Below are 115,343 nucleotides of genomic sequence, written 5' to 3'. Positions count from 1 at the left end.
CCCGCGACTGCGAATAAGACCACTGCGGGTATTGTGCCATAAGATATTCTGCCTTTCTGTATGCCGGATCTGCATGAGATCCCTTAATGCTCACAGTATATAGGAAAGGGCAAAAACGCCGCAAGCACCCTTCCGTAATTTTCTTCTATCCGCAACCGTTTCCGATTCAATGCGTAACGTTTATATAGTAACATCACCAAAAGATGAAATTACAACGTAGAACACATACTATACTAAAAGAGTACAGTATTTTGCAGTTAGACAGATGAATTGTACAGGCATATCCTAAAAGGAGGCACCACCCATGAATCGACCGGATTGGTTCCAGGCGGAAGAAGCATTACAACAAATCCAAGTCATCGGAAGCGACCGGAATGAGCTCGTGAACATCATTGGCCATGTAGAAGGACTGAATTGTATTGGTACAGGAACGGATGCGGCGGTATTTACGTATGACGGCTTGCCACAGTATGCCTTCAAGATGTACTCAGATCATGCCCTGGACAAACTTGAAAATGAAAAACAGGTATATGAGCAGCTCAAAGGCCTGCCCTACTTCCCTACCTATTACGGCAGCGGCCGGAATGTTCTTGTGATTAGTTTTGAAGCGGGAGATACCTTGCTCGAATGTCTGGAAAAAGGAATCCCGGTCCCCGAGCAGGTCATGCTCGATGTGGACGAAGCTCGTGAGGCAGTACGCAGCCGTGGCCTGAATCCACGGGACATTCACCTGAAAAATGTAATTCTCCAGAATGGACGCGGAAAAGTCATCGACGTCTCGGAGTATATTCAGGACGGCAACGATAATCGCTGGGAGCATCTCGTCTGGGCCTATCACAATATTTATCCACGGATCAAAGGTACGCCCATCTCCCCACGCATGCTGCAAACGATCAAATGGGGATACAATCAACTGGATCAGGCCAATATCAAATTGGACGACCTCTCCAAGAAGGCCAACCGATTATTCTCGAGATTCATGAAATAAGCAATGTTTATAAAACAGATCAAATGTTTGTTCTGATATCTGATATTCATAAAATAATCCGGATTACTCGCACATCTCTGGCGGTGATCCGGATTTTTGTTTGTACCCTGTTGACGCAAGGCCTTCCTATTTTAACCGCCCCTGCGAGGGTGTCATCCCTTTGTATTGTTTATACAGCTTCGTAAAATAGTTAGCATTATCACAGCCAACCTGAGCAGCGATCTCGGTAATGGTAAGGCTGCTCTCCTGCAGCAACTGTTCGGCTTTCGTCATTCGGCACCCATTCACATATTCTACAAAGGTGCGTCCAGTCAGTTTTTTGAACATTTTGCAAAAATGATACGTGTTCAGACCCACCTGACCGGCTGCCTCGGTAACGGATATTTTCCCTGTTGGCTCCGCTTCAATCTGCTCAATCAAATGTTTGAAACGTTCCCGATTGGGAAAATACGATCCCTTTGTTTTATCAGGAAGCTGGTGTGGCATAAATGTACGGGCAAGCAGTGTGAACAAGGCATGCAGCTTGGATTTCACAACCAGTTGGTAGGCAAGCGGCTGTGAGGCCATCTCCTCGATGGCTTCATCCAACAGGGAGTAATAGCCTTGGCAAGCTATGTCGAGCTCCGCCGGTTTTACCGGGAACCTTACCTTCCCCTCCAGATAGGGAGCAACATATTTCAAGTGAACGGGATCATGGGTAAAATCATGAAATAATGCACTGTTGAGCACAACCGAATCAAAATGGATATCCCCTTCCTCCAGAGCATACCCAACATGCAGCGCCCCTCCAGGAATGATAATAACCTCACCTGCTTGAGCTACATAAGGCCTGCTGTCGATATGAAACAGTGCACTACCCTTCCGCATAAAAATCAGTTCAAAGTGTTCATGCCAGTGCAAGTACAGAATACATTCTTCCATTTTCATTCCCCAGCAACGATTCTGGAACAGCTGAAATGGATGAGATTTATGGTCAATGCGGGTGTTTTCGTGAAGCGCTTTCAGATCCAACACGCTGTCTCCTCCTCTCCCCACAAGATCAGACTAATATTGCACAAGATTGTATAGAGCCATCCGGCAGATGCCCGGCTATAATGAGTGTGTCACGAAGTACTATAAGCCAATATTGGAGTGAAATACAACCATGAATAATCCGTTACGTATAGGCACACTTGTAGGTGGACATGACGCAGTCCGCGTCATTCCACAGATTATGAAACATGGCTTCGAATCATTCAATCTGACCTTCTGGCAAACGACTGGTGATCTGGACCTCGCCGAGACAGCCAAACGTGTCCGTGAAATCGTGGACGAACAGGGAATTGTCATCTCTGCAGTAAGTGTGTTTGGCAATCCGCTCACCGGAGCCGGAGATAATGCCGATACACTGGCCAGTTGGGAACGGGTGATTGACCATGCCCAGCTCTTCGGAGCGGATATCGTCTCCGGGTTCACCGGACGACTGACCGATCAACCGATTGACCAATCGATTCCACGGTTCAAGGAAGTGTTTGGAGAACTGGCACGCCGGGCTGCAGACCGGGGTGTACGCATTGCTTTTGAAAACTGTGATATGGGCGGTACATGGCAGACGGGTGATTGGAACATTGCGCATAATCCAACGGCCTGGGAGATGATGTTCGATGCAGTTCCTGACGAAAACATCGGATTGGAATGGGAGCCATGCCATCAAATGTCCAGCCTGATCGACCCGATTCCGCAGCTACGCAAGTGGGCGCCTAAAGTGTTCCATGTGCACGGCAAAGATGCCACCATTGCCTGGGACATCGTCAAAGAATATGGCGTGCACGGCCCACGAGAATTCGTCTGGCACCGTACGCCTGGATTCGGGGATACCAACTGGTCCGACATCATTACGATTCTGCGCCAAAACGGGTATCAGGGAACGATTGATATTGAAGGCTGGCATGATCCTGTCTACAAAGATGAACTCGAAATGACCGGACAGGTGCACGCTTTAAAATATTTGAAACAATGTCGTGGTGGAGATTTTGTTCCCAATCCGGTATAGAAACGGGATTAACATTGAGTTGCATGATATCCATTGCAAGAGCATAAAAAATGAAAAGCATAAGGAGATGATAGGATGAGTCATCCTTATCGGGTAGTTGTGGCAGGCTGTGGGGCCATGTCCAACACCTGGGTTGATTACGCCATGCAAAGACCGGACACGGAAATTGTAGGGCTTGTCGATCTGTATGAACAGACTGCCGCCGCACTCGCTGCACGGCACGGCCTCTCCTGTCCCACGTTTACGGATATCAGTGAGGCCATTCAAGCAACTGATGCCAACATCGTATTTGATGTCACCATTCCAGCGAGCCATCACGGCATCGCCATGACAGCGTTACAACAAGGATGCCATGTATTTGGGGAAAAACCTCTGGCGGAATCCTTCTCTGACTGTGAAGATATTGTTCAGACTGCACGCCGTACGGGCAATATTCAGGCTGTGATGCAAAATCGCCGTTTCGATCCACGTATTCGCGCCTATCGGCAGTTGATTTCCGACGGAACGATTGGCCAAGTCGGTTTTGCAGGGGCAGATTTCTTCCTGGGTCCACATTTTGGAGGATTCCGTGACCTGATGGATAGTCCATTGCTGCTGGATATGGCGATTCACACCTTCGACCAGGCACGTTATATTCTCGGTGCCAACCCGGTCTCGGTGTACTGCCACGAATTCAATCCTCCGGGGTCCTGGTATCAAGGCAATGCGATGGCACTATGTATCTTCGAAATGTCCGATGGCTCCGTGTTTAACTATCGCGGGTCCTGGTGCGCAGAAGGTGTACCTACTTCATGGGAAGCATCCTGGCGCGTAACCGGAGAAAAAGGAACCGCCATCTGGGATGGCAATGATGACATTTATGCTGAAGTTGTCTCGGCGCAACATCTGGATGCGGAAGGAAAACCGTCCTTTTTCCAGCCGTGTGAGCGGATTGAGGGATACCTGCCCGTCATGGAGAAAACCGGACATCACGGCTGCCTCGAAGACATGTTCGCAGCGCTGGAATCCGGGCAACTGCCTGAGACCGATTGCAGTGACAACCAGTTCAGTATGGCCATGGTGCTCGCATCCCTCGAAAGTGCCCGCACAGGGCAAAAGGTGCTCATCGCCGATCTGCTGAAAACCACATAGCGAAGCGCCTATGTACTTGAATTAAATAAAGCCCAATCTGCAAAAGTTTAGCAGTTTGGGCTTTATTGTTTTTTATCTACTTCCTTTTCCTATACAAGGTACAAAAAAAGTTTCTGATAAAACGCGAAGTAGTGCAGGGAACGAAATCGATTTTGAAGAAACGAAGTGCTCGCCTTTATCACCGGATTTCCCCTACAAAGGGAATCAAAAAATCCGGGGATAACAGCGATCGAAAGAACGATTCGTAACCGAAACGGCCGCTTTACGAGGAGTAAGCAATCTTTTTTTACATGTATCTTTTATAGGATTCCTTTTTTCATTGCCTTGTACACAAGCTGCGAGAAGAGGCTGTTCGACCAAGCAAACCAGGGCCTTGTGAACGTGTTTGGATCATCCGAATGAAAACCTTCATGCATGTACCCAGTGCCTGCATCCGTGTTCTCCAGCAGATCAATCATCTCCAGCATTTCCTTATCATTGTCTGCGGTCAGACCTTGCATGGACAGCGCCATATGCCAGACGTAGCCGGGAGGAGTATGAGGACTGCCGATGCCTTTGGCTGCTTGTCCTTCATAATAAAACGGATTTTCCTTGCTCAAAATAAAGCGCCGTGTATTCTGGTACACGATGTCCTCGGTGGAAGCATACTCCAAATACGGAATAGACATAAGTCCCGGGGTACCTGCATCATCCATTAGGCAAAAGTTGCCGTAACCATCCGTCTCATAGGCATAAATCTGCCCATACTCGGGGTGACGGTAAGTACCGTATAAGGAAATACCGTGTCGTATTTCTTCTTCCAAATGAGCCATCTCGCTGACCAGCTTCTCATCTCTGAAAACCCACCTCGCAATCTCCCCCATTTGACGCAAAGTCACCGCTGCAAACATATTTGCCGGGATATTATAATGAAAATCACATGCATCATCACTAGGACGGAAACCGGACCAGATCATCCCGGTATAGTTTACCGGCATCCCCAATCCTTCGTTACGGAGCGTATCATGGGCTGGACAATTCCGGCGCATGAATCGATATGGGGACTGTTCACCATGACGCTGCTCCGTTTTCCACAGACGTACTACGCTCTCCATCACCCTCTTGAAACGCTCGTCAAATATATCCGTCAATTCCGTCTCACGCCAATACGCATAGGCGAGCCGCATAGAGAAACAAAGTGAATCCAGCTCAAACTTGCGTTCCCACACCCAAGGCGACATCTCTGTCTCATCATTCGCATCCCAATGCCATCCATTAGCCGTTTCGTTAAACGCATTGGCATAGATATCGATGTCCGCATAGAATGTATGCCGTTTGATCAGCCCGCCAATGATCCGCTGCAGCTGTTCGTCTTCCTTTGCCAGCGGAACGTAGTGCATCACCTGCTCCACTGAATCACGCAGCCACATTGCCGGGATATCCCCTGTAATAACAAAGGTTGTCCCATCATCCAATAGCTTTGTCGTCGTTTCCAACGTGTTGGGAAAACAGTTACGGAACTGTGCCAGCAATCTGGGTCTATGTTGCAGTCGTTCCTCGGCCTCGGTAAGAATGTTCTGCACAGCTTGCGGTAATTCCAGATGCGGCATGGGGATTTTCGGTAATCTGAACTGTTCCATGGATGTCGTCTCCTTTGAATTGAAGTTTCCATATTTGTTTGCATCGTTTCATTCAATGATTTGTGTCGCATTGTTATTTTCGTTATGATAAATTATAATAACATTATTATTTGTAAGTGTACTGTGCCGGAAGATGATCGTCAATTCATAACGGATGGTATATTAAAAAATAAATTGGATCATATCTTGTAGATTGAAATGGCTCGTTGGATTTATGCAAATTGTTTACATATGAAGGAGTAATGAAATGTCACGTAAAGTATCCATCCAGTCGCTGGCCGACCAGCTTGGATTATCCAAATATGCCGTCTCCCGTGCACTCAGTGGCAAGACTGGTGTCAGCGAAGCGACTCGCGCCCGTGTGCTGGAATTAGCCCGTGCCTTGGGATATCGCCAAAGCACCCCCGGAAGCAGCACTGTTCCAACTGCAACCAATACGGAACAATCCGAGCCCCCATTTGCTCTCATCTGCATGAATCAGCTCAACCGGGGTGAGCCCCACTATTGGCAGCGCGTCCTCTCCGGCATGATCTCTGCCTGTAATGAAAGAGGATGGCATCATGCCATTGTATCTCCCTCTCTGGGAGTCGCTGATGAACACACGCCTCCAGAACGGGCAATCGCTCCTCACTTGGATTGGGAACGTTGTGCAGGAGTCATCGCCATGGGCGCTTTCCCCCATGCAGTCCTGCAACGACTGAGCCAGACAGGCCGCCCCATTGTGCTCGTGGATCATCAGGAGCCACTCTTGAACTGTGATACCATCAGCCATGATAACCTGGAAGCAGGCATTACTGTGGCTAGATATTTAATGTCGATGCAGTGCCGCCGGATCGGTCTGATTACGGATGATGGCCGGGCTGCCAGCTTTGCGCAGCGGAAGATCGGCATCGAACTGGCTTTGAACCATTTTCACGCAGACAGCAGTCGGTTGACCACGTTCAGAGAATGGAATATTCCTTATGAGAACGGCGAATGGATTGACCAATTGGCTGCCACAATCAAAAACATGCCCGCCGACGAACGGCCTGATGCCTGGATTGGCGTAAATGATGATATCGCCTTGCAGTGGATGAATAAGTTGCAGGAAATGGGTTTCTCCACACCTGGGGATTGTCTTGTCATCGGTATCGATAATGTGCATGCCGCCGCTACATCGTCCCCGCCCCTGACCACAGTCAACCTGTGCAAAGAGGAGCTCGGTCAGCGTGCTATCGAAGCTTTGCAGCGCAGAATTGAACGTCCAGGTACACCGAAGGAAACAGTCATGTTATCCACATCCCTTATTCCACGGGAATCGGCGTAGCTCAATGTGCACAACTTAACTTTATTGAATATCAAAAAGGCCTCGCATGTTATTATGCGAGGCCTTTTATCACTATCTTGTTATTCATCCAAGCTTATTCCGTTCCGTTTCTTTATTTCAGCCAAGGCAGGCTACTGTACGACGGAAGATCTACTTCCCAATTCACATCTCGATACTCTCGATTAACTACGGTTCGTTTTAAGGTTAATTTCGTTCCATCTTCTTTGTAAAAACCACGGATGACCAATTTCAGATTGTCTGCAACGTATTCTCCGTCATTATTAGGCTGGTCTGGAAAACCGATTACTTGAACAGGATACTCTTTCCCTTCCGAATCTACGGCCACCCAGCGATCGCCATTAAAAGCATTTCGGAACGTACCACTTCCCTCCAGGACTAGTGAGTAGTTTTTGTCATAGGATTCCCACACCGGTTTGAAATTGAAATCAGAAAATAAAATTTCATCTCCATATTGTTCAAATTGCAGTACGTAGGTGTAAATTTCAGCATCCTTACGCATCTTTTCCAGATCCACTTCCACCGACTTCTCTCCCCACACTGGGATGGTGTAGCCTTCCAGGACAAAGCGAATCTTCTTCGCATCCACCGTAACAAAAGCAGGGTCCCATGTCTCCGATAACTTCAATGGACCACCATCCATTAATCCACTCAAATCTCGGAACCGGAACTTGGGTTGACGGGCATCTGGTCTGCTCCCGTTGAATATTCGATACTCACTCGTTTCAGGAATTTCGAGGTGGTACATCAAGTCCATATCATCTGCCCAATCTTCTCCGACTTTGGCACGCAGTTTATCATCCAGACTGATGTTCATATCAAGGCGGGTCCCATTTGGCGTACGTACAAGCTGTGTCATATCTAATTTCAAACCCTCAGGAGTGGTGTAGGTATTGTTCATGGGAGCCTTAACAGCCAGTGATTTGGCTTTGGTCATATCGATGTTGAATTGAAAGCTCCAGTCAACTGTTGCGCTAGATTCCACAAATTCCTCCTTTTCGGAATTATAATAACTGGGAATCTTTAAATGACTAAGTTCCCCTCGAACAACGACTTTATCCGGAATTTCGTCCTGCAACTGGTATACAAATCTTTGATATTTTGAACTGTACAGAGTCTGATCCCCAGGCGAAGACAATGATGCAATCGAATTTCCTTTCTCATCTGTAATATGAACTCTTCCCAAATCGGGATATACCGGATTAATCATACTGCCATCTGGTGCATTTTGCTGTAAGGTCATTACAATCTGAGAACGATCTACAAGTACATTTTCAATCTTAAGCGTGTAGCCCTGATCCTCAATGTTGATATTTGGATTAACTACTAGACCGAGTGGCTTCAAACGTTTGTAATCATCGGCATAATAGGAATACTTAAGTTCCTCTGGAACAGGTATGTTAGGTAATGGCGGGTTATTTACGGCATTTACCGTTGGTTGCGTCGATTTTGCTGTGTGATCAAAAGCAAACCAGGCCCCTCCCACAAGGATCACAACTGATGCCGCTGCGATTCCCGTACGGCGCATCCAATGGGACTTGGAAGCCTTTTTCGTAAATGGATCCCCGTCTTCTGCGCTCACCATGGACATTCCATCCAGTTTCCGCATCACCTCAAGCGTAAAGTCCGCATCCGGCTCCTCACGGAATAAATGCTGTTCCCACAATCGATCCTCATCATTTGGAATAGGCTTCATACGTCGATAAACCTCCTTTGCGCTCCATTTGTTTCTTCAGCGTTTTCTTCCCTCGGTAAAGTGCATTACGCACTTGTGCAGGGCTCATGTCCGTAATATCTGCAATCTCTTCGTAGCTCAGCTCATTCGTATATTTAAGCAGCAGCACAAGCCGATACGACTCTGGCAGTTGGTCCATCTGGCGATATATTTCACGCTGCATTTCCTTATGCAGTACATGTTTCTCTGGTGTTTCACCGTTGGTCTGTTCCAAGCCCGTATGAACAGCGGTCATCACAGGTTTCTGTTGCCGCATAAAATCCCGCATCCGATTCACAGCGATGATATATACCCAGGACGAGAAACTGCTTCCTTCCCTTCGTGTCGGAAGATAGCGGTAAATCCGAAGAAACGTATCCTGAGCGAGATCCTGTGCATCCTGATGACTCGCACCCATTCCGCGCAAAATGCCGAAGACTTTATTTTTATATCGATCCACGAGCACAGCAAATAGCTGTTTGTCCCCCGCAATAATACGCTGAATGAGCTCCTCCTCTGGTATCTGTTGAGTCATGTAATCCCCCTTCTCTACAGCTTCCATGCATGGTTCTGTACTATATAGACGGAAGCACTTCCTGAAACCTCTCACTTTATCCAAAAAAAAGAATTCGCGCCACCCGGTGTAAACCGGATAGCCGAACTCTGCAACCATTGAAGGTTCATTGTTACTGCTTCACTTGCTGCCATGTAGAGTTTCATTTTTGCTTCGTTTTTCAGTCCTCTCTGCTTTTCTCTGAGACAAAATCACTAAGCTGGGAATAGATCGCTACGATCTCGTCCATCGACATACGCACTAACCCACTGGATGAAGGGGCTACAAATTCATGAATTTCCTTGACGACTGGGTCGTCCTGAAATCCCCATTCCGCTTTGGCACGCTGACTGTACTGGGTGTATACCCCTTTCCCCACAAAACAGGCGATGTCTGGTCGGTATTCCTCCAGCTTTTGCCGTAAAATCTGCCGTCCCTCTGCATATTCTTCCTTTGTAATATCGTCCATACCTCTTGTTGGCCGGGCAACAATATTCGTAAATCCGTACCCCAGCTTCAGCAACTCTCCATCCTCTTGTGCATCATATAAACGAGGAGTCAATCCGGAACGTTCAAGAATGCGCCAGAAACGGTTTCCTTTATAAGCATAATGATGACCCGTCTCTCCAGACGTGATGCTGGGATTGAATCCAATAAATAATATCGATAAACCATAATCCAGATGATCTGGAATCATAATGAAAAGCCCCCTTATCTTTTTTAGTCATTTACATCTTTCATCTGTGTATAAAATGATATAATGGTTGAAGTATTTTCGAAATCGGACTGAAATTTTCATGAAAAAGGAAGCTGAACTGATGATTGCAGACATCATGCTTGAAGTCGTCCTGCCCGTCTTTCTCCTGATTGCCGTCGGGTCTTGGATGCAAAAGGTGTTCAAGTTGGACTTGTACACCCTCGCCAAAATCAATTTCTATTGTATTACCCCCGCAGCCGTCTTTATGAGCATGTACCACTCCGATATGTCGGGGGAATTGCTCGGAACTGTCACGCTTTTTTACGCCTTATATGTACTTATTCTCTATATTGTGGGGTCTGTGTTCGCACGCTCGCTTCGCATGAACAAAGGCATGAAGGCTGCCTTCAACAACAGCATCATGCTGGACAACGCAGGCAATTATGGTCTGCCCATCAACTCCCTGGTCTTTCGTGGTGATCCGCTGGCCTCTTCCATCCAGGCACTGGTCATGTCTTTACAGGCATTGCTGACATTTACCTATGGTGTGCTGTCAATTCAGGGTGCCAAGCTCAAAGGCAATTACCGTGCGGTAATCATTGGATTTCTAAAAATGCCCGTTCCTTATGCACTGTTGCTCGGTATTTTGTTTCATATGGGGAATATTCCATTGCCCACTTTCCTGTCTATGCCACTAACTTACGCGCAGCAAAGTATGGTCGCTGTAGCATTGTTGACACTTGGCGCCCAAATTGTGAAATATCCAATCCGCCTGTATCGTCTTGATGTGTATATTAGCACATTTCTGCGTTTGCTGATTGGCCCGGCCATCGGGATTTCGATTGTATTGCTGCTCGGTTTGCAAGGTATCGCCGCTCAGGCCCTTATTATCGCATCCGGTATGCCTACCGGAGTCAATGCGTCCATTCTGGCCGAGGAGTATGATAACGAGCCAGACTTTGCGGCCCAGACAGTTTTGATCTCGACGCTGCTTAACATCATTACAATTACTGCACTGATTTCCTTTGCGAAGACGTTCTGATACCATATTTTAAAAAATGTCCAGTTCACTTTCCTCCAAGGAGCAGTGAACTTTTTGGTTATGCGGATATGGATGATATAACAGCTCAACTAAAAAAAGTCCAAGTGCATCCATATTCCGGATGCACTTGGACCTCTTTTGTTATCTTCATATGCCATCTGATCAAGTCTGTTGTTCGACTTACCAGCCTTAAAAAACTAAGATTCACATGTCGTCCGTTCAGGGAACTTACCGCCTTCTCTGAACAAACATCGAACCAGTCGCTGTGCGGCCCGATTGAAATAAAAACTCGGACTGACACCCTCGACCTGAACAGGTTCCAGTTCTTTCACACTTTCCTTGACCTTATTCATTTCAATGAGTCCCATCTTCCGCTCATTCGGTCCGAATCGATAAATAACCTTTTCATCGTCTTCCGTCTGTTTCACCAACAGAATCATTGACGCCATACAGGTTACCCCCTATCGTTACGTTGTGAGATTCCAATGACCACTTGCTTACTATTAATTATTACCCAGAATGGATTGGAAACATATAGGGCTTTAGTTATTTATATTAACCTTAAAAATCCTAATTTTAATTATCTCGAATGAAATATTTTGACGAAAAATAAACAAAAACAGGCTTGGATATACCAAACCTGCCCTATTACCTTGCATCTAAAGGAATCAGAAGTCTCATGCTTCACCAATCCTGTTACAAACGTGGGTCCACCGGTTCAGACTCCAAAGCCAATGTAGCGAGCACACATTCATGAACCCTTTCCACAGGCTCCATGCGCACAAAACGCTCGATTCCCTCCATGCCCAAGGCACTTTCCATCAGAGCGTGGCGCTCTTTTTTGGACGTTTTGCGTTTGCTGAGCCGGGACAAATTGTCCGGTGCGAGGTAATCCATACCATAAATGATGTGCAAATACGCACGACCTCGTACTTTAATCGCAGGTTGGATCCCACACCTCTTGCAGCGCAAAACGGAAGATCTGGTCCAGTTCTTCATATGGAATAATCTGTTCATTTCCCATCTGGCCGGCCAGTCTGTCAAAATGCTCGATCTTCTCCGCCAAAAAAGCCTGTATTGCGGGCAGTTGCGGCTCCAGATCCAGTTCCTCGCCCGCCTTTTTCCGGCGTAGTAACTCATGAATCTCCGTATACAGCGGTGTAGTCGCAGTTACAAGCTCTTGCACCAGCTCTTCGAAGGCCATCGGCGGCATCGCATCATAACGTTCGATCCAGCCACAGGCGAGCAGTGGGCGCAGCACATAGAAATACTTTTTGATCTTCACCTGCTCACCCTGCAGATAATCCCGGAAGTTTCCCTTCGCCATATTCAGATAATGGTACATACAGGACTTTGGCGAGAAGGTCAAAGGCGACAGTGCACGAATATGCTCTGCCACGCTGTACGGTTCGTCATACTGAATCGGGGATTGCAGCCACTCCAGCAGTGGTGGATTCGACTTGCGAAACAGCTTCAAGGCTTTGCGCAAATCCCAACCATTCATATCGAGCTGATCACTGATTGGGCGTTCGATAACATCCCTTTTATCCTCAATGGACAAGTACCATTCCAGCGGTCTCACATACAGGAAACGAACATCGTAATCGCTGTCCTGTGAAGGAAATCCCCATGCCCGGCTGCCCGATTCACAGGCATAAATGATCCGTACCTGCTCCTCCTCTTCAATCTGCTTCAGCTGCTGTCTAATCGTATCTCTCATTTCTTCATGAACATGAGTCATCTCTGCGGCCTCCACATTTCCAATTTAAATCTCTATCTCTCTCACCCGGTTTGCAAGTGTATCATATCCCGCTATAGTCTCAGCAATATACGTCAGTACCGTTTCACTCCATCCATAGATATAAAAGGTTTTGCCATCCCGTGGCGGTACCATTGCCTGCTGATAAGGTGCAATATCCACAATAAATACTTTCAGGTCCGGATTCACCATCCGGCGATAACGTTCAAGCTCAACATATAACGGACTTCCTTCGTTCTGCTGTTCATCGGTAATCATAATGATCTGATCCACTTTTTCTCCGATATCCCGAAGCTCTCGTACAGGCCGTCCCGTGTCGGTTCCACCTTGTGCGCGAATCCGGTGAGCTTGGGAAAGGATGCTTTCATCCATCTTGGGACGAGCATCTTCAACCATATGGTCGAATAACCAGAACAGCGAGTTGCCTCGTGTTTGTTTATATAACGCCAGTGCCAGCACCGAACCAATCCGCAAATAATCCCCTTGCATGGAACCGGAGCGATCCAGGAAAATGGCGGTTCTTCCGGGCAGCGATGGCAGGTTGCCAATTGATAGCTCCACCGCTTCCCGCAAAGCAGAGCGCAGCTCTTCTCTTGCGATCATTTCATACGCACTGGCGAATCGAAAAGGTAAGATGCGCGATTTACGCAGGGCTTCCGCATCCGATAGGCGGCCCGTTACGTAATCGATATTTTTCGATTTTTCAAACACTCCCGCCCGATCCATTGCATTCAGATGACGTAACAATGCGAAGGTCGGCATCTGGGACATCAACGCCTCCCATACCGTACGTGTCGGCTGCATGATTGATGTGACCACCGAATACGGCAGTTTGCCTTTTTCAATCAGATGCATCCGACTTGCCGGGTTTGGGGTAGCCTTCAGCTTTTCCAGCGCCTGCAACTGCGGCAGGTCCGTAAGATCCACCTCATGTCCTCGCAAATAACGGAACAAGGCTTGTTGCTTCATATCTGTTGGCTTGGGGTGTGCTGTAGCGATCATATCGCCCAGACTGTATCCTCGCCCTCGCCCGTTGTATTTGATCGCCCAATATTCAGTGATGCCGTTCAAAAATTGACTCACCTGGCGCTTCACCGCTCGACCGCCCTGCCCCCGACCCGTTCCTCTTAGAATCGTCAGAAAATCAGCCAAGTCAGCCGGTGTCTGTACAACCTTGGAGAATACCTTCGCAAACTGATCCGGGTCCACCTTAGACAGCAGTGCCAACCCGTATAGAGGCTGTAACCGCATCAAACCTTCATTACGAGCATAGACCAGCGCCCGCGCCATAAACCCTGCATCGACCTCAGCCATCTCCTGATGACTGACCATCGCATCATCCATCAGTTGCTGTGTATCTGCATAAAACGTATTGTTCAATGTATTGGTCATCAACAACTGTATATATTGTTCCTCCACCAATCGGTCATAGGCTCCGTAGCCCCCATGATTACGTGTCGTTGGCTGAGGTTGGTTAAATAATTGTTTTGCTCTGCTCATCACTCATGACCTCCCGGTGTGAGTCTATTTACTGATATTCCATAATAAAATGTTCCGAGGAAAAAGGTGGGAAGGTATAATACCCGCTCTACCGCTGAGCTACACCGCCATGAACGGCGGCGATTGGATTCGAACCAACGACCTGGTCGATTAACAGTCGAAGTAACCCTCCCTGGCGCCTCGGAACCTTGATCCGCAGAGTTTGTTGCTGTCCCGCTTCACAACCTTATTATGCCTCACACGTCTGCACGCGAACATGGCGAAAGTATGGCGACCTCCATAAGTTTAAAATGAAACCAGCCACTCATCCTGATACAATGTAGGGATATAGTAAATGGGAAGATCACGAATGTTTCTATATATCGCAGAATTGTTCTGCCAACATAGTCATCCACTATATCCGCCTGACTCCAGGCCACCAAGGAGTGAATATTCATGGCTAAAGAAAGCTTTGACAAAGAAATTCAATTTCTGCGCATGTTGTCCCTGACAAGTGGTGCGTACAACCGTAAACAGTATGCCGAACGACTCGGCATCTCCGTACATACTTTTGATAAAACCCAACGCAGATTAAAAGAAATCATGCAAACCATCGCTGAACAACGCTCAGGCTCGGAACAAAACAAAGAAATGGCGGATCTCGTCCGCTTCCAGTACGGAGAATCCGCAGAACCAATGCTGCTGTTCCTCTTTCGCGCCAAGTCGATGAAAGAGACTGAAGTGCAGCGACTTTCTGTCCTTTTGCATACCCTGCAAGATCAAGCTTTAACCGCAATGGAATTACTGGATGCCTGCTGCGCTGAACTTCCAGAGGAACTGGCGCTGCCTGACGAAAAGACCATTCGCTCCGATCTGAAGTATCTGGAAGAAGTGGGGGTGATCCGCAAGGAACCTGGCGGCAGGCCATATCGTTACCTTTTGCAGCAGGACGTACTTACGGGTCTATCCGTGGAAGAACAGTTGGAGTTGTATGATTTTGTGGATATTATGGCAAACACTCAGGTTCCGTCCGTACAAGGCTATATATTGCGGGACAGTCTCAAAAAGGCCATTGCCGCAAGTTATCCGCAGGAAGAAGCCACCGAGCCATTCATATATAAATACCACTATTATTCACGCATTCTGGACGAAGCACATCTGTACACTCTGCTTAGTGCGATTCGCCAACGAAAACATGTGCAGTTTCTGTATTATTCACCCAAAAAACCGTCCAGCTACAGCTCGCAGAATACGAATCCACGCTTTGAACGGGAAGCAGGCGGACGATCCAACCGGATCGTACCGCTTGAAGTGGTCTATGACCATCAGTATGGCCGCTGGTATGTCATTGGATATCAGGGACGCCGTGGCTTTGTGAAATTCCGGATGGAAGGCATTACACAGCTGGAGGAACAGGATTCGATTGAAGAAGAATATATGCTCGAATTGAAGCAACAGTGGGCCGAGATCAGCCGCTACAGCTGGCTGGTGGATACGGGAAACACCGTGACGGTTCAAGCCCGATTTTTCCATCCTCAGGACGGCCAGCGTAACTTCATTCTGGATCGGGTTCGTTTGCAAGGCCAATGGGGAACGATTACGCCCGAAACGGAACATACCTTCCTCTATGAAATCCAGGTCAACGGTATCACCGAGATTAAGCCGTGGCTTCGGAGTTTTGGCTCAAGCTGTGAAGTGATCGCTCCACTGAGGCTGCGTCAGGAGATGATTAAGGAATGGAAGGAGATTGCGCAATATTATGAATCTGTTCGAGAAGATGTTCAACTACCAGATGATGACGAGATTGAATGAAACCGGACTGTTCACCTGGACATCCCAGGAACGGGCCTGGCTGCGCATGATGCTGAATCACCCTGCCGCACCAGAAGCACTGCATCCTGATACGTTGCACAAAATGCATGATATGCTGGATGCAGAGCAGGATCTGGACCTTCAGGATTACCTGACCGAAAAAGCCAAAAGTGAAGAAAACAGTGTCTTTCATCCGCTGCTCAAACCATTACGGCAGATGATTTTGCATCATCAAGGGTTTCGCTTGACAGGGCGTGTACGCAATGGACGAATCAGCCAGGATCAGTTTGGATACCCCTACAAGCTCGAATATTCCATGGTCAAAAAAGAATGGTACGTACTCTGGTATGCTCCACTCTACAACAAACTAATGTCTACCAAGCTGCACAGCATCATTACCGCGGAAGCCCAGCCGCTTCAACCGGAAACTGCTTCTCAATATGCTGCCAAAATCGCCATTTTAACGGAAAACCGGAAGACGACCGTAACGATCGAAGTGCTGCCGGAGTTCAATCAGGAGTTGTCCCGAATTCTGTATGCCTTTTCCTGCTTCGAGAAGCAGGTGGAATTTGTGGAAGCCCAACAGACGTACCGCATTGAACTGACCATCCCGCGGAATGAGATGGATTATGTGCTGTCCAAAATGCGTTTTCTGGGCAAACGGGTACGGATTGCAAACAATGCTGCGCTTCGAGAGCGAATGTCCGAGACAGCCGCCAAAGTATTAGCACGCTATGCGGAAACCGAACTTGAAGCACTGCCTGAACGGACTTCTGGAGGAGTGCGCAGCCACACCATTGAAAAGCCCTTCGCCAATGCAGACGGCAGTGATTCTGCATAGCTCTTGTTAGTTGTGATTCGTTAAACGTCCAACTTATGCATATGGGGACAAATAGCGTGTGTTCGTTTCATTAGAATAATATAATACAAAAAGGGCTGTCCCCCGTTATACTAACGACCTAAGGGACAGCCTCTTTGTTCATATGTTTTCTCTACGCGCCACTACCGGCAGCCGAGTTCCTTCTTTTATTAATTGCATGCACACCCATCACAACCGCTATCAATTCATACGTATCCAGATGTTCTGATTGGTTGTCTAACACAAATGCGCCAGAACCGAACCAGCCATTTGTACGCCTGAAGTTTGCCACGATTTTGCCGCCCATCCCGGTGATATCATATTCATGTGAAAACGCCGGAGCGGAGACATCATACACACCACGCGGTCCTGCATCGTACTCATACTTCTTACTGAAGAAACTGATCCTCGCCCGTAAGACACCCCATTCCCTTCCATCGGCTGAGGTTACATCCCAACGGTTACTTAACATGCGGAATTTACCACTGCAAATGAGTCCCGAGTTATCGAATACATCAAGCGATGAACCAAAGGCACTTTTCAAATCGAGATGACCTGCCTGTTCCTGTTCATGGTTCATAATCTCGGTGTACCCTGCATTAAAGAAATTATCTCTGAAATAGAGTTCCATGAAACCCCTCCCTTACAAGAAATAAACCTTCTCCTTTATTGTAAAACGACATATATCCCTATTTACGTATAAGAAATGGGGATTGCTTCAAATAAAAAATCTGCCAGCTAAACTGCAGCTGACAGAATTTTAACTTATACTTCTACTTTTTTATTATTCAGATACACGGCAACGCCAACCAAAATTACTGCCACAATAATTTCAAAAATGATACTTGCCCACGTTCCATCTGACCATGTAATCCGATTGGACGTAAAGGAGAGCGCTGTGCTTTCTTCAGTGAAATGAAATAATTCGTTCGAATTAAAACGACCCGAGAAGATGATATTCTCCAGCCAGCTAATGACATTGACTAGTACGAAAAATGCGACAATACTGATCCACGGTCCTGTTTTAAAGCGGAAGCTGCCTCCGATAGAAATGGAGAGGAAGATGATTATGATGCTGAACATAGCCACCCACCAGAGAAACAGCAACACATTAAGAATCTCCGAAACATGAATACCCGAATCGTTAATGTAGCTGGTAAAGTTAATCCCTGTATGCGTTGTACTGTAAATAAAGTAGTGAATGGCAGCAACAACCATTAAGCCCAACCAGCAGAGTGTTCCGAATATGATCGGAGACAAGACGTGAGACAGCCCTGTTACCGGCACAAGACGACGGTTGAACGAACGGATATTGGATCGGTATGTCTTGATCATTTTCACATAAATGGCCACACCTGCTCCGACATATGCAATGACACCTATAACACTCCCTGTTACTTCAGAAAAAAACAATGCCAGCCCAATTTGAACGATAATCAATACGGCTAACCCAGCCAAAAGCGTATTCCAATTCCTTCTAAAGTCATACTTCAGCAATGTCATCATTCCGCATAGACCTCCTTGAACATCTCATCCACACTTTTACCGTACTTGAGACGCAGTGTCTCCACTTCTTCCCGCATTACCAATTCCCCTTCACGGATGAAGATCACTTCATCAAAAATTCGTTCAATATCCGTTACGAGATGTGTAGAGATGATCAGACTGCTGTCTTCGTCATAGAACTTCACAATCGCATCCAGAATTTTGCCACGTGCAACCGGGTCTACCCCGCCAATCGGTTCATCGAGCAGATAAAGACGAGCTTTACGGGAAAGAGCCAGTGTTAATTGCAGTCGTTCATTCATACCTTTCGACAGATGTCTTACCTTATCTCCCTCTCCAAGCTTCATGAAATCAAGCATCTCTCTCGCTTTCTCTTGATCAAAATCAGCGTAGAAATCGCGGTAATACGCAATCGCGTCCCGTACCTTCATCCAACTCTCGGTTAATGGGCGGTCCGGCATAAAGGATACCAGCGACTTCGTTTCCAAACCTACAGCTTTTCCCGTAACACGAACATCTCCACTGCTGGGGTGCAGAAGCCCTGCAACCAGCTTCATCAACGTACTTTTACCGCTGCCGTTACTGCCCAGCAGACCTACAATTCGGCCTGGTGCGATATCAAGCGTGATGTCATGAAGTGCTTTCTTGCCGCCATACGTTTTGCTCACATGGTTCAGCTCAAGAATATTACTCATTCCCTGTTCCTCCTCTTCCATCACGATGCAGTGATTGCTTTCCCTCTGCAACGGCATCCGCCACGATATTTACGATATCCTGTTCTTCGATGCCTAGTTCCTGCATTCCTGTCAGAAAACGCTCCAGCAATTCACCAGCCATCTCTTTTTTGATCGTCATAATTTTCGACTCCTCACTTGTCACGTATCGACCCAGACCTCGCTTGGTTTCAACCACTTCTTCCCGCTCCAACTCCTGAAATGTTCGCTGTACTGTATTGGGATTGATCTGTAATTCGGCCGCGAGCTCACGAACCGAAGGAATTTTATCGCCTGCCTTAAGTGTTCCGGTCACAATCTGTCTTTTGATGTACTGCATAATCTGCAGGTAGATTGGCAAGTTGTTGTCAAATTCGATGCTCACAATGTCCTCGCTCCTCTCTGTATCTGTGTGTTAGTTACATAGTACACTAGTGATTTGTTGTTGTAAAGCCCATTTATTTAAAATGGCTCCAAATGCAAAAAAAAGAACAGATCCTCAGATCTGCTCTTATTATTCTTGATTCTTCCAACTACGGTCATTGTATGATGTAATCGGTCTGACAAGAAGTTTCTATACGATATCCAAAGGCACTTTACCCTTAGGTGCAGGGAATGCCTCATTCAACCGAACAACTTCATCTTGAGTCAAAATAACGTCCATCGCCGCAGCATTTTCTGCAACATGATTCAGCTGTACAGCTTTCGGGATCGCCAGTATGTCTCCATCCCTGATAACCCAGGATAACGCAATTTGCGAAGGACTGACTCCTCGATCCTTGGCAATCTCACGGATGACTGAATGCTCCAGTAACTCTTTACGAAGCCTGCCACCTTGGGCCAGCGGACAATAGGCCATAACAGGAATACGGCGTTCCCTCAACCAGGGAAGAAGCTCGTATTCAATACCACGAGAAGCTGCATGATACAGCACCTGATTCACTGCACAATGCTGACCAGCTGGAATGTTCCATAGCTCCTGCATGTCCTCTGTATCCAGATTCGAAACACCCCAGCGCAGAATTTTGCCTGATTGTTTCAGCTGTTCCAGAGCTTCAACCGTCTCTTCCAACGGCACACCTCCACGCCAGTGCAGCAGGTACAGATCCAAGCGATCTGTACCCAGACGCGAAAGGCTGCGCTCACATGCGGTAATCATCTGCTTCCGATCCGCATGATGAGGATACACCTTGGATACCAGGAATACATCATCACGACAGTCTTTTATCGCCTCACCAGTGACCTCTTCCGCCCCGCCTTCAGCATACATCTCAGCCGTATCTATTACTGTCATTCCACGTTCAATACCATAACGCAGTGCCTGAACTTCTTCTCTCCGACTGGATTGCTTCTCACCCATATACCATGTTCCCTGTCCGATTGCAGGCAGTGTTGTCCCATCGGGTAGCTGGATCGTACGCGTCTGATTTCCTTGTTGCATCTGTACTCCTCCAATCTGACAATATTCCTCATTATCTATTCATTATTAAACAGATCAAAGTTACTTCCTTCACTCGCCCTTTCATTCGATTGCTTCCAACGCTCCACCATCATGATATACAACTGGTCCAGTGGTAATGAGAGGCTGTTCTGGGCAATGCTTACCGTTGCATCGACTATGCTGCTGTTTACCGTCATTAATTTGCGCTTCATCCCATTCTGACGATCAAGAAACGCTCTCTCGTCCCACAATTTAACCCCAATCATCTTCTGTCCCATGAATTCATACATAAAAATATTCTCAACATCTTTCCAGGCAATTAACCCTCCTGATGTGTAAGAAGATGAATCCACAAACCCATGTTCATCGACAACAAAGGAAGGTTCCTTCTTAATCATCTTCACCAGGCTGTAGCAGAGACAAAGCCCAAAAAATATAATGGAGAACAAGCCTATAACGGAAGAAATGGCAGATCCCTTGGCTGAAGAATCATCAAACATCAAAAAAAATCCGGCTGCTACAAAAAGTGCCGCCCCCACTGTAAGCCATGCCATTCGCTTCCGGCTCGGGTATTCCACGTGCTGTTGATCATAGGATGTGGACAAAGTGATGCTCCTCCTTCATGGTGACTGAGACAAGAATGATCTATATAAACGGGGTACAGCTCATTAAATGAGCTGGATTACCAAATATACCTAAATAGCATTGTTCATTAAACAGATTCAACTGACATTAAACATCATTTTCAGACAGCTTTTCGTCCATTTCATGACTATTCAACATTAGGATTCGTCATGCTTCCAATAATTCCTTTCGGGCACAGGCGATATTGTTAAGAAATAGGAGTACGTTCGTTCAGAATCGTGTTGTCCTGCCTCATGCTTTCCGTTAATATAAATGGAAAGGTTAGGAAATTAAAACAATTTAATCGTGGTGGGAGGACAAACAATGAATAGTCTGCGCGGCATAACATCGGAAGATCTTTTTCAGATTACATGGGTTAATGATCCAACTCCGTCTCCTCAGGGCGGACAACTGGTATATGTAAGTCGGAAAACAAACGAAGCACGAGACGGTTATTCTTCTCACCTGAGACTCCTTAACCTGGAGAACCAGAAGCACAGAGCTTTCACATCCGGAGATAAGGATCACGCTCCTGCTTGGTCGCCGGATGGTTCACAGCTTGCTTTTTTACGAGAACATGAAGGCAAAACACAAGTGTGGCTGATCGCCTCAGATGGTGGAGAAGCACAGCAAGTCAGCCATTTAAAGCATGGCGTTAGCTCCCTGCTCTGGTCACCGGATGGGCTCACTTTGCTTGTTAAATCATCTGTGGACATGAGTGAAAAAGACGAAGATGAAACTGAAGACATAGATAAAAAACTGCTGCAAGAACTTGTCGTGGATCGAATTCGAATGAAATCTGACAGCGGTGGATTGTGGAACGGTCGACGAACCCATCTCTTCCGTGTTCCAACTGAAGGCGGAGAAGCGATCCCTGTAACTACAGGCCATTATGACGTCGGGGACTATGCGTGGTCGCCGGATGGAGAGTCCATTGCCTGGATCGCTCAGTTTCCGGAAGAGGGCGAGGAGCATAACGATTACACCCTGACGAACCATGTGTATCGCGCCAAGGCTGACGGATCTGACGTGCAGCAGTTGACTCCGGAAGGATACTCTTTCGGCCGGCTGACGTACGCACCTGATGGACAATCCTTTGCACTGCTTGCTAGCGACCGCTCCTATGGAAATGCTACGTTGGTCAAGCTCTATACCCTTCCGATCTCAGGCGGCCAACCCGTATGTCTGAGCAAGGATTGGGATGTCCAGATCAATCACAGCCTCGTTGGTGATATGCGTTCACACCTGACTAATACGGGCCCGGTATTCAGTCGTGATGGTTTATCCATTCTCTGTCTTGCTACTATTGAAGGTAGCGTTCGGATTGCCCGATTTGCACGGGATGGCAGTCATGCCGAATACATCTTGCCGGACGAGAAAGAGTTCTATCAGTTTGCTGAGCTGGAAAATGGACAGATTGTGGCAGGCGTAGCAGACGTACTTCGTCCTGGTGATCTCTTTCTATATACTCAACCTGATGAAGTTGGGGCCAAGCCTATACAATTGACCCATAGCAATCCTCAACTGGATGAAGAAATCCAACTTAGCACACCCGAGACCTTCTGGTTCGATTCCTCTGATGGCCTGCGACTGCAAGGCTGGATGCTGAAACCGGCTGGTATGGTGGAAGGAGTCAAAGTCCCAACCATCCTTGAAATTCATGGCGGTCCACATATGATGTATGGCTTTACGTTTATGCATGAGTTCCAAATCCTCGCAGCACAGGGCTATGCTGTTGTATATATTAATCCAAGAGGTGGGCTCGGATACGGGCAGCAATTCGTGAATGCCTGCCGGGGTGACTATGGCGGTGGGGATTATCGTGATCTGATGGAAGCCATGGATTATGCGGTTTCCCGATATTCGTTTATCGACGAGTCCCGTCTGGGCGTCACTGGCGGCAGCTATGGTGGCTTCATGACTAACTGGATTGTTGGACATACTGATCGTTTCAAGGCAGCCGTCACTCAGCGTTCCATCTCTAACTGGCTCTCGTTCTACGGAGTCAGTGATATTGGATTCTTTTTCACGGAAGACCAGATTGGCGGTAATGCATGGGATGACACCGAGAAGTTATGGAAACACTCCCCGCTTGCATATGTGGGTAATGTCAGCACGCCGCTGCTGATTTTGCATGGTGAGCAGGATCTGCGTTGTCCGATTGAACAGGCTGAACAACTATATGTTGCCTTGAAGCGACGCAAACAGACCACTCGGTTCGTTCGTTTCCCGGGAGCCAATCACGAATTGTCCCGCGGAGGTCACCCGCACTTAAGAGTACGTCGTCTGGAGCATATTGCTGGATGGTTTAACGAGCACTTGTAACGCCATCATAAGATCATATTTATGAAATAAAAGATAAATATTCTTCCTCCTGCTCCTCATGTCTGCCTGAGCGGGAAGAATTCAGGATCAGTAAAAACCACCAGTAGAATCGGTCATATCCTGACCTTCTCTGGTGGTTTTTACTGTTTGGACGTTTGGATATAGGACAGTTACTGCGTTCTACGTTACTATCCCAAGTTTATTTTTATCAAAGCATGGCTACGAGTACTTGTTGTCACGATTTCTTATTCATCTTCCCATACAACAGTTATTTCATTAACATCCTTGTCGGTTGTGGAAGTGGACCCAGTAATGGATACGGCAAATTTCCCTTCTTTACGGGCAATAACGTTGAATCCTTCACCCTGTACGTCTTGGCTGTATTGAGTGAGGTTTTTGTTCTGGTAATAACCTTTGTAGGAAGTGCCTACCGTCAGCAGCGTTTCTTTTGTTGTATATGTAAAGACGATTTTGTTCTTGCCGCCGTCTACACTAGACTCTATCAGGCTAATTATCTTGGCATCCGTTGGTAAAGGTAAATCAGCTGGTAAATATTTGGCCTTCACAATTTCAGCCTGATTGTTTTTATCTGTTGATGTTGAAGTTGAGCCGCTGTTGCTTGTGGAACTGGACCCACTGGAGGAACTTGTAGAACCGATGCTTATTTTATTAGTTTTCGAATCATACGTGACTTCCGTGTTCAACGTATCTGCAATGGAACGAACTGGGAGATACGTACTGCCTTGATATGTAATAGGAACGAGCTTCTTGCCCTGATCACCTGTTGGTGTGAACTTCTGTCCGTTCACTTCAATGCCTAACCCATGGTTCAAATAAGCCTTAATGGTTTCCAATTGCGTTCCTGCATATACCCCTGCTGATCCCGTTAACACCATGCCTAAGACACCAGCGGTTAACATCCACCTTTTATTTTTCATCCGAAATACCTCCTGATTGTTTTATTACCGAAAATATATGTACGGTTGCTGCTTCGTTGTTAAACCAAAGGTTGGAATCATAATACCATCTGGTGAGAGCTTGTACATGATTTAAGAGGAAAACAGGACCAGCGGCGCACAAAATTAGTCGTTTCATTATTTTGTTTTACGCACGCTCGAATCATTGTTATTACATGAATATATTCCTGGATGCAGCTCTATACAAAATGGAATCCATCTGACGGTTACAAGTTGCGAAAACACCAAATTTATTAGATAATAATCTGTCGATTGTAGTCGAAGGAACGGATTTCAAGGGGGATTTAAGCAATGAGCAAGAACAATAATCATACATTTGACGAGCCGATTAATCGGCTCTCCACGGGATCAGAGAAATGGGATGCGCTTGAGGAGATTTTTGGTGTTGCAGATGCACTCCCCATGTGGGTTGCCGATATGGATTTCGCCGCTCCGCCGTCGGTCATTCAAGCGTTGAAGACTCGAATGGAACATGGAATTTTTGGCTATACGGTGCGAACAGATGCGTATCACGCAGCGCTATCGGGATGGATGGAGCGACGTCACAACTGGAGCATTAACGATGAATGGGTTGTATTCACCCCAGGTATTGTGCCTGCACTCAGCATTGCTGTACAACGGTTCACCAAACCGGGAGATGCAGTAGTAATTCAGACTCCGGTATATGCACCCTTCTATGATGTGGTACGTGGTCAAGACAGAGAACTGATGACCAATCCGTTGGTGGAGAACGATGGACATTACTCCATGGATTTGGAGCATCTGGAATCCTGCCTGAAGACGGGTCGGGTCAAAATGTTAATTCTGTGCAGTCCTCACAACCCGGTTGGACGGGTATGGACTCATGAAGAACTTCAAAGCCTTGCTGCACTCTGCGTGCAATATAATGTAATTATCGTTTCGGATGAGATTCATGCCGATCTGGTACACCAACGCGGTGCACATACACCGCTGGCCCTTATTTCTGATGCTGTCGCTGATCTCAGCATCATCTGTACAGCACCAAGCAAAACGTTCAACATTCCAGGTCTCTGCACCTCCAATATCATCATTCCAAATGCCAAGCTACGGGAATCATTCATGCAGGGCGTGAAAACGATGGGACTTGCCAACATCTCCACGTTGGGAGCAGTTGCAGCCGAAGCGGCCTACAACGGTGCCGAAGAATGGCTGGATGACTGTCTTGCCTATATCCGCGGAAATATGGATTACGTGCAGGAGTATGTCGCAGAGCATATGCCGCAAATCGGAATCCGGCTTCCGGAAGCAACTTACCTACTGTGGATGGATTTCCGGAAGCTGAATATTCCGCATGCACAGCTGTGTACGATGCTGCTTAAGGAAGCGGGACTCGCCTTTAATGATGGAAGTATCTTCGGAGCAGAAGGCATAGGATTCATGCGCATGAATGTAGCCTGCCCACGTTCAACAGTGGAAGAAGCGATGCGCAGATTGTCTGTGCTGGTGGGCAGACTGTCGAACAAATAAGTTGAGATACTTTTAAAGGAAATTAAAGACGCTAACGAATCGGGCATATAAGGTGTCTACGATTCGTTCCAACACCGAAAGTGTAGAATTCCGTCTAATAGCGTGCGCTAGTTTCGTTAAAGCATTGGTTTCTTTAAAATTGCAAAAAGGGGCTGTCCCCGTAGTCATATCCATGATTAACGTTCATGATGGACTACTCGGACGCCCCTTTTATATTGTAAAACGATTTATACACCATAAGCTATAAAGTTGGCATCTGCACAATCCGATCCCCTAACCTGTCCAGTAACTCCCGATCATGGCTGATGATCAACAGTCCCAGGTTGCGTTGACGCGCGATATTCATCACGGTATGCCAGATCTGTGCCTGTGTGATCGCATCCAGCATGGTGGTCATCTCATCAGCGATCACGTAACGAGTTGCTGTGCCGAGTGCACGTGCAACGCAGAATCGTTGCAATTCTCCGCCTGACAACTCACCGGGCCTGCGATCCAGCCAATTCATCTGGATACCCAAGTCATCGAGCAGCTCCTGATCCTCGATCATAGCTTCCTTCAAGACACGGCGCATCCGCCAGCGTGGATTCACCGCTTTCTCCGGATGCTGGAATACAAGTTGGACCGGACATGCTCCGGTTAGCGGAAGCGACTTCCCATCCAGCAGCACTTGACCTGCCATCGGTTCCATATAACCTGCAAGGATTCGTCCAAGACTTGTTTTGCCACAGCCACTGGGACCCCACAAACCAACGACTTCTCCCTGCTGTACTTCCATACTTATATTCTGAAATACCCAAGCGTCTTTACCATAACGATACCCTGCATTTCTAACCTCAAGTGGCATGAATGCACCTCACTTCCCCACCACGAACTTTGCGCAGCTCAGGACGTTCGTTCGTGCAATCCATGGTCGCTCCAATGCAGCGTGGTGCAAATGAGCATCCTTCTACCTGCTGCCGACCTGCTGCAGGCTGGGTACCAGACAGATGTTGAAAATCATTTTGCGGCAATGCATTCCAGAGCGCCTTCGTGTATGGATGTCTTAATCTTTCGCCTTTTCCCGTAAAATCACAAACCTGCGCCGTCTCCACATTGGAGCCTGCGTAAAATACGGATATGCGGTCTGCTGCCGTCAAAGCAGTCGTAATATCATGGGTAATCCAAAGGATGCCGACGCCTTCATTGGCCAGTTGACGAAAATGCTTCATCGTTTCAGCCAGCACTTCGGGATGGATGCCAGGTGTTGGCTCATCTGCAATAATGAGTTTTGGAGCACCGGAGGTGGCCGTTGCCATCAACACCCGCCGAGCCATACCACCTGACAGCTCAAACGGATATTTGCCCGACGTGCCCTGTGGCAATCCATAACGTCCCGTCAGTTCCTGCTCTGCCTTTTGCATCGTGGATCGGAGCGTCGATCCGTGCTTACGCCCTGTCTTTTGGCTTACAGGTTGAACCTGCCTGCCCACCTTCAACAACGGATCCAAATAACTGACCGATTGCGGAATGTACACCAGTTCATCTCCACGCAGATGAAGCTGCCGATCCATGGTCAGGGGCTCGCCTGCATAGCTAATCCGACCTTCTATCGTCGCATTGGCAGGAAGAATGCCCATGATTGCCTGCGCCAACACACTTTTGCCTGATCCACTTGCCCCTACGACAGCGACAATCTCCCCTTCATTGACAGACAGATTCAGATCCTGAATAACTTGGGTCTCCTCGTGCCCAAACCATCCCCGAGCACGCCGGAACGAAACCGATACTTCCTCCACTTCAAGAAGCGCCATGTCTACACCACCTCCCTTGAACTGCCGGTTCCCGTTAATGTCTTCAGACTACCGCCCAACACATCAAACGCACGAACAACCAACAACAATGCGAGACCTGGGAAAAAGGCCAACCACCACATCCCTGCGGACAAATATCTCATCGACTCTGATAAAATAATACCGATCGCTGGCTGCTGCGGTGACAGCCCCAGCCCCAGAAACGTAATCGCTGCCTCATGCAGAATGGCATGAGGGAAGATCAGCAGCACTCCCACGAATAGCTGCGAGATCAGATGAGGCAGCATGTGTTGCACCGCAATATGAATTCGCGAATGACCCAATCTGCGTGAGATGTGAATATACTCTGCTGATCTCAGCTGAATCATCTCTGCCCTTACAATCCGGGCCAGATTCGGCCAATGAGTCAGGGCAATGGCTAACGTCACCCCAGGCAACCCTCCACCGAACACAAATGCTAGCATTACCAGCGACACCAAGTGGGGAACACTCAGAAAGAGGTCTATGATCCATGAAATGACCCGGTCCACAGCTTTCCCTGAAGCAGCAGCAAGACCCAGCAAAAGCGCAATAAGTCCGCCACCACAAGCCGCCAGTAATCCCACCTGAATGCTCGTTGCCAATCCTTTCAATGTGCGCAAGAACATATCTCGTCCTAGCCAATCCGTACCGAAAGGATGTGCCCAGGCTGGAGCCAGATTCCTATCCATTAATGAGGTCAGCGTCGATTCTGCGGGAAGCAGTCTGCCTGTCAACCACACGGTGGCAATCCAGATCACACCTAGGCCACCCCAGATTATCGCCCATTTACGCGGATTACGAAAACGAGGAATACCGCCACCTGAATAACCTTTCCCACCATGAATACGTGGATGTACTGGCCTCCAATTTCTCTTGTTCCCCGCCTCACTTTTGGGAGAGTTAACTTTCAGATGCTGTGCAGTCTGAGCCGCAGGCCGGGAGGGACGTTCTAATGTCTGTTTCATCCTATAGCCTCCTCCTTCATGCGCGGATCAATGATACGGTACAGAATATCGGCCAGCATATTGCCTGTAAACACAAATATCGCACTGCACAGCACAAGTCCCAGCAGCAGCGGCACATCACCGCGTAATCCAGCCTGGACTGTTGCTTGCCCCAATCCGGGATAGGAAAACACTTGCTCCGCAAGCACAGCTCCACCGAACAATTCACTAAATGAAGCAAATTGCAGCGTCAAAGCTGGCAGTACCACATGTCTGAACCCATGACGACGAAACAGTTGAACACCTCTCTCACCTCGTGCCCTCGCAAAAAGAATATAATCGGAGTCCAGCACATCCACGAGCTTCTGCCGGGTATGTAAGGCAATAGCGGCTACGCCCGTCAGACTCAACGTCAGCGCAGGCAGAATCATGTGCATGGCCCGATCTCCCCATGTCACTTGATCTGCTGCCATGCCCGCAGGTACACCAAGTCCGATTGGCAGCCAGCCAAGCCATACACCGAATACCATGAGCAGTAACAGCGCAATCCAGAATACCGGTGTGGAAGCCAGTGTGTAACAGTACCAACAGATCAGACGATCCAGCCGCGAATCCCGCCTCATAGCAGCAGCGACACCCAGACCGAATCCAATCAGACCGGATAACACCCATGCCACCGCCATAAGAGCGACAGAATTCATGAATCGTTCCTGGATGATGTCCGCAACCGGCTGTCTATAGATCATCGATGTTCCCAGATCCCCCTGAACTAGTGCCTGCCCCCAAGAAAACAGCCGTTCTACGGGTGAATCATTGAGTCCCCAACGTTCTTCAATAAGACTGCGTTGTTCTGCGCTCACCCTGATCATATCTCCACCAATGTAAGCCTCCACCGGGTCCACTGGAGAGAACTGCATTAATATAAAAGACACCACGCTGACTCCTGCCAGCAAAGATAAAAGCCGCAGCATTTTAAATCCGACAAATCTGGCCCATCCCATCCTGTCCTCCATCCAATCTCTCCCCAATTCAGGATAAAGCTACCGCAGCGTTTCTATTTCAATTCTTCCTCCCAGGACCATTCTTCCAGGTTGGATGTCACAGGCCACCCATGACCATGTGGATGGATCTGCTGTTCACCGATATTTAAACCATTCTTCACCAAATACAGATGATCAATGTTCACCAGCCATGCCCATGGCGCATCGCCTTGGTAACTAAATCCTGTCGATCCATCCCACTCCGCTTTCTGCCAGAAGGGCAGTGCTTCTTCTTCCGTTGTCGCTTGGAGAGCTTGCTGCATCCAGTTGTCCACAGTTGGGTTACTGTACAATCCAGTGTTGTAGTAACCTTCCCCTTTATGGGTACTACTGTAGAGGTTGTATGTCTCAAGCGGATCATGACTTCCCCACCCAAATAATACGGCATTAGTATAGGCTAGCTTTTTCGTCTCTTCCCTGCTCTTTCCCTCTACATTGACCTTAATCCCTGCCTGGGCCACCATATCCGCAGCAGCCAGCGCTAAAGATTGTCTCGTTAGATCCCCTGCAAAATAAATCAGATTGAACTCGGCCTTTATGCCGTTCTTTTCTACAATTCCATCACCATCTGTATCCACCCAGCCGCCATCAGCCAGAATCTGCTTCGCTTCATCGGGATTCGCATCTGCAAATACAGAATCCGGATTGCTCCACGGCAGGTCGTCGCTGACCGAGTAAGCTGGACGACCTTGCCCCTCCAGTACACCCTCCACCAATGCAGTGCGATCAATTGCGACATTTACCGCTTTACGAATGGAGATGTCGGATGTAACATCATTGCCTGCGGGCAGGCCGTCACCAGACTTCGCGCCTGCGGGTTGCATCGGGAACATGATGCCTCGGTTATCGACTGTTTTCACTGATTCTAGCTTCATTCCGTTCACCTGCTGCTTGCTGAATGCCGCCGGGATAGCTGCGATATCGACTGTTCCGGCTTGCGCCGCTGCAAAGGCTGCATCCTCATCCAGATAGAGGAACGTCAGTTTATGGAATGTGGACTTTTTCCCGTAATATTGTTCGTTAGCCTCGACGATCGCCTGCTGACCCTTATCCCACTGCACCAGCTTGTATGGACCAGACCCAACCGGATGCTCGGCATAATCAGGACCATAGGCGTGCTCAGGCACAATACCGAGTGTAGTCAGCAGACTGATAAACGTGGACTGCGGCGACTTCAATGTAAAGACGACAGTTGTTGTATCCGGTGCTTCCACATCAGCCATATTGGTAAGATCAATGACCGAACCGCTCTTGGCAGCCGTTTCAAACGTAAATCTGACATCTTCAGCTGTCAGTGGCTCACCATCAGAGAACTTTACATCATCCCGAAGTCTGACGGTCCAAGTCAGTCCATCTTCACTGACGGAATGCTCTGTCGCCAGATCATTGACCAGTTGGAGCTTGGCATCCCTTTTCAGCAAAGTGCTCTGAAAGAGCGGCGAGCCGTACTGTCCCCAACCTGTAGTGGGATCAAATCCACCTTCCGGTTCCGTGCCAACGGCCAGCACCAATTCGTCTTTGGGAAGAGAAGTCGCCGCCTGATGGACGCTCTCTGTTGAGGATGTCCCCTGTGTACATCCTGACAACCCAACTGTGCATATCAGTAAAATGCCTACTCCCGCTCTAACTGATCGTTTCCCCCATGAAAATCCACGCATTTACGTTGTTCCCCCTCTAACTTTTACGATTCAATCCAATTCTGTGTTACTTTTTTTGAAAATTGTAGCACAAAAAAGATTTATTGTGTCAACAAACTTAACTTCAAAATCCATTTATTTTCATTTACAGGGAATTTAAATGAGATTAATAGAGGTATAAATAGATGATCCACTATTTGAAGTTAGGTATTATAACAAAACAAAAGAACAACAGATTATCGGTATTGGACCAATAATCTGCTGTTCTAAATACGTGCTATGGACGAAGTCGGCTAAAGCCAATGAATCAATTATTGAATTTTTAAAAGTTAATTCGTTGAGGAATCAGGATGATGGTGATGACTTTGTTAATTTTAGCTGTGATCATGATTGTGAGGACTGTGGTGGCTTGCCATTTTGTTGAGCTCATCCACATACGTTACGGACAGCTCTGCATACAGTACTCCTTTTTGAACCTGGATCTGCTGATGCAGATGACGCAATCGTCCTAGGTTGCCCCGTACCGCAATGACCTCCAGACACTGATCATGGTTCAGGTGCACATGCATATTGGAGATGATGTCATGGTGCGCCTCGTGCTGCAGCTCCATTAATCGAATAGGAAGATCACTGATATGGTGGTCATACACCATCACAATGGTTCCAGCTACATCCTGCTCGGAATGCAATGCAGAGGGCTCCAGCAATGTTTTACGGACCAAATCACGAAAAGCTTCCGAACGGTTCTTGTATCCCTGCTCTTCAATATATCTGTCAAACTGTTCGATCAGAGGCGTGGGAAATGCCACACCGAACCGGGTCAAATCTTCTTTGTCTGCCATTCATATCCTCCTGCCGCCTCGTTTGCTTCGAGTGTACCACAGTCCTGTCTTCTCATCGACTATACTGTTATTTCTCGGTAGCGGCAAAAAGGATAATGTAGCTCGCTTTTATTTAGGTCTCTTGGTCAGTTCCTGTCTGACTTTGGCATAGGTAGCACTTACCTTCTGTTCCAGTGTATAGATATGTTGTTTGGAGCCTGCCCATTTCTCCGCTGCTGCGGATAAGGAGTTCAACGAGCTTAATACGCGTGATGACTGGCCTTGCTTCGTACTCTGCTTGAACTGCTGTAACGCGTTTGAATATCGCTCTTTCGATAGGCTCGCCTGTTTTTTGCCCGTTTGAATCTGCTTCTTCACCGGATCCGCTCCAGCCAGTAAAGTACGCAATCGTTTCACTTCTGTGCTTTTCCGTTTGCGAGCTTCGGCAAGCTCCTTTTTCTTGAAACGAATGTCTTGTCGAGCAAGCTGAACAACTGGTTTCAACGTATCGGCTTGAGTGCGAATAGCCGCACTCCATTCCTTGTTTTTGATCGCTTTGGCAGCATCGAGCTGCCTATTCACTGAACTGTACAAGGCAAACAAAGACTCATACTGTGCCTCGGTTTGTTTTACCTTTTCGATTAAACCAGCGATCTTTGCATCATCGATTTGCCTTATACTCACACGTAATTGTTCCAGCTCCTTGGTATTGGCGGCATGAATGGTTTTTGTCTTTTGTTCCCAAGCTTGTTCCTGCGTCGTCCAGTTGCCAACGTTCTCGTACGCTCGTTGCAGGGACAACTTGGTCTGCGAATCGGCCTTGTTCAGCACGGTTTCCCACGCCTTCTGGGCTGTTACGCCAAGCTCAGGGCCCGCCGCTTCAACAGCGGAGGAATAATACATCACACTCATACTGAAGATGATGATGAGTCCCAGGCTCATACGGGTCCATACGTTAGCGCGAAGGTTAGGGCGTGGCCCGTATCGGTTACTCATGTTGCTCATGAAACTGCGATTCTTCATGCTCCTCATAGAGAATTGATTCATAAACTTTTGCTTGTCATCATTTTCCTCAATTATGCGGCTTTGCCTGGCTTGCACTGAACATGAACAATGACCCACCTGATGATTTCCCTTGTCCTCCAAAACTTCAATTTGCATTCTCTTCTGCTCCCTTCAAATTGAATTGATAGTTAGAACCTGCTGGAGTATCTGTGCGGTGACTCGATTACGATCCCTGATATACAAACTGGCAAAAAAACAAAAAAAGCACCCGCAAGTCAGGCGTATTGCCTGCTCTTACGGGTGCTTCCCTCATAAGCCGTTCCATATGGGATTCGCCGAAATGGTCATCATCTCGAATCGAATCATTACCTTTTTCTAATATATTCCATACTTGTATTCTGGTCAAGTCAGATCGAGAAATCAGCATATTTACCGGGAGAACCCTTCCCGCTTGCAGATTAACTTACTGTCCGGCCAGGATGGCTTTCATTTCTTCTGTCAGGTCTTCTTCCTTCAGGATCATGTAAATATTCTCCCCTTGGGTAACATTCAATTTGATCTGATAGATGGTATCTCTCTCTGTTTGATAACCGGACCGTTGACGCTTGAGCAGTTGGCTGATAATTTTTTTATTTTTGGTTGCGACCTGTTTATTGCCAGTAGCATTCCCGTCCACATACTCTGACTGAGGATAGAGCATCTGAGGATTCCCAGGACTGTTAACCTCTTGCTTCACAAACTGCGCGGAAGCCACCTCATCTACTGAAAATTCCAGTTGTTCGTATAATTTGTTTTCTTTCAGCCAACCCAATACCCGATCATAGCTTGGTTTGATCTCAAAATTCCACATCTCCTTAGGCTGAAAAGGATCATTCGATGAAGAATCCTGATTCATTTCCGCAATTGCAAAAGACTGCCACGGGGAACGTTGCTCCTCGTATGTCTGGTCCATGATGTCCTGCTTCAGCAATTCCTTGAACTCACGAACTTGCTGTGGATTACTGATATATACCTTCAGATAAGGACTAATGGTTGAGCGAATTCCAATACTCAGCGCGTCCTCTTCCAGCTTATACGTATCAAATGCAACTCTTTTGTAGTCCTGGGTCTGTTTCAGAGTCATTAATTCCTGACGGAACTCAGCTTCGGGAATGTAATATTTGCGTTTCATCACCTTGCCGTTATCCAGCTTGTAATTAATAAACACATACTCGTCATTACGCATACCAGGATTGATGGGATCATCCAGCAATGACAGATCAGAATCCACGATCTTCTGATGAAGAGCAATAACGGCTTTCATATATTCAGAATCACTTGAATAGAAAGGGCCATCATCCAACTTCGATGAAACACCGTTAGTATAAGTGTATCTCTCTCCACCAAGCTTGATACTGTTGACCTTGTTCAACTCAGGCACTCGTGCAGCATATCCATTCCAACTGGCAACAGGCACGTACAGAATCAATCCGGCCACAATACCATATAAAGCCATCTTGGGCAGCAGCTTGCTGCTCCAGATCAACCATGTCTTGCGAATAATCATCTCGGCCACAATATAACCGACAATTCCACCGAGGATATATCCGAAGATTCCCCACCCCGATGATCCTCTTGGAGCAATAATGGTGAAGTAGGCTCCACTAATTAAAACCAGCGTAAACATTAAACCAAATCGGAATATGGGTTTAACAAGCGTAAACGTCACCGCTTGGGTAGCAGATTCCACCTGTCTCTTCGCATAGAATACGTAAGACAACGGGATGAATAACAGTGTCAATATCGAATAAATAATGAGTTCCCAACTGATCACAGGAGCTCCACTAATCGAAGCCATGCGAAGAACTAAAGATATTTTTTCTGCATTTCGCCCAACCTCATCGTACGGATATCCAAGCAGGTAATGTTGAAGATGCAAGGAAAAAATGAACCATACAACAACAGGCAACAATAGAAGCGCATACACGGTGAGTCCCTGCAACACGGACTGTCCAATGCACATACCAACCACCACGGTCAGCATGAACATAAACAACGAGTAGATGCTCATACTGAGGCCCCACATCCAGATTGAACTAGCTTCGAATATAAATGCGGGCTGATCCAGTGCTGCCCATACCCAGCCTGTAATGGCAGTCGTTATCCAGATCGGAAGCAGGATCATCATAAATCCTGTCAACAAATTAACGGTTAACAGATGCTTTCGGCGCAGCGGCAAACTGTGGAACAGATCTGAAGGTGCACCTGATTGCACATAACGGAACAGAAAAATGCCCGCAGCTACCGGGAACGTAATGGCAAACAGAATTTGCACTTCTCCATTCGCCTGAAACAAACTTGTAATCTGCTGTGGTAAATCTCGATACTCTGTACCGATATGGAGCGGTAGCGAAAACAACAACGTGATCAGGTACAAGATGCCGATCCATCCATGCTGCCTGAAATTTTGGAACAGGATGCCCCGGTTACAGAACAATCGGTTGAATATCATATCCTGCATCCTCCATTTCATAGATAAATATTTCTTCCAGCGTCAGCGGCAGCACATCCAGCAGATAGGGATCAAATGCACGGAACCGTTCCGTCACAGCCTCGCGATTGCCTTTCACAATAAACAGGGATACACTTCCACGCTGCTCTTCATGCAAAATATTCACCTGTTCGTCCATAGCCTTGGCATGATCAGGATGGCGGAAAGCGACCTGAATTTTATGTGTATCAGCCTTCAGATCATCCAGATCTTTCTCTACGATAATCCGCCCTTTGTGCATGATGGCAACATGGTCGCATAGGTCTTCAATCTCGCGCAAATTGTGAGACGAGATCAGAATCGTCACCTGACGCTCCGCTGCTTCCTGGAACAGCAGGTTCTTGATCTGCTGCCGCATGACCGGATCAAGCCCATCAATTGGCTCATCCATGAGCAGCACTTCAGGCATACAGCTAAGTCCAAGCCATACGGCTGCCTGACGGCGCATGCCTTTGGACATGCGATGCAGTTTACGTTTCACATCCAGTTTAAATACACTGCCGAGCTGTACAAAACGCTCCTCATTCCAGCGCGGATATACCGAACGGTAGAAGGCAGCCATCTGATGGATGGAGGATTGCGGGAAAAAGTATGGCGCATCCGCCATAAAAATGGTGCGTCCCTTGAGGTCCATATTTTCATATACTTCTTGTCCCTCAATGCGAACCGTTCCGCTATCCTGACGATAGATGCCTGCCAGTATTTTGAGCAGCGACGTTTTTCCTGCCCCGTTGGAACCGAGTAAACCGTAGATCGATCCCTTATGTACTTGCATCGTGACGCCATCAACGGCTTTTTCCTGTTCAAATGCCTTAATGACCTGATTCAGCTCAATCATGAGGCTCCCCCTTCTCTATACGGGCCATCGCTTCCTCAAATAAAAGCGTCATATCGGCTTTGCTTAGACCGGAATATGAAGCTTCCGCAATCAGCTTCACCAGAGCGGCTCTGATTTCATCTCTCATGGCTGCATTCGGATGTTCCACGGACGATGATACGAAGCTCCCTTTTCCCTGCAATGAATAGATATAACCTTCACGTTCAAGTTCCCGGTACGCCTTCTGAATCGTATTCGGATTAACCGTAAGCTGCCCGGACAGTGTGCGAACGGAAGGCAGCTGCTCATCGGGTTGGAGAACACCGTACACGATCATTTCTTTGATTTTGTCTACTAGTTGCTCATAGATCGCCTTACGGCTGCGTACATCCAATTCGAACATCCCGCACCTCCTCTCTATAAAAGTTGTAATACCCTATTGATGAACGATGACTGTATATTGAAGTGTATATATCCAATCCTAAGGTGTATTAACTGTATTACTATTATTAGTACAGTTAATACAGATTGTCAACCATTTACTTTGACTTCTCGTATGATTCGCGTTAGGTTTATATATATGATTAAAGTGACATATAGGCAAATAAAAATAGATCACTCCGGTATTTAAAAGGCATGATTTTGGGTTCAGTTTGGTTGGTTCGGGCGAGTTGCTACTGTTCGTTAAATCGCTTATCCGGCTAAATACGTTCAAAGCTTGTTCTGATCTTTCCCCTTCCGTTATGATGGAGAAGAACGTTGTGCTCATTCACTGGTTCACGTGCTCGCTTCGCTCGTTGTCAGTACAGTTTTCACTCCGTCTGGCCTATGCGTACATATTTTATAGATGGCTTTATAAAAACCTCATGAGGGAGAATTAGGGATGAATGAACAGAAACAGAATGATTCTATAGAACGTAATCGCCCAGAAACTGCAAGCTTGTCAAGTAGCTTTGAAACAAATTCGACATCCACAGCATCGACAAAGCGTGTATTAATCGTAACCGCTGTTGATGCGGAAAAAGAGGCTGTACTACGCGGCCTGGGTGACCAAGCTGCGTACTTTGATGTGATTGCTGCTGGTGTTGGCCCTGCCTCGGCCGCAGCAGGAACTGCTGCCGCGCTGGCCTTTGCCTCAGCAGCGGCTGGCGCAAATGCGCTTGCGCAAGGCTCCGCCGCGCCAAGCGAACCCGATGCGGCACAAGCATCTGCCGCATCCTCAAGGCCGGGGCCCCTTGCCGGGACCGGACTGACCCCAGCGTACACGCTGGTGGTCAGTGCCGGCATCGGCGGCGGGTTCCCCGGCCGAGCGGACGTCGGCTCCCTCGTGGTAGCCGACGCCATGGTTGCCGCCGATCTGGGCTCGCAGACGCCAGACGGCTTCCTCAGCGTGGACGAGCTCGGTTTCGGCTCGTCCCGTGTGGCGGCGGACGCGGTGCTTGCCGCGCGCCTGCGCCATGAGCTGCAGCGGGCAGGGCTCGCAGTCAGCGGAGGCACGGCGGTCACCGTATCCACGGCGACCGGAACTGCCGAGACGGCCGCGGAGCTATTGCGCCGCGTGCCGGATGCCTCCGCCGAAGGCATGGAAGGCTTCGGCGTAGCAACTGCAGCCCAGCAGTTCGGCATACCAGCACTCGAACTGCGGGCTATATCCAACGCGGTCGGTCCACGCGACCGCGACGCCTGGCGCATCAAGGATGCTCTGGATGCGCTCCAGGCTGCAAGTTCCATTTTACGGGAGGTACTTACATCATGAAAATTGCATTTTCCCCTTGTCCTAACGATACATTTATCTTTCACGCCTGGGTGCATGGACTGATTCCTGGTGCACCTGAGCTTGATGTCCGTTATGCGGACATCGATATTACCAACGGCCTTGCGGCAAATCCGGATGGACCAGATACACCTGAAGTCATGAAAATATCCTATGCAGCACTGCCTTATGTGCTGAATGATTATGCGCTCTTGCCTGCGGGCGGCGCACTTGGCAGAGGATGTGGTCCGCTGGTTCTGACCGCTAACGGTACAACCGATCCAGCCTATCTCTCGGGACGCCGAGTTGCCGTGCCGAGCGAACGTTCAACAGCCTACCTGTTATTCCGTCTCTGGGCAGCACAAAATGTTCCCGGCGGTGTAGGCGAGATTGTCGTTATGCCATTCGACCAGATTATGCCTGCTGTACGGGACGGCAAGATCGATGCAGGTTTGGTTATCCATGAAGCACGTTTCACGTACCAGAATTATGATCTCAAACTTATGACAGATCTCGGTAACTGGTGGGAAAGCGACACTGGCCTGCCAATCCCGCTGGGTGCAATCATCGCCCGTCGTAACCTGGATGCTCATGCTCTTGCAGGTTGGGCACGTGCCTCGGTGGAATACGCTTGGGCGCATCCGGATGAGTCCAAAGCATACGTTATGGAACATGCACAAGAGATGGACCCTGATGTAACTGCGCAGCATATCGGCTTGTACGTTAATGAGTTCAGCGCCAACCTGGGCGATGACGGTTACGGTGCAATTACAGCATTGCTTGGACGAGCGATGAAAGAAGGACTTGTTCCCGAGTTCGATCTAGATTTGTTGCGGATCTAATTCGCACGGTATCAATACAAAATATAGGAGGCTGTGCCCAATTTCGTTTTCCTATTTTCTGTTGGGCACGATCTCAGTGCTATGCTATTGACCTGCGTGTCCAAGGCGCTAACGAATCGTTAACATTTTATTAAAAGTGACTCTAGTTCGTTAGATAATACAAAGGGCTGTCCTATAAAGTCATATTCATGACAATAGGACAGCCCTTATTAATTTATTCCAACAACAAACCGAACCTATACAAAATGTTGATCCAAACTCAATTACTCCGCCACTACCGTGCGAATCATAACCCGCAGAGCATCCAGCATCATGGGAATGGGTAGTGATGGCACCGAAGGCTGAAGCACAGCCATCTCTGTTGAAGCTGGAAAATGTACAAATCCGGCACGAATCGGAAGTTGTCTCAATCGGATATGATCCAGCACCCGGTACATCGTATTGTTGCAAATATACGTACCTGCCGTATTGGACACCGCAGCCGGGATGCCTGCTGCCCCCATGTTATTCACCATTGCACGAATCGGCAATGTGGAGAACAGGCCATCCGGGCTGCCTTCCACTATGAGCTCGTCCACGGGATTCTGCCCTTGGTTGTCCGCATAGGAGCCAGGAGGAATATCTTTGACATTAACAGCAATCCGTTCAGGTGTAATAGCTGTCCTGCCTTTGGCCAAACCACAGGCGATGACGACATCCGGTTGATAGGATTCCATCTCTGCGATTAGCAGATCCGCACATTCATCGAAGTGCACAGGCAGCAGCACTGTTTTCAGCTCCGCTCCCTCTATCACTTCATGCGCAAGTGCCTCCATCAGTTCTCCCGTCGGATTCACCGCATCCCCGCCAAAAGGTTCAAATCCGGAGATCAGAATTTTCACCATCGCTTTTCCACTCCTGTCTATTTACTCGGATTTGTACCGCAGGCCCCACTGCCCACGAATCGTGTCCATCAACTTCATGATTTCCAGGGATTCGTCCAGTTGGATCGTTCTGCTCTCCGTACGTCCTTCCAGGATGCAGCGACCTGCTTCCTCCGCTTCAAACGCATATCCAATACACGTCCGGTCATCGATAAATGTCTCCGGTTCGTCCTGACCGTTCACATGTAGATAAGCTTCTTTGCCTGCCAGGAAAAGTGGTAAACGAATGTACCCTTCTGTGCCATATATGACAGCCTCGTTGCTCAAGTTAAGACGAATGGCTCCATTCAGCGATGCAGAACGACCTTCGGAATAAGACAACAGTACGGAGAACTGTTCATCCACACCCGTCTGTCCAATGTTCGCCGTACTCCACACATGCTGAGGCTGCTCGCCAAAAATCATGGACGCGAAGGAGATCGGATATACGCCTGCATCAAGCAAAGCACCTCCACCCAGATCCGGGTTAAGCAACCTGCCTTCCGGCTCCCAGCCTACGCGGAAACCAAAGTCTGCTTTGACCAAACGTACCTCGCCGATTCTGCCTTCCGCAATCCAGGCTCTGGCTTGGGTAATCGGTGGCAGAAAGCGTGTCCACATGCCTTCCATGAGGAAAAGATTGCGCTCACGCGCCTTATCCACCAATTGCTCCAGCTGACGGGCATTCATCGTAAACGGTTTCTCACAGAGTACTGCTTTACCCGCTTCCAGACAAGCAAGCACATTTTCCTTATGTAACGGATGCGGTGTTGCCACATAAATAATGTCCACTTCAGGGTCCTGCAGCATCTCATCATATGAACCGTAAGCGCGTGCAAAACCATATTCAGCTGCAAACTTCTCTGCGCTTTCAGATGTTCGTGAACCCACCGCAGCTTTTACGGCGTTTCCGGCATGCTCCAGATCTCGTGCGAACTGGGATGCAATCCATCCTGTACCCATAATGCCCCAATTCACCTTGTCCCGTCCAACAACTTTCGTCATCGTAAAGCCTCCCCTGATATCAACATATTTTAAAAAGATCACGATCTCGATTAGGCCAACACGGAGTCTTCTTTATTTTACCAAAAAGAACCGCTTGCGTCAGACCCGTTTCATCTTTCACATTCCATGTTGTCATTTTAATGATCTAATTGAGATTCACTCTCATTTCAATTTTTTCGTATTTTTGCTAAGATGATTGCAGATCACGGATGAAAGGACGACCCGACTTTGTCCACACTTTTAACCATTGATAAACTAGTAAAACGTATCGGTTTAACCGAGCAGCGTATTTTATTTGAACATGTGAACGCAGAAGTGGATCAGGGAGAACGTATTGCCATACTCGGTGCATCCGGCCAAGGGAAGAGCACATTGCTCCGCATTCTCGCCCTGCTGGATATTCCTGATGAAGGAGACCTGATCTGGAAAGGAATTTCTTATCGGGATTCGGACCCTCGTATCTGGCGCACACGAATGACTTATGTCGCACAGCAAGCTGTCATGCTGGCAGGCAGTGTGGAAGATAACCTGAAAACAGTGCATCTGCTTCACAGGCAGCCATACGATCAGGATCTCGCCCGCCGCCTGCTTGCAGGTATGGGACTGGAGAATCTTGATATTCATAAGCGGGCCATTGACCTCTCCGGTGGGGAGAAACAGCGCATAGCTCTTATTCGTTCCATGATGCTGCGTCCTGAGGTCCTGCTTCTGGATGAAGTGACTGCTTCCCTGGATCGGACCAACGCACGCCTGGTGGAAGAACAATTGACCCGCTGGAGCCAGCAGGAAGGTACTTCGCTCGTCTGGGTTACCCATGATCAGGAACAGGCACAATCATTCAGTACAACCACCTGGTTTATGGGCAATCAGACACTGCTAGAGCGCCAGCCGACAGCTCATTTTTTTGACAATCCGGCCACGGACCTGGCTAGACAATTCATTATGAACCCTGCCCCTGCGGCAGAATAAGGAGAAATCATGTCACTCATCGCTCTGAGTTTTACCATTATATTTGTGATGGTCACCATGCTCATCTCTGTCTGGCAGAAGCTTGATCTGGAAAAGGATATTGCTATAGGCACTGTTCGTTCCGCTGTACAGCTGTTGCTTGTCGGATATGTACTTCAATTTATTTTTAACTCGGATCACCCCGTTCTTATCATTGCCATTGTCGGATTCATGATTATCGTAGCCTCCATTAATGCTGGCAAACGTGGCAAAGGACTTCGCTGGATTTCCTTATATATTGCGGCTGCAATTACGGTCACGGAGCTGCTCATGATGGGACTGTTGTTAGGACTGGGAATTGTAGAACCTACTCCCCAATACATAATTCCATTGAGCGGGATGACCATCGGTAATGCCATGGTGGTGTCCGGGCTGTTCCTGAATCAGATGAAACGCGAGGTCGAATCCTCCAAAGGAGAGATTGAGTCCCTGCTTGCACTTGGCGCAACGCCAAGACGTGCTTTTCAGGACGTATTGAAACGTTCTGTAAAATCCAGCATGATCCCCACGATCGATGGCATGAAAACGGTAGGACTCGTACAGCTTCCTGGCATGATGACAGGCATGATTATTGCGGGTGCTGATCCGGTTGAGGCCGTGCGTTACCAGATTCTGATCGTGTTTGCTTTTACCAGCTCAGCCGCCATTACCAGCATTCTGCTCAGCATGATGACGTACCGACAGTGGTTCACATCGGATATGCGGCTGCGCTCGCTATGATATATCAACCTCGCGAGGAAAGGAGGTCACACCATGTTAACCCATCCAAGCACCAATAATAACGGCAATACCTCCAACACGTTGACCCAACCGGATCACCCGAAACGCACTGATGAATCCATGACACGAACGGAAATGGATGCTTTTCTTAACGATGCGCTGCTCGAATTGCGTCTGGCAGAGCTGGTTACCGTGAATACGCATTGGCAATGGAGTCAGACTGAGCTCCCTCACCATACCTTTGTCTACATGCATAAATTCACGGGCAAGCTGGTAGCGAACGGTATCGAATCCCTTGTCACACGTAAGTCCGCCTTCTTGTCTACACCGGGAACTTCTCTGGAGCTTTTCTCTGATGCGGACCATGAGATTGAATTGTATATCATTCATTTCGATCTGTTTCGGGTTGCTGAGAAAACGAAAGAACGGCGAATATATGAGCGAGAGCTTGGTTCACCTGTAACTGGGTGGATTCAGGGCCCTTACTATGGGATACAGCGAATTGCCGCACAATTAACAACAGAAGCTTCACAGACCAGCTTGAAAGTGCAGCTGCTTTTGACCGATCTGTTTCATACGCTCTGGCCGCAGGAAGGTCAGGAGCATGCGGAAGCACAGGACGAGCCAGAACAGTGGCTCAGATCCACCTTGCAGTATATGCGGGAAAACTATATGAACGAAATCAAGCTGGAAAAGCTGGCCGAACTGGCAGGTATGCATCCGTCGTATTATTCACAGCTGTTTAAGAGTCGGATGCAGAAAAATCCTATCGAATATATCACTCATTTACGAATGAATCGGGCCAAGGAATTGCTCATGACTTCAGATCTGCGTATTCGTGATGTAGCCCGCCAGGTAGGCTATCGGGACGAATTCTATTTCAGCCGCCGCTTCAGGAACCATGCCGGTTATGCGCCAACTTCCTATGCCAAGCAGGTACATCGAAATATCGTCTCACTCTCCTATCCATACACCGATCACCTGATGACTCTTGGCATCACACCATGCGCAGCGCAGATCCAGGGCCATCTGCCCCATGTTCCCAAATCGTTGACGCTGCCGTTCCATGCCTATGAACCGTGGGAACAGGGACGACAGGCATTCCTTGATGTGAATCCCGACTTAATTCTGACCAAGGACAACGCAGCCGCTAAAGCGATGGAACATATCGGAGATGTCGCTCCCATCATCACCATCCCTTGGAATCAGACAGACATGTTTGGTCATTTGCAGAAAATTGCCTCTATCGTGGATCGTACTCAAGCGGCAAAGGAGTGGCTGGATCGGCATGAGCGTAAGGCGGAGCGGGCACGCAAAAAGATCAGAGATACAGCAGGTCAGGTCACCGTCGCGATCTGTACCTTAACTGCAAAAGGACCGCGCATGTACAGTAATCGCAACTTCGGTCATGTATTTTACCGAAGCCTGCAACTGTCCGCTCCTGATCGAATTCAGAAAGAACTAACAGGCAAACCTGCCGGTGTGGGATTCAACTGGATGTCTTTCACGCCTGGAGAATGGGATGGATTGGAAGCGGATGTGCTGCTGATTGCGGTTACGTCCATGCACGAACGTACTACTCTGTTACAGCAGATTACGGCTGATCCGTTGTGGGAAAACTATCCTGCGGTAAAAGCTGGGCGTGTGCATGTCATAGACTGGAATTCATGGGTGGTATACGCTCCGTATTCCATCAACATCCAGCTCGATGAAGCGCTCTCTATGTTGACGAACAAACCAGCATTTCTGTAATCTAAAAAATGTCCATCTCTATAATCTTAATTTATGCCATGTACGGGCCTGAATTAAGATTTTATAATGTTCACTAATTGATAATGATAATCAATAACAACAGCAATGCGTTGTTGGTAACAAAGGAGTGACCCGCATTCAACATCCGGGACTGTCACAACGTCCGTCCAAATCAAGAAAATCCGCAGTGACGGTTGGCCTGATGTTTTTGGCGGCCATTGCCGCACTGCTGCTTAGTATGTTTGTCGCCATTTCTCTTGGTGCCAAGGGGCTGACACTGGAGACTGTGTGGACTGCCATATTTCAGTACAATCCTGCTTTGACGCCGCATCAGATTATTCACGAGCTAAGGCTGCCACGTGTCATTGCTGCTGCTGTGATTGGCGCAGCCTTTGCTGTAGCTGGAGCGCTCATGCAGGGAATCACACGTAATCCGCTGGCAGACACCGGCATTCTGGGGATCAATGCGGGCGCTACCTTTGTCGTGGCGCTCAGCTTCGCCTTCTGGCCAGGATTGCCTTATGGCTGGATTATGTTCCTGTCATTTGTAGGGGCTGTGCTTGGCACGCTGCTCATTTTCCTGCTGGGCATGGCGGCACCCGGAGGACTGACGTCCATCAGGCTTACCGTTGCGGGTGCCGTTATTGCAGCTATGCTGAGTTCGCTTAGCACCGGTGTCGCCATATATTTTGACTTGAGCCAGGATTTAGCCTTCTGGTATGCGGGTGGTTTCGGGGGAATTGAATGGCGGCATCTGAAGCTGATTCTGCCTGTTCTGCTGGTTACTCTCGTGCTCACTTTGCCTATGGCCCGTCGGATATCTCTCATGTCGCTAGGAGAAGAAGTTGCGATTAATCTCGGAATCAACCTCCGCTGGACCAGACTGTTTGCCTTGACGGCGGTTGTTGTGCTGGCTGGCGTATCCGTTTCTGCTGTAGGCTCGATCGGCTTTGTTGGACTGGTCATACCACATATTTCTCGCAAATTGGTTGGCGTGGATTATCGACTCATCATTCCGATGTCCTCCCTGCTCGGAGCCGTCTTGCTGGTGCTCGCCGATCTAGGATCACGCATTGTGAACCCGCCTCAAGAACTGGCTGTAGGCATTATGGTTGCCTTTGTCGGTGTACCTTTCTTCCTCTATCTGGCCCGTAAAGAAAGGAGGGCCCTATAGCGATGAACACGAATACACCTTCACGAGGCAAACGTTCCATAGCGGTCAGCGTTGCGCTGCTCTGTATCGCCTGTGCCGTTATCGTTATCAGCCTCAACTCGGGAACAATTCGCCTATCACCAATAGCCGTGCTTCACACCCTGCTTGGCTATGGTACGCCGGATGATCAGATTGTATTGTTCGACTATCGACTGCCACGCATTCTGGTTACTGTACTCGCCGGAGCGGGACTCGGTGTTGCCGGTGCTGCGCTGCAAGGCATTACACGCAATCCATTAGCCGATCCGGGCATCCTCGGCTTGCATGCAGGTGCGGCTTTTGGATTGATGGTATTCGTAAGCTTCTCCCATTCCATGAATGGTTCGGTGGCCTTGCTGATTCCGCTGTTTGCTTTTGCAGGCAGTGTCGCCGCGGCGTTGATTATCATGCTGCTATCCTATGACCGACATAACGGAGTATCCCCCATTAAGCTTATTCTGGTGGGCATTGCCGTAGCAGCCGGTTTCCATGCCCTGACGCTCTATCTGTCCCTGCGTTTGGATGAAGACACCTATTCCTTCGCCGCCCGCTGGCTGGCAGGTAGCGTCTGGGGCAGAGACTGGGTTCATGTTCAGGCGCTGCTTCCATGGGTTGTGCTGTGCATCTCGTACATATGGAGCCGCTCCAAAACGCTGGATGCCTTCAATCTGGGAGATGCTGCCGCGACCAGTATTGGTACACCCGTCAGATCCCAACGTGTTATTTTGCTATTGTGCACGGTAGCATTGTCTGCCGTCAGTGTGTCTATGGCTGGCGGGATCGGATTCATTGGTCTGGCGGCGCCGCATCTGGCCCGCAGACTGGTTGGCCCGATGCATCGCCATCTGATCCCAGCCGCCGGACTCATCGGCATGGTGATCCTGGTTGCTGCCGATACGGTTGGGCGAACGATCTTTCAGCCTAATTCCATTCCGGCAGGTGTTGTGGTCGCGGCGATCGGCGCACCTTACTTTTTATATCTGCTGGTACGAACCAAGTAATAAATTTATCGGAACAATCCGAATAATTTCACCGGTACACCCAACATAAAAACAACATCCATGAGATGTTCAAGGAGATTGAGATTACCCATGTTAAAGAAAAACCTTATGCTCTTCATGAGCATCTGTCTGGTGCTTGTACTCGCAGCCTGCGGGAACGCCAATAATTCATCCTCTGCGTCGGAAGGTTCTACTACGGACACTTCGAACGCTACACAGGATACCAATTCCGCTTCCGGGGATCAACGCATCGCATCCATGTCGATCCATCTGACCAATGACCTGCTGTCTCTCGGCATTACACCGGTTGGTTCGGTGATCGGCGGGGAAGCCAAAGCCTTCCTGTCCCATGTTGCTGACCGTCTTCAAAATACAATGCCGCTCGGTCCCGTTAAGGACCCGGACATGGAAGCCTTGCTTGCCCTGAAACCAGATGTCATCTATCTGGACGAAGAATTCTCCGGTGATGATATTGCCAAATTCGAGAAAATCGCCCCTGTACACGTCTTCAATCTGGATGATGGCACTTGGCGCGACCATCTGAAAGACATTGGTAAACTGGTCAACCGCGAGAAAGAAGCAGAGCAATACATTCAGGATTATGCAGCTGAAACGGAAGAAGTGAAATCCCTGATTCACGATACAATCGGTGACGGCACCGTAATGGCTATCCGTGTTACCGCCAAAGAACTGCGTGTATTCAGTACACGCCGTCCAATGGGCCCAATTTTGTATGAAGATCTCGGGTTAACTCCAGCTAAAGGCATTGAGGAATTCGATTCGTCCAAACCGTATCAAGTTGTTTCACGTGAAATACTGCCGGACTTTGATGCAGATGCAATCTTCGTTGTTGTGAACTCGGATGATGAAGCTCAGAACATGTTCAAAGAACTGCAAAATAATCCGATCTGGCAAGGACTGAAGGCTGTCAAAGCAGGTCATGTCTACCCAATCGGTGCTCAACCTTGGTTGGACTATTCTTCAATCGGCAATAAAATGGCCATGGATGAAGCCAAAGAAATGTTCTCTAAGAAATAAAATGATCCTTACGCACAACATTTAAAAAAACACCAAAAAACCTCTCTTTGTAGATAGGAACAGAGTCAGCTAACATGCTCTCTTCATCCACTCAAAGCAGAGGTTTTTTTGTATCCATTTTAAAAAATCAAAATCACTTGACGATATGTCAAATGAAACTTATCATTTAGTTAGTCGACTAATTAAAAGGATGGAAGCGCTTATGAAATCAGATCGAAATGAACGGTTAATGGGACAGTTATCAGAACTCGTCAAGCTACAGCGTTACAAGGTTCATGAGAAACTTATCAACCACCCTGAGTTGTATCCTGGACAACCGCCGCTGCTATTCCAGCTTGAACGGGAAGATGGTCAGACCCAGAAACAACTGGCCGAACAGCTTCGCCGCGCCCCTGCAACGGTAACGGTAATGCTGAAACGTATGGAAAGCTCGGGTTTTATACGGCGTGAAGCTGACCCGAAGGATCTGCGCAGTCTGCGTGTCTATCTGACCGATCAAGGCCGTGCTGCGCTTAAGGAACTGAGAGAAGTATTCCAAGAGCTTGATCGCCAAGCCCAGAAAGATTTTACACCTGAAGAATCGCAGCTGATGTCAGCGCTCGCCCAGCGTATGGTTCAGAATCTGCGAGAATATTAAGTGAGATTCATCTGTCTGCATAAATTTTTGCAACATGATTATTTCATATCGAATGAGGTGATTTTTCCCATTGTGGACGTTAAAACGATTTCTTACCCCGTATAAGTCAGCGGCCATTCTTGCTCCGCTACTCATGGTCCTTGAGGTTGCTATGGACCTGCTTCAACCCAAGCTGATGTCCAGCATTGTGGATGATGGTGTTCTTGCAGGGAACCTGTCCCACATTATGACTACAGGTTTGTTTATGCTTCTTTTTGCGTTAATCGGATGGGTTGGCGGTGCAGGATGTACGCTGTTTTCAAGCAAAGCTGCCGTTGGATACGGAACCGATCTGCGCCAGGAATTGTTTGATCATATCCAGAAGTTCTCGTTCCGTAATCTGGATACCTTCCAGGAAGGCTCGCTTATTACTCGCCTGACGAGTGATATCACCCAGATGCAGACCTTTGTACAGATGCTTCTGCGTATGTTTATCCGTTCGCCGATGCTGATCATCGGCAGTATTATTATGGCGTTTACGATCAGTGTCAAATTGGCGCTCATTCTCATTTTGTCCGTGCCGATTCTGTTTATCATCTTATATATCCTGATATCCGCTTCCTATCCGCTGTTCGCCAGCGTTCAGAACAAACTCGACAAGGTGAACGCGGTTCTTCAAGAGAATCTGGCCGGCATTCGTGTCGTCAAAGCTTTTGCACGCGCACGTCAGGAGAAGAAGCGTTTCCAGCAAGCCAATGAAGACTATACCCATACGGCAGTGAAAGCTTGGCGCATCGTATCGCTGAATGCACCGGTATTAAGCCTGATGCTGAATGCGACCATTGTAGCGGTGCTGTGGTTTGGGGGCTTTCAGGTGGTAGGAGGCGATATTGCCGCCGGGGATTTGATTGCTTTTATCAACTACGTAACGGTTGTACTCTCGTCGCTCACTTCAATCGGTATGATGATGATGAGCTTCTCCCGCGCCAAAGTGTCTGCAACACGCATCAACGAGGTGCTTCACACCCAGCCTGATATTCAATCGGGAGATGATATGTCTCGTAAAGGAGCAGGTCAGGTGGAATTCAAGGACGTATATTTCCGCTATGATGGAGAACATACCCTCTCCGGAATTACACTGACGGCTCGGCCGGGAGAAAAAGTGGCCCTGCTCGGATCTACAGGATCAGGCAAAACCTCACTTGTACAGCTGATCCCCCGCTTGTATGATGCCTCACAGGGTGAAGTGCTCGTGAATGGAGTGAACGTGCGTAACTGGGATCTCCAGGATCTTCGCAGCCGTGTGTCCATCGTATTACAGGAATCCATCCTGTTCAGTGGCAGCATCCGGGATAACATCTGCTTCGGCAGACCTGATGCAACAGAAGCTGAACTACGTGCCGCATCTCAAGCGGCGGCGGCTGATGATTTTATTATGAATCTGAAAGATGGATATGACTCGGAGTTGGGCCAGCGCGGGGTCAATCTCTCAGGTGGGCAGAAACAGCGTATTTCTATCGCCCGTGCCCTACTCATGCAACCGGAGGTTCTAATTCTGGACGACAGCACCAGTGCCGTCGATCTGCGTACCGAAGCAAGTATTCAGAAGGCGCTGCATTCACTAATGAGAAATAGTACCACCTTCTTGATTGCACAACGGATCTCTTCTGTAAAGGATGCAGACTGTATTTACGTGCTTGATGAAGGAGAAATCGTGGCAAGTGGTACACATACACATCTCATGGCCCATTCGTCACATTACCAATCCATCTATTATTCGCAGCAACGGAAGGAGGATGTTCAATTTGGCTAAAAACGCTTCTTCCTCCATCCATCAGACCGTTGTCCCACCGATGATCGGAAGACCTGGGCCACCCGGCCGAGGTCCGGTTCCCAAAGTAAGAGCCAAGAACGCACGGCACGCGATCATCCGAGTATGGTCATACATGGGACGTCATCGCAAAGGGGTTATCACTGCTCTGGTACTGACGGCTCTTGGAACGTTACTTAATCTGGCAGGACCTTATCTGCTCGGCCGTGCGGTCAATGAACATATCGTTCCCAAAATTACGGACGGTCTGCTGAAAGACTGCATGTTATTGCTGACCGTATACGTCCTCGGCTCGTTCATGATGTGGGCTCAATCCTATGTCATGATCGGTGTTTCCCAACTGACCGTAAAAGATCTGCGCCATGCTCTGTTTTCACGGCTGCAACAGCTGCCGATCAGCTTTTTTGACAAAAATCAGAGCGGTGATCTGATGAGCCGGGCTACCAATGATATCGATAACGTGTCCACGACGCTGAATCAAAGTGTAACTCAATTGATGTCCAGCGCCATCTTGCTGGTTGGCTCCCTGTCGATTATGTTAGCCCTGGATGTCCGTCTGACACTGCTCAGTCTAGTCACGGTTCCCCTGATTACGATCGCCACTCGGCTGATCGCTTCAAGAACACGCAAACATTTTACCGCCCAGCAAAAGTTGCTTGGTGAGCTTAATGGCTACGCTCAGGAAACCATTGCTGGACAAAAGGTGGTTGCAGCCTATAATCGTCAGGAGCAGGCACAAAAACATTTTCAAAATTTGAACGAAAAGCTTCGCACTTCCAGTACCCAAGCTCAAAGCGTATCAGGTCTGGTCGGGCCAACGATGAACGTTATGAACAATATCGGCTTTGCCATACTGGCAGCCGTAGGTGGATGGATGGCTTATCATGATCTGACGTCCATCGGGCTGATTGTAAGTTTCCTTGCTTACTCCCGCCAGATTGAGCGGCCCATCAATGATTTGGCGAACCAGTACAACCTGATTCAGGCAGCTATTGCAGGTGCCGAGCGCGTATTCCACATTATTGATACACCAAGTGAATACGTGGAAGAACAGAAGAAACAACTGCAGCAGATTCAGGGGAAAGTTGTATTTGAAGATGTATCCTTTGGGTATAACTCCGAGAGGGAAATCCTGAAAAAGGTCAGCTTCACCGCCAAGCCAGGCGAGATGATTGCACTTGTCGGACCGACTGGAGCGGGTAAAACGACCATCATCAACCTGCTGCCCCGTTTTTACGAGATTACGGGCGGACGGATTACCATTGATGGCTGTGACATCTCCGAACTGGAGAAAGACCAGCTAAGACGCGAACTTGGCATTGTGTTACAAGATGCCTATCTGTTCTCCGGCACCATTCGTGACAATATTGCCTACGGCAAACCCGATGCAACGGACGAACAGATCCAGCAAGCAGCGAAGTTGGCAAATGCCCACTCCTTCATCCGCAAATTATCGCAGGGTTACAATACCCCGATCATTTCCGGTGGCAACAATCTGAGTCAAGGACAGCGACAACTGTTAACCATCGCTCGTGCCATTCTCGCTGATCCTGCGATTCTTATTCTGGATGAAGCGACCAGCAGCATCGATACACGCACCGAAATGCAGATTCAGGAAGCGATGCGCACCTTGATGAAGGATCGCACCAGCTTCGTCATTGCCCATAGGTTAAGCACAATTCGTGAGGCCGATCAGATTCTCGTTATTGATGACGGCAAGATCGCCGAACGAGGCAGCCATGATGAGCTGATGCAACAGCAAGGTTTCTATTATCAGTTGCATCAGGGACATATCACCTGATTGGGTTCGTGTTCATTGATTAACAAAAACACATAACCACAATCAATAACGCCGCAAACGGTTCTTCAGGAGCCAATTGCGGCGTTTTTGGTTATTAGAATCAAGCTCCCATAGGCAAATGAAGGGTGAATGTAGAGCCAATCCCCATTTCACTATGCACGGTAATTTTGCCATGATGATCCTGAGCGATTTTCTGACAGAGTGCCAGTCCAAGTCCTGTACCTTCTTCCTTGGTGGTATAGAACGGATTAAAGATCGTTGCCAGAGAGTTCTCTGGAATGCCGCTGCCCGTGTCGGTAATCGAAATAAGTGCTCTATTTCCATCATGTAACAGATCAATATGCACTTCACCCGGATCTTCCATCGCTTCAAAAGCATTACGGATCAGGTTGATTAGAACCTGTACGATCTTGTCCCGATCCATGTTAACCACGACTGGCTCCCCAGTCATTTCAAGTGTAATTCGATGGCCTCGTGATGCTGCATCCGACTCGGTTAACGACATGACACGTTCGAGACACTGCCCTACTCGTTCAGGTTTCATGTGATTGGTGTGTGGTTTGGAAAATTGTAAAAACTCAGCCGTTAGCTCTGTTACACGCGTGATCTCCCCCATGATGACTTCATACCATGGTGCGATATTGAAGGCCTGCCCCCGTGAAAGCTGCAGGAAACCTCGAATCGCAGTCAGGGGGTTGCGAATTTCATGAGCCATGCCCGCGGCCAGTTCACCAACAGCCCGAAGTCTTTCGGAACGAAAGACCTCCTCTTCGTTTTTTAACCATTTATTGCGTTGCTGCTGAAATAACCTGTCCTCCGCCACCGTAATAAAGTGTTGTAACGTCTCCGACATTCCCGGATACAAGGAAATACTGTAGTTCACCTGCAACCCCCGCAACTCCCCTGACAGCAGTGACGACATGCGTTCTTCAATATTTTGTATTTCAGGCAAAATGACGGCATAGCGATCTCCTGCATAGCGGGATATACCGTATGCATCCGAAAACTGTGTCGTAATAATTTCGCCTGTATTTCCGATTACGCTGCACCAGTTGTCTTCGACCTCTTTGTCAAACCCGTTAAAATTCTGAATATTCAGGATTATCAGCAGAAAGGAGCGGTGCTCCTCCACCGTTTTATTAAGAGCATCCATGTAACCTTCGTAATTCAGCAACCCGGTGAGCGGATCATGGAGGGTGAGAAAGTGATTTTTCTCCCGAAGCCTGCGCTTCTCTGCCTCACTGTTAATCAAGGTATGATAAAAAAATATAATGACAATCGCCGTTAACATGTCAAACAGGGATACCAGCAAAGCATATGTATCAATCGGTACATAGGAAAGCCGAATCACTGTATATTCGAGCAATAACAGCATCGAAATGGGTAAAGTCTGCGCAACACGTTGTTTATTTTGAATCATCGACATGATCAGCAGATAATATAACAATTCGCACCAGTTCAGTTCACTGAAATAATGGAATATGCCGAGAAAAATCCAATGGATATTACGCAATGCAGGATAACGTTTCTCCCCATATATACTTGCTACAAATAACACACCAGCACATATCATTAACGCGAGATGGGGAGTAAGCCCTAGAAAATAAGAGGACAGGATAACAAGCAGACATCCCAACGGGAAAATAAGCATTTTCATCGTGTAACTTAGCAAAAGGCCTCGCCCCCTTTGACATAATTCTCACATCTAAGATCTTATTTACATGTATTATATCGATAATGATTAGCTAATGTTGTCGATTAGTGGAAGCTTGTCAAATTCACATGAATGTATAAATTTATAATTAAAATAGGACAAACGGTTTATAGGAAAACGGAGATTGCGAAACTATCATACATCACATTGATCAATACTGTGTTACAATACATTAATGGATTTATTTAGGATAAAACCTTGGTTATGGAGGGATAAGCATGATACAACAAAGAAAACCTTTGGGCATCGGGACACTTTCTCTGCTGGTTCTCGCAATGGGGCTGGCCTTTAATTTTCCCTGGGGCACAGAAAAGGTACAGATCAGCCACTATTTGTTTAATCTACTGAACGTGCCTATCTATAGTAATGGAGACCAGGGACTTCACCTTCCCTTTGTGGCGGCGGCAATCTTCTGGATACCTGCTGTAATTATCGCTAGCAAGTATCGTTCGCACTATGGTACAAAGGTAGCCTTTAACGTAGCCGCGTTTATGCTGCTTCTATGCATCGTTGGTCCTGTGGTTAATATTGTGGACAGGTTTGTAAATTCATAAAATAAAGAAGCCAGCACTCTTGAATGACAAGAGTGCTGGCTTCTTTGATTCAATTCTACACTTCTATTTTTTCGCCATATACTTGCGGATATCAAATGCCACAGCAGCCACAATAATCAACCCTTTAATAATCAGCTGCCAGTAAGGACTTACACCGATAAAGGTCAGACCATAGTTGATAACTCCAAAGATCAGAACCCCTGCCATAACGCCGGGCACCGTACCAATACCACCCGCTGTGGAGACGCCCCCCACGACACAGGCCGCAATAGCATCCAGCTCATACATGTTACCGTAATTGTTCGTTGCCCCGCCCGTACGCGCGGCTTCCAGCACACCGCCCAGTCCATACAGTGCACCTGCAATGGCATACAACGCAATCAGGTTGCGTGCCACATGAATGCCGGACACATGCGCAGCCTGAATATTGCCACCGATGGCATACATATTCTTCCCAAGGCGGGTCTTGTTGAAGACGACCCAGCAGATCAATGCCACCCCTATAGCAATCAATACAATATACGGAATGGAATAACCACCGCCAAGATCAATGTAACCAGATCCAATAACGGTAAAATCCGATCTCAATCCACCAATGGGTTGTGACTGATTGGGCTCTGTATCAAAGTAAATCGAGTTCAGACCATATACCGCAACCATTGTGCCCAGTGTGGCGATAAAGGGTGGAACATGCAATTTGGCTACAATGATGCCGTTGACGAGACCCACTGCCAAGCCTGCGATGATCCCGATAGCGATTGGCAATCCTACCCAATACTGTGGCAGATCGGGAAAGAACCGATTGGCATATTCGTCGATTTGCAGCATCGATGCGGATACAACAGCCGTTAGACCAACGACCCGTCCTGCCGACAAATCGACCCCGCCCGTTACCAGGATAAACGCCGCCCCCAGCGCAATGATGGCCCGTGTGGAGGACTGTTGTAATATATCCCGCAGTGTAGAGAAAGCAAGAAAGTGCGGATCGGCAATGGCAATGCCAATGACGAGCAGGATCAGCACAATAAAGATCGCGCGCTGCGCCACATACTGCTTCACCTGATTGATAACCTGTGTATTCATATGTTCCCTCCTGACTAAGCCATCCGCTGCTGTGCGGCCAGCCTCATGATATCCTGCTCTGTTGCCTCGGCTCCATCCACGATTCCGGTGAGCCGTCCTTCGCTCATGACCATAATTCGATCTGACATGCCCAGCAGTTCGGGCATCTCCGAGCTGATCATAATAATGCTTTTGCCCTGCCGGGCCAGTTCCGTAATAATGGTGTAGATTTCAAATTTCGCGCCCACATCAATCCCACGTGTCGGTTCATCGAGCAGTAGAATTTCAGGGTCAGTCAACAACCATCTGGCCAGAAGTACCTTCTGTTGATTACCACCAGAAAGGTTTCTAATTAGTGTGTTAACTGAAGGGGTTTTAGTTCTAAACTTCTGAGTTTGCTCGCGTGCCTCATCTCGGCCTTTCTTCTCATCTAACAGGCCTATCCGATTCTGGTAACGTCCAAGACTCGCAATAATCGTATTTTCATACACAGACAACACTGGAAAAATCCCTGTGACTCTTCGCTCCTCGGTCAGAAGAGCAATGTTATGACGCTTTGCTGCGGCAGGTGACTTGATCTTCACCTTGCGCCCATGAATGGAGATCGTCCCTGAAGCAAGCCCGCGTAAGCCAAAAAGTGACTCAATCAATTCCGTCCGCTGTGCCCCAACAAGGCCGCCAATTCCAAGAACTTCGCCTTTCCTCAATTCAAACGTCACATCACGGAACGAATTCGGCTGGCTGGAGGTTAAGCCTTCTGCCTTCAAAATCACTTCTCCAGGTACGTTCGTCCGTTCCGGGAACCGTTCATCCAGATCACGTCCAACCATGCGGGTAATGATCAGATCGGTCGTTAAATCAGCAGCATCCCAGGTACCCACTACAAAACCATCCCGCATAATCGTGACCTCATCCGAGATCGTCAGAATTTCCTCCATCTTGTGCGAAATGTAGATAATAGACACCCCGCGACTGCGCAGCTGATTAATAATGGCGAAGAGCTGGTCTACTTCCTTGCCCGTGAGCGAGGAAGTTGGCTCATCCATCACGATAACTTTAGATTGGAAAGAGACCGCTTTGGCAATTTCCATCGACTGTATTTTGGAAACGGATAAAGTTCCCGCCTGAGCCTTGGGATCAATGTCCAGATTCAGGTCCTTGAACAAGGCTAGTGTATCAGCGTACATTCGTTTCTCATCCACCAACAACCCCCTCATCGGAAACCGCCCCAGCCAGATGTTCTCCATCACCGGACGGTATGGCACCGGGTTCAGTTCCTGATGAATCATCGATATGCCATGTTGAAGCGCCGCTTTCGAACTCGGAATTTCCACCTGATTGCCGTCCATCCGAATCGTTCCTTCATCCGGGCGATACATACCGAATAGACATTTCATCAGCGTGGATTTGCCAGCACCATTCTCTCCCATCAGCGCATGAACCGTACCCGGCTTTACCTTCAATGTGACCTGACTCAGTGCTTGCACACCCGGAAATGCTTTGGAAATTCCGTCCATCTCCAGCAGGTAAGGTGATTCCATCTTTCATCCTCCCCTTCCGTAAACCCGGCAAAAAAAGGACGCCATCTCATGACGGACGTCCCTGTTTGCTGCTGTTATTGGGCGTCGGCAATGTTGTCTTTCGTAATTTTTTTGTAGGCAATCCAGACGTATTTGCCATCCGTAATGTCATAACCCGTGTTTTCCTTCGTTGGCGTCTCACCCTTCGCAAGTACGGAAGCCAGTGCAACCGTAGCTGCGCCCTGGTTCTTGGCATCATTCAACACCGTGCCCAGCATCGTTCCGTCCTGAAGGGCCTGAATGGCCGGAGCAGTTGCATCGACGCCGACAACCGGCATCGTTTTGCCGTCTTTGAAGTATCCCGCTGCTTTCAACGCTTCAATGGCTCCAAGTGCCATGTCATCATTGTTAGCCAATACCGCTTCAATTTTGTCTCCGTGGGAGGCAAGGAACGCCTGCATTTTCTCCTGTCCTTTGACCCGATCCCACATCGCGGTGTCTTCCGCCAATGCTTCCACTTCAATTCCGGCATCCTGGATGGCCTGAACTGAATATTTGGTCCGTAGCTCAGCATCCTGGTGGCCTGGCTCGCCTTTCAGCATGACGTACTGCAGTTTACCATCACCGTTTTTATCTGCTTCCGGGTGGGCCTTCCAGTAGTCCACAATGAGCTGACCGGAGATCGTGCCGGACTCTTCCGCCTTGGCTCCAACGTAATACACTTTATCCCACTTGTTCATGTCTTCAGCAACCGGCTCACGGTTCAGAAAGACAACTGGAATGCTGGCCGCTTTGGCTTTATCAATAATGACACCTGCTGCGGTCCGGTCAACCGGATTCACGGCCATTGCGTTGTATTTCTTGGATACAAACAGATCGACTTTCTCATTCTGGGTCGGCTGTGCGTTCTGGCTATCCACGATATCGAGTGTGGCTTTGCCTTCCGCTGCTGCGGTCATTGCATTCCGCACACCCGTCATGAACGTGTCATCGAACTTATAGATCGCCACGCCAATCTTCGGCGTTTCCGTCCCTGCCGCCGTCTTGCCTCCTGTATCTGTTCCTGTACTTCCGCCTGCGCTGTCTCCGCCACTGCTGCACCCCGCCGCCGCAACCATACACGCTGTAAGCAACAATGTCATCCACGTTTTCTTCATATCCTAATGACCTCCCCCAAGTTCATTCGGCTTTACCGATGTCTTTATTATGAAAGGGTTTACAATAAATTCGAATACAATATCTTCCTCTGTTTTATCGAAATCTTCCTCAATTGAGCCTTTACTGTACAAAAGGAAACAACAACTTCTGATTATCCATCCAGAACATATTGTCCGTACTGACAAGCTTCGTTTCTAGCGTTACCCTGGCTTGCACCTGTTGATTGTTCAATCGTGCAACGGCCTGATTCACACCAAGATACCCTGCGCTGAATCCATTTTGTACGATCAAATGTTGAATTCTGCCTTCCTGTAACTGCTCTAACTGCTGCTGTTCACTGCCAAATCCCACAATCTTCACCTTGTTACCATTGTTCTCGGACGTACGTCGATTGAGTTCATCCGCTACCCCCAGAGAAGCAGGTTCCTGAAGGGCAATCAACCCGTCCACCTGCTGCTGGTCAAGCAGTTGCTTCGACGCTTGCCAGCAAGCATCCCGGGTGCTGCATACGGATTGGGCCTCCACATGAATGTCCGGGTATTGAGCCAGTGATTCCTTTATCCCTAACTCCCGGTTAATCAGAACAGGATTTACAGGATCAGGACCAAGCAAGGCTATACGTCCTCGTCCTCCCAGAAGCACAGCCATGGCCTGACCCGCCTGCCGTCCAGCTTCAACGTTATCTATCGAGATAACACTTGTTATGCCTTTTACAGGAAACTCGTCATTCAACAAAATGACGGGGATAATCACTCCGTTGGCATCTTTAGTCTGTGCCTTCTCAATGATGTCGCTGAGTGTCTTCTCACTCAAGGGATCGATCAACAGGGCCGATGCTCCCTGCTCCAGTGCCAGTGATACCGCATCCACCTGGGCTTGTTCACGCTCGCTCAGTGAATAAGTCCCATTTTGCAAATGCTCTTGCTTTACCTTTCCCTGTCCTGCTGTGAAGTCAGGGTTAGAAGGCGCGTAAGTTAACCCCTCCGAGGGAAAAGCCTCCACCGTAATAAGCTCCGCTCCCGTTTCTTTGGCAGCCGCTTCGGCCCCAAGACGTATCGCTTCTGCGAGTTCTCCGGTTCCCGCTGGCGTAATCAGTGCAATACGCGGCGGCGATCCCGCTGAATCAGCATTCGACATACCGCACGCTACACATAACAGCAGGCAACAAATTGCTACTGTCATGGCCATATAACGAAGGAGAAGAACTCTCATCCGTATGACTTCCACGCGAGGGCAGATGTTTATTTTCATAACTAGATGCCCCATCCAGTCCGTTCTATTGATCTTATTCGCTTTCATGAGCATCGTCCTCCTCTCGTTCCGATTGGATCGGAATCCGAATCCAGACGGTCGTTCCTTCCTCCAGCTCACTCTCGAATTCAAGACCGTAAGCTTCGCCATAATAGAGCTGAATCCGATCATGCACATTGCGTACAGCTACACCTGATCCTGCACCACTTTTCACGATAGGACTGCCCATCAAAAGTTTCGACATCTGATCTTCTGTCATGCCGACCCCATTATCCGTAACACGAAATACCAGCTTGTCGTCCTCTCGGTATACACGAATCTCAATACATCCCTCGTCCATATGATATTCAATGCCATGCACGATCGCATTTTCAATGAGTGGCTGAAGCACCAGCTTAAGTGTCAGACAGTCCAACGTATCCTCATGCGCCGTCATGCTAAAATTAAATTTGCGCTTGAACCGCATCTGCTGAATCGTCAGGTAATGGTGGGCGTGCTCCAGTTCTTCCCTGACCGTAATAATCGTTTTGCCTTGACTGAGACTGATGCGAAACAATCGGGATAACGAAGTGATCATCGTAATGACTTCCTCATTCCGGCTCATGCCCACCATACGCACGACCGAATTCAACGTGTTGTAGAGGAAATGTGGATTGATCTGAGCCTGCAAAGCTTCCAGTTCGAGCCGACGCTTCTGCTCCTGTTCATGAATGATTTCATTCATCAAGGTCCGAATTTTATAGACCATCAGGTTAAAACGACGGGATAAACGTTCCACTTCCAGCGGCCCTTCGATAGGTAGCTCCACGTTAAAATCCCCTCGCTCCACAGCCTTCATCTTTCGTTCCATCCGCCGGATCGGACGTGTCAGACTGGAAGAGAGGAACAGCGAGACGAGGATGACCAGTACCAGCACAACCAGCAGTACCCGAATCAGATATCCATTGACCTCCTGGCGGGTTGTCATGATCTCATCCAGATAGGCCACACCTACGATTTTCCATCCAATATTGGCGACAGACTTGACCGCATTCAACCTTTTCTGCCCATCCGCCTCATCTTCATAACTGCCGGTTGCAACCAGCGCCTGTTCGATATTTTCACTCTTGAGCCCCATGTACATCAATTGCTGCTGCGGATGGTAGACGATATTGCCTGCACTTTCGTCGATAATGTAGACGTATCCCCGCTGCCCCAGACTGACTCGGCGGCTCAGTTCGTCCATTTGTTTGAAGTTGATATCCACCAGCAGAATGACCTGCCGATCCTGACCATTTTGACGTACAGTAATGCCTTTGCTCATAGAAACGACCCATTTGTATGGGCCTGTGTACATGTTCTGGATATGAGGCAGTGAGAAACTAAGGTGATCCGGCACTCGGAGGGCAGATTGAAACCACCCTTGCTGTGTTACATGCGCACTCGGTTTTAATTCAGCTGAAGGTCTATTCTTGAGCAAATGCCCTGTTGAATCCAACAAAGTAATGGAGATGATATCTTCGCGGCTGCTAAGCAGCGTATCCAGCTGTTTATCTACCTGATCCCCTTCCCACGTGCCATCCCGCAGCATATGTTCTTCGATGGCTCGATACAGATGCGACATGCTGCGAACATAATCCTCCAGATTGTAACTGACCTGATCCACGATCTGCCTCGTCGTCAGCTCCGCACTTCGCTCCGCGGCCTGCGTGAATTTGTCATGCAGCAGCATCGCCATGATGGTCAGCACCAATACAATGAAGACAGAGAAGGACCATGTAATAATAAAGCGGATACTGCTGACTCTGGATGAACGCAGCCTGGACCGAAGCTTGAGCCAAAGGGATCTTATCCATCCGGCAAACGTTCTCATCGGTTTGGGCCTTCACTAGCTGTTAGTGCAGTCTGTTTGCGATATTCTTTGGGCGAGACGCCGATATGTTTTTTGAAGCAAAAACTGAAATAATTCGGTTCTGCGAAGCCTACCTGACCAGCAATCTCAAACGACTTCATCTCTGTGGATCGAAGTAATTCCTTCGCCGCCTCCATCCGGATCTGCATCAGATATTGCAGGAAGGTAAGCTGTACTTCTTTTTTGAAAATGCCACAAAAATAACCCGAGCTAATATGCAGATGCCCACATACTTTCTGAATGGACAGATCCGGATCGGCGTAGTGTTCTTTGGTAAACGACAATGCCTGTTCCACAATATCCTTGTATACATGCTGCCTTCCGCTGGCAATGCGATGTTGAACGAGCAGACAAACCTCATGCACCTTACCTTGTGCCTCAGACAACCCAGGCAAACGGAACAAATCGGCATACAACTGGAACCCTGCCCCAAAAATGTCCTCCATGGCCTCGCCCGATGCCTGAGCTGCCTTCCAAACGTTTGTTAAAACTTCAATCAGATACAGTTGAATGTCACTTCGCCCATGCTCCACCGTAATTTCCCGGAAAATGATCTCTAGCGCGTCCTCCAGCTCCGCCTGCGTACCCGCTTTCAGACAACGTGTCAGCGTTTGCTGCTTCAACTCGTCAAAACGCAATTTGCCCGCCGTCTGCCGCTCCACATCTGCAATATAGATAAGGGGATCGGTCCCCGGTACAAGTCGATAATCCAGTGCCAGTAGTGCATCCTCATAGGCATGCTTCACACCTGCCAGTGTGTTCACGATTGAGCCCGATCCAACAGTGGCAGGAATACGCAGATAGTGATTGATGCTGCGCATTACATTTTCCAGCGCCTGCTGCTGTCGTTTCTCCCCATCTTCTCCACCCCACCGATCTACATAGAGCAGCACAATCGTCTCCTGATGCATAAAAGCATGTCCGGCCCCGTGTTCCGTCCATACCTCTGCGGCAATGTTCAGCGCAGCGAACTGCTTCAACTCCGCATCCGCAGATTGGTCTCCGTCCATATGAAGGGTCAATACGGATACTCCATAGCGTTCACCATGCAGATCCAGTCCGCATTGCTTTGCTTTGCCATGGATATATTCCGGTGATTTTTGCCGATGCAGCAAAGTGGCCATCAGGTCCGCCTGTAACAGGGGCAGGCTTGTATAATAATGGTCGCGCAGCTGCTGTACATCCTCTCGTTCGGCCACTTCAGCCGCCATCTGCGCACGCAACCTTGTAAGCAGTTCTGTCAGATGCCCCGCCGAGAATGGCTTCAGTAAGTATTCATCCACACTCAGCGAGACCGCTTGTCGGGCGTAGTCGAATTCATCATATCCAGTCAAAATCACCACTTTCACAAGCGGATTGCGCTCCCGCAACCTTCGAGCAAGTTCAAGTCCATCCATAAATGGCATGCTGATATCCGTTACCACAATATCCGGCTCCACTCGTTCGGCCATCTCCAGTGCTTCACGTCCATTCTCCGCCAGACCAACTATGCGCAGATCGAGCGCTTCCCAATCTACCTCTACAACCAACCCTTCGCGTACATCCTCTTCATCATCCACCAGCAATACCCGGTACACGTCAGATTCCTCCTTTATTTAACGGGCCTTAAGCCCAAGCAATAATGTATATGTCGATATGATCCAAGGTTGCCATCATAATATACAATATAAATTTAATTATGTAATCGCTTACTTTTAAGATGATAAGATTGATATAATGTGCGCTCACAAACGAAATATATGGTAAATTATTGAAAGGAGTTAATTAAGAAAAAGGATAGGAGTCTATTAACTTATGAATTACTTGAAATCCGGAATGATAACGACTGGTATTGCCGCAATATTAATTTGCAGTGGTGCAATCACGGAGACGATTCGAACCGATCGATTTGAAGCATCCACCGAGTCTTCACTCTGGGAGAACCAACCTCAAGAACTTCAAGAGAAATTAACAAAATCATGGAGGGGAGGAATAGAGGCGATACGTACCACGCTGAATGAGAATAGTGAGAAGGAGAATATAACTGAATGGAAACTGTTTTACAGCTTGGAGGATTCATTAAACACCCTTCCCCATAAAGATCACTCTTCCTTCATCGCTGCCTATTATAGTAACGAACGAAGAACCATGCTGGAAAACGGAGATTTCATGCCTGCCTTGCTTTTACATCCCGATCATACAAAGGCGATACTTTTTTGGGAAAAGCTTGATGGAACCTATGCCATGATTACATTAGAATCGCAAATTAATGCAAACAACAAGCCTGAATGGGATGTAAGTCATTCTTGGATAACCAAACAACCCTCATCCACTTGAAGTGGGTCAGGGCATCATTGATCCTATATCCATTCGTAATGCCTCATAAAGAGTGCTGCATGTACTTTAATGCGGTTCCGTTTCTCCATCCTCTTCTGCTGACAAAGATAAATTGGCATTTAACCCCTTCACATAAATCATCGTGGTATCCGGATTGATATGCCCCATCATTTCTGCCAAGCGATGCAGTGGTGTATGCTCGGCCATAGCGTATCCGAACCGATGACGCAGATCATGGGAACTTAGCCCTTCCAGACCGGCTGTAGTCATCACCTTTTTGATCAAATGGCGCAGCGCCCTCTCCGTTAAGCGATCACTGGTTTTCTCGGAAGGAAACAGGTAAGGACTATCCGGTGCGAGGCCAACCATGTACATCTTCAATAAAGCAATACATGTCATGTTCAGCGGAATTTTCCGTTGACCGTTTCGTTTATCGGCCCGCACGGTAAGTTGCCCGCTTCTTTTGCCCAATTCAATATCACCGGGAGCGAGGTTGCATATCTCCATCGTTCGTATACCGGTATGAAACATGAGGGTAAGGATGGTCTGATCCCGAAGCGAGTTACCGTCTTCGACGGCAGATATGAATGATTGTTCTTCCTCGGTGGTCATTCGGCGGGGGCTAACCTTGTCTTCCGGAATGAATTTCAAAGGTTTGGAAGGATTACTGCTAATCCTGGCTTCCGATGTAGCCCACTTAAAAAAACGCTTCAATGTAATCAGTCTACGATTAATGGTAGACGGCTTCAATTGCATTACCTTTTGTGAATCTTCCCGATAACGGACCAAAGTCGATGTATGCACGTCTTCGATTCGAAATGAGATCTCTTCACTCCGAGAATCGTTCCCTATATACCATTCGGTAAAATGCTTCAAATCACTCGCATATTCCTTCAAGGTTTTGGGAGTCAATTCTCCCTGGTTCGTAAGCATATGTATGAATTCCTGAACAACCATTTCCCCTTGTACCGAAGTACCAGAACCCTTATCCATTAGAAAAAACCTCCAAATCTTGACTTATATTAGCGGACATGGTATTATCATATTAATCGATACATTAGCGGACATCAAGTCTGTGGGTTGAATATACCTGATTAGCGTTGATTTTTAAAATTAACCTTTTCAAAATGGTCGTTTAAAAACTTATTTTTTGGAGGAACTACATGCAAACAGGTACAGTGAAATGGTTTAACGCGGACAAAGGATTTGGCTTTATCGAAACTGAAGAAGGAACAGACGTATTCGTTCATTTCAGTGCAATTCAAGGCGACGGTTTCAAAACATTGGATGAAGGACAACGCGTCCAATTCGAAGTAACTCAAGGTAACCGTGGTCCACAGGCTGAGAACGTTACTAAAGTTTAATTATATTAAAGCTGCCTTGTACAAGGCAGCTTTTTGTTTTATTACATGAGCATTTTGCATAGATTCAAAGAGCGTCTTTCAAAATGCTGACTTCATAAACTTATCATCCAAAAACGAAAAGCGAGGTATGACAAATGGATAAAGAACAATTGATCACAGAAGTAGCCAAAAACGGCGGATTCTCCAAAAAGAACGCTGAAAAGGCCGTAACGGTTGTACTGGATTCGATTTTGGAAGCATTAAAAGAAGGTAAAGAGGTTCAACTGGTTGGATTCGGCAAATTCGAAGTGCGTAATCGTGAAGCACGTATGGGTAAAAGCCGTCGAACTGGTAAGGAAATTCAACTTCCAGCAGGTAAAGTTCCTGTATTCACAGCAGGATTAACAATGAAAGAAGCTCTAAACTAAACAGCAACAACAAGATCGGAAAAGAGGTTTTTATTCAAACACACAACGAACATTTTGATGTAAATGTCGTGTTTTCTACGGTTGATGATATCATTAACTTTTATTCGGGCAAGCAGACAGACCAGAATAACGCGGAAGATCACACCCATTCAACACCCCCATCAACAGAGTCTGCACAGACACCACAACTACCCACTCGCTAAAACGAACCTTTCATCTTGGACAATAAGAAGCCCTGTTCCGCTCAAAACGGTCCAGGGCTTGATTTGTGTCAATCGAGCACCCAGGGAGAATGAATTTTGGGTACGTCATTGATTAATTGCTTGGTATAGGGATGCTCCGCATGGTGAATAACTTCCTCCGCTCTCCCCGCCTCCACCATTCGTCCATGCTCCATAATACAGATCGTGTCGCTCACATAATAAGCCAGACCCACGTCGTGCGTAATAAACACAATCGTCATGCGGTTCTCATCGCGCAGCTTGAGCAGCATATCCAGAATCGTTGAACGCGAGCATGCGTCCACCATGGACGTTGGTTCATCGGCGATCAACACCTTAGGATGCAGCATGAAAATGCGGGCAATCATGAGCCGTTGCATCTGTCCACCGGACAGCTCAAACGGATATTTGTTGTATAACTCTTCGAACTTCAAGTTGACGAAGGAACAGGCTTCCTTCATTTTGGCATATTCCTCGTCCTTGTTCAGCTTCAGCCCCTGAAGTTTGATACAGTCCACCAGCAGCTTTTCCACCCGGTGAAATACGTTGAACGAAGAGAACGGGTCCTGGAAAATGGCCTGTATATCCTTCCAATAGGCTTTACGCTCACGGTACCGCTTCATTTGTCTGGGCTTGCCATCGTATTCAATCGCTCCACCCGTTTCCTTGAGCAAGCCCATGATCATTTTCGCGAGTGTCGTCTTGCCACTGCCACTCTCTCCGACAATGGAGATAATCTCCCCTTCATGAAAATCAAAGCTCACATCGTCCACGGCTGCCTTTTTGCGATTGCCTGTACCGTACACCTTGGTCAGATGGCGGCCGCTGATCAGCACCTTGCCCATCGCCATACTACCTCACTCCTTTCGGGGAGCCTTGATCCGAGCCCATTACGCCCAGAAAGAATCATTTCATTGGTCTGCGATATCGTCTGTGTCAGATTGAACATCTCGGACATCTTCTTTATTTGAGTCATTCTCCTCCTGATTTTCTTCCCTCTCCTGGGGCTCTTCGTTCATGCTCTCCTGCTGTAAGTGACTGTCCTGCTCCTGCTCCCTGATCTGCTCCAGCATTTCTGGTGTCAGGAGACAGCGATATATGCGCCCATCGACATGAATGTTCTCGATTTTGCCCTGGCGGCACTCGTCGGTCACCAGTGTACAGCGCTCTGCAAAGCGGCAGCCTTCCGGCACATTCTTCAGATTTGGTGGTGCACCAGGAATGGCAGCCAGTTTGTGCTCCTTCATGCCCTCTTCCGGCACAATGATGGAACCCATCAGTTTGCGAGTGTACGGATGCAGCGGATTGAAAATCATCTGCTCTGCCGTGCCTCGTTCCACAATCTCACCGGCATACATCACCATAATTTCATCCGTGACATGGTACAGTAGCGGCAGCTCATGCGTGATGAACACCAGTGATTTGATTACTTTGCGCTTCAACAAATCCTTCAATAGACGAATGACCGCCTTCTGGGAGGTTACATCCAGTGCCGAAGTAGGTTCATCCGCAATGAGCACGTTGGGATTCAGAATTGTTGAGATGGCGATAACCGTTCGCTGCTTCATGCCGCCGGATAATTCATTTGGATACATATCCAGCACATCCGGCGACAAGTTCAGTGATTGGAAGCGCTCCGTAGCCATCTTCCGCACATCCGACCGTTTCATCTCCGGACGATGCTCCTTCATGATATCTTCAATAAACCTGATAATACGCAGCGTTGGGTTCAGTGCATTCATGGCAGCCTGCGGAATATAAGCAATTTCCTTGCCCAGAATGCGCGAACGAAGCTGCTCTTTGTTCAGCTGCATAATATCGGTACCATTGATGCGGATCGAACCACTGCCATAATGAAGCGGCGGGAAATAAAAGCCCATCAGGCTGAGCGCCAGCGTCGATTTTCCACAGCCCGATTCACCTGCAATGCCCAGCGTCTGCCCTTCTTTCAGTCCGAACTCCACCCCGTCGACGGCAAATACATTCTCCTTGAGCCGGGTACGGTAATAGGTTTTCAGACCGCTGACCTGAAGTATAGGTTGGTTCATGGTCTTAGCTCCTTATTTTCGGATTAAAAATTTCGTCCATGCCCGTATTCATCAGATAAAGCGAGAAGGTAATGACGGCAATCGCCAGCGCCGCAGGAATGAACGCCCACCACGCCCCTGCTACTGGCGCTTCAAACACCAGTGCCCAGTTCATCAGGATGCCGAGCGAGATCGTATTATACGGGCCCAGTCCCAGCATGGAGATGGATGCTTCGGACAGAATGCCCGATGCCGTCTGGAGCACAAAAGCCATCACCACATAAGACGCGATATAGGGCAAAATCTCATGGATAATGATACGCGGCGTACTGTGTCCCGAAATTTTTGCAATATGCACATGATCCCGGCTACGCAGAGATGTCGTCTGGGCTCGCACAGCCCGGGCCGTCCAAGGCCAGCTAGTTATACCGATAATGATCGCCGTCACCAGGGAACTGCGTGAATCAATGCTGACGGAGATCAAGATCAGGATGATGAACGAAGGAATAACAATGAAAATATTGGTGATCGCCGTCAGAAAGTTATCCAGCATTCCCCCGATATATCCCGACACCAGACCCATAACCAAACCGATAACGGTCGCAAACACACCTGCAATTAGCCCCACACGTACGGATGTCTGGATGCCATACATCAATTCAAGGAAAATATCCCGTCCAAAATTGTCCGATCCTAGCAGCAGGCCATCGCCAGGTGGCTGGAACGCCATCGCAATCATCTCGAGTGGATCACTGCGATTAATGAGTGGATAGATCGTAACCAAGAGCAGCATGCCGACAAAAGTCACCGCACCGATCATGAATTTGGGTGACTTCAGCAAAATAGAGATCGAATGCTTCATATCACTGTTCCTCCATTTGAGCGGCCTTGATGCGCGGGTCAATGAAACCGTAGATGACATCAATAGTGAAATTTGCAAGCAATACAGCAATGGCAATCAGCAGCGTACACCCCGAGATTAGTGGGTAATCCAGTTGCCTTATGGCCGTGAACAACCATGTGCCGATGCCTGGATAACTGAAGACAATCTCACAGATGAGTGACCCACCGACCATCGTACCGATGGAGAGCGCAAGTCCCGTAATTTGCGGCAGCATAGCGTTACGGAACACATAACGCGCAATTCGGCCGTCGCGAATACCCAGCAGTTTACTGTATAACACATAGTCTGAATTCAGCTCATAGATGGACATCTCCCGCATGCCAATGGCCTGACCACCAATGGTCACAAGCACGATGGAGAGGAACGGCAAGGTATGGTGGCGAACCACGGACATGATAAAGTCGAAGCTCAGCTGCGGTACCATCTGGAAGTCATATCCGCCCGATAAAGGGAACCATTTCAGTGATAACGCAAAGACATACAGCATAATAATAGCCAGAGTAAAAAAAGGAATGGAATTGATAAATAAAGCTACCGGAAACAGTACTTTATCAAAAACACCTTTCCGGTACGCTGCAATCGCACCGAGCAAATTACCAATGATCCAGCCGACCAGGATGGCCGGAAGTTGAAGCCCCACCGTCCAAGGGACGGCGGAGGCCAGAATGTCCGTCACAGGCTTCGGATACAGTCCAAAGGACGTGCCCAGATTGCCTGTGAACAGATTTTTCAAATAGATGCCGAATTGGGTCCATAGTGGCTGATCAATGCCGAATTCAACCGTAAACGTCTCATACACCCGCTTGATGGAATCCGAGTCAGTCATCCCTGACGTCATTTTGGAAGCGATCATGCTCACCGGGTTACCTTCAATCAGTCTAGGCAAAATAAAATTCAGTCCGATGGCAATGACCAGGGTCAGGCCGTACCAGAATACTTTTTTGGCGACATATCTGGAATAGGCATTCATAGGATTTAGCACCCCCGAGTTTAGCGGATAAGGGCCTTATGTCTGAAGTGGCGTGTCACTTCATCGTGTCCTGATTCAATATGAGTTCCTTAATTGTGGATCTGATACAATGCCTTAATACCTGCGCCGTCCATCGAGATTTGCGGCGGAATGTTGGTGCCATCTCCTTCTGTCGGGAAACCTTTCCAAACCGATTCGTTCACGGTGTCAAACACCCATGGTCTGTACATTAGCGGAATAGAAGGGATATCTTTCAGCCAGATGGTATTCAGTTCAGTGTACAGTGACTTCAGCTTCGCCTCGTCAGACACGGATGGAATCTCTTCAATAATGGCGTCTGCACGGTCATTCTGGTACCGTCCCCAGTTCCAGAAAGCCATCTCACCCATTGGGGCAACCCCTTTGGAGTACATGATCGTCATCGCACGGTTCCACGGCTGGCTTGGGCTGACCCCGCCTGCAGGCGTGTTCATGATAATATCGAATTTGCCGGTTTGCAGATCATTGGTCCATACCGGGGATTCCGGGAATTTGGTGCGAATCTCAATCCCTATGGCCTTGGCGCTCTGCGCTACGATCTCCAGGGCAGCGTTCCAGTCAGACCAGCCGTAAGGACATTCAACCTCGAAAGGTCCAAGGCGTTTGCCGTTAAGAACACGGATGCCGTCTTTACCTTTGGTTGCTCCAATCTTGTCGAGCAGAGCGTTGGCTCCTTCAATATCCATCGTCCATTGCAACGACTTGATGGCATCTTGGTCAATATATTTGGACTCGGCGTCCGAGTTCAAGGTCAGGGAAGGCTGCATTGGCGCGGAATATCCGCTCATGGCCAGCTCCGAGATTTTGTCATAGTTGATGCTCATGGCTATCGCACGGCGAACGTCAGCATTATCGAGTCCGGCTTTGGACAGATTGAAGAAAATGCTTGGCATGGAACCGGGCAGATAATACGGCGCATCCTTCAGATACGTTTTGACAGCAGCCCCTCCTTCCCACATCTTCCACACTTGAGGGATAAACTGCTGGGAGACGTCCACTTGCCCACTCTTGAACGCCAGATCACCTGCGGCATTATCCTTGTAGATCACGTGAGTGATGTACTTCGGTGCGGGCAATTTGCCGAACAATTTCTGCCCCCAGTAGTTATCGTCACGGACAATCGTAATTTTCTGGTCGTTGTAAAAATGAAGCTTATAGGCTCCGGTTCCCACTGGATTATCATTAACCTCTTTACGAATCGCGGTCAGATCATTATTGTTCTTCTTCTCGATCTCTTCCCAGATATGCTTCGGCAGCATCGGGATCAGTTCAATGCTGTCCAGTACGGTCAGCTTGTTAGGGTTTTCAGGGTTCAGCTTAATTTCCACGGCCTGCGCTCCATCTGCTTTCACTTCACTGATGTAGGTCCAGAAGCTACTCCAGTTGATATCGTATTTTTTGCCCAGTTCATAGGTATATACAACATCATCTGCAGTAAAAGCCGTTCCGTCGCTCCACTTCGCATCCGCATTCAACTCAATACGCAGAGTGGTTTCATCCGTCCATTCATACGAATTGCCTAAGAGAGGTTCAAGGCCACCGTCCAGCTGGTTCACCATAAACAGGGTTTCGTACACCAGTTCCCTGGAGTTGCCGTAATTCACTGGAAATGCGGGATTTCCGCTCAACAGATTGAAGTTGGTTGGTGGCCCCCATTGCAACCCATTGATATACAAGGTCTCATTACGTGGTGTCTCCTTGTTGGTCTGAGGTGCAGGTTCGTTCTGGGTTGTCGTGGTCGGTGTATCCACCGTCCCTTGTGGTTCACTTACTGATGGCGGCTGAACACTTTGGCATCCGGCAAACAATGTGACCGACATGAACAGAGCGACGAGCGGTGTGGCAGCTCTCTTAAATCGCATTCTGAACCCCTCCGTGAATTCATATTGATGTTATTGGAAGCGCTTACTTAAAGTTATTCTATGACTTATCTCACACAACATTCCATCTCTTTTCTCAATTTTGAGACATTGTTTATGCGATCATACAAAATAACCAGCTCCGCATGGGGCAGCTGGTTATTTGCTGAATTTGGATCACTACTCCACAGAAGATCAAGAAAGGTTTACTTGACGAATCCATTACGAATGGCAAAGACGACCGCCTGTGTGCGGTCTTCCACTTGAATCTTTTGCAAAATGCGATGTACATGAGTCTTGACCGTACTCTCTCCGATAAAAAGCTTGCGAGCAATCTCCTCATTCCGTAATCCATATGCCATCTGCTGCAAAACCTCCAATTCCCGTCCCGTAAACGGTTCCGGCAATGGTTCGTTTGCTACCGTCTCCTTCACTGAATCCGAATGACTCGGAGTTGAACGAATAGCAAGACCGATCACCTTGGCTGCCACCGCCGTGCGGTAGATCGCCTCCCCCCGGTATGCAGCACGAACCGCATCAACGAGTTCGTCTGGCGCCGCATCCTTGAGCAGATAACCAACAGCTCCGGCACGTATTCCTTTGTACACATAGTCCTCATGATCGAATGTGGTCAGGATGACCACTTTGCAGTCAGGCAGTATCTTCATCAGCTCCGCTGTCGCTTCCAGTCCGTCTCCTGCTTCCATCTGCACATCCATCAATACGACATGTGGACGAAGCTCTGCTGCCAGAAGGACTGCTTCATGTCCCCCGCCCGCTTCGCCTACCACTTCCATATCCTGCTGTGCATTAATAATAAAACGTAAACCATGCCGGACCAGATGCTGGTCATCCACGAGGAGTACACGTATGTCCTGTATGTCTTGCTCCATTATTGTTCATCACCTCCCATAATCTCCTTCACATCTTGAGGAATGGTAAGGGTTAACCTCATTCCATGTGGATCGACTGCATCAATGGATAAGGAACCGCCTGCCCTTTCACATCTTGCTCTCATACTCGACAGTCCGAAACCGGGAGAGATCGGATTCTCTTTGCGATACATTCCGTTGTCCTCCACAATCATATGTAGCTGATGCTCCTTCTCCAAGATGTCCACCTTCACTTGCGAAGCCTGGGCATGACGAATGATATTCGTTAACGCTTCCTGAAGTACACGATACAATAATTCGGACGTTTCTGGCGTCCAATGACTCGTCTGCTCTTGGGGGGTCAGTTTGATCGTGAAACCTGCCATCTCCCGTATCTCATTCACCAGACTCGTCAAGGCGACCAGCCCGAGGCCTGCTTCATTGCTGCCCATCTGATGAGCAACAGTCCGAACCTCCTGGAGACATTGTCGGACTACTTCAAGCACCGTACCCATCGCTTTGTCGGCTTCCGCTGCATCCATCTTCATCATATATGGCAATGCCTGAAGCTGAACAATAATGGATGTCAATCGGTTACCAACACTGTCGTGCAAATCCATTGAGATTCGGCTTCGTTCTTCAAGTACGGCATACTGCATCAATCGCACGGTAGCCTGCTCCAACTCCTGATGTGTATCCTGAAGCTCCTGATGGGCATGTGTCAGTTCAGCGTGCACCTTCTGCAATTCCTCATAATGTCGTTTGCTGTCCTGTCTGCTTTCCCGCCTGATTCTCGCAGCCCAGCATAGAATATAGGTTACAGCGTGAGCCATCGAATACACCAGAATCTGATTGGGTTCGTATTCATCCATATAGAGCAGCGCCGCATTCCCAATGATGATAACGAAGCCAAGCAACGAAGAACGATGTATAGGCAATTTTAGCGCAGTATATCCGATGAGATAAAAGGTTAATTCAAATATGCGATACTCGGCCTGGAAGAACTGGGCATAGAGCAGCGTCACCATCCAAATCACCAATATCCCTAACGTTCGCATCCGCTCATTTCGAAGTGACTGTGGAACCCAAACCAACATAAGGTAGGGCAGTCTAACGATCAGTCCTGCACCCAAATCGACCCACGCCAATTCTTTGAAGGGCTCAATCAGACTGGAGAGCAGCAACAACGTTAAAATAAGATCTGCTGTATGATCCAGTACCACCTTTCGAATCTGCATCCATTTCGAATCGTTCTGCATAGCTATCCTTTCCAATCCTAAAGTTTGAAAATATTATACACCTCTGCCTTGAAAACGCTGGACTTTAGCATACAGAAAATAACGCCGGGCAACGATGCTTCCCAGAGGTAGAAACAAAAGAGCATTGCTCAGTGAAACCACCGTATGATGCACATCCCATTGGCTGGCGAGCTGTCTTAACACCATAACCGCGATCAGAAGCAAGCTGCTGGCCAGCGATCCCTTAGACATCATTTTACCTGTAGTTGGATGGATTCGAAGCTGTTCCAGATGTACCCGCCACGCACCAATCCCGCAACCTATGATGAGAAAAACAATATATAACAGAATGTTGCCCACCGTTAATGGTGTATTTACTACGCTCGAAAGCACCCAATACGCAATAATCGCTGGAAAGACCCATAAACGGGATGTCTTCACTTCCTTCTCCCTTAGCGATAACAATAGAACAATGACAGCTACAATAACAATATTCATCATGTTTTTTTCCTCACCTTCTCCACGTGTTCTCTGATCTACATTTAGTGTAGCCGAATTTAACGGGAGTTAAGTCCACCTATAGATGGATTGGCTCTCTTAACTTCTTCCATCCAAGGGCTTATTGTGGATATGCAAGGTTCCATGAAGTGTGATGATGATGAGCATATGGAGTGCAAAATAAAAAAACTGGCTCCATAAGGAACCAGCGATATTCTCGTTTTTTTGCAAATCAATTCACGTACACCAACCTACTTACTCTTCAGAAGCTCACGCAATGTCTGCGGATCGTATGTAGAGACCAGTCGTTCCAAATGTGTGTCCAACCACGCCTCATCTTGATCCCACCATTTCAGTTCCAGCAGTAAAGCAATGATCTCGTCGTCGAAACGCTTTTTGATTGGTTTGGCCGGATTGCCACCCACAATGGTGTAAGGCTCGATGTCCTTGGTGACTGTCGCATTGGAAGCAACGATGGCACCGTCTCCAATCGTGACACCCGGCATGATAGTTACATTTTGCCCAATCCAGACGTCATTGCCCAATACAGTGTCTCCCTTAAAAGGCAGTTGATCCAGCGTAGGAGTTACTCTCTCCCAACCACCACCAAAAATATTGAAGGGATAGGTTGTCATGCCCTCCATCCGATGATTAGCACCATTCATAATGAATGTCACACCTTCGGCAATTGCACAAAACTTACCGATCACCAGACGATCGCCTAGGAAATCATAATGATGCTGAATGCGGTCATAAAATTGTTCGGGTGGACGACTGTTGTCACTATAATACGTATAATCACCGATCAGCACATTAGAGCGCGGCGGCAAATTTTGAATGTAACAAACGGTACGAATATTATCGTTAGGGAAAAGTTTTGTTTTATCGGGAGCCATATGTGTTCCCTCCTTTTCCCTCATTGTACCAGAAAGGGATTCGATCTGATCATCGAATCCCTTTTCTCGTTCTCCGTAGAACAACGTTTCTCTACAAGAGAGATATTATTTGGATGTAAGTGTTACTTGTGCAGCCGTTTGATTCCAATCCACGGTCAGTCCCAGTCCTTCAGAGATGAAGCGTACCGGCACAAGCGTGCGACTGTTTTTGATAATGGCTGGTGCATCAATTTCGAGCGTTTCACCATTCACCGTTGCTGTGCTGCTTCCGATCTGGAGCACAAGCGTCTGGTCATTCAGAACAGCTGTTACCGTTTTCGCTGTTTTGTCCCACGTTACTTCTGCACCCAAAGCTTCTAGGATGGCGTTCACGGGTACCATAACCCGGCCACTTTGCTCTAGCGGGTCCTGATCCGGGAACGTAATCGCTTTGCCATCGAGAGTTACCGTAATCGCTTTGTCCGTCGTTCCTGTTCCGTTATCCGTGCCTGTATCTTCTGAAGTCTCTGGCAAAGGCGTTACTTCACGTCCAAGTTGCTCTTGCAGATTGGCAAGTCGGTTCAGGGCAAACGTCGTCAGCGACCCCGCTGCCATGGAGCCCATGCCTCCACCTCCGCCAAAGTTACCGCCCGGACGTGTTTGGGTATTGCCTGTGCTGTCTGTTGTTCCTGTTCCCGTTGTGCCATCCGGCGGTGTTGTACCATCGGGAGGTGTCATGCCTTCAAAACCTTCTGGAGGCGTCATACCTTCCATGCCCTCTGGTGGTGTCATGCCTTCGAATCCTTCTGGTGGTGTACCACCCATGCCACCCATACCACCTGTTGCATCAGCGTTGGCAGAGTATGCAATGTTGGATTCAAACTGCTCTGTTGTGTAGAACTTCGTTGGATCTGCTTCAACATATGGACGAATGATGTCAGCCAGACCTGTGATGCGGTCCTGGATGCCTTCCATATAATCCGTCAACTCATTGACGTAGCTCAAGTATTTTTCCTTATACTCAGGCACGGCCAACAGGTTGTTGATCATCGGTACATTTTCCATGCTAATGCCCAGTACTGGCTCGTCCACGGATACGTTCGTTGCATTGGTGTTGGTCGTGGTTGATCCAGTTGTTGTTGTACCACGTCCGCCTCCACCCGAGTATCCATTAAAGGACATGTTAAAGTCCCAAGGTACAACGGTGAATTTGCCAGCCGCATCTCCGTAAAGCATGTAGTTATGCCCTTTGTCGCCGCTATAGCTGTCATAGTTACCAAAGACCATGTTGCCCGCGATATATTTCAGTGCCGAATCCACATCCAGCACACTCTCGATATCACCTTTTTCACCTTCAGGCATGTCGTTCAGCGTTTTGATGAAGTTTTTGAGTTTGGTTTTATTCTCGTCCGTACCCAAATCTTCGGTGATGGTGCTGTAGTCACTGCCTTCTGAATATTGCAGGTAACTCTTCTCATCCGTATCGTAGAGGACACCGTCCTCATAATCTTCACCGTAATTGCGTTCCAGGTAGCTGTCATCTACTGCTTCAACCCCGGTATAGAAACCAACCAGTTCGCCGTTGATATACAGATTAACGTAGTTCGTCATCGGTACATCCATGCCAATGCTGCGCAGCGCTTCATAGTGAAGAACTTCACGCATGTACGATGGATCGGAATAGTTGTTGTTCAGGACCATTTTATCCAGACCGAGCAAGGTTTGTGTTTTGTCGTATTTATCGAACTTCAGTCTGAAGCTGTAACGGTCAGAATCTTGCATGGAGGCTACGGATTTCAAAGTCAGATTACCCTTGGTGGAGAAACCAACGTTATCTAGCTTGTTGCCGTCCACTTCCACACTTACCTTCTTATAATCCTTATCCAGCGGGCTTTCGAGCATGCTCTTCCAGTCTGCATCATCAATCGTAACATTCACATCAATGACGTTGTCCGTTTGGAACAACGATTCATAGGCTTGCGTGACGCCTGTGCTAGTGCTTGTATCCTCTGCGGCAAACGCAGCGTTCGGGCTTCCTACCAGGGCAAAAGATGATGTTACCATCGTCACGGACAAGGCCGTTACTGCAACTTTACGTAGTAAACTATTCAAATGATGAATCCTCCTTCTTGGTTTCTGTTAAGCAACTTAGGCTTATGAAACCATGGTAGAGGACAAACCTTTAATGAATCTTAAATAAATGATTCACAACAAAAAGTAGCCCATCAGGCTACATAAGTTGAACTATAAATGGTACACCTGATCACTCCGATTGCAGTATAGTGTAAAATTGAGCTTCAACTTATATAGACGCCTGCTAGGCTACTTGCTCTGATCCTTTACAGCTCGGTAACGGTAACACCTGCTGCTTTGTAATAGTCCTCATTCACATTGTTTAGAATGTTGGCCTTCAGCAGAATGCCGACTCCGGCAAAGAGTCCAATTCCGTTTGTGTTACCTTCGATTCGGTTATTTTCAATTAACACATTCTCGGGGTTTCCTTCGCCAATATTGCCGGCTCCAGCATCACCTTTGTCGCGCTCAAGACGCACGCCCCAGTAACCGCTAGCGGTATTGTTACGGATCACATTGCCTCGAACCACCGTGCCCGGTCCATTCAGCACTTTGATTCCTGCCGCATCTGCAATCGTGGTTGTACTCTCGATGAGATTATCCTCGATTAGAGTATCGGGGGTGCCCATGGTTACCGAAATGCCGATTTGGCTGTTCCTGATCGTGTTGTCATGAATGTAGTTTCCTTTGCCCGACTTGCTGTGATTGCTGGGTGCTGAACCCCCTGTATTGCCAAGTCCAATCCCTGCGCCTGTCAGCACATCCGTAATGACATTGCCCGAGATTTCATTCAAATACTCCAGTTCACCATGAAGATCAATAGCATCCAGCTTCGTTCCGTTAAATGTATTGCCACGCAGTACGTTGTTATGGGCAACAAACTGGATCAACGCTCCATGTCTGAGATAAGGGCCCTCAAACGTACTATCCTCCACCACATTCCATATCGTATCATTGTCAAAGCCGAGCCGATCAGTCTTGGCCGTTCCCTGAATGGATATTCCGTAGCCTGAACCCCCAGGGCCCAGATCTGTTGCATTACGGAATGTTGCATGCTTCACAACGACATCTCGGCTGTGTTCGATGCGGATAGCCATTCGTTTAAATTTCTCCACAATTACACCGTCGATCGTAATGTCATACGATGGTTTCTCACCATAGTTAGCGATGTGGATCATGCTATCCGGCCCCCCTGCGGAGGGATTGTTGGATTTGTGATCGGTCGTGTAGCTGCCAGACCAGGATGAAGTTAGGGTCATATTGGATACGAGAATGCTGTGCTGAGCCGATGCTTTCAGGACGGCGCTGCCCGTCACCTGATCCAACGATGTCTTGAGCACGGTCCCTCCACTGCTCTCTCCTCTCAGGTTCACCCCGGATTTGAGCATCAGGTCGGTAGTTCCATCCGGCCCGGACAACAAATTGTACACTCCATCAGGCAAAAACACTTCATCACCAACGCTGGCCTCATCAATGGCAGCCTGTATTGCAGGTCGGTCATCGCTCGTATTATCAGCCAGATCTGCTCCGTAATCCCGTACATCAATCGTACGTCCGGTTACAGTATGAGGAGGATGGACTGCATGTGGTGTTCCATCTGTCTCCGTCAGACCTGGAGCGATAAAGGGCTCCGTTCCCTCCGGTGGTTGTGGCTCAATGTATGGAATCAGGGCAACAGGCGTCCCTCCGCCTGCAAAAGGAGCATACAAATGCACATCGGTCAGACTTGTATAAATACTTGAATCAGAATTGCCATGTCCGGTGATCCGTACATAACGTGCAGAAGTATCCGGGATATCAAATGCCTGCATTTCTGTTGTATCCCCGCTGCTTTCGCCGCCATATACCTGGGTCCAATGATCACCGTCAACAGACGTTTCTATTTCAAAAAAGGTCTTCCTGACATCCCCTTTGTAAAAACCAATCCCAACATAGCCCACTTGCTGTGCCTGCCCCAGATCAAATGTGATCCATTGCCCCTCTCCGGCAACAGACCAGCGTGTATAACTGTTATTGTCGATGGTATTAGTCGCCAGGTTGCCGTCGCTACCGCTTGCCGAGACGGAGGCAACAGGCAGGGACGATACCGGAACGGTAAGGGTGGTCAAATCGGATGATAGGGCACTGCTGACGTTGCCAGCTTCATCAATCGCCCTCACTTGAAACGTGTACGATGTTCCGGCTGCAAGTCCGCTGTCACGAAATGACTGCTTACTTTGTTCAGCCAGCAAAACTCCATCCCGATATATCCGGTATGCAGATACAGCCGTATCATCGCTGGCAGCGGGCCATCTCAGTTCCGCAAAATCCGTTCCCCAGTTGCGAATCTCAAGTATAGCTCCCTGCTCCCATTCTGGTGATTGCGCGTCACTGCCTTCTTCGATTAAAGCAATGACAGATAACTGTGGACGCGGATTGCTCGTTCCGTTGGCTTCCTTGGTATAGACGTTAACGGAAACACCTGTTGATCCCGCATCCGCGAGCAAAAATGCAATCTGCCCGGCATCTGGACGACTCTTCACATAATCGGTTACATCCACTTCATAGACGGCCGGACTTCCATTACGATCTGCCGTGACCTGGAATTTGCCAAGCAGCGAACTTTCGCTGAGACTTTGGACCGGGGCATTCGACCAGGTTAACGATGATTCACTCCAGTCTGTTGAATTCAAACCGTAAAGAGACAACTTTGTATTGATATTTGATGTGCCTTTTTTGGCGGCAATCCGTAGTCGATACCGATTTCCTTCGGGCTCATTTCCGGACATATCAAATTTGAAATACACATATTTCTTGGTCGATGAAGTGGAAGAGATGCTTAGTAATCCGGTGCTGGAGCCCGTTGCCTGATTGAAATTCAGATCAGGCTTGCTGCTGTCAATCGCCGCATCGTCACTTGGCAGCTTGCTGGCGATGACCTTTTCAATCAACGGTTTTTCTTCTTCCTCTTCTTCGGCTCCAGGCGAAGTGTGTTCGGGATTGCTTTTGAACATAATGGGCTCCGTAACGATCCGGTTCTTCACATGTTCATCAAGAAAGGCCCATGCCTCCGCATTGGCAACCTCGGAAGCCGTCCCTGTAAATCCATGGCCCTGACCAGGTACGACTTTCATATCCACAATCGGGACACCCGCAGATTGAAGCTGTCCCGCGAAAGTAACACTGTCGGTATAGGGAATGGTGGCATCAGCATCACCGTGCCGAATCCAGAACGGTGGATCATCCGGTGAAGCATACGTGCCCGGCATGGCAAGTCTGGCCTGCTCCGGAACATCAAACGCACGTTGCCCACCAAGCAGAGCCGTGACCGAGCTATAGTTATTGGCAAATGTCGTTGTAAAATCAGCGGGTCCGTACCAGTCGGCAACGGCCTGCACTTTGTCGGAATACTCAGGCCATCCGCCAGAACCTTCAAGATCAGGTGCATCTACCGTCACTCCTGTATCGAGCATTACGGTGTCACCAGCAACCATGTCCCCTGTTGTACCGAGCAATGCAGCTAGATGGCCGCCCGCAGATGATCCCCAGACGCCTATACGACTCGGGTCCAGGTTGTACTGCGCCGCATGGGCCCGCAAATATCGGATAGCAAGCTTTACATCCTGAATCTGGGCAGGGAAAGGCGCCTCAGGCGTCAGCCTGTAGTCCAGAGATACACCGATGTAACCGCGTTTGAGTACATAATTGCAAATGGAGTTCAATGCCTGCTTTCGGTCCCCGTGATTCCATCCACCTCCATGGATATAGACCATGACCGGCATCGGTTCAGCTGCCGCTGTCTCAGGAACAGCAATGGATGAATAGATTGCTCGCCCACCAGCCGTGCCAATCTCCACATCCTCGTATAAAGTCACTCCTTGTGGTGGCGTAAATTCAGTATTCTCCTCTCCAGGCGGAACTGGCGATGGGGCAGGCGTTATACCGGGAATAGCCTGACCATAAATGGCAACATTGTCGATATACATGTTGGCCTGCATGGCATCTCCTGTCCGAAAACGAATTTTCACCGTGCTGTTATTGTTCGCTTCCGAACCCAGCGTCCAGCTTTTTAGCGTATTCCCTTCCTTGTTCTTCACATCTGGAGTGCCTGGGGGAAGTTCAAATGTCTCCAGCGTTGCCCAGGAACTGCCTCCATCCTTCGACCATTCGATAATGATGCTTCCGCTTATATAGGACGACGCACGTGTGTAGTAGCTCAGCCGAATATTTCCGTATCCAGTCAGATCAAGTGGCAGCGCGAGTGCATCGGTTCCGTCAATCTTGATCATGTTGGGCAGCGAGGGTGCAGTTGTGGAAGATGATGTTTTGGCCTTGCTTCCACCTACTCCTTCCTGCAGCCAGGGAGCTCTCAGTGCAATTCCGCCTGTAGAGCCAAAATTGTCCGGGTCATCAAAGTTTTCCGCGTAAATCTCCAGCTCCGGACCCTCCGGATCTGGGATATTTTCTTCCTGCGTAGTATTTAAAATAGAATGAGGATCAGCGTCTTCCATCGCCCGGACTTCATGCACGGGAACGGTAATACCGCTAATGAGTATGACAGACATGGCAACAAGTACAACCCGCTTCTTCCACGTTTTGAACACGTCATTCACTTGCATCCCCTCCGTATTCAGCTGACTTGCCACTCCGATGACAGAACAACCTTCCGATCGCTGTTATCGTGTAAAATGTATAGTTCAACTTAAATCGTTAGCGACGCGGTGCGGACACGCCTTCACCCTTATTGAATTTCTCGGTGGCTTCTTTGATTGCCTGATCGCCGCCTTTGGATTTCCATTCCTCTACTACTTTCGGCCAATCGGAGATCGGCTCCTTACCATAAACCATCTTAATCATGTGTGTGAGCAATACCTGAGGAGGTGTGTCCGAATTGGGAGCAATATCGGGATTCTGTACAAAAGCTTCCAAACGCGGATCAAAGTTAATGCCATCCCGACCTTCTTTGGCTAAAACCGTATCGTAAATATTCATCAGCTTTCTGCCTTCTTCTGTCAATGATAGGGAGCCTTTGTTGTATGTCGTGTCCTGTACGAACCATAAGAACGATTGACGGTAACGCTCCTCGTCCACGCCAGCAGAGTCTGTCGGAGCTGTATATGAAATCACACCATTATCCTCTGTATAGGTCTCTCCTTCCGTACCGTACGTGAAGAACTTCTCCGCTTCGTCAGACACCATCCAGTTAAAGAAACGGATAATGGAAGCCGGATCAGCCGCATCCTTATTAATAAAGTAGGCACGTGTCACCGGACCGTACAAATAATAACCGCCCTTTCCGTCCGGGCCGACAGGGGAAGGGATAATCTCGATTTTGGCATCGGGAACCGACGCTTTAATCTGCTTCTCCCATTGGATCAGTTCGTTGGCATTCATGGACCACATGCCCGCCTTGCCTGAGAGAATTGTATTTTTGAATACGGTGGAATTGATGGTCGCGAACTCTTTGTTGATCAGCCCTTCCTCGTACATCGTCTTATAGACAGTTAGGGCTTGCTGCATATTCTCATTATCCATGAACTTCGGAACAACCTGGTCGCCCTGCTGCTCCATCATGGACAGGAACTGCTGTACGTCATAGGCACCGAAAAAGGTATCTGCATATTTGAAATCCTCACGTCCCATATAGGGATTCTCCACGCCGAGCTTCTTAAAGGCGCGCAAAACGTCCATCGTTTCCTCAACTGTAGTTGGCACCGGTAGTCCCGTTTGATCCAGCAGATCTTTGCGAATCCAGGTTGCCCGGCGGGATGGATTGGATAAATATTCAGGGATGGCATAGATATGGCCGTCATGAGTTACCTGGTCCCAGGCTTCCTTCGGCACGGCTTTCAGCAAATCTTGCCCGTACTGCTGTAACAGTTCATCCAGGGGCTGAAATACTCCAGCTTCGACCGAGCCGGCCATCTCTTTGCCGTTGACGCCGCCGTCACCCTGCACCACGTCAGGAATATCATTTGTGGCAAACATCTGGACCATTTTCTGTTCATATTCCTTGTGGGGCACCAGGACAATTTTCAGATCGGTATTGGTCAGATCCTCCAGTTTCTTCACCCATTGATCCTTGTTAATGTCCGGTGACTTCTCCACATAGGTATACGCCAGCGTCCGTAGTGAAATGGAGAATTTTGTTTTGCCGTCTCCCCCGCCCTCACCGGATGCTGCTCCACTCCCTTTGTTGCACCCCGTCATGACAGCTGCCGCCAGCAATAGCGCCATGCCTGAGACCATCCACTTTTTCATGCTACCCCTCTTTTCATCCTGATTTAGGTACCACTCATTGGTGAAGCGCTTTCAAATAGATGTTAAAACATCCCCACCGCCTGCAACAATGGGGATGTTTTAGATGAGATTGCGTTTTCTTTAGGTCAGCACTCAGCGTTCAACAGCATCCAGTCATATAGCACTATATAAATTGAACGTACAAACATTACACTCAGCCACTGCGATTGCAGTACCCTCTTCCGATCGCTGTTATCCCCAGATTTTTTTGATTCCCTTTTCAGAGGGGAAAATCCGGGGATAAAGGCGAACGCTTCGCTTCTTCAGTGGGTTCTGCGCTCTTCGTTCTTGTGTAAATATCCAGTTCATCTTATCTAGTACGTCTTGGATACCTCGATCTTCTTCGTTACACCGTTGTCGGTAAAATAGAGATGGATACCGTGATCCTGGTCATCAATGAAATAAGGGACATATTTCGGCTCCTCGATCTTATATGGCACAAGCAGCGTTACAATTCTATGGCTTGTGGCAGGCCGCGTTTCTGCGCTCAGATGATAATGTCTTTCCAGCCCTTCGTACTCTGTAGGGTCCACCTCTGCGAATTGATCCGTCTGGCTAAGAGACAACTCACCGGAGGAAGCATATACAAACGTGCCCTCAAGCCCCGCCTTATTACCGTTCAGACGGAAGCTCTGCCCTTTCAGCTGTAGCGGGTGCAGTGCATGGAACAGCCATTGAACGCTGTCCGGCTTCTCCAGATCAATGTGGTCCACAATGACGAAATAGGAGGATTGCAGAAAATGAATCTCCCGTACAACACGCTTCACATGGGGTACGGTGCTGGCATAGGCATCGGTCGCTACCGCGCGCACATAACCATCGCCATCCCGCCAATAGGCCTCTTCGATCTGCCCGGTGGCAGCCATGTTCAGCACCTTGTTGTTCTCGGCATACTGACCTGCTCCGCCAATCAGCAGGTTGTTTTTGGAGCGTGTCTGCCTGCGCCATTCCCGGTGAAAGGAGCTGCCGTGCGCGATATAATAACCCGTATCCGCCGCAAGCGGCTCACCAAATGCATGCAGGGTAAAGCTGTTCTGATCCGCATGACTGTGGCTGATGGAACCATAACGGCTCGATTTGAGAAGAAGCATAATATGCTCATCCGGATCGTCCATCCGGTGATGCATGGCTACCCACCCCACATCACGGAACCACTTGAGCGGCTCGATGTCCACAGGCGACTCTTCCTCCACCTGCGGATAATCATGGCGGTATACTAAGTCGTCAAAGTTAAAGTCCCACCAACCGTAGTTATAAAAAGCCCCCTCTGTCCCCGGATCGGATTGGCGTACACGCTCAAAGTACCACTGGTACCAGTGGTTGCCTGTAACACCTGCCAGTTGGCGGACAAGATAGCCTGTTTTCAAGTTTACCGGGTCACCCAGCGTAGACTGATCTCCAAAGCTGGCACGCCGAGCGTCGGGCGGGTACACGTAGAGTGGAAAATCTCCGGTACGCTGGAAGAATGGCCGACGGAAGAAGTCGATGCCCGCATAGTTTCGTAATAAATTCATCGCTTCGGTCACATAGGCCATACCTGTTGTCCAGTACATCGGACCTTCAGCCCAACCTCCATCACTTCCTCCCCAAGGGGAGTACAGACAGGCATAATAATCGATCGCATAATCTAGCCACTCTGCAGCCTGCTGCTCCTCATGCAACAAGGCCATACAGCAGGGCACAAGCACGGAGGATAATGAACGCACGGCATGGCTGTCATAAGGCACATGATGGATTTTCGAGCGAACCATCACATGATGGGCCACCTGTTCTGTCCGCCGCAGCAAGCTGCGCCTTACCACCTTTTGCTCATCACTGGTCAACTCATCATGCAGCCAGTCATAGCCCCAAGCGAGCGCGGCGGCGACCCGAAAAGCCGCCTCATCGTTATAATCACGGGAGGTCGTTCCCTCCGTATCCCAAGCCGCCACATGCAACAGCCAGGTTTTGGCTGCTTCAAGCAACCGTTCGTCACGTAGGACCCGCCCCGCGATGCTGAGATGACGAATCGCATATAACGTTTCCTGACAGTCAATGTACATTTGCCTCCAGAGCGGGGCGACACGTTTGTTCTCCGGGTAAGGCAGCGGTTCACAGATCAGTTCGCGATTGGCCCACGGCTCCACGGAATTTGCCATAAACACATCCCAGCCGCAATATGTAGAATCTGACGCAATGGCATCCGCAAGTTCCGTTAGCCCGCTCTCTCCGAGCCATAGCCGGGGGTGAGACGTGTCCGTGGCAACATACCGCTGGGCCCGAGAAGGTATCGGTGTCTCGGGTAATCCCGCAGGTACCGTAAATCGCCTCACCTCACTCCATGCCGACATTTCCTGCTGCTTACCCAGCACAGCGTCCGCTTTGGCTTCGCTATCTTGCTGCACTGGATGATCTACAAGCAGCGCATATCGCCAATAATACTCCCCAGGTTGCAACACCCGGTCAGGCGTGAAAAAGTTATACGGGAGCGGCGCAAAGGTCATCGTCTCTTCTTCCTGAAAAGAAGGGCTCGCTGACACTTGCAGCAGATAGGCATTCTCATCCTCTTGCTGCGCCGCCATCCAGGTAAATCTCGGCGGATTTTCTGCCAGAACGGTATGTTCATCAGGAGCATAGTCCACATGGAACGGCCCGCTGATTGGTTGGTACAACGGTCTTTCTGCAAGCTTCCGCTTCACTTCCATCGTATCGTCGCCTCCTTATCGTAATGGTGTAGCATCAACGCATGTACATTCCGCCATTGATTTCAATCGTTTCTCCGGTTATAAAAGAACCCAGCTCGGAACACAGGTATAGCGCCGCTCCTGCGACATCATCGGGAGTCCCTTCCCGTCCAAGCGGGATGCTGCTTACCGCAGAAGATCGACCTTCCGCCGAGGTGAACGTTGCGTGGAATGCCGTTTGCCCGATGAAGCCCGGTGATAGGGCATTAACTGTAATCCCGCCAGGAGACAGTTCTTTGGCAAGTCCTTTGGTTAACGCAATGACAGCCGCCTTGGAGGCTGCGTAAATAGCTGCACCCGGACCGCCCCCGTTATGAGCCGCTACAGAGGTCAGATTGATAATTCGGCCGCCTCCAGCCGCTTTCATACCAGGAATGACCGCTTTGGAGACAAATACGGCGCTCTTCAGATTGACATCCATAATCCGGCTGTAAAGCTCCTCGCTCATCGTTTCAATGGGGCTTCGTTCCACCAGATGCCCTGCATTATTAATCAACAGATCAATCGGACCGCCAAAGCGGAGCGTAATCTCCCCAACCATTGATTCTATGGCATTCGTATCGGTCACATCTGCCTGAAATGCAGCTGCTTCACCTCCAGCATCCCGGATGGCGGCCACTACCTCCTCCGCCCGATCCATATTATGCAGGCCATTCACAGCCACCTTTGCTCCGCAACGAGCCAATGCCCCAGCAATGGCAGCACCAATTCCTCCGCTAGAGCCGGTAACCAGCGCAATTTTGTTCTGCAAGTTAATATTCATGTTCTATCTTCCTCCCTGTTATAGGTTCAATTAAATCCGTTTGCTATGCTGATCTGCGGGAAGCGCCATCGTAATGGTCGTTCCCAAGCCTCGCTCACTCTCAATCATCAAGCCATACATTTCTCCAAATACAAGCTGAATCCGCCGATGGACATTCATGAGTCCGATACCTCCGCGATGGTAGACATCATCGGAATCTTCGCCTGCCAGACGATTCAATTCCAGACGGTCACGCAGCTTCTCTAGGCGTTCCTCGCTCATGCCCATGCCGTTATCCTGGACGATGACAAGAAAGCGATCTTCCAGGCGCCGAGCATCAATGCGGATAAAGTGACCGGGCTCCATGCCTCGCGGAAATGCGTGTTGTAACACATTTTCCACCAGTGGCTGAAGGGTGAGTCGAACCATTTTTTCCAACAACAGATCCGGCGCAATGATAACCTCAACTTCAAGCTCTCGATCCATGCGATGTTTCATGATGGAAAGGTAGGCCAGCACATGCTTCAACTCATTAGCAACCGTAATTTCCTCCAGATTGGTCTGAATGGAATAACGGAGCATATGAGCCATGGATTCCACCATCTGTGCAATTTCTTCGGAGTCCTGTACGACGGCATAACATTTGATCGTTTCCAGGGTGTTGTAGAGAAAATGCGGATTGATCTGCAACTGAAGCGCCTGAAATTCCGCACGGTGCCGTTCCAGCGCCTCCTGCTGAAGCTCGATTTCCGACTTCTGGCGGCGCAGCTCCGACTCGTATACACTCTCAATCATGTCCGACAGGCGGCTGACCATCAGATTATAGCTGCGGATCAGCACACCAATTTCATCGCGCCTTTCCTTCATCTCCACCTTGTTCCAGATTCCCTTCTCCGTCTGTCTCATTCCGTTCATCAGCACACGAATAGGTTCCACTTGAGATGCTCCGATCCGGTAGGCCACGACAAGCGCGGCGAGCAAGGTCCCTGCACCAACCCATAATGTGGCTGAACGGATCGTTGCAATCGGTCTTTGCAGCTCCGACAGCGGCACGGAAGCGACAAAACGCCAACCCGAATATGCAGAAAGCTCCGATATGAGCAGCCGTTTGGTGCCATCCGTGTTCTGTTCCAGTGATCCTGCCTCCATGTGCATAAGCCTATTCACAGTGTTGGACGCCATCGCTGTCTGCGCCTCTTCGTCCCCGGGTGTGTAGATTACAGTTCCGTTCTGATCCATCACATACTGATACCCACCTTGACCGAGGTCGAGTTCTCCCCATATTTTGTCAAGCTCCAGCACATTTACTTCCATCGCCAGTACTCCGTTTGGCGTATAGGAGGATACCCCTCTAATCCGGCGAGCGATCGTAATCACATTGGCGCTCTGTCCACTGCGAATACTGCGGGTAAGCAACGTCGATTCTCCATTTGCAGGGGTTGCAGCCAGCAACTCCTTATATTGCTGTGCCGCGTCGATATCCGGTATGCCAGCTGAATTCTGGTTGTCATCAATCACAACACGCCCGTTATCCCCGATAACATACAGGAACTTGATCTGTGGGTATAACATAAAAACAGGCGGGAACACGTTCGTCTTAATCTGACGGCTGTACTCGTAATAGGCATAACTGTCCTCCGAATTCATATCGAGGAAATGCTTCACACTTCCGTTCGAGAGAATGGAGTAGGTCGCACGATCATAATTTTGCAAATACAGATCGGTCTGGTACGCCGTATTGCGCATCGTTTGGGCGATGTTGTCCGCAAGCTGGTCGTTCATTTCAGTCGAGGCATAGGTATAGGTGAACAGGCCGATGGCGGACAGTGACAACGTAATCACGACGGCAAAATGAAAGAACAGACGGATGGACAGGCTGCGCTTCATCATTCAATGCCCAACTTGCTACGATATTCGGACGGGGTCAGTCCGGTAATTTTCTTAAATGTCTTCGTAAAATGGGGATGATCCGCATACCCCACTTCGTAGGATATATCCGTAATCCGGTTGCCCGGCTGTTCCAGCATGCGTTTGGCCAGTTCCATTTTGCTGCGTATCCGGTATTGGATAAAGGTCTGCCCTGTCGTCTGCTTAAATAGTTGACTAAAGTAGGACGGGTTAAGGCCCAGCTTGGCGGCAATCTCGTCCAGTGACACTTCGCGGCGCAAGTGCTTCTCTAGATAGGCTTTTGCTTCTTCCACTGGATGCTTGCGCTTGCCACTGCGCTTTTCCTTGATCGTCTTCATTAACGTGTGGATCTCGTTGCCCAGCGCCTCAAAGCATTCTTTAGAGGAAGCGCTTTCATTTATCTCGCAGGATGTACTCATCGTTCCGTTGCCACGTGCGTTCATGCGGGCCACAATCAATTCCAGCAATTCCTGAAAAAGCTCCGCTGTCTGCTCAGGCATCAAGGAATATGACGGGTAACGACCAGACCATCCTGCGAGCAGCTCCGTGACATCTGATTGTCTCAGCTCCCATATGGCATCTTCCAGACGCATCGCCCAATCATTCAGCTCCCTCACGGGTACAAGGGAAACCGTAGGTTTATCTTCTTCGGTTGCCAGCAATTTGAGCAGCAGTTCATGCAGCTCCTGTCGTCCCACAGGCTTCAGCAGATATCGCTTTACTCCATAATCCATACAAGCTCTTGCATATTCAAAGTCCGAATAACCGGAAACCACAATAATGCGCATCGTACTGCCTTGCTCGGATAAACGTCGACACAGCTCAATACCATCCATCGTCGGCATGCGGATATCCGTAAACAGGATGTGTGGCCGAAAGGCCTCTACCACCTGAAGGGCCTCTTCCCCATGCGCTGCCTGACGTATCTCACAGTCGAACAGTCCCGCTTGTTTGATCATCTTCGCCAGACCCATCCGAATCATCGGCTCATCGTCCGTAATCAAGATTCTGAACATCGCCATTCCCCCGTTCCCGTCAGATCTGTATGCTTCATGTACTTAAGATTTGACGGAGCCGACCATGATTCCTTTTACAAAATGCTTTTGCAGGAAAGGGTAGATGATAATAATCGGCAGGGTGGCGATGATGATGGTTGCCATTTTGATGCCTTCCGGCGATGTATGTGCAAGGGTACTGTAGACGGCAGAACCTGGATCTACGGAAATATCGTCACTCTCAAACAGCTTCTTGAGTGTTACCTGGATCGGCCACCAGGCCGGATCATTCAGATAATAAAGCGCGGTGGAATAGGCGTTCCAGTGGCCCACCGCATAGAAAATGCCGAGTGATGCCATGGCCGGTTTGGACAATGGAATGACGATACGCCAGATGATGCCGAATTCCCCACAGCCATCAATACGGGCAGCGTCGATCAGTTCACCCGGTAGCTGTGCGAAGAACGAGCGCATGACGAAAAAGTTAAAGGCATTAATCGCTCCTGGCACAATCAGAACCAGCGGGTTGTTGACCAGATGTAGTTCCTTCATCAAGATGAAGTTCGGAATGAGCGGCGCCGAGAACACAACGGTCACTAGGACAAACATGACAACCAGGGAGCGCCCCTTGTACTCTGGACGGGAAACGGGATACGCCAGCGATGCCGTTGCAGCGAGATTGACCAGCGTCCCGAACAACGTCACCCCAACCGATACCGCAAATGCCCGCCAGAACGAAGCATCGCCGAATACATATTCATAATTGATCCAGGTAAAAGCAACAGGCCAGAAGCTGACCTTTCCGCCCATGATCGCTTCCGAGCTGCTAAGAGATTGAGCCAGCACATTAATGAAAGGCAGAATCATCGTCAACGAGAGCAGCGTAAGAAAAACGAGATTTCCAATGCGGAATATACGGTAACGGACACTGGGGGTACGCATCTATCTCGCCTCCTAATACAGGCTTTCGCCGGTTGTTTTTTTGCTGAAGAAATTACCGAGTAGAACAAGCATCAAACCCACGACCGACTTGAACAATCCGATAGCCGTTGTATAGCTGTATTGCTGTGAGAGCAGGCCAGCTTTGTAAATATACGTATCGAGAATTTCTCCAGATTCCAGATTGAGCGGATTCAGGAATACGAACACACGCTCAAAGCCCAGATCAAGGAACTTTCCGATGTGCAGCAGTAGCAGGATCATAATCGTCGGCAGTAAGGATGGCAGGGTAATCGACCATATTTGCTTCAAACGTCCGGCTCCATCCACCTCTGCCGCCTCATACAGATCGGGATTAATTCCCGCAATGGCAGCCAGGAAAATAATCGTTCCGTAACCGGAGTCACGCCAGATCCCGGAACCGATCAGAATGGAACGAATGTACGAGTCTTCTCCAAGAAAGTAGATCGGTTGCATGCCCAGAAATCCAAGTGCCTTGTTCACCACCCCGGCATCCATCGAGAAAATACCCATGAAGATACCACTAATGACGACCCAGGACAGAAAGTGAGGCATGTAAACAATCGTTTGCAGCAAACGCTTAAACACAATCATCCGTACTTCATTCAGCAGAATGGCCAGTAAGATCGGAACCGGGAATGCAATCACCAGATCATATAGTCCGAGCAGAAGTGTGTTGTTGAGAATTCGTAAAAAGTCATAATGGCTGAACATCTTCTGGAAATGCTCCAGGCCTACCCAATCACTTCCGGTAATGCCTTTGAAAATGTTGTAGTTCTGAAAAGCAATGATCGAGCCGAACAGAGGCACATATTTGAAGAGGAAAAAATACAGGATGCCCGGTACGGAGAGCAGGTATAGTATCCGGTATCGCCACAGATAACGTCCCGCATCTCCGAGCCGAGTGCCCAGACCAGACGAGTTAAGTCTGGCTGTTCCTCGGCTTGGCGGCGTGATGTCCGCCGGCTTCACGTCTTCTCCCCTCCTTGCTTCTGTGATTGCATGGCTTTCAAATTATCAGGAACGTTCTCGTCCCATGGGATTTCATTGAATTCAACGGAAATATAATCCGGCTCACGGTCGATAATACGAGATAGCTCGCGTGTGAACACCTCCACGATCTCCTGCTTTTGCTCATCCGTCCTGCCTTCATACAGCCTGATCGTAATTTCTGGCATCCGAGTTAAGCTCCCTTCACCATATAATGTAAACGCTTCAACAACTTCATCTTAGCGTTCCTGTGAGAGAGCAACAATGGACTGTCTTTTCGTTCACTTGTGTTTTCTTTAGGTGGGGATGATGGTGAGAGGGCTAATAACTAATATTTCGGATGGGCTTACTCTTTGCCTTGCAGCACTTTAATAAGCAGATTGCAAAATTTTCGAGAAACCTCTTGAGTAAAGTCTAAATCGGGGTCCAAAATAGCTACCGTCATCCCTATAATTAGATTGGAAGCCAAAATCGTCTGGAGTATGTGCTCCAGTTCATGCCAGGTAAGACCATTGGATTCCGGGCAATCCACACAAGGCATAATCGAAGCATCCAGCACATCTGCATCCAGATGAAGCCAATAACCTTCAACTTCATTGGTTCGGTTCATATAGTTCTGTATTAACGTTGTCGTCTTCTCTAGCCCCTCCCGCCTGATCTGTTCTGCACTGCAAAAAGAAATACCAGCTATTGTGGCTTCCTCTATAATGTCCTGTTCAGGATCAGATTCTCGGTAACCTATCGAAAGAACGTGTTTTGGTTGAATATAAGGAGCTCGTCCCTCTAAATTGGTAAGAAACTTTGTCCCCGTTCCAGTAACGATTGCCAGATCCATTCCGCCAACAACAGCCTGTTTTCTGTTCCCCTGATGATAATAATCCGGATGAGCATCGATATGAATTAATCCATATGTCCCCTTCCGCGAGAGGGCAAGAGCGCTCCCCACCAGGACACTGCAATCCCCACCCAATACCAATGAAAAATCGTCATCTTCTATTACCTTTTGGACCACATTAGCTAAATTAACGGAGTAAGTAGCCACTTGTCGGCCATTTAATGTTCCTTCATCGAAAACTTCTTCGATAGGATGCTCAGGCTTGGATATTCGTTGAGTAACTTTCGCATCAATAGCTGAATGCAAGCCCAACTGCTCAAGTGTATCTGGAAGCTTGTCACATCCTCTTTCACGTCCATCTGGATGTTTGCGGAGCCCCAGATTCGTAGGTGCATGTATAATTTGAATGGTTTTGTTCACCGATTTCTATCTCCTCACTTGACTTTATGTAAGTACTAAAACATAATTTAAGCATTACTATATAATGAAAAATGTAAGGAGTCAAACTAATATGAAGTCTTACAACGAAACATGGTTTTCTTTCACATTTGAACTAATCAACACCTATGATCCCTTTTACGAAGAACCCGAAAGAATCGGTAGCGTGGCTCTACTCACAGAACTTCTGAGTAAACATGGGTTGCTTTCAACCAAGTTACCTGCCTCGAAAGATTTAATAGCTGTACATTCTTATCGCGATACGTTTCGTGATCTTATTCGAACGGCAACGGACGAAGAACTCTCTCTTTTCCTAAACACACATCTCTTACGTGCCCCAATCCAATCCAGCATATCTACAACTACGGATGGGCAATTCTTGTTTGTATATGATCAACCGGAAGGAAAAGGATATTCGTTGAGCAATTCACTGCTTTCCATCTGCTCATTGGTATTAGGGATGGAATTAACCGAATACGGTAGATCACGCCTTAAAGCGTGTGCTTCTGCACCTTGCGAGGAAATATTTATGGATCATTCCAAAAACGGGCTGCAACGCTTCTGTAGTAAACGTTGCTCCACCCGATATCATGTCAAAAAACACAGACAGCTCGGCCATCTGTGAAGTAGTTATTGGTTTATGAAATTTTCTTTTAACTGTTATAAGACCTTCTGCTCGCTCTCCGTATGGAGGGCGAACAGATAATGAGTTAATACGCGGCCTTCATTGTGAAAATCGACAAGCGTTATCCTTGCGCTATGAGTCATACATAAAACTAAATCTATGCAATTTCAAAAGGCAATTTGGAAGTTAATCTCTAATCAATAAAAGTCATTTTTTATCGTCAAAACCTACAAATCCAAGTGTAACTCAACCACGTTATTTATTCTATTTAAAAACCTTATTCAACCTAGACAAACATGATATTTCAACTACGTATGACTTACAGTACAGTTTAATAATACTCTTACTGCTTGGGTGTTTCTCCCACTCCTTCCGTAATACATCGCCAGTTCATAGCAGAATTTTAGATAATATGAGGCATCAGTATCTGAAATGTTCTTCCAGTCAATGATCTGTATATTTTCTTCAAATAAACTTTCATATTCTTTTATTGGTAACCCACTTAATCGGTTTGCTTCAAGTAGCGTTAAGAGCCCAGTAATCAACTCTTCCTTACTTTGCAGAATAAATGATACATATTCATCTAAAACCTCTGTTTTGCCTTCCAATAAATTTAATACCATCAAATTAATTTTAGAGATCTCTGCATAATATTTAACTTCATCTATCGATTCTTCATCTGTGATTCTTAACCATTTAGCTGATAACATAGTTTAAAATAAGATGCATTTCAGTTATCGGCATTTCCCCCTAGATCTTATCCTTCTCTGAAACAAAAAAAGTCTTACTTATCAAAAACTCGTTTTTTTTCGTTAGCACCTGTCTGAATACATACTAGCTTCACTTAATCCCCCTCAAAAGCTTTTATCCAACATTATGATAAACATCACTTCCTCCCTCCCCATTCAATGGTACATTTGTTTACGACCAATTGACCAAATAAGTAATCCGGTCAACTCTGAGTTGTCTTTTATCATTGCATATGATTAGGAGGTGTTAGCTGCCATGAAAACCATCGATCGAAGGCAGCAGGTCATTGACTCTGCTGAGAAATCGTTCGCGTTGTTTGGATACAAAGCCACCACAATGGAGCAAGTTGCGAGACTGGCCAATGTGGGCAAAGGTACGATCTATACTTTTTTCGAGAATAAGGAAGAACTGTTCGGAGAGATCCTCCACTCGATCATTACTGATATGAAGCGGATTACAGAGCAAACTGTGCAGGACGACAAACCATTTCTTGAGAACGTACACCAGAGCATGGACGCTTTGCTGGAGTATAGAGAGGAACATGAGCTGTTAATCAAGCTGTTTCAGGAGGTGAACGAGTTCGGCACGCCTCAGGCGAAGGAAGGTTTGCAGAAAGTAGAGACCGCGATTCTCGAATATTTGGAACGCCAAGTTCAGCGCGCCATGGAACTAGAGCAGATTCGTGAAGACGATCCCAGACTGGTCTCTTTTGTCCTGCTGAAGCTGTATGTTACCTTAACTTCCGATTGGAACAAAGCGCATCCTTCGCTGCATAAGGATCAGATCAAGGATTTCGTGGGCCTCTTTCTCAAAAGTGGACTATCCCCTTCATAAAGAAAGATGTGAATATGAATCCTTTATCGATTAGAGATAGATATAGTAACCGAGTAGCGTAATGATGGGGAGAGAACATGATGAAATCATTCACTGTATTTGGGCAGGATTTGAAATCCGCCTTCAAGAAACCAAAAGTATTTATTCCGATTCTCGTGGTGCTGTTCATTCCGGTACTGTATAGCGGTCTGTTCCTCAATGCGTTCTGGGACCCTTACGGCAAAATGAATGAACTGCCTGTTGCCGTGGTCAACACGGATCAGGGGGCAACCTACAATTACAAATCGCTGGAAGTCGGACAGAATCTGGTCGATGAATTGAAAAAAAGTGATGACTTCAACTGGCAATTTGTGACCCGAGAAGAAGCCGAGCAAGGCATGGAAGACAACACATATTACATGACGATTGTTATTCCGGGGGATTTTTCCGAGAAAGCAACCACTCTGATGGATGACCATCCACAACCGGCAGAGCTGATCTATGAACCCAATGAAGGATACAACTTCCTTGCGGGTCAGATTGGCGGGACAGCGGTCAAACAGATCAAATCCAAAGTCTCTGCGAAAGTGACGGAATCATATACGGAAACCCTGCTGGATCAGGTAGAGAAAATCTCTAGCGGTTTGGCAGATGCCGGAGACGGCGCAGGTCAGATCAACGAGGGTGCGGTTAAGCTGGATGAAGGTGCCTCCAAGCTGAAAGAGAACCTATCCAAACTGGCCGATGGAACCAACAAACTAGAAACAGGCATTACCCCGTTAAAAGAAGGCACGTACACCTTAGCTCAGGGTATTGATGAGCTTCATACAGGAGCCAGCTCCCTTTCCAATGGTTTGTCCCAATTGGCGGCAGCAGGTACGAAGCTTGGTGACGGAGCAGCACAGGCTGAAGCTGGCGGCAAAAAGTTACAGGTTGGGATTCAATCTGCTCAGGAAGGAGTCGCAAAATTGGATGCTGGACTGGCAGCAACTGAGGAGGGCAGTGCCAAGCTGACCGCTGGATTGCAGGCTTCAGTCGGAGGCAGTGGCAAAGTAAGTGAAGGTGCCAAGGCCGTTGCGCAAGGTCTTGCTCAATTAGCTGAAGCCAGTCCAGAGTTAGCTGCTAACCCGGCTGTACAACAGTTGCTCGCAGCAAGCCAGGCTGTTGCCGCTGGTAGTGAACAGGTATATCAAGGTGGACAGCAATTGCTTGAAGGCAGCCAAAACCTGCAAGCTGCTCAACATCAGCTGCATCAAGGCAGCAGCCAGTTAGTACAGGGTGAGCAGCAGCTTATAGAAGGAGCAACACAATTGTCCGCTGGACAGGTGCAGCTTGCGACTGGCCTCCAGCAGTTCAACTCCAAGTTGTCTGAAGCTGCCGCTGGCGGAGCCAAACTTTCAGAGGGTTCGAGTCAATTAAACGCAGGTGCAGGGAAACTGGTTGATGGGTTGAACCAACTTTCAGACGGAATCACCACCATTGCAGACGGTTCCCGCAAGCTGGATGATGGCGCTGGAGATTTAAAAGAAGGTACCTCCAAATTGACCGACGGCTCTGGTGAGCTTGCCACCAAACTGAATGATGCCGCCGATCAAACGGGTAGTGTGAAAAAGACGGATGAACTCGTAACGATGTACGCAGAGCCCGTTCAGGTGGATGAACATAAACATAATGAAGTGCCCAACTATGGTACAGGATTCTCACCATACTTCCTGTCATTGGGACTGTTTGTCGGGGCGTTGATTGCAACGCTGGTTGTATCAACACGCAGCAGCTCGGTTACCGATGCGAGTGGCTGGAATCGTTTTGTGAGCAGAACGCTGGCTTTCACGATCATGAGTGCCGTGCAATCCCTACTCGCTTCCTGGCTTGTCTTGTCCGGCTTGGGTCTGGAAGTTCAAAGCGTGCCTTTGTTCCTTTTATTCAGTTTCGTTACCAGCCTGACCTTCATGTATATCATTCAGGCTCTGGTTACTTGGTTGGAGAATCCCGGCCGCTTCCTGGCGATTCTCATGTTAATCTTCCAACTCACCACCAGTGCAGGTACATTCCCGTTGGAGCTCATTCCGAACTGGCTGAAAGGATTCAATCCATGGCTGCCAATGACCTATTCGGTAACCGGGTATAAAGCTGTTATTTCGAGTGGACAGTTCGGTGTGGCATGGGATCAGATCGGAATTCTGTGCATCTTTGCGGTGATTGGCCTGGCAGCTACCTTTACCTATTTCATAATGCATCGCACGAATGAGGTAGAAGAAGTAAATAGTGAGGCAGTTCTTCACGTGTAGGATGGAAATAAAAAGCAAGGCATGTTGTACGCAACGCCCTCGCCTCAATAACAGCGGGTGTTTGCTTATACACGGCCTTGCTTTTTTAGTAAAGAGGCAATTTTTTATCCACTATCCTTATCATTCTAATATGTAGATATATCGGTGCTAACGTAGAAGAAGGCGGCAGCCAGGATGAACAAAATGATAATTGCATAAATCGCCGTGCCGATGATGCCACAGACGAGACCAGCAATAGCGAGTCCTCTTCCTTGTTCCATACGAAGCTTGATTTCTTTAAGAGAAATAGATGCAAATACGATAGCAACAATACCTATCAGAAATCCCAAGTATGGAATTATCACTGACAAAATCCCCAAGACAAGAGCTGCGATAGACTTGCTATTGGTTTTTGGTACTACATAAGGTGGTGGCGGAAGCGGATCGCTATAATAACGATCCACATCATTGTGACGTTGATCCAAAGGTAAATCCTCCCTGTTTATTAAGTAGTCTTATTATACTTGATTAACTGGAAAAACATGCTCCATTATTTGTAAATATTCCGATTTTATTAAAAAAATCCGGATTCATCGTCGACTTTCGTCGATCTAACGAATCCGGATCTCGTTAAATCCATATCTTAACTCGTCTTAACCTCTACCCTTCCACTTCCACCCGCTGCAAAAACGTACGCGTGCGCTCCAGCTTGGCATTACCGAAGATCTGCTCCGGCGGTCCCGCCTCGGCGATTTCTCCGTTATCCATGAAGAAGACACGATCCGCAACATCGCGGGCAAAGCTCATCTCATGGGTGACGATCATCATCGTCATATTCTCCTGTGCCAGCTGCTTGATGACGCGCAGCACTTCTCCGGTCAGCTCGGGATCGAGTGCCGAGGTCGGCTCGTCGAACAGCAGAATGTCGGGCTGCATCATTAGTGCGCGGGCAATCGCTACGCGCTGTTTCTGTCCACCGGACAGGTTGGCGGGATACGCATCCGCCTTGTCGGAGAGCCCTACTTTACCGAGCAACTCCAGACTTCGCTGCCGGATGATCGCTGAGCTTTCTTTTTTCAACGTCTTCGGTGCCAGTTCCAGATTCGCCTGTACCGTCAGATGCGGAAACAGGTTGAAATGCTGAAAGACCATGCCCATGCGATCCGTAATCTTCCGAATATCCGCGGCACCTGCATACGATCCGTTCTCAGCCAGCGCCTGGCCTTGGATACGAATGGTGCCACCCGAAATATCCTCAAGATGAATCAGGCTGCGCAGCATCGTACTTTTACCCGAACCCGAAGGCCCGATTACGGCAATGACCTCACCCGGCTCCACGTTGAACGTTACCTGCTTCAGCACATCAAGTGTGCCGAATGATTTTCTTAATTGATTCACTTCTATAATATGTGTCATATGCAGACAGTCCTTTAATTGATGAGATTAGATAACTTTATATACTTCTGTTCCGTGCGCGTTTACTCAAATGTATAACGTTTCTCCAGTGCCTTGAAGAACAAGGTAAGTACCATGGTCATCAGCAAATACATAATAGCTGCTATAACAAACGGCATCAATTTAAAATCCCGGTTTACTGCGGCCTGTGCGTAATGAAGCAGCTCAGGTACAGCAACAGCGTACAACAATGCCGTATCTTTAATAAGGCTTATGGATTCATTTGCAGTGGCAGGTAATGCTACCCGAAACATCTGCGGGATGATGACTTTCGTCATCGTCTGCCATTTGCTTAGGCCCAGTACCTGTGCGGCTTCATGTTGTCCTTTATCAATCGAGAGCAATCCACCTCTGAAAATCTCGGCAAAATAGGCACCATAATTCAAAATAAAAGCTAGTGCTGCCGCCGTGAAACGGTCAAATACAAGATACTCCCCTACGCCTGGAAGCAGCGGCAGACCGAAGCAAAAGAACAACAGCTGAAGCATCAGCGGCGTTCCTCGCATCACATATACGTACGTATGAGCGATCCATGCCAACGGCTTGAATCGGCTTTTCATCAATAAGGTTACTCCAAATCCAAGTGGTACAGACACTATAATAGCCAGCAAAAATAAAAAGATCGTGGTCTGTGCCCCTTCAAGCATGGGCTTCATGATGCCCAATAAATACTCCCAGCTCATCGCAATCGGCTCCTCTAATCTGTTAACCCCGCATTCCGCAGGAGACTTGCTCCTTTTTGGAATCCGGGGTCATGTTGTTTACTACATATGTCAGGCAAGTGGCCTGATCCTATTTCAAAACTTCATCTTCACCAAACCATTTGGTGGAAATCTCGGCTGCTGTGCCATCGGCATTCAGCTCATCCAACGCTTTTTGCAACTGATTCAGCAGTTCTTCATTGCCTTTTTTCACACCAATGCCGTATTGTTCCGGAGCAAGGGATTCATCCAGCAGTTTGAACGTTCCCTCTTCCTTGGACATGTAATATCTCGCGACCACTTCGTCGATGATGACAGCATCCAAACGTTTCGTCTTGAGATCGGTTAGCGCCAGTACGTTGTCCGGGAATTCGGAAGCATTCACTTTATCCTTGAGAGGACTTGCCGCGAGTGCATCTGCCGCAGAGGACAGCGCCTGCAATCCTACATTTTTGCCATCCAGTTCATCCAACTTCGTAATCGGTGAGTCCGCGAGTGTAACTGCAACCTGGCTGTTCTCTAGATACGGCTTCGTGAACAGCACTTTATCTTTCCGTTCATCCGTAATCGTGTACCCGTTCCAGATCAGGTCGATTCGGCCGCTGTTCAGCTCCGATTCTTTGGAAGACCAATCAATGGGTTGGAACGTAATTTCTTTCCCCATTTTCTCCCCTGCCGCTCTGGCATAATCAATATCAAAACCAACAATTTCATTCTTGTCATCCCGGAAGCCCATTGGAGCAAATTTATCATCTATCCCCACAATAATGGCATGTTCATCTTTGCTTCCCGAGCTGGAACACCCCGCAACAACAATCATGCATATGCTGATCAATAATAGAAATATCGCTTGTTTTCTCATCTCTCTAACCCCTCCATGTCTATAACCAAAACCCAAACACTTTAGTTCGTTACCACGTTATCAGAGTCTTATAATAACATAGCATAAGAGAAGAGTCGAGCCTCTTACCTTTTCCTTATCTTTGAACCAGCTTAATTGTCAACAATTTGTGAAAAAGCTGCTTTCACTTGCATGGGCTCTACCAGCTTCTTACGCACCGATATATCCCACTCCTCAGGTTCCTGAAGGGTTTTCAGTTCCGTTCCGGCCCATTGCTGGGCGGCTTCACGGCTCAAAGTATATTGAACATCCTCAAATGAATAAAGCACATGCTCCAAATTATCAATCCATACAAAATTGGCAGCAGCATTATATACAAGTATTCGTTCCAACTCTTCGGGCTTCATCTCGCTGGTATTCATCCTGTAATTAATCTGAGCCGTAAATGTCTCTGGAACCAACTGATACCCATTCAATTGGCCGTTTAGAGGCAAGGCTTGATTCAAATGGCTGAGATTAGAGAAGTCTCCCATATAAGCACTGCGATATTTCGCTAATGCCGCAAAATCATGGGTCAACGGATCTTGCTGCTCTGCTTCATACTGCGACTGCTTCGCCTCTATTCTCGGATTAACGACGCCCTCAACCACAATAACACCAAAGATACCGAGCATGACCAATGCAATAATCCATTTATTCTTTCCCGTCATATGACATCGCCTGCCTCATACTTGCTCACGATCCGATACGCCCTCTGCACGATCAAAGGAATAATAATACTTAATAAAGGTATGGCAAAAGCAATTGCGATTACCGTAAATTGATAGGGTCCCTCTACCTGAATCGGTCGACTATACCAGATGTTGCTTCCAAATCGCAGCGCCGCCTGTGTACCCCATAACACAACGATGAGCCCTGCCCATAACCACCACACTCTGCGCGTCCATTGTAAGAACACAGGTGTACGAATAACGGCAGTGTCCTCTGGATCAGTCGAAGTATTTTTATTTTTCATCATGTAAAATACATACGCTCCACCAACGATCACACTCATGATCATAAGCAAATTGTTAATGGTTGCGCCCTGGACCATGACTCTCATTGGAATGGTAATGATCCAGGCGATAAGACTATAGATCAAGGCAGACTGCAACACCGCAGTCCAATAAGGAACGCGATGCACCCTGCGATGATCACTCATGATCTGCTCCATGCCAGCCACATGTTGTATGGCAGTCTGAAAACCCTGCTCCTCGTCCATACCCTGCTCCATATAATCTTCAATTCGTGCAGCGAGATTACTGTGAATCTCTTCTTTTAACTCCTGATTGGCCAATGTATCCTGCGCATCATTGAACAGACGATTCACATAGCGGGTAATGCGAGCTTCCAATGTCATATCCCTTCATCTCCCTTTTCCCCGGAAATAATCATGCAGTCAATCAATGTTTTGGCTGCGTGCCAAGCGTGAACTTGCTGGGTATAAGCTTCCTGCCCCTGCGTTGTAATTCGGTAATATTTGCGTCGTCCTCCCTGGCTCTCTTCCCCCCAGTAGGATTCCACATATCCGCTCTTCTCCAGCCTTTTCAGACTGGAATAGAGTGTCGGTTCCTTTAATTCAAACCGGTCTCCACTCTTGCGATAAATTTCCTTAATAATGCTATAGCCGTAGTTATCCTTCGGTATAAGTACACTCAGAATAATGGGGTCAATGTTGCCTCGAATGAGGTCACTGTTAATCGCTTGTTCATCCATCTGCCAGATTCACCGACTTTCTTCAATCCTGGGTATACTATAAGACATATTACTATGTCTGTAAAGGTAATATGTATCGCATGGTACATATGCGTGGCAATGAGCAACATTCTTCTCTTTTTCTTCGTCTGGAAGATATTAGGGAGGTGGCTAAAATAAATTTTTTCATTACTATAAGAATATTGGCTTCACTCGTGTTCCTTACAACTTTGCTGATATTATCCGGCTGTAATCCTACTCCAATTAACGGCACAAACGAACCTCCCTCTCTCCCATCGCCAGATACAAAGGAAGCTGAATTGGGTTCACTAGAGGAGAACGCTAAGGAACCTGGACCTAACTTACCTAAGAAACTGCCTACGCCAACTATCCAGAGCGAAAGCGGCATCTCTATTCCAGCTGTACAGGGCAGTTATTGCTGGGGAGGTATGTGTGCTGACTATGCAGGTGATGTGGAATTGCTGGAAGGTAAAGTACCTGTCTCGGTGTTGGTGGGCGAGAACATATCTATTAACTTGAATACGGATGTACCGCCTAACGAATTCACTCTGGTTGAATATGTGAACGGGGAGGCACGTCCCATCTCTTTCCGAGAAGGATCATTCCAGTTTGCACAGGAAAAAGGTACTCATTATTATGGAGCCTTTGTCGGCTGGTCTTCCCCAAAAAATTCGCAGGTTTCCTTGGGTGATACCTCTTTTGCCTTTGTAATCCGTGGTGTCGAAAAAAAATAGAACCAAACAAGACCCCTCCAATTTTGGAGAGGCCCTACTCATTTTTATCTATTGCTGCACTTTCTCCCGATCTTTCCCTTTATCCGATTCACCCGCATTTTTGTTGGCAGCGTCGCGATCCTGCTGCATCTCCTCAACGGTTTTCACTTTGAGACGTGCAGCACCTTCATATTCCTTCGTAGGAATCAGGTTGCCTGCAGCAAGTCTTGCTTCTGCCGCAGCAATGGCGTCACCATATTGAGGCAACCATTCGGCTTGAGCGACCAGCATCTCGTCAACCATTTGCCAGATTTCTTTTGGATTACATACCGCACCTACGAGTGGGTCCATCATGAACGCTTGACGCAATAGTTTGTCGTCACCATGTACCGCAGCTTCAACCGCAAGCCGTTGTACGGAAATGCTTACGTTACACACGGCAGCCGGGCCGAGTGGCAGGTCGCCTACATACGGCATCGAAATGCCGTTGCGATCCACATATCCCGGTGCTTCAATGATCGCATCATCAGGTAGATTGGAGATCACACCGTTATTGACGGTATTGAAGTGTCCGCGGTATACGCGTCCCGTCTCCAATCCTTCTATAATGTAGGAACCATGTTCTCCGCCTCGTTTTTCCGGGGCAAATTGCATCGGCTCATCCTTCATCCAGTTCGGGAAATCAGTCTCAAACCAATTTCTGCCCTCTGTACACACACGCAAATACCCACCTGTCTCGCCGTTAATCCAGTTGCCCAGATCAATCCATTCCTTGATCTCTTCTGGACGTTTGCGGTACCAAGGCACATATTCGCTAAGGTGACCATTCGATTCCGTGCTGTAATAACCAAATCGGCGCAACATATCAATCCGCACTTTCTCGGTACGGCTATACTCTGGATGTTTCTCGAAGGCTTCGAGCAAATCACCCGTAAGGTCTTTACCTTCATGGGATGCCTTGATGTACCAGGTTTGATGATTAATTCCGGCACATACGATATCCACTTCATTCATTTTCAGTCCAAATGCTTCCGCAATTTGGTGATGCCCATGCTGTACCCCGTGACATAGTCCAATCGTGCGAACACCGCCATACTTGTTGCAGGCCCAGGTCAACATAGCCATTGGATTGGAATAATTGAGGAGCAGCACATCCGGTGCGCTTTGCTCACGAATATCCTTACAGATGTCGAGCATCTCAGCAATTCCGCGCTGGCCGTACATAATCCCACCTGCACACAACGTATCGCCGACACATTGATCTACCCCATATTTGAGCGGAATATCCACATCGGTTGCAAAAGCTTCCAACCCGCCCACTCGGATTGTACACAGTACATACTTCGCGTCCTTGAGCGCTTCTCTCCGGTCCGTTGTCGGCTGAATCTGAATATTCAGTCCATTCTCGCGGATATCGCGCTGACACAGCTCGGTGACCATGTCCAGATTGTGCTGATTGATATCACAGAACGCAATCTCAATATTGTTGAATTCCGGTACCGCGAGCAAATCCCGCAGCAACCCCCGCGTAAATCCGATACTGCCTGCCCCGATAAATGCCACTTTAAACGACATGCACAGTTCCTCCCGTAATCCGAAACGATTGGCTTCGGTTAATGACTTCATTCAGTAACACTTGCAATTGAATTGAAGTTGCCTGATGAAATCATTGTAACAACGGTACATAAGGAAGCGTTATCAAAATCATGACCAGTTCACGAAGTAGCTGTCAAAAATCCTCACTTTTGTGTCCGAAGATCATTCAGCCTATCCTGCTCAGATAAAAACAGAGTACCTATTCCCCCTATTATTCCAGTGGATAATGACTGACATGTCGCTCCATCGAGGAACGGAATTCAACCGGAGTTCGGCCTGTATATTTCTTGAACAACATATGAAAATACTGTCTGCTCCCCACGCCAACGTAATCGGAAATTTCGGAGATTGGAATATCGGTCTGTTGCAGCAGCATCTTCGCCTTTTCCATTCGGAGCATCGTGAGATAGTCGGTAGGCGTGCGCTGCGTGTGCTGGCGAAAAATACGGTGCAAATAGCCTGGATGCAGATTCACTGCTGCTGCGATATCCTTCATTTGAATATTACGATCCATATTGTGATGCATGAATTCAATCGTACGTTTCACGTACAGCTCCGTCTGATCCAACGCACTTCGGTTGAATTCCCCGCGCAGTCTTGCGACCCGAACCAGCAGTTGGATAAACAACGTGCGTACCAGCGTACCTTGCTCAGGCGACTTCAGATCACGGGCTTCGCGATGATGCGAGCGTTCCTCCGGCGGAATAATCCGAATAGGTGCAGAAGATCGACCCTGCTCCATCAGTCCACGCTGATCCAGCTCCAGCACTAGGCTTTTCATAATGTGGTACACCTCTTCCGGGTCAGGCAAAACCACATAAGGCGTGGCTTGTGCTAGAAAAGCATGGACTTCCTCCTCTTCCAGTGCGAGCTGGCGAATGGAAGGCTGGCCTGGCTGCGATCTGGCAACTCCAAATTCCACATTGAGCATGCGGCACGGGACGCCATCCTCTACCAGCAGACGGTGTGGAACCCCCGCGTCCAGCAGAATGAACTGCCCTTTTTTCAATACTGCCTGTTCCGAGCTGCCATCCGGCATCTGTACATCGACCCGGCACATTCCCGAAATAATGTACATGATCTCCGTGGAATCATGATCGTGATAGGACATCTGGTAGTTGTCCCATTGCTTGTAATAATACGCGTAGAAACGCGGTCCATAGTCCTCCATGCGCAGTTTCTCCTGAAACAGACTGCCTGTCCAATGTTTTGCTTCCAATGCCTGCACCTCCGTTGCTGCAACGATCCTCACTTTTCTCCATTGTAGCAAGTCTCGGCGATGTATTTCACCATGTAATTGAAAAATCATTGCGATTATAAATTAGATAAACATATAATTAGTTATAAATCTAATCAATTTTATTTTATCTAATCTAATCTATAACGAGGAGGTAGTGAGACTATGAAAACTACATTTTTTCTGGTGAGGCATGCATTAAAAGAAAAGCGCATCGGTGATGTTCCCATCACATCCGAGGGAGTTGTACAAGCTAAGTCGACAGCACATCAATTGGCTAACGTACCTGTCACCAAAATCATTGCAAGCCCACTTCAAAGAGCGATCAACACTGCGGCGCATATTGCTCTCCAAACAAACGTTACAGTGATGGAAGACCAGCGTCTGCGTGAACGCGCCAACTGGGGGGACCTGCCTGAACAAACATTTGAAGAATTCATCGCCATGTGGGACAGATGCACAAGTGATCCAGACTACCTCCCACCTGTGGGTGATTCCTCTAAGCAGGCAGGCCAACGTTTGGCCTTTTTCCTAACGGAATTGACGAATGTAGAGCCACCAGATAGCCATATCGTTATCGTTACTCATGGCGGGTTAATTACGGATTTTCTAGTAAACACATTCCCAGAGCTTGAACTTAACGTCTGGCATCCTAATTTTATCGCCATGCAAAGTCAACTGATTCCCGAATGCTCCATCACCACATTGATTCATGAAAACGGAAAGTACACCATTCAAGATTTTGCATCCGTAGCACATTTGAAATGATGATGTCGTTTGTTGTTTCGGTTTGACCATATCAAAAAAACTCCGGGTAACCTCCCGTACGCCTAAACGCACTGAGGGTACTCCAGAGCTTCACTTTAATACAATAGTAAACACTTCCTATAAAGAAATAATACTTTTGAAAACCTATCGCCTATTACTTCTCACTTTTCACCCTTACCCGACTTGGGCGTGTCGAACTTCGGCAGCGTAACCTTCGACCAGTCGATATCCGATGCCATGTAGAAGGATGGGTAGGACGGCTGATTGTATCCACTGTTCTGCCCGGCAATGCCGACACGATACATGGCGTCATGCATCAGCGTGTATAGTTTGCGATCGGTCTTCTCGGTGCTCAGGTAGATGCGGATCGCCGAGCTGTCCTCAGTTCTCACCAGCATCTCTTCCCGCCAATCCCCGAAGATATCCGCAACGAGAGATGGCGTACCCTTGGTATAATTGTTAGTCAACGTTCCGGTTGCGGTCAGCAGCGTGCCTCGATTCCAATCTTTAATCGTAGGTGTAACATCGATGGCACCGTCCACGATCTGAGTTGTCATATCGGCGGCCCATCGTATATTCATATTCGTGCCCGGGGCTTTATCGCTTATTTTCTCTCCGCTGGCTGTCCACAATCCTACAGCCCATGTCTCCAACCCGCGACGAGTCGGGTCTACATCACCGATCATGCCACGTCCGGTATCTTTGCCTGTGTATCCGCCATAGATCACTTCCCCAGTCTTCGCATCCCGCAGGGAATATCCGTATGGCGCCCAAGGACCGCCCTCATGCACCATGAAGATTTCCAGTCCCGGACGATCGGGATCGATATCCGCTACATGAAGCGCATCCCCATGGCCCAGACGTGCAATCGTTCCCGGAGCAGCACTCTCCGCAGGCATCAGGTCCTTGGAGCTGTACAGCACACTGCCATCATGATCAATCGTGGCTGAGCCGTACACAATCTCCTGTTTACCGTCTCCATCCACATCAGCAACACTGAAATAGTGCGCACCTTGCGTTGTAATGGAGCCATACTCTGGATCAGTACCGTCCACTCCATGCGGACCGTCATTGAACGGGTTCTTCATTGGCGTCCAGCCACTGTCCACTTTCCATTCACGCTTGAGCTTTTTGCCATCCCAGTTGTAGGCGACCATGGTCGAACGTGTGTAGTACCCGCGTGCAAAGATCGCAGACGGTTTCTTTCCATCTAGATATGCCACGCCTGCCAGGAAACGATCTACCCGGTTCGCTGGTTCAATACGCGCCATTGCATAATCGCCCCACATCAACCCATCGTCCTGCCGTCCCGGCTCATAAGGAATGGTCTCCAGCTCTTTGCCCGACTCTCCTTCGAACACCGTTACATACTCAGGTCCATCGACGATAAAACCTTCGAACTTGCGCAGCTCATTCTTGTCACTGCGGCTTGGTGCATACACATCAATGAAGTAATCTGCCAAGCTCTCAGCATCCTTCTGAGACAATGGATAACTATACTTTTTCTCAATCCCAAAAGCTTCCTCCAACGTAGCAGGCCAGTTGCCCTTCACGACCTCTTCATGTTTATGCCAGTTTTTGAACATATCCACGACATGATCATAGTAGCCATCTGCACTTAAACGGTAATCATCTTCGTTGGAGTATCCTGCCTTACGATCCTGCTTCGGAAGGGTGATGTATTTTTCGGAAGTGACCTTTCCTTTTTTGTTATATTTGATGATCTTGGTTCCCGGTGCAGTCTTGAACATCATCTCAGCCTTGCCATCCCCGTCAAAATCATAAACGAGCATCTGTGTATAATGAGCACCCGAACGGATGTTAACCCCGAGATCGATCCGATACAACAATTGTCCGTCCAGCGTGTAGCAATCCACGTACGTTTTACCGGTGTAGCCTTTTTGCGAGACATCCTTGGAGTTAGAAGGGTCCCATTTTACAAAAAACTCATACTGACCGTCCCCGTCCACATCGCCCACACTCATGTCATTCGCAGAATACGAGTAGGCTTCCCCCACTGGCGTCACACCATCGGCCGGTTTTTGCAAAGGGATATCGACGTAGCCGTTCGCCCAAGGTTTGACGGATGCACTGTGTTTACTCTCCTTGCCCTTCTTGCTTACCGCTGCCACTTCATAACGGGACGACGATTTGCCTGCGGCATCAACATAGTTGGTGCTGTCGGTGACCGTAGCAATCTTCTTGCCATCCCGATATACGTTGAAATCCGTGCCTGTCAGACCTTTATCGCTATAACCTGTGGCCTCGTCACCAAGCAACCTCCAACTGAGAAAAACACCCTCGGAAGTAGACGCCGCAACCAGACCGCGATCAAGATACTCAAGCTGAATTTCTTTCAAAGAACTCCCTCCCTTGTGTGACTGCACGCTGGCCTCTGCCGCGCTGTTCTCACTGGAAGCTGCTGCTCCGCTCGCACCCGCTGTTCCCGCAACGAGCAAAGCAACGCTTAGTGCCGAAGACAGCATTTTGGCTGCAAGTGGCATACGCACCTTCCTGCGATTGGAGTGCATACCTGAAACCGATCCTTTATGTATCGGCGCTAATGTTTTGGATTTCATCGACCTTCACTCTCCTTGAGACAGAATGGGTGATGCTTATGGCTGTGCTTGGATCGTTGCGACATCCGTCAATCCATACAGACGTTCATATCCTTCAAATTTTACTGAATGCGCTTACAAAAATATAAATGAATAGCTCTCCTGAACAGACTTCTTTGACTCCGTCCCCCTTCCATTCCCTCTCCATTAGAGCAGCTTCATCCTGCCCATCGGGTATTATTATAGACATCCCACCTGCTGTGACATAGGCAAATATCCGTCCAAAACGATCAATATTCAGTGTTGTTCAGGACTCTATCGAAACGAGCACACCTTATTCCGAAGATTAGCGGCAATAGAAAAACTAACGAACTCCGGTACGTTATCTGGTAAAAACCATCGGAAAACAGAGTGAACACAGGGCGAAAACCTGGTAATAACGTGTATACGATTCGTTAAAACACTGCACTAGCTCCATTACACGAAATAAGACGCACTCCATTCGTTAAAATTGAAAAAAGGGACGTTCCCCAGTCATGTTCATGACTGGGAAACGCCCCTTTTTTGTATTCGCTCCTTTTAAGGCTCAATGCCCCAGACCAGGGTACCGCCTTTGTAGAGGGTCACCTTGTTCCAGTCCTGATAGGATGTTTTGGTTGGATCGTAGGAATAATCATTGGTTTCATCTAAGTTGCTCCAGTCCGTTTTGTACATGCGGAGCTGGATATCTCCGGATTGTCCACCTGCCTGGATCGCGCCTGCTCCAGAAGTGAAGCTCAGCTCCACATAGGAATCAGTGAACGTACGCTGGATGTTGGCTCCGCCAACCTGAGCGTAATCGATAGCAGAGTCCATCGCTACGGTACCTTCTTTGGAGAAGTAATAACGGATTTTCAGATCACTCAGATTTACAGCCGTGTTACCTACGTTTTTGATGTTGAAATACGGTTTGATTTGGTTATCTGCCGCGTTGGTATCTCCCGCACGATATTGCAGAACCAGGTCACTGGTCGGAACAACTACACTTTGCGGTGTTGCAGAAGCTGCGGCAGAATTGACACTTTCCCCGGCAGCGTTCACGGCACTAACCACATAATGATAGGTCGTTCCATTGGTCAGACCCGTATTGGTGTAGGATGTGCCGCTCACATTGGCAGCAACCGTAGTGAATGGACCCGATGCACTCAACGCCCGTTTCACGTTATAACCTGTCGCTCCTGCCGAAGCCGCCCAGGTCAAGCTGATTTGAGCATTGCCTGCCGTAGCTGTCAGCGCTGTTGGTGTAGCAGGGGCAGTCACACCTGCTACTGGTACCGCACTTTTTACAGCCGAATTCACACTCTCACCCGCAGCATTCACGGCACTAACCACATAATAGTAGGTTGTACCATTGATCAGACCTGTGTTGGCATACGATGTGCCTGTCACGCCCGCAGCAACCGTAGTGAATGGACCCGACGCACTCAACGCCCGTTTCACGTTATAACTAGTCGCACCTGTAGAGGCTGTCCAGCTCAGGGAAACCTGTGCGTTGCCTGCTGTCGCAGACAGTGTTGCCGGAGCTGCTGGAGCTGTCGTTCCACCCCCTCCACCATTGCTGGCTGGAAGAACAGGGAATGAGTTTTGCACCAGCATGACGAATTGGTCATGGAACCAGTGACCCGACACTGGTGCGTTAGGCAGTGCACCCGTCAATACACCATCACGAGTTGTAAAGGTTGGATCACACATCCGGTCGAAGCCTTTTCCTTCGTTGTTCGGAATTTCCGAGCTGGAGCCATCAGACTCCCCTGGAGGTTTGACCCATACATAGGCATCCAGATGGGCTGGTCCTGGTGCTGCTTTAGGAGCTTCACCTATGCCTGCTCCACTGTTATTACACCAGTTCCCCCGGTGATCGCGCTTATCCACACGCCCGGAGTTCACGTACGTGTTAATATCACTGCCTGTGGCAGACGTTGGACGATTCACCCCGCCCCATCCATTACGGCTGGTATCAATGAGGAAGCCCGTGCTGGCCGGCCAGCCAGCTTGTACAAATCCGCTATACAGTGCCGCAGTGAAATCGGTTTCGTCAAAGTAAGGGTTCCACTCATAAAACTTGGAAGACTTGATCGGTTGTCCGCCAATATTCAGATCCGGATTAGGCAGATTCGGTTCATTCAGCGGTGTGCTGTTCGCTGTGTTCGTAATGAAGCCATCGGCGCTATTCAGACCTGCTGCTGTTCCTTGGACAACACTGGTATACAGCGAAATTGCGCCTGTACGGTTGTTATCCCAACCAAGCCAGCCGGAGTGACCAATATCCAGGTAGTTGTACACATTCGGAATGGCATGCAGCTTTTCCAAGGCGTATTTCACGCCAGCTTCATAGATTCCTGTTGAACTCGCCTGGGCACAAGCTGGTGTACTGAGATTGGTTACCAGATTGGGCAGACTGTCCGGCTCGATGATAGCGATGATGCGAATGTCCTGATACTTGGGCTTTGCAAAAATATCGGCAATTACATTGATATAATCATTTTTATAAGTCTGCAGTGCCGCCTGTGTTAGTGGAAGTTCACCATTGGATGCAAGGGCATGACAATCCCGCCCAGGTAAGTTGTAGATAACGAATGAAGCGGTAATTGGAGTACCTGACTTCTTTTGTGCCAAGGCGGCATCCAGATGCTGCTCCACACTTTTGCGTCCAGCATTGTCTGTTCCACCATTAATGGCGGCAATACGGTCGATCCAGACTGCCGTTGGATAGGATTTCACCGTTTCCATCTTGGCTTTTAACGCTGCATCACTGGTGAGAGCAATGGACGTATCCACGAGAGCGGAATAATCCTGGTTTAAATACGACGTAGCTCCGACAAACGGATTATCCACATGCGCTTCAGCCGCCTGACTCACTCCTGGAGCCATGCCCGGGAAAATGCCCGCCGCGAGCAGCGTTGCTGCCAGCATTTGTTTTACACTTCTGCGAAGCACCTTTCCGCCTTTCGATAAGGTTTTCGATTTTGTCATTAGGGTTCCACCTTTCTTGTACTTGGATTGGGTATATACTCATGTCTGATCCTCTGTGTCGGCAAGATGCTATGCACGGTAGAGAACGTATGGATGAGCTGTAGGAACTTCACCTCCATGAATGTAGTTCAATTGGGACAAGCTAGGTCAACAACAATAAGGTGTGAAACAAGAAACAGAAATGGTGTCTTACACTGAGGTTAAGGGACAAAGCAAGGGGGATAACATCTGTAGGTGTGTGCGGGTGATCTTTGGTGAACGGCTTTCAAGGCATTGCTCTGACTTAATTAAAGTAAGCGCTTACTTTTAGAGGTTTTAAAAAAAAGGCTTACCCTCGATACAAACCTCACATCGCGTGTCCACCTCCTTATGAATCGATTATACTCCATGTAAATATTACTGTAAATTGAATTTATTAAAATTTATTATATTTAATTCCATAAATCAGGCAGGAATTCCGAGATGTGCCTCCCCAAGCCATAAAAAAGGCTCATTACGGGCTTATCCCCCCGTAATGAGCTAATTGACATAGCATATTCTCATGCTATTTTTTTATGGAAGCACAACAATATCTCCTGGTTTCAAGCCGTTCAATACTTCAGTCTTGTCATCTGTCTCGATGCCTGTTTGAATCGTCTGCTGTGCATATTGCCCGTTGCCCTGATCCAGCATCACATATGCCGTATCCTGATCTCGCATGACCGCCAGCGTGGGAACGACCGTCGCTTTCTCCTTGCGCAGCGTTTCAATCTTGCCCTCCAGACTTAATCCACCGATCAGCTTGGCGTTTGGCTTCAAATCAATGACAATATCGAATTGGGAAGGCTGTTTCAGATCTGTTTCCGTTCCCTTTTTGGCAAACTTGGAGATTTTGATGACCTTTCCGGTTAACGGAACCTCCTTGTTTCCCGTCATATGTACACTTACAGGCATGCCTGTTTGGATTTTGAATAGCTCCTGCTCGCTAATGGCCGCCACAAATTGTAATTTGCCTGTGTCCACAATGGTACCCACATACTGACCTTCGCTCACCATACGTGTCTTGGTCTCCGTATCGTTCATCAGAAACACACCGGATACAGGCGCGTACACGGTGGATAAACCCATGACCGCTTTCTTGGCCTGAACCTCCTGCTCCTTTACGGCGATGGATTCCTTGTTCATTTCGTTGCTCAGTCGTTTTGTTTCCCGCTCGGCGAAGGCTTTCTTCCGTTCTTCTTCAGTAACCCCCAATTGCTCGGGACCCTCTCCCTGAGTAAGACCAATCTCATTCAATTGAGCTTCCAGCCTCGATTTCTCAATATCGGTCTCCAACTGCTGCACTTCCGTCTGCAATGCTTTCGAATCAAGCGAGAACATGACGGCTCCCTTGTGAATGGGCTCCCCATTCTCCACATTCCACTGCTTTATCTTCGAGGCAAAAGGAGCGTACACATCCGTCTGTTTGGCATAAGCCGACTTGCCTTTGACCTGAATTTCCTGCGTGATCGTCTCCTGTGTGACTCCAAATGTAATGGGCTGCGGAGCCTCGATGGGCGCTTCGGGTACCGGTTTATATTGCTGGTACAGAAAATATCCAGCGCCTGCGAGCAGTCCGATCATGATGATTCTCTTTATCCATTTGCCTATTGCCGAATTCTTCATTGCCGTATGTCCCTTCATTGAATCTGTCTGGTGATTTCCGTCTGTTAAATCCTTAAATCCCTAAACTGTGCTTTCCTGTATCTCTGCTTTATATTTATGCGGATTTAATTACCTGCAACGCATTTGTACGCGAGGCGCTAATCGCCGGATAGATTCCCGAGAGTACTCCGGTCAACACCGCAAACGCTATACCAGCAGGCAGGGCCGACGTCTCAATAACCACTTGGAGAGGTGTGCTTGCTTCCATCGAGATTTGTCCTTGGAGTAGTCCATTTACCCCCTGAATGGCTCCGTAAGCGATGAAGACACCAACAATGCCGCCCAACACTCCAAGTACAGCAGCTTCAGTAATGAACATCTGCCTGATCTGCCACAGATTGGCTCCCAGCACCTTCATGACGCCAATCTGTTTGCGGCGCTGATGTGTGGACATGATCATCGCAACGATAATGGATAGAGAAGCCAGCAGCATAACGAATATCCCTATGCCCATAGCGGCCTTTTGGTACATGCCAAGCTGTTCCTTCATCGCCTGCTCCTGATACAGATTGCTGTCTGTCATCAGCGTCAGCTTCTGAATCTGCTCCTGCACCTGTGCCACATACTTTTTGTCCTCTACCTTCACGAGCGCCGAGTTCAACCGTCCTGCTGCTGCGGCCTGTGCCTGACTGCTCTGGAACTGTTCAGCGAGCATCCGGGCGGTTTCGAGGGAAACATAGACCTTTTTGTCATACATGGCATTGTTCTCACTCATGCCGCCAGGCACCTTCAGTACACCCGTCACTCGCAAAGGGGAGCTTGTTTTGGCTTTGGATGAATCATTCATGTCCTGATATTTCAGGTTAAACTGGGCCTGAAACAATTCGGTTTGGGTAGACATCAACGCCATGTATTGCTGTAGAAACTCATCATTAAACGAATCCTCCATGAGCTTGTTGTTCAGTTCGCGGATCACCTCGGCGTCCACAAGTCCGAAGGTTGCACCGTAATTCACAATAGCGGCTCCGCTAATCCCTGATGCCCCGCCTTTGTCAAAACGGTAGCCGAAACGGCTCAATGATCCAAGCTCTGTACCGATAACTTCCACATTGGAGCTTTTGCCATCCAATGTAGCCATCTCCAGCATATCCAGCTTCAGCATCGGAGCAACGGCGACGACATGCGGAAGGCTAGCAATAATATCGATTTTTCGAGCCGTCAGCGCTCCTCGTTCGAAGGTGGACGTCTGCCCATTGCTTCCGCTCGAACCGATTCCCTCATTGGGGGATACTGTAATCTCATCCATTTTGTAATTCTCGTTTAACGTTTTCTCACCATAGACCTGTACCGACTGCCCCACGCTTAACGCGATAATCATGGCCGCACAGCCGATGGACAGGCCAATCATGCACAGAAGAGTAACCACCTTTCTGCGCACAATCTGTCCCCATGACATTCGCAACACATCCAGAACTCTCACAACCGCTCTCCTTGCTCTACTGCCTTGGACTGGCCGCTCTCCACCAAGCATCCGTCCTGCAATGTAATGACAACCTGCATCTGCTCCGCCACTTCAGCCTCATGCGTGACAATAACGAATGTTGTATGCATCTCCCGATTCAGCTGTTGCAAAATGGAAATGATCTCTTCCTCCGTTCGGGTATCCAGGTTCCCGGTAGGCTCGTCCGCGAATATGACGGACGGCTCCGTAATCAGTGAACGCGCAATGCTGACGCGCTGCTGCTGCCCTCCTGATAGCTGGGAAGGGAATAATTCGGACTTGCCGACAAGGCCAAC

General features: G+C 48.3%; 100 protein-coding genes and 1 pseudogene (2 of these 101 only partly in view). 29 read left to right on the top strand and 72 right to left on the bottom strand.

The genetic code is table 11. The features are described from left to right. Positions 1 to 40, bottom strand: partial view of a PD-(D/E)XK nuclease family protein gene (locus tag BUA17_RS23435; protein ID WP_072735230.1) — the 5' portion only. The gene continues 878 nt to the left of window position 1, outside the view; 40 of the gene's 918 nt are visible here — the first part of the coding sequence; it begins with the start codon at positions 38 to 40; its stop codon lies beyond the left edge, outside the window. Between the two features lie 264 nt (positions 41 to 304). Between BUA17_RS23435 and BUA17_RS23430 the strand changes: the two genes are divergently transcribed. Continuing rightward, the gene (locus BUA17_RS23430) at positions 305 to 988 is read left to right on the top strand and encodes a serine/threonine protein kinase (RefSeq protein ID WP_072735193.1); all 684 of its coding nucleotides are present in this window, start codon (positions 305 to 307) and stop codon (positions 986 to 988) included. A gap of 126 nt (positions 989 to 1,114) precedes the next feature. Here BUA17_RS23430 and BUA17_RS23425 read toward each other — a convergent pair whose 3' ends face one another. Further along, a complete protein-coding gene (locus BUA17_RS23425; RefSeq protein WP_072735192.1) occupies positions 1,115 to 2,002 on the bottom strand; it encodes a helix-turn-helix transcriptional regulator in 888 nt (295 codons plus the stop codon). A 130-nt stretch (positions 2,003 to 2,132) separates the two neighbouring features. Here BUA17_RS23425 and BUA17_RS23420 point away from each other — a divergent pair, with 130 nt between their 5' ends. Beyond that, positions 2,133 to 3,020, top strand: coding sequence for a sugar phosphate isomerase/epimerase family protein (locus BUA17_RS23420; protein ID WP_072735191.1), 888 nt, complete (start codon positions 2,133 to 2,135; stop codon positions 3,018 to 3,020). 75 nt (positions 3,021 to 3,095) lie between these two features. Then, positions 3,096 to 4,151 (top strand): Gfo/Idh/MocA family protein, encoded by a 1,056-nt coding sequence (locus BUA17_RS23415; RefSeq protein ID WP_072735190.1) that lies wholly within the window; start codon positions 3,096 to 3,098, stop codon positions 4,149 to 4,151. Positions 4,152 to 4,450: 299 nt separating this feature from the next. Here BUA17_RS23415 and BUA17_RS23410 read toward each other — a convergent pair whose 3' ends face one another. Continuing rightward, a complete protein-coding gene (locus tag BUA17_RS23410; protein ID WP_072735189.1) occupies positions 4,451 to 5,770 on the bottom strand; it encodes a glycoside hydrolase family 125 protein in 1,320 nt (439 codons plus the stop codon). Positions 5,771 to 6,017: 247 nt separating this feature from the next. Here BUA17_RS23410 and BUA17_RS23405 point away from each other — a divergent pair, with 247 nt between their 5' ends. Next, a complete protein-coding gene (locus BUA17_RS23405) occupies positions 6,018 to 7,076 on the top strand; it encodes a LacI family DNA-binding transcriptional regulator (protein WP_072735188.1) in 1,059 nt (352 codons plus the stop codon). A 112-nt stretch (positions 7,077 to 7,188) separates the two neighbouring features. Here the strand turns inward: BUA17_RS23405 and BUA17_RS23400 are convergent, their stop codons facing one another. The 3 genes from BUA17_RS23400 to BUA17_RS23390 all read right to left on the bottom strand — a co-directional run bounded on the left by BUA17_RS23400 (position 7,189) and on the right by BUA17_RS23390 (position 10,058). Next, positions 7,189 to 8,790, bottom strand: a complete 1,602-nt coding sequence (locus tag BUA17_RS23400) for a DUF4179 domain-containing protein (RefSeq protein ID WP_072735187.1) — start codon at positions 8,788 to 8,790, stop codon at positions 7,189 to 7,191. Beyond that, positions 8,771 to 9,343: an RNA polymerase sigma factor gene (locus BUA17_RS23395; RefSeq protein ID WP_072735186.1), complete on the bottom strand. Its 573-nt coding sequence runs from the start codon at positions 9,341 to 9,343 to the stop codon at positions 8,771 to 8,773. Before BUA17_RS23395 ends, BUA17_RS23400 begins: the two co-directional genes overlap by 20 nt. A 199-nt stretch (positions 9,344 to 9,542) precedes the next feature. Next, entirely contained in the window at positions 9,543 to 10,058 is a 516-nt protein-coding gene (locus BUA17_RS23390) for a mismatch-specific DNA-glycosylase (protein ID WP_072735185.1), read from the bottom strand. 121 nt (positions 10,059 to 10,179) lie between these two features. Between BUA17_RS23390 and BUA17_RS23385 the strand changes: the two genes are divergently transcribed. Further along, entirely contained in the window at positions 10,180 to 11,100 is a 921-nt protein-coding gene (locus BUA17_RS23385; RefSeq protein WP_063567676.1) for an AEC family transporter, read from the top strand. 197 nt (positions 11,101 to 11,297) lie between these two features. On the opposite strand, the gene BUA17_RS23380 is transcribed toward BUA17_RS23385, so the two are convergent. The 4 genes and pseudogenes from BUA17_RS23380 to BUA17_RS23365 all read right to left on the bottom strand — a co-directional run bounded on the left by BUA17_RS23380 (position 11,298) and on the right by BUA17_RS23365 (position 14,359). Next, positions 11,298 to 11,549, bottom strand: a complete 252-nt coding sequence (locus BUA17_RS23380) for an RNA-binding protein (RefSeq protein ID WP_063567677.1) — start codon at positions 11,547 to 11,549, stop codon at positions 11,298 to 11,300. Between the two features lie 247 nt (positions 11,550 to 11,796). After that, positions 11,797 to 12,051 (bottom strand): annotated as a pseudogene (locus BUA17_RS30680) (polynucleotide kinase); the annotation flags it as partial. Next, positions 12,035 to 12,841 carry a nucleotidyltransferase domain-containing protein gene (locus BUA17_RS23370; protein WP_072735184.1) on the bottom strand — a complete coding sequence of 269 codons (807 nt, stop codon included), beginning with the start codon at positions 12,839 to 12,841 and terminating at the stop codon, positions 12,035 to 12,037. The pseudogene BUA17_RS30680 and the gene BUA17_RS23370, both read right to left, overlap by 17 nt. A gap of 24 nt (positions 12,842 to 12,865) precedes the next feature. Continuing rightward, positions 12,866 to 14,359, bottom strand: a complete 1,494-nt coding sequence (locus BUA17_RS23365) for a TROVE domain-containing protein (protein WP_072735183.1) — start codon at positions 14,357 to 14,359, stop codon at positions 12,866 to 12,868. A gap of 435 nt (positions 14,360 to 14,794) precedes the next feature. Here BUA17_RS23365 and BUA17_RS23360 point away from each other — a divergent pair, with 435 nt between their 5' ends. Continuing rightward, positions 14,795 to 16,150, top strand: a complete 1,356-nt coding sequence (locus tag BUA17_RS23360) for a helix-turn-helix transcriptional regulator (protein WP_072735182.1) — start codon at positions 14,795 to 14,797, stop codon at positions 16,148 to 16,150. Continuing rightward, positions 16,098 to 16,991, top strand: a complete 894-nt coding sequence (locus BUA17_RS23355; RefSeq protein ID WP_083584838.1) for a WYL domain-containing protein — start codon at positions 16,098 to 16,100, stop codon at positions 16,989 to 16,991. The genes BUA17_RS23360 and BUA17_RS23355 overlap by 53 nt, the downstream gene beginning before the upstream one ends. Positions 16,992 to 17,142: 151 nt before the next feature. On the opposite strand, the gene BUA17_RS23350 is transcribed toward BUA17_RS23355, so the two are convergent. The 6 genes from BUA17_RS23350 to BUA17_RS23325 form a co-directional block, all read right to left on the bottom strand. Beyond that, positions 17,143 to 17,640: an LURP-one-related/scramblase family protein gene (locus tag BUA17_RS23350; protein WP_072735181.1), complete on the bottom strand. Its 498-nt coding sequence runs from the start codon at positions 17,638 to 17,640 to the stop codon at positions 17,143 to 17,145. Positions 17,641 to 17,774: 134 nt separating this feature from the next. Further along, positions 17,775 to 18,515 (bottom strand): hypothetical protein, encoded by a 741-nt coding sequence (locus tag BUA17_RS23345; RefSeq protein WP_063567683.1) that lies wholly within the window; start codon positions 18,513 to 18,515, stop codon positions 17,775 to 17,777. Next, a complete protein-coding gene (locus tag BUA17_RS23340; RefSeq protein WP_063567684.1) occupies positions 18,512 to 19,210 on the bottom strand; it encodes an ABC transporter ATP-binding protein in 699 nt (232 codons plus the stop codon). Before BUA17_RS23340 ends, BUA17_RS23345 begins: the two co-directional genes overlap by 4 nt. Next, positions 19,203 to 19,613 (bottom strand): GntR family transcriptional regulator, encoded by a 411-nt coding sequence (locus tag BUA17_RS23335; RefSeq protein ID WP_063567685.1) that lies wholly within the window; start codon positions 19,611 to 19,613, stop codon positions 19,203 to 19,205. Before BUA17_RS23335 ends, BUA17_RS23340 begins: the two co-directional genes overlap by 8 nt. 189 nt (positions 19,614 to 19,802) lie before the next feature. Beyond that, a complete protein-coding gene (locus BUA17_RS23330) occupies positions 19,803 to 20,669 on the bottom strand; it encodes an aldo/keto reductase (RefSeq protein WP_072735180.1) in 867 nt (288 codons plus the stop codon). 35 nt (positions 20,670 to 20,704) lie between these two features. After that, on the bottom strand, positions 20,705 to 21,274 hold the full coding sequence (locus BUA17_RS23325; protein WP_083584837.1) for an STM3941 family protein: 570 nt from the start codon (positions 21,272 to 21,274) through the stop codon (positions 20,705 to 20,707). A 343-nt stretch (positions 21,275 to 21,617) separates the two neighbouring features. Here BUA17_RS23325 and BUA17_RS23320 point away from each other — a divergent pair, with 343 nt between their 5' ends. After that, entirely contained in the window at positions 21,618 to 23,618 is a 2,001-nt protein-coding gene (locus BUA17_RS23320; protein ID WP_072735179.1) for a S9 family peptidase, read from the top strand. Between the two features lie 245 nt (positions 23,619 to 23,863). Here the strand turns inward: BUA17_RS23320 and BUA17_RS23315 are convergent, their stop codons facing one another. Then, on the bottom strand, positions 23,864 to 24,556 hold the full coding sequence (locus tag BUA17_RS23315; RefSeq protein WP_072735178.1) for a stalk domain-containing protein: 693 nt from the start codon (positions 24,554 to 24,556) through the stop codon (positions 23,864 to 23,866). Positions 24,557 to 24,886: 330 nt separating this feature from the next. Here BUA17_RS23315 and BUA17_RS23310 point away from each other — a divergent pair, with 330 nt between their 5' ends. Then, positions 24,887 to 26,083 carry a MalY/PatB family protein gene (locus tag BUA17_RS23310; protein WP_072735177.1) on the top strand — a complete coding sequence of 399 codons (1,197 nt, stop codon included), beginning with the start codon at positions 24,887 to 24,889 and terminating at the stop codon, positions 26,081 to 26,083. A 241-nt stretch (positions 26,084 to 26,324) separates the two neighbouring features. On the opposite strand, the gene BUA17_RS23305 is transcribed toward BUA17_RS23310, so the two are convergent. The 10 genes from BUA17_RS23305 to BUA17_RS23260 form a co-directional block, all read right to left on the bottom strand. Continuing rightward, entirely contained in the window at positions 26,325 to 26,927 is a 603-nt protein-coding gene (locus BUA17_RS23305) for an ABC transporter ATP-binding protein (RefSeq protein WP_072735176.1), read from the bottom strand. Next, positions 26,917 to 27,873 carry an oligopeptide/dipeptide ABC transporter ATP-binding protein gene (locus BUA17_RS23300; RefSeq protein ID WP_072735175.1) on the bottom strand — a complete coding sequence of 319 codons (957 nt, stop codon included), beginning with the start codon at positions 27,871 to 27,873 and terminating at the stop codon, positions 26,917 to 26,919. Before BUA17_RS23300 ends, BUA17_RS23305 begins: the two co-directional genes overlap by 11 nt. Before the next feature lie 2 nt (positions 27,874 to 27,875). Further along, the gene (locus BUA17_RS23295) at positions 27,876 to 28,859 is read right to left on the bottom strand and encodes an ABC transporter permease (protein WP_083584836.1); all 984 of its coding nucleotides are present in this window, start codon (positions 28,857 to 28,859) and stop codon (positions 27,876 to 27,878) included. Next, positions 28,856 to 29,851 carry an ABC transporter permease gene (locus BUA17_RS23290; protein ID WP_072735174.1) on the bottom strand — a complete coding sequence of 332 codons (996 nt, stop codon included), beginning with the start codon at positions 29,849 to 29,851 and terminating at the stop codon, positions 28,856 to 28,858. The genes BUA17_RS23295 and BUA17_RS23290 overlap by 4 nt, the downstream gene beginning before the upstream one ends. A 41-nt stretch (positions 29,852 to 29,892) precedes the next feature. After that, positions 29,893 to 31,536 (bottom strand): ABC transporter substrate-binding protein, encoded by a 1,644-nt coding sequence (locus BUA17_RS23285; protein WP_072735173.1) that lies wholly within the window; start codon positions 31,534 to 31,536, stop codon positions 29,893 to 29,895. Positions 31,537 to 31,889: 353 nt separating this feature from the next. Beyond that, positions 31,890 to 32,357: a nickel-responsive transcriptional regulator NikR gene (nikR, locus tag BUA17_RS23280; RefSeq protein WP_072735172.1), complete on the bottom strand. Its 468-nt coding sequence runs from the start codon at positions 32,355 to 32,357 to the stop codon at positions 31,890 to 31,892. Positions 32,358 to 32,465: 108 nt separating this feature from the next. Beyond that, on the bottom strand, positions 32,466 to 33,359 hold the full coding sequence (locus tag BUA17_RS23275) for a hypothetical protein (protein WP_139295721.1): 894 nt from the start codon (positions 33,357 to 33,359) through the stop codon (positions 32,466 to 32,468). A 445-nt stretch (positions 33,360 to 33,804) separates the two neighbouring features. Further along, entirely contained in the window at positions 33,805 to 35,832 is a 2,028-nt protein-coding gene (locus tag BUA17_RS23270) for a hypothetical protein (RefSeq protein ID WP_072735170.1), read from the bottom strand. After that, positions 35,807 to 36,709 (bottom strand): ABC transporter ATP-binding protein, encoded by a 903-nt coding sequence (locus tag BUA17_RS23265; protein WP_072735169.1) that lies wholly within the window; start codon positions 36,707 to 36,709, stop codon positions 35,807 to 35,809. Before BUA17_RS23265 ends, BUA17_RS23270 begins: the two co-directional genes overlap by 26 nt. Further along, on the bottom strand, positions 36,702 to 37,091 hold the full coding sequence (locus tag BUA17_RS23260) for a GntR family transcriptional regulator (protein ID WP_053783970.1): 390 nt from the start codon (positions 37,089 to 37,091) through the stop codon (positions 36,702 to 36,704). The genes BUA17_RS23265 and BUA17_RS23260 overlap by 8 nt, the downstream gene beginning before the upstream one ends. Positions 37,092 to 37,571: 480 nt before the next feature. Between BUA17_RS23260 and BUA17_RS23255 the strand changes: the two genes are divergently transcribed. Further along, positions 37,572 to 38,444 (top strand): futalosine hydrolase, encoded by an 873-nt coding sequence (locus BUA17_RS23255; protein ID WP_072735168.1) that lies wholly within the window; start codon positions 37,572 to 37,574, stop codon positions 38,442 to 38,444. After that, on the top strand, positions 38,441 to 39,283 hold the full coding sequence (locus BUA17_RS23250) for a 1,4-dihydroxy-6-naphtoate synthase (protein ID WP_063568235.1): 843 nt from the start codon (positions 38,441 to 38,443) through the stop codon (positions 39,281 to 39,283). The genes BUA17_RS23255 and BUA17_RS23250 overlap by 4 nt, the downstream gene beginning before the upstream one ends. Before the next feature lie 263 nt (positions 39,284 to 39,546). Here BUA17_RS23250 and BUA17_RS23245 read toward each other — a convergent pair whose 3' ends face one another. Both BUA17_RS23245 and BUA17_RS23240 read right to left on the bottom strand, forming a co-directional pair. Further along, the gene (locus BUA17_RS23245; RefSeq protein WP_072735167.1) at positions 39,547 to 40,167 is read right to left on the bottom strand and encodes a pyroglutamyl-peptidase I; all 621 of its coding nucleotides are present in this window, start codon (positions 40,165 to 40,167) and stop codon (positions 39,547 to 39,549) included. Between the two features lie 21 nt (positions 40,168 to 40,188). After that, entirely contained in the window at positions 40,189 to 41,190 is a 1,002-nt protein-coding gene (locus BUA17_RS23240; RefSeq protein ID WP_063568237.1) for a Gfo/Idh/MocA family protein, read from the bottom strand. Positions 41,191 to 41,418: 228 nt separating this feature from the next. Here BUA17_RS23240 and BUA17_RS23235 point away from each other — a divergent pair, with 228 nt between their 5' ends. From BUA17_RS23235 to BUA17_RS23195, 9 genes are all read left to right on the top strand, one after another. After that, the gene (locus BUA17_RS23235) at positions 41,419 to 42,159 is read left to right on the top strand and encodes an ABC transporter ATP-binding protein (protein ID WP_072735166.1); all 741 of its coding nucleotides are present in this window, start codon (positions 41,419 to 41,421) and stop codon (positions 42,157 to 42,159) included. 9 nt (positions 42,160 to 42,168) lie between these two features. Beyond that, positions 42,169 to 42,918: an ABC transporter permease gene (gene fetB / locus BUA17_RS23230; protein WP_064640349.1), complete on the top strand. Its 750-nt coding sequence runs from the start codon at positions 42,169 to 42,171 to the stop codon at positions 42,916 to 42,918. Between the two features lie 33 nt (positions 42,919 to 42,951). Next, on the top strand, positions 42,952 to 44,670 hold the full coding sequence (locus BUA17_RS23225) for an AraC family transcriptional regulator (protein ID WP_072735165.1): 1,719 nt from the start codon (positions 42,952 to 42,954) through the stop codon (positions 44,668 to 44,670). 202 nt (positions 44,671 to 44,872) lie between these two features. Continuing rightward, positions 44,873 to 45,844: a FecCD family ABC transporter permease gene (locus tag BUA17_RS23220; RefSeq protein WP_064641087.1), complete on the top strand. Its 972-nt coding sequence runs from the start codon at positions 44,873 to 44,875 to the stop codon at positions 45,842 to 45,844. Between the two features lie 2 nt (positions 45,845 to 45,846). Beyond that, the gene (locus tag BUA17_RS23215) at positions 45,847 to 46,863 is read left to right on the top strand and encodes a FecCD family ABC transporter permease (RefSeq protein ID WP_072735164.1); all 1,017 of its coding nucleotides are present in this window, start codon (positions 45,847 to 45,849) and stop codon (positions 46,861 to 46,863) included. A 90-nt stretch (positions 46,864 to 46,953) separates the two neighbouring features. Next, positions 46,954 to 47,901, top strand: a complete 948-nt coding sequence (locus BUA17_RS23210; RefSeq protein WP_072735163.1) for an iron-hydroxamate ABC transporter substrate-binding protein — start codon at positions 46,954 to 46,956, stop codon at positions 47,899 to 47,901. Positions 47,902 to 48,103: 202 nt separating this feature from the next. Further along, positions 48,104 to 48,538: a MarR family winged helix-turn-helix transcriptional regulator gene (locus BUA17_RS23205; protein ID WP_063568243.1), complete on the top strand. Its 435-nt coding sequence runs from the start codon at positions 48,104 to 48,106 to the stop codon at positions 48,536 to 48,538. 70 nt (positions 48,539 to 48,608) lie between these two features. Continuing rightward, positions 48,609 to 50,330 carry an ABC transporter ATP-binding protein gene (locus tag BUA17_RS23200; protein WP_072735162.1) on the top strand — a complete coding sequence of 574 codons (1,722 nt, stop codon included), beginning with the start codon at positions 48,609 to 48,611 and terminating at the stop codon, positions 50,328 to 50,330. Continuing rightward, complete coding sequence (locus BUA17_RS23195) at positions 50,314 to 52,149, top strand: ABC transporter ATP-binding protein (RefSeq protein ID WP_170867920.1); 1,836 nt, start codon at positions 50,314 to 50,316, stop codon at positions 52,147 to 52,149. The genes BUA17_RS23200 and BUA17_RS23195 overlap by 17 nt, the downstream gene beginning before the upstream one ends. Positions 52,150 to 52,249: 100 nt before the next feature. On the opposite strand, the gene BUA17_RS23190 is transcribed toward BUA17_RS23195, so the two are convergent. Next, positions 52,250 to 53,821, bottom strand: coding sequence for an ATP-binding protein (locus BUA17_RS23190; protein ID WP_244552214.1), 1,572 nt, complete (start codon positions 53,819 to 53,821; stop codon positions 52,250 to 52,252). A gap of 260 nt (positions 53,822 to 54,081) precedes the next feature. Here BUA17_RS23190 and BUA17_RS23185 point away from each other — a divergent pair, with 260 nt between their 5' ends. Continuing rightward, positions 54,082 to 54,417 (top strand): hypothetical protein, encoded by a 336-nt coding sequence (locus tag BUA17_RS23185; RefSeq protein WP_072735161.1) that lies wholly within the window; start codon positions 54,082 to 54,084, stop codon positions 54,415 to 54,417. A gap of 63 nt (positions 54,418 to 54,480) precedes the next feature. Here BUA17_RS23185 and mglC read toward each other — a convergent pair whose 3' ends face one another. The 6 genes from mglC to BUA17_RS23155 form a co-directional block, all read right to left on the bottom strand. Next, positions 54,481 to 55,500 carry a galactose/methyl galactoside ABC transporter permease MglC gene (gene mglC / locus BUA17_RS23180; RefSeq protein ID WP_072735160.1) on the bottom strand — a complete coding sequence of 340 codons (1,020 nt, stop codon included), beginning with the start codon at positions 55,498 to 55,500 and terminating at the stop codon, positions 54,481 to 54,483. A gap of 14 nt (positions 55,501 to 55,514) precedes the next feature. Further along, positions 55,515 to 57,020, bottom strand: coding sequence for a sugar ABC transporter ATP-binding protein (locus BUA17_RS23175; protein WP_072735159.1), 1,506 nt, complete (start codon positions 57,018 to 57,020; stop codon positions 55,515 to 55,517). Positions 57,021 to 57,094: 74 nt separating this feature from the next. After that, entirely contained in the window at positions 57,095 to 58,156 is a 1,062-nt protein-coding gene (locus BUA17_RS23170) for a galactose ABC transporter substrate-binding protein (RefSeq protein ID WP_063567849.1), read from the bottom strand. Between the two features lie 121 nt (positions 58,157 to 58,277). Beyond that, on the bottom strand, positions 58,278 to 59,456 hold the full coding sequence (locus tag BUA17_RS23165; protein ID WP_170867919.1) for a substrate-binding domain-containing protein: 1,179 nt from the start codon (positions 59,454 to 59,456) through the stop codon (positions 58,278 to 58,280). Continuing rightward, a complete protein-coding gene (locus BUA17_RS23160; RefSeq protein WP_083584832.1) occupies positions 59,443 to 61,260 on the bottom strand; it encodes a cache domain-containing sensor histidine kinase in 1,818 nt (605 codons plus the stop codon). The genes BUA17_RS23165 and BUA17_RS23160 overlap by 14 nt, the downstream gene beginning before the upstream one ends. Beyond that, entirely contained in the window at positions 61,257 to 62,876 is a 1,620-nt protein-coding gene (locus BUA17_RS23155) for a response regulator (protein WP_072735158.1), read from the bottom strand. The genes BUA17_RS23160 and BUA17_RS23155 overlap by 4 nt, the downstream gene beginning before the upstream one ends. Before the next feature lie 217 nt (positions 62,877 to 63,093). On the opposite strand from BUA17_RS23155, the gene BUA17_RS23150 reads away from it, so the two are divergent. Further along, positions 63,094 to 63,615, top strand: a complete 522-nt coding sequence (locus tag BUA17_RS23150; RefSeq protein ID WP_072735157.1) for a hypothetical protein — start codon at positions 63,094 to 63,096, stop codon at positions 63,613 to 63,615. Between the two features lie 66 nt (positions 63,616 to 63,681). Here BUA17_RS23150 and BUA17_RS23145 read toward each other — a convergent pair whose 3' ends face one another. Then, complete coding sequence (locus BUA17_RS23145; RefSeq protein WP_072735156.1) at positions 63,682 to 64,608, bottom strand: tyrosine-type recombinase/integrase; 927 nt, start codon at positions 64,606 to 64,608, stop codon at positions 63,682 to 63,684. Positions 64,609 to 64,778: 170 nt separating this feature from the next. Between BUA17_RS23145 and BUA17_RS23140 the strand changes: the two genes are divergently transcribed. Together BUA17_RS23140 and BUA17_RS23135 are read left to right on the top strand one after the other, a co-directional pair. Next, entirely contained in the window at positions 64,779 to 64,979 is a 201-nt protein-coding gene (locus BUA17_RS23140) for a cold-shock protein (RefSeq protein ID WP_062320808.1), read from the top strand. Between the two features lie 134 nt (positions 64,980 to 65,113). Further along, positions 65,114 to 65,386, top strand: a complete 273-nt coding sequence (locus tag BUA17_RS23135; RefSeq protein ID WP_053783990.1) for an HU family DNA-binding protein — start codon at positions 65,114 to 65,116, stop codon at positions 65,384 to 65,386. A 271-nt stretch (positions 65,387 to 65,657) separates the two neighbouring features. Here the strand turns inward: BUA17_RS23135 and BUA17_RS23130 are convergent, their stop codons facing one another. The 20 genes from BUA17_RS23130 to BUA17_RS23035 all read right to left on the bottom strand — a co-directional run bounded on the left by BUA17_RS23130 (position 65,658) and on the right by BUA17_RS23035 (position 92,814). Continuing rightward, positions 65,658 to 66,458, bottom strand: a complete 801-nt coding sequence (locus BUA17_RS23130; RefSeq protein ID WP_063567845.1) for an ABC transporter ATP-binding protein — start codon at positions 66,456 to 66,458, stop codon at positions 65,658 to 65,660. A gap of 60 nt (positions 66,459 to 66,518) precedes the next feature. Then, on the bottom strand, positions 66,519 to 67,655 hold the full coding sequence (locus BUA17_RS23125; protein WP_083584831.1) for an ABC transporter ATP-binding protein: 1,137 nt from the start codon (positions 67,653 to 67,655) through the stop codon (positions 66,519 to 66,521). A gap of 4 nt (positions 67,656 to 67,659) precedes the next feature. Further along, positions 67,660 to 68,496: an ABC transporter permease gene (locus BUA17_RS23120; protein WP_063567844.1), complete on the bottom strand. Its 837-nt coding sequence runs from the start codon at positions 68,494 to 68,496 to the stop codon at positions 67,660 to 67,662. Between the two features lies 1 nt (position 68,497). Beyond that, positions 68,498 to 69,508, bottom strand: coding sequence for an ABC transporter permease (locus BUA17_RS23115; RefSeq protein ID WP_063567843.1), 1,011 nt, complete (start codon positions 69,506 to 69,508; stop codon positions 68,498 to 68,500). Between the two features lie 89 nt (positions 69,509 to 69,597). Continuing rightward, positions 69,598 to 71,409, bottom strand: coding sequence for an ABC transporter substrate-binding protein (locus BUA17_RS23110; protein ID WP_063567842.1), 1,812 nt, complete (start codon positions 71,407 to 71,409; stop codon positions 69,598 to 69,600). Between the two features lie 203 nt (positions 71,410 to 71,612). Beyond that, a complete protein-coding gene (locus BUA17_RS23105) occupies positions 71,613 to 72,299 on the bottom strand; it encodes a response regulator (RefSeq protein ID WP_072735155.1) in 687 nt (228 codons plus the stop codon). After that, positions 72,299 to 73,537: a sensor histidine kinase gene (locus BUA17_RS23100; RefSeq protein WP_072735154.1), complete on the bottom strand. Its 1,239-nt coding sequence runs from the start codon at positions 73,535 to 73,537 to the stop codon at positions 72,299 to 72,301. The genes BUA17_RS23105 and BUA17_RS23100 overlap by 1 nt, the downstream gene beginning before the upstream one ends. A gap of 33 nt (positions 73,538 to 73,570) precedes the next feature. Then, positions 73,571 to 74,017 (bottom strand): DUF1453 family protein, encoded by a 447-nt coding sequence (locus tag BUA17_RS23095; RefSeq protein WP_072735153.1) that lies wholly within the window; start codon positions 74,015 to 74,017, stop codon positions 73,571 to 73,573. 248 nt (positions 74,018 to 74,265) lie between these two features. Then, positions 74,266 to 74,910, bottom strand: coding sequence for a Vat family streptogramin A O-acetyltransferase (locus tag BUA17_RS23090; RefSeq protein ID WP_072735152.1), 645 nt, complete (start codon positions 74,908 to 74,910; stop codon positions 74,266 to 74,268). A gap of 105 nt (positions 74,911 to 75,015) precedes the next feature. Next, positions 75,016 to 77,001, bottom strand: a complete 1,986-nt coding sequence (locus tag BUA17_RS23085; RefSeq protein WP_072735151.1) for a CotH kinase family protein — start codon at positions 76,999 to 77,001, stop codon at positions 75,016 to 75,018. Between the two features lie 227 nt (positions 77,002 to 77,228). Then, positions 77,229 to 81,560, bottom strand: a complete 4,332-nt coding sequence (locus BUA17_RS23080; RefSeq protein WP_244552213.1) for an alpha/beta hydrolase fold domain-containing protein — start codon at positions 81,558 to 81,560, stop codon at positions 77,229 to 77,231. Positions 81,561 to 81,651: 91 nt separating this feature from the next. After that, entirely contained in the window at positions 81,652 to 83,202 is a 1,551-nt protein-coding gene (locus BUA17_RS23075; protein WP_170867917.1) for an extracellular solute-binding protein, read from the bottom strand. 353 nt (positions 83,203 to 83,555) lie between these two features. After that, positions 83,556 to 85,925, bottom strand: a complete 2,370-nt coding sequence (locus BUA17_RS23070) for a DUF4962 domain-containing protein (protein ID WP_072735149.1) — start codon at positions 85,923 to 85,925, stop codon at positions 83,556 to 83,558. Positions 85,926 to 85,959: 34 nt separating this feature from the next. Continuing rightward, positions 85,960 to 86,727 (bottom strand): SDR family NAD(P)-dependent oxidoreductase, encoded by a 768-nt coding sequence (locus BUA17_RS23065; protein ID WP_063567834.1) that lies wholly within the window; start codon positions 86,725 to 86,727, stop codon positions 85,960 to 85,962. Between the two features lie 30 nt (positions 86,728 to 86,757). Then, positions 86,758 to 88,596 carry a cache domain-containing sensor histidine kinase gene (locus tag BUA17_RS23060; protein WP_072735148.1) on the bottom strand — a complete coding sequence of 613 codons (1,839 nt, stop codon included), beginning with the start codon at positions 88,594 to 88,596 and terminating at the stop codon, positions 86,758 to 86,760. Next, positions 88,593 to 89,630 carry a response regulator transcription factor gene (locus tag BUA17_RS23055; RefSeq protein ID WP_072735147.1) on the bottom strand — a complete coding sequence of 346 codons (1,038 nt, stop codon included), beginning with the start codon at positions 89,628 to 89,630 and terminating at the stop codon, positions 88,593 to 88,595. The genes BUA17_RS23060 and BUA17_RS23055 overlap by 4 nt, the downstream gene beginning before the upstream one ends. A gap of 42 nt (positions 89,631 to 89,672) precedes the next feature. Further along, positions 89,673 to 90,551 carry a carbohydrate ABC transporter permease gene (locus BUA17_RS23050; RefSeq protein WP_063567831.1) on the bottom strand — a complete coding sequence of 293 codons (879 nt, stop codon included), beginning with the start codon at positions 90,549 to 90,551 and terminating at the stop codon, positions 89,673 to 89,675. A 12-nt stretch (positions 90,552 to 90,563) separates the two neighbouring features. Beyond that, a complete protein-coding gene (locus tag BUA17_RS23045; RefSeq protein ID WP_063567852.1) occupies positions 90,564 to 91,481 on the bottom strand; it encodes an ABC transporter permease in 918 nt (305 codons plus the stop codon). 56 nt (positions 91,482 to 91,537) lie between these two features. Next, a complete protein-coding gene (locus tag BUA17_RS23040; protein ID WP_063567830.1) occupies positions 91,538 to 91,747 on the bottom strand; it encodes a tautomerase family protein in 210 nt (69 codons plus the stop codon). A 158-nt stretch (positions 91,748 to 91,905) separates the two neighbouring features. Then, positions 91,906 to 92,814, bottom strand: coding sequence for an arginase family protein (locus BUA17_RS23035; RefSeq protein WP_072735146.1), 909 nt, complete (start codon positions 92,812 to 92,814; stop codon positions 91,906 to 91,908). 91 nt (positions 92,815 to 92,905) lie between these two features. Here BUA17_RS23035 and BUA17_RS23030 point away from each other — a divergent pair, with 91 nt between their 5' ends. Further along, positions 92,906 to 93,457, top strand: coding sequence for a CGNR zinc finger domain-containing protein (locus BUA17_RS23030; RefSeq protein WP_072735145.1), 552 nt, complete (start codon positions 92,906 to 92,908; stop codon positions 93,455 to 93,457). A 308-nt stretch (positions 93,458 to 93,765) separates the two neighbouring features. On the opposite strand, the gene BUA17_RS23025 is transcribed toward BUA17_RS23030, so the two are convergent. Then, the gene (locus tag BUA17_RS23025; RefSeq protein WP_072735144.1) at positions 93,766 to 94,167 is read right to left on the bottom strand and encodes a hypothetical protein; all 402 of its coding nucleotides are present in this window, start codon (positions 94,165 to 94,167) and stop codon (positions 93,766 to 93,768) included. A 295-nt stretch (positions 94,168 to 94,462) separates the two neighbouring features. Between BUA17_RS23025 and BUA17_RS23020 the strand changes: the two genes are divergently transcribed. Next, positions 94,463 to 95,041, top strand: coding sequence for a TetR/AcrR family transcriptional regulator (locus BUA17_RS23020; protein WP_072735143.1), 579 nt, complete (start codon positions 94,463 to 94,465; stop codon positions 95,039 to 95,041). A gap of 80 nt (positions 95,042 to 95,121) precedes the next feature. Then, positions 95,122 to 97,308 carry a YhgE/Pip domain-containing protein gene (locus BUA17_RS23015; protein ID WP_072735142.1) on the top strand — a complete coding sequence of 729 codons (2,187 nt, stop codon included), beginning with the start codon at positions 95,122 to 95,124 and terminating at the stop codon, positions 97,306 to 97,308. A gap of 125 nt (positions 97,309 to 97,433) precedes the next feature. On the opposite strand, the gene BUA17_RS23010 is transcribed toward BUA17_RS23015, so the two are convergent. From BUA17_RS23010 to BUA17_RS22980, 7 genes are all read right to left on the bottom strand, one after another. Further along, entirely contained in the window at positions 97,434 to 97,772 is a 339-nt protein-coding gene (locus BUA17_RS23010) for a DUF4190 domain-containing protein (protein ID WP_063567824.1), read from the bottom strand. Positions 97,773 to 97,947: 175 nt separating this feature from the next. Continuing rightward, positions 97,948 to 98,703: an amino acid ABC transporter ATP-binding protein gene (locus tag BUA17_RS23005; RefSeq protein ID WP_072735141.1), complete on the bottom strand. Its 756-nt coding sequence runs from the start codon at positions 98,701 to 98,703 to the stop codon at positions 97,948 to 97,950. A 62-nt stretch (positions 98,704 to 98,765) separates the two neighbouring features. Then, positions 98,766 to 99,425: an amino acid ABC transporter permease gene (locus BUA17_RS23000; RefSeq protein ID WP_072735140.1), complete on the bottom strand. Its 660-nt coding sequence runs from the start codon at positions 99,423 to 99,425 to the stop codon at positions 98,766 to 98,768. A 109-nt stretch (positions 99,426 to 99,534) separates the two neighbouring features. Further along, positions 99,535 to 100,305 (bottom strand): amino acid ABC transporter substrate-binding protein, encoded by a 771-nt coding sequence (locus tag BUA17_RS22995; RefSeq protein WP_072735139.1) that lies wholly within the window; start codon positions 100,303 to 100,305, stop codon positions 99,535 to 99,537. Between the two features lie 131 nt (positions 100,306 to 100,436). Further along, positions 100,437 to 100,994 (bottom strand): DUF4825 domain-containing protein, encoded by a 558-nt coding sequence (locus tag BUA17_RS22990; protein ID WP_072735138.1) that lies wholly within the window; start codon positions 100,992 to 100,994, stop codon positions 100,437 to 100,439. Further along, the gene (locus BUA17_RS22985) at positions 100,991 to 101,683 is read right to left on the bottom strand and encodes a permease prefix domain 1-containing protein (RefSeq protein WP_072735137.1); all 693 of its coding nucleotides are present in this window, start codon (positions 101,681 to 101,683) and stop codon (positions 100,991 to 100,993) included. The genes BUA17_RS22990 and BUA17_RS22985 overlap by 4 nt, the downstream gene beginning before the upstream one ends. Continuing rightward, a complete protein-coding gene (locus BUA17_RS22980) occupies positions 101,680 to 102,039 on the bottom strand; it encodes a PadR family transcriptional regulator (RefSeq protein ID WP_072735136.1) in 360 nt (119 codons plus the stop codon). Before BUA17_RS22980 ends, BUA17_RS22985 begins: the two co-directional genes overlap by 4 nt. A gap of 299 nt (positions 102,040 to 102,338) precedes the next feature. Here BUA17_RS22980 and BUA17_RS22975 point away from each other — a divergent pair, with 299 nt between their 5' ends. Further along, positions 102,339 to 102,773, top strand: a complete 435-nt coding sequence (locus tag BUA17_RS22975; RefSeq protein ID WP_072735135.1) for a hypothetical protein — start codon at positions 102,339 to 102,341, stop codon at positions 102,771 to 102,773. Between the two features lie 48 nt (positions 102,774 to 102,821). Here BUA17_RS22975 and BUA17_RS22970 read toward each other — a convergent pair whose 3' ends face one another. Together BUA17_RS22970 and BUA17_RS22965 are read right to left on the bottom strand one after the other, a co-directional pair. Beyond that, complete coding sequence (locus BUA17_RS22970; protein WP_072735134.1) at positions 102,822 to 104,327, bottom strand: alpha-glucosidase/alpha-galactosidase; 1,506 nt, start codon at positions 104,325 to 104,327, stop codon at positions 102,822 to 102,824. A gap of 232 nt (positions 104,328 to 104,559) precedes the next feature. Then, positions 104,560 to 105,519: an AraC family transcriptional regulator gene (locus tag BUA17_RS22965; protein WP_072735222.1), complete on the bottom strand. Its 960-nt coding sequence runs from the start codon at positions 105,517 to 105,519 to the stop codon at positions 104,560 to 104,562. 231 nt (positions 105,520 to 105,750) lie between these two features. Between BUA17_RS22965 and BUA17_RS22960 the strand changes: the two genes are divergently transcribed. Beyond that, a complete protein-coding gene (locus BUA17_RS22960; protein ID WP_072735133.1) occupies positions 105,751 to 106,353 on the top strand; it encodes a histidine phosphatase family protein in 603 nt (200 codons plus the stop codon). Positions 106,354 to 106,514: 161 nt separating this feature from the next. Here BUA17_RS22960 and BUA17_RS22955 read toward each other — a convergent pair whose 3' ends face one another. The 5 genes from BUA17_RS22955 to BUA17_RS22935 form a co-directional block, all read right to left on the bottom strand. After that, entirely contained in the window at positions 106,515 to 108,857 is a 2,343-nt protein-coding gene (locus BUA17_RS22955) for a rhamnogalacturonan lyase (RefSeq protein ID WP_072735221.1), read from the bottom strand. A gap of 633 nt (positions 108,858 to 109,490) precedes the next feature. Next, positions 109,491 to 111,923: a glycoside hydrolase family 6 protein gene (locus tag BUA17_RS22950; RefSeq protein WP_072735132.1), complete on the bottom strand. Its 2,433-nt coding sequence runs from the start codon at positions 111,921 to 111,923 to the stop codon at positions 109,491 to 109,493. A 552-nt stretch (positions 111,924 to 112,475) separates the two neighbouring features. After that, positions 112,476 to 113,567, bottom strand: a complete 1,092-nt coding sequence (locus tag BUA17_RS22945; protein ID WP_211754055.1) for an efflux RND transporter periplasmic adaptor subunit — start codon at positions 113,565 to 113,567, stop codon at positions 112,476 to 112,478. Positions 113,568 to 113,661: 94 nt separating this feature from the next. Next, complete coding sequence (locus BUA17_RS22940; RefSeq protein WP_064640419.1) at positions 113,662 to 115,026, bottom strand: ABC transporter permease; 1,365 nt, start codon at positions 115,024 to 115,026, stop codon at positions 113,662 to 113,664. Next, positions 115,023 to 115,343 carry the 3' end of an ABC transporter ATP-binding protein gene (locus tag BUA17_RS22935; RefSeq protein ID WP_063565941.1) on the bottom strand. 384 nt of this gene lie beyond the right edge of the window, so only the last 321 of its 705 coding nucleotides appear in the window; the start codon falls outside the window, past its right edge; it ends in the stop codon at positions 115,023 to 115,025. Before BUA17_RS22935 ends, BUA17_RS22940 begins: the two co-directional genes overlap by 4 nt.

The sequence above is a fragment of the Paenibacillus sp. ov031 genome (assembly GCF_900143165.1).
Lineage (GTDB): Bacteria > Bacillota > Bacilli > Paenibacillales > Paenibacillaceae > Paenibacillus > Paenibacillus marchantiae.
This window is presented reverse-complemented; position numbering and strand designations above follow the sequence as displayed.

What these genes read in the sequence shown, in the direction of transcription:
- BUA17_RS23430 (WP_072735193.1), top strand. Translation starts at nt 305, where the DNA reads ATGAATCGACCGGATTGGTTCCAGGCGGAAGAAGCATTACAACAAATC.
- BUA17_RS23420 (WP_072735191.1), top strand. Translation starts at nt 2,133, where the DNA reads ATGAATAATCCGTTACGTATAGGCACACTTGTAGGTGGACATGACGCA.
- BUA17_RS23415 (WP_072735190.1), top strand. Translation starts at nt 3,096, where the DNA reads ATGAGTCATCCTTATCGGGTAGTTGTGGCAGGCTGTGGGGCCATGTCC.
- BUA17_RS23410 (WP_072735189.1), bottom strand. Translation starts at nt 5,770, where the DNA reads ATGGAACAGTTCAGATTACCGAAAATCCCCATGCCGCATCTGGAATTA.
- BUA17_RS23405 (WP_072735188.1), top strand. Translation starts at nt 6,018, where the DNA reads ATGTCACGTAAAGTATCCATCCAGTCGCTGGCCGACCAGCTTGGATTA.
- BUA17_RS23400 (WP_072735187.1), bottom strand. Translation starts at nt 8,790, where the DNA reads ATGAAGCCTATTCCAAATGATGAGGATCGATTGTGGGAACAGCATTTA.
- BUA17_RS23395 (WP_072735186.1), bottom strand. Translation starts at nt 9,343, where the DNA reads ATGACTCAACAGATACCAGAGGAGGAGCTCATTCAGCGTATTATTGCG.
- BUA17_RS23390 (WP_072735185.1), bottom strand. Translation starts at nt 10,058, where the DNA reads ATGATTCCAGATCATCTGGATTATGGTTTATCGATATTATTTATTGGA.
- BUA17_RS23385 (WP_063567676.1), top strand. Translation starts at nt 10,180, where the DNA reads ATGATTGCAGACATCATGCTTGAAGTCGTCCTGCCCGTCTTTCTCCTG.
- BUA17_RS23380 (WP_063567677.1), bottom strand. Translation starts at nt 11,549, where the DNA reads ATGGCGTCAATGATTCTGTTGGTGAAACAGACGGAAGACGATGAAAAG.
- BUA17_RS23370 (WP_072735184.1), bottom strand. Translation starts at nt 12,841, where the DNA reads ATGACTCATGTTCATGAAGAAATGAGAGATACGATTAGACAGCAGCTG.
- BUA17_RS23365 (WP_072735183.1), bottom strand. Translation starts at nt 14,359, where the DNA reads ATGAGCAGAGCAAAACAATTATTTAACCAACCTCAGCCAACGACACGT.
- BUA17_RS23360 (WP_072735182.1), top strand. Translation starts at nt 14,795, where the DNA reads ATGGCTAAAGAAAGCTTTGACAAAGAAATTCAATTTCTGCGCATGTTG.
- BUA17_RS23355 (WP_083584838.1), top strand. Translation starts at nt 16,098, where the DNA reads ATGAATCTGTTCGAGAAGATGTTCAACTACCAGATGATGACGAGATTG.
- BUA17_RS23350 (WP_072735181.1), bottom strand. Translation starts at nt 17,640, where the DNA reads ATGGAACTCTATTTCAGAGATAATTTCTTTAATGCAGGGTACACCGAG.
- BUA17_RS23345 (WP_063567683.1), bottom strand. Translation starts at nt 18,515, where the DNA reads ATGATGACATTGCTGAAGTATGACTTTAGAAGGAATTGGAATACGCTT.
- BUA17_RS23340 (WP_063567684.1), bottom strand. Translation starts at nt 19,210, where the DNA reads ATGAGTAATATTCTTGAGCTGAACCATGTGAGCAAAACGTATGGCGGC.
- BUA17_RS23330 (WP_072735180.1), bottom strand. Translation starts at nt 20,669, where the DNA reads ATGCAACAAGGAAATCAGACGCGTACGATCCAGCTACCCGATGGGACA.
- BUA17_RS23320 (WP_072735179.1), top strand. Translation starts at nt 21,618, where the DNA reads ATGAATAGTCTGCGCGGCATAACATCGGAAGATCTTTTTCAGATTACA.
- BUA17_RS23315 (WP_072735178.1), bottom strand. Translation starts at nt 24,556, where the DNA reads ATGAAAAATAAAAGGTGGATGTTAACCGCTGGTGTCTTAGGCATGGTG.
- BUA17_RS23310 (WP_072735177.1), top strand. Translation starts at nt 24,887, where the DNA reads ATGAGCAAGAACAATAATCATACATTTGACGAGCCGATTAATCGGCTC.
- BUA17_RS23305 (WP_072735176.1), bottom strand. Translation starts at nt 26,927, where the DNA reads ATGCCACTTGAGGTTAGAAATGCAGGGTATCGTTATGGTAAAGACGCT.
- BUA17_RS23300 (WP_072735175.1), bottom strand. Translation starts at nt 27,873, where the DNA reads ATGGCGCTTCTTGAAGTGGAGGAAGTATCGGTTTCGTTCCGGCGTGCT.
- BUA17_RS23295 (WP_083584836.1), bottom strand. Translation starts at nt 28,859, where the DNA reads ATGAAACAGACATTAGAACGTCCCTCCCGGCCTGCGGCTCAGACTGCA.
- BUA17_RS23290 (WP_072735174.1), bottom strand. Translation starts at nt 29,851, where the DNA reads ATGGAGGACAGGATGGGATGGGCCAGATTTGTCGGATTTAAAATGCTG.
- BUA17_RS23285 (WP_072735173.1), bottom strand. Translation starts at nt 31,536, where the DNA reads ATGCGTGGATTTTCATGGGGGAAACGATCAGTTAGAGCGGGAGTAGGC.
- nikR (WP_072735172.1), bottom strand. Translation starts at nt 32,357, where the DNA reads ATGGCAGACAAAGAAGATTTGACCCGGTTCGGTGTGGCATTTCCCACG.
- BUA17_RS23275 (WP_139295721.1), bottom strand. Translation starts at nt 33,359, where the DNA reads ATGAAGAATCGCAGTTTCATGAGCAACATGAGTAACCGATACGGGCCA.
- BUA17_RS23270 (WP_072735170.1), bottom strand. Translation starts at nt 35,832, where the DNA reads ATGATATTCAACCGATTGTTCTGTAACCGGGGCATCCTGTTCCAAAAT.
- BUA17_RS23265 (WP_072735169.1), bottom strand. Translation starts at nt 36,709, where the DNA reads ATGATTGAGCTGAATCAGGTCATTAAGGCATTTGAACAGGAAAAAGCC.
- BUA17_RS23260 (WP_053783970.1), bottom strand. Translation starts at nt 37,091, where the DNA reads ATGTTCGAATTGGATGTACGCAGCCGTAAGGCGATCTATGAGCAACTA.
- BUA17_RS23255 (WP_072735168.1), top strand. Translation starts at nt 37,572, where the DNA reads ATGAATGAACAGAAACAGAATGATTCTATAGAACGTAATCGCCCAGAA.
- BUA17_RS23250 (WP_063568235.1), top strand. Translation starts at nt 38,441, where the DNA reads ATGAAAATTGCATTTTCCCCTTGTCCTAACGATACATTTATCTTTCAC.
- BUA17_RS23245 (WP_072735167.1), bottom strand. Translation starts at nt 40,167, where the DNA reads ATGGTGAAAATTCTGATCTCCGGATTTGAACCTTTTGGCGGGGATGCG.
- BUA17_RS23240 (WP_063568237.1), bottom strand. Translation starts at nt 41,190, where the DNA reads ATGACGAAAGTTGTTGGACGGGACAAGGTGAATTGGGGCATTATGGGT.
- fetB (WP_064640349.1), top strand. Translation starts at nt 42,169, where the DNA reads ATGTCACTCATCGCTCTGAGTTTTACCATTATATTTGTGATGGTCACC.
- BUA17_RS23225 (WP_072735165.1), top strand. Translation starts at nt 42,952, where the DNA reads ATGTTAACCCATCCAAGCACCAATAATAACGGCAATACCTCCAACACG.
- BUA17_RS23220 (WP_064641087.1), top strand. Translation starts at nt 44,873, where the DNA reads ATGTTTTTGGCGGCCATTGCCGCACTGCTGCTTAGTATGTTTGTCGCC.
- BUA17_RS23215 (WP_072735164.1), top strand. Translation starts at nt 45,847, where the DNA reads ATGAACACGAATACACCTTCACGAGGCAAACGTTCCATAGCGGTCAGC.
- BUA17_RS23210 (WP_072735163.1), top strand. Translation starts at nt 46,954, where the DNA reads ATGTTAAAGAAAAACCTTATGCTCTTCATGAGCATCTGTCTGGTGCTT.
- BUA17_RS23205 (WP_063568243.1), top strand. Translation starts at nt 48,104, where the DNA reads ATGAAATCAGATCGAAATGAACGGTTAATGGGACAGTTATCAGAACTC.
- BUA17_RS23195 (WP_170867920.1), top strand. Translation starts at nt 50,314, where the DNA reads ATGTTCAATTTGGCTAAAAACGCTTCTTCCTCCATCCATCAGACCGTT.
- BUA17_RS23185 (WP_072735161.1), top strand. Translation starts at nt 54,082, where the DNA reads ATGATACAACAAAGAAAACCTTTGGGCATCGGGACACTTTCTCTGCTG.
- mglC (WP_072735160.1), bottom strand. Translation starts at nt 55,500, where the DNA reads ATGAATACACAGGTTATCAATCAGGTGAAGCAGTATGTGGCGCAGCGC.
- BUA17_RS23175 (WP_072735159.1), bottom strand. Translation starts at nt 57,020, where the DNA reads ATGGAATCACCTTACCTGCTGGAGATGGACGGAATTTCCAAAGCATTT.
- BUA17_RS23170 (WP_063567849.1), bottom strand. Translation starts at nt 58,156, where the DNA reads ATGAAGAAAACGTGGATGACATTGTTGCTTACAGCGTGTATGGTTGCG.
- BUA17_RS23165 (WP_170867919.1), bottom strand. Translation starts at nt 59,456, where the DNA reads ATGAAAGCGAATAAGATCAATAGAACGGACTGGATGGGGCATCTAGTT.
- BUA17_RS23160 (WP_083584832.1), bottom strand. Translation starts at nt 61,260, where the DNA reads ATGAGAACGTTTGCCGGATGGATAAGATCCCTTTGGCTCAAGCTTCGG.
- BUA17_RS23150 (WP_072735157.1), top strand. Translation starts at nt 63,094, where the DNA reads ATGAATTACTTGAAATCCGGAATGATAACGACTGGTATTGCCGCAATA.
- BUA17_RS23145 (WP_072735156.1), bottom strand. Translation starts at nt 64,608, where the DNA reads ATGGATAAGGGTTCTGGTACTTCGGTACAAGGGGAAATGGTTGTTCAG.
- BUA17_RS23140 (WP_062320808.1), top strand. Translation starts at nt 64,779, where the DNA reads ATGCAAACAGGTACAGTGAAATGGTTTAACGCGGACAAAGGATTTGGC.
- BUA17_RS23135 (WP_053783990.1), top strand. Translation starts at nt 65,114, where the DNA reads ATGGATAAAGAACAATTGATCACAGAAGTAGCCAAAAACGGCGGATTC.
- BUA17_RS23130 (WP_063567845.1), bottom strand. Translation starts at nt 66,458, where the DNA reads ATGGCGATGGGCAAGGTGCTGATCAGCGGCCGCCATCTGACCAAGGTG.
- BUA17_RS23125 (WP_083584831.1), bottom strand. Translation starts at nt 67,655, where the DNA reads ATGAACCAACCTATACTTCAGGTCAGCGGTCTGAAAACCTATTACCGT.
- BUA17_RS23120 (WP_063567844.1), bottom strand. Translation starts at nt 68,496, where the DNA reads ATGAAGCATTCGATCTCTATTTTGCTGAAGTCACCCAAATTCATGATC.
- BUA17_RS23115 (WP_063567843.1), bottom strand. Translation starts at nt 69,508, where the DNA reads ATGAATGCCTATTCCAGATATGTCGCCAAAAAAGTATTCTGGTACGGC.
- BUA17_RS23110 (WP_063567842.1), bottom strand. Translation starts at nt 71,409, where the DNA reads ATGCGATTTAAGAGAGCTGCCACACCGCTCGTCGCTCTGTTCATGTCG.
- BUA17_RS23105 (WP_072735155.1), bottom strand. Translation starts at nt 72,299, where the DNA reads ATGGAGCAAGACATACAGGACATACGTGTACTCCTCGTGGATGACCAG.
- BUA17_RS23100 (WP_072735154.1), bottom strand. Translation starts at nt 73,537, where the DNA reads ATGCAGAACGATTCGAAATGGATGCAGATTCGAAAGGTGGTACTGGAT.
- BUA17_RS23095 (WP_072735153.1), bottom strand. Translation starts at nt 74,017, where the DNA reads ATGATGAATATTGTTATTGTAGCTGTCATTGTTCTATTGTTATCGCTA.
- BUA17_RS23090 (WP_072735152.1), bottom strand. Translation starts at nt 74,910, where the DNA reads ATGGCTCCCGATAAAACAAAACTTTTCCCTAACGATAATATTCGTACC.
- BUA17_RS23080 (WP_244552213.1), bottom strand. Translation starts at nt 81,560, where the DNA reads ATGCAAGTGAATGACGTGTTCAAAACGTGGAAGAAGCGGGTTGTACTT.
- BUA17_RS23075 (WP_170867917.1), bottom strand. Translation starts at nt 83,202, where the DNA reads ATGAAAAAGTGGATGGTCTCAGGCATGGCGCTATTGCTGGCGGCAGCT.
- BUA17_RS23070 (WP_072735149.1), bottom strand. Translation starts at nt 85,925, where the DNA reads ATGGAAGTGAAGCGGAAGCTTGCAGAAAGACCGTTGTACCAACCAATC.
- BUA17_RS23065 (WP_063567834.1), bottom strand. Translation starts at nt 86,727, where the DNA reads ATGAATATTAACTTGCAGAACAAAATTGCGCTGGTTACCGGCTCTAGC.
- BUA17_RS23060 (WP_072735148.1), bottom strand. Translation starts at nt 88,596, where the DNA reads ATGATGAAGCGCAGCCTGTCCATCCGTCTGTTCTTTCATTTTGCCGTC.
- BUA17_RS23055 (WP_072735147.1), bottom strand. Translation starts at nt 89,630, where the DNA reads ATGTTCAGAATCTTGATTACGGACGATGAGCCGATGATTCGGATGGGT.
- BUA17_RS23050 (WP_063567831.1), bottom strand. Translation starts at nt 90,551, where the DNA reads ATGCGTACCCCCAGTGTCCGTTACCGTATATTCCGCATTGGAAATCTC.
- BUA17_RS23040 (WP_063567830.1), bottom strand. Translation starts at nt 91,747, where the DNA reads ATGCCAGAAATTACGATCAGGCTGTATGAAGGCAGGACGGATGAGCAA.
- BUA17_RS23030 (WP_072735145.1), top strand. Translation starts at nt 92,906, where the DNA reads ATGAAGTCTTACAACGAAACATGGTTTTCTTTCACATTTGAACTAATC.
- BUA17_RS23025 (WP_072735144.1), bottom strand. Translation starts at nt 94,167, where the DNA reads ATGTTATCAGCTAAATGGTTAAGAATCACAGATGAAGAATCGATAGAT.
- BUA17_RS23020 (WP_072735143.1), top strand. Translation starts at nt 94,463, where the DNA reads ATGAAAACCATCGATCGAAGGCAGCAGGTCATTGACTCTGCTGAGAAA.
- BUA17_RS23015 (WP_072735142.1), top strand. Translation starts at nt 95,122, where the DNA reads ATGAAATCATTCACTGTATTTGGGCAGGATTTGAAATCCGCCTTCAAG.
- BUA17_RS23005 (WP_072735141.1), bottom strand. Translation starts at nt 98,703, where the DNA reads ATGACACATATTATAGAAGTGAATCAATTAAGAAAATCATTCGGCACA.
- BUA17_RS23000 (WP_072735140.1), bottom strand. Translation starts at nt 99,425, where the DNA reads ATGAGCTGGGAGTATTTATTGGGCATCATGAAGCCCATGCTTGAAGGG.
- BUA17_RS22995 (WP_072735139.1), bottom strand. Translation starts at nt 100,305, where the DNA reads ATGAGAAAACAAGCGATATTTCTATTATTGATCAGCATATGCATGATT.
- BUA17_RS22990 (WP_072735138.1), bottom strand. Translation starts at nt 100,994, where the DNA reads ATGACGGGAAAGAATAAATGGATTATTGCATTGGTCATGCTCGGTATC.
- BUA17_RS22985 (WP_072735137.1), bottom strand. Translation starts at nt 101,683, where the DNA reads ATGACATTGGAAGCTCGCATTACCCGCTATGTGAATCGTCTGTTCAAT.
- BUA17_RS22980 (WP_072735136.1), bottom strand. Translation starts at nt 102,039, where the DNA reads ATGGATGAACAAGCGATTAACAGTGACCTCATTCGAGGCAACATTGAC.
- BUA17_RS22970 (WP_072735134.1), bottom strand. Translation starts at nt 104,327, where the DNA reads ATGTCGTTTAAAGTGGCATTTATCGGGGCAGGCAGTATCGGATTTACG.
- BUA17_RS22965 (WP_072735222.1), bottom strand. Translation starts at nt 105,519, where the DNA reads ATGGAGGACTATGGACCGCGTTTCTACGCGTATTATTACAAGCAATGG.
- BUA17_RS22960 (WP_072735133.1), top strand. Translation starts at nt 105,751, where the DNA reads ATGAAAACTACATTTTTTCTGGTGAGGCATGCATTAAAAGAAAAGCGC.
- BUA17_RS22955 (WP_072735221.1), bottom strand. Translation starts at nt 108,857, where the DNA reads ATGCCACTTGCAGCCAAAATGCTGTCTTCGGCACTAAGCGTTGCTTTG.
- BUA17_RS22950 (WP_072735132.1), bottom strand. Translation starts at nt 111,923, where the DNA reads ATGACAAAATCGAAAACCTTATCGAAAGGCGGAAAGGTGCTTCGCAGA.
- BUA17_RS22945 (WP_211754055.1), bottom strand. Translation starts at nt 113,567, where the DNA reads ATGAAGAATTCGGCAATAGGCAAATGGATAAAGAGAATCATCATGATC.